Raw genomic sequence first — 93,473 nt, forward strand, 5'->3', positions numbered from 1 at the left:
TGTTGATCGTGCTGGTGTTCGAAGCCGCACGGCGAGTGATGGGGATTGCCCTACCGGTCATTTGCGGTCTGTTCCTGGCCTACGGTCTGTTCGGCGAGTATCTACCGGGAGAGTTGGCGCATCGCGGCTACGGCTTCGATCAGATCATCAACCAGCTCTCTTTTGGCACCGAAGGGCTTTACGGCACTCCGACCTATGTTTCGGCAACCTACATCTTTCTGTTCATCCTGTTCGGCGCGTTCCTTGAACAGGCGGGCATGATCAAACTGTTCACCGATTTCGCCATGGGCCTGTTCGGCCACAAGGTGGGTGGCCCGGCCAAGGTTGCGGTCGCGTCGTCCGCGCTGATGGGCACCATTACGGGCTCAGGCATTGCCAACGTCGTGACCACCGGGCAATTCACCATTCCGTTGATGAAACGCTTTGGATACCGGCCCGCGTTTGCCGCCGGCGTTGAAGCGACCTCCAGTATGGGAAGCCAACTGATGCCGCCGGTGATGGGCGCTGTCGCCTTCATCATGGCCGAAACCATCAACGTGCCGTTCGTGGAGATTGCCAAGGCGGCGTTGATTCCCGCTACCCTCTACTTCGGCTCGGTGTTCTGGATGGTTCATCTGGAGGCCAAACGCTCCAGTCTCATGGGCCTGCCCAAGGATCAATGTCCCAGCGCACTGGGCGCCGTCAAGGAGAACTGGTACCTGCTGATCCCGCTGCTGGTTCTGGTCTATCTGCTGTTTTCCGGGCGCACGCCGTTGTTCTCCGGCATGGTCGGACTGGCCCTGACCGCCATCGTGATTCTCGGCTCGGCCATCATTCTCAGGGTGCAGAGTTTCGGCCTGCGCTGCGCCTTCTGGATCGCGCTCGGAATTCTGTGCACCGGTTTCTTCCAGTTGGGTATCGGTGTGATCTTTGCGGTCGTTGCGGTGCTGGTGTTGATTTGTGCGTTCATCAAAGGGGGGCACGACACACTGACCATCTGCCTGCACGCGCTGGTCGAAGGGGCGCGCCATGCCGTTCCGGTGGGCATTGCCTGCGCACTGGTGGGCATCATTATCGGCGTGGTGTCACTGACCGGTGTGGCGTCAACGTTTGCAGGCTACATATTGGCCATTGGCCGAGACAACCTGCTGCTGTCGCTGATACTGACAATGATCACCTGCCTGGTGCTGGGCATGGGCATTCCGACCATTCCCAACTACATCATCACCAGCTCGATCGCGGCCCCTGCCCTGTTGGAATTGGGTGTGCCGCTGATCGTGTCGCATATGTTCGTGTTCTATTTCGGCATCCTTGCCGACCTGACACCCCCTGTCGCCCTTGCCTGCTTTGCTGCGGCACCGATTGCCAAAGAGTCCGGTTTCAAGATCAGCCTCTGGGCGGTGCGAATCGCCTTGGCGGGATTTGTCATTCCATTCATGGCGGTCTACAACCCGGCGCTCATGCTGCAAGGCGATAATTTGTGGATGACCGCCTACATGATGGTCAAGTCAGTATTGGCGGTCGGACTCTGGGGAATGGCCTCCACCGGTTATCTACAACGAAAAATGCCCGCATGGGAGCGCTTATTGTGCGTAGCGGCTGGAGGCTTGCTGGTGGTGGCATTACCGTTAACCGATGAACTGGGCTTCGCCCTTGGGGCCGCCGTGATCCTTCAGCACATCTGGCGTTCCCGGCAGGCCAGGATAGCCAGCGCATGATCGGTTTGTGTCTGGGCCTCACAGGGGCGGTGTGGGCTCAGCTATCGATCTCGCACTTCACGCTGGCGTGGAATCACACCATCGAAAAGATTCGCTGGGAGGAAGATTACCGCGTCACCGCCCAAGGCCTTGTGCTGGAAGAGGCTCGGGTGCGCGGTAACGGCGCGGGCATGGAAATTCCCGAGGGTGCCCGACTGGACAATGGCAGTTGGCACTACCGCCGCACACTGGCGCCTATGCAGCCACTGAGTCTGGGGCGCACCCCCGAGGCTGGCGACTACCAGTTGTGCTTCAAAGGCCAGTGCCAGCCGATGAGCCAATGGGTTGGCGCGCCGACCTATAGCCAGCCTTCCATTGAGATGTGGGCCTGTGAGGCGGGCTGAATGAATTCCAGTTCCTGCTGACAGTCCGGCAGAAGCGACGGGCCTATCAGCGCGCGAGCGCTCCCGTTCAGGGCCTCAACGGGCCGCCGCCATCAGCGCTTTTTTCAAGGGACACTTGAGTGCCCGCATGGCCGGCGATCATTTCTTCGATCTGGTCGAGCGAACCGATCACGGCGCGATGCCCCGTGGCGAGTACAAAGCTTCGCGCCGCTTCGACCTTCGGCCCCATCGAACCCTCAGGGAACGGGTACTGGGCGAGTTCCTGCGGCGTGACGTTGCCGAGCGCGCGCTGCGTGGGCAAACCCCAGTCGAGATAGACCGCCGACACGTCAGTGGCGATGACCAGCAAGTCGGCTTCAAGGTCGCGGGCGAGCAGGCTGGTGCACTGATCCTTGTCGATCACCGCTGACACACCGTGCAGTTTCTTGTCGCCCTTCTCCCCCGTGGCCGCCACCGGAATGCCGCCACCTCCGGCGGCAATGACCAGTGCGCCATGTTCCAGCAGCCAGCGGATCGATTGCAGCCCTAGCACTCGCAATGGCGCCGGTGATGCAACGACGCGCCGAAACGCGTCACCGTCCTTGGCCATGACCCAGCCCTTTTGCGAGGCGATACGCGCAGACTCGGCCTGGTTATACATCGGTCCGATCGGCTTGCTGGGATGGCTGAACGCCGGATCGTGCGGATCGACCTCTACGCGTGTGATCAGTGTGGTTACCGTGCGCGTTTGCGGCAGCAGGTTGGCCAGTTCCTGCTCCAGCAGATAGCCCAGCATGCCGTCGGTCTGCGCGCCCAACACATCCAGCGGATAGGCTTGCACTTTTTCATAGGCCGCCGCCTGAAGCGCCAGCAACCCCACCTGAGGTCCATTGCCATGCGTCAGCACCAGATCGTGATGGGCGGCCACGCGCGCCAGTTGTATGGCCGCACCGCGAATGTTCTTCAGCTGATTTTCTGCCGTCGGCGGTTGGTCGCGCCGCAACAGTGCATTTCCGCCCAACGCGACCACGACTTTCATGATTCGGTTTCCTGTTCACAGTTATCTGTTCAGTGCTGAGGGCTGGCATCTGCGCTCGGCAGCAAGGCGTCGAAGCCGGAAATCACGTCGAACAACTCTTCGTCGATGCCGGCCTGGCGTAATCGGTGGTAGTTGGCGTTCAGCGCTTGCAGAAGTTCGCCGATGTTGCGATCGGCGCGCTGCATGGCGGCGAGACGACTGGCGTTCTCGCTGGCCAACGACTCGGCGCTGGCTCGAAACAAAGACACGAACAGGTGCTCGCGAATGAACGCGCGCAGCGTCTGCGCACTGGCGCTCAGCACTTCGGGCCGTTGCGCCGTGGGCCAAGGCTGGTGTGCCAAATCGCGCTCCCAATGTCCGTCCAGGGGCAGCAATCGCTGGCTCACGGGCGTGTAGCCAGCGCCATTGGGTCGGTTATAGAAAAGAATCAGCGTGGTGTTCTGCGGTTCAACTTCGCCGCCGGCCATGGGGATTTTTTCCAGAATCTGGCCGACCAGTCGCGTGATTTGCTCGACCGATCCCGGAACGACAAAGGCGCCTTCGAGTTCTCGGCCCGCATCAAGCAATCGCTCATGCACGCGTTCGCCCACGGCCCAGAGCTTTGTCGCAGGGGATGCCGACTGGCCCAAGGCATAGTCGACCACCACCTCGTTGAACCGCCCCACCAATCCCTGATCCGACCCGAATACCAACGCGTGCACCACGTTGCATTCGGTGCGCGCTGCCGATAACCGTGGAGGCGGACCATTGGAATCGACCGAACGCAAACACACACCCAATCCCAGTTCGACCGTGTGCGCGTAATCGGCCAAGGCCGCCACTGAGCGCTCGTACTGACCGATCGCCGAGGCTGCCGACGCTTTCATGACACGGACCACGGACTTCAGGTCCCCTGCGCTGCTGATCTGGCGGCGCAGTGCGGTGATGGTGGCGGCCATCAGGCTTGGCCGGTGTCGGTCACGGCACCGTCCTTGGGCGAAACCGTGTTTGCCTGCGCTGGCGCCAGGAACGCGGCAATGGCCTGACGCGCAACCTCGGTGACCTGCTCGCGATCGGCGTCGGTCAGTTTACCGGCGGCTATCAGTCGTTGGCTCACGTCTTCGGGCAGCCCATCAGCGGCTTTCTCCACGGCTTGCTGCGCGGCAAGCATGCTGTCGAGGGGCACCGGGTCGAACAGCGCGGCATTTAACGCCAGCAAAATGGCGATCTGTGCAGGCACCGTCACCGGCGAGAATTCGGCCTGAGCCAGACAGGCGCGGATACGCTTGCCGTGGACGATGGACTGTCGCGTGTCGTCGTCCAGTCGGGCGCCGAAGCGCGCAAAGGTTTCCAATTCTTCGAACTGCGCGTAGGCAAGCTTGAGGTCGCCCGCCACCGCACGATACGCCGCGCGCTGCGCCTTGCCGCCCACCCGCGAGACAGACTGCCCAACATCAATGGCTGGCAGCACGCCCAGTTCGAACAGCGATGGCGACAGCACAATCTGCCCGTCGGTGATGGAAATCAGATTGGTCGGGATGTAAGCCGAAATATTCTGTGCCTCGGTTTCGATAATGGGCAGCGCGGTCATCGAACCGCCTCCGCGCTCCTCATTGAGGTGCGTGGCGCGTTCCAGCATGCGCGAATGGATGTAGAAAATATCCCCCGGAAACGCCTCGCGGCCCGGAGGGCGACGCAGCAGCAGCGACAGCTCGCGATAGGCGCGGGCATGGTGGGTGAGGTCATCGTAGACAATCAGCACGTCACGACCGGACTCCATGAAATACTCGGCGATGCTGGTGGCCGCGTAAGGCGCAATGTAGGCCAGCCCCGGCGCCTCGTTACCTTCGGCCACCACGACAACGGTGTAGGCCAATGCGCCTTTCTCGCGCAGGTTGGCCACCGCTTTGGCCACTGCCGACGCGCGCTGGCCGATGGCGCAATACACGCACACAACGTCTTTGTCTCGCTGGTTGAAAATAGTGTCGATGGCAATCGCTGTCTTGCCGGTCTGGCGGTCGCCCAAAATCAATTCGCGCTGGCCACGCCCGATGGGGATCAGCGCATCAATGACCTTCAATCCGGTTTGCAGCGGCTCGGTCACGGGCGCGCGGTCCATAATCGGCGCCGCCGGCCGCTCGATAGGCAGACGTTCTTCAGTCGCCAACGGCGCACCACCATCCAGCGGCCGGCCCAAGGGATCAATCACTCGGCCCAACAACGCCTCGCCCACCGCCACGTCCATCACGCGGCCGGTGCGGTGGACTTCCTGACCCGCCCGCAGATGAGCGTAGTCACCCAGCAGCACCACATCGACACCCTCTTCGTCCAGATTGAAGGCGATGCCCGACAAGCCACCGGGAAAAGACACCAGTTCCTCAAAGCCCAGGTGCAGCAAGCCTTGGACGCGGGCAATGCCGGTTGAAACGCTGACCACCGTGCCCACTTCGTGCAAAACCAATTGCGCAGTGAACGCCTGGAGCCCTTGGGTGATGCTGGCGAACGCGTCTTCAAGGACGCTTTGCAGCGTCACGTCCAACGACGCTGGCAAGGTCACGCGTGCTCCATTGTCGGCTGTGGTTTTTTCGTGGTTACTGCCAAGGCGTCAAGGTACTCGGCAATGCTCCAGGCCAGTTTCACGCCCTTCACACTCAGTTCAATACCGGTGACCAGGTCAGGGTCCGACTCGAACGTCAGCGTGATCGGCTGGCCGAGCAACGCGTCGAGCGCGGCCTGAATCGAGGCACGTTGTGCGTCCGGTAATTCGAAGGCGCTGCGCAACCGCGCCGATTCGCCTTGGCTCGTCGCCTTGAGTGCAGCGATCAATGCGTCCAGCGTGGTGCCCTCAAGAGCCTGCAAGCGTTGGATGAACACCTCGCAAGCACGCTGTTCCAGGCTGACTGATGCGAGGTCGCCCAGCACCCGGCGTGAGATGTCGTAAACCTGCCGTTGTGTGCGGCGCACGATCTCGGCGTGCAGGTGCTGCCTCTCAGTCGCCAGAGCCTTTGCTCGCGCCACACTGGCAGCCTCGGCGGCTTGGCGTGCCTCGGCCAACAAGTGCAGACGCTGCGCGTTGGCCTCCTCGGTGGCTTTGCTCAGCAAAGTGTCTCGCTGTTCGTCGAAAGCCTGATTCTTGTGCTCAAACTCATCTTGCTGCTGATGGGCCTTGGCTTTGGTGTCGGCGGCGTCCTTGAGTTCGGCGGCAATCTTCGCCTCCCGCGACGCGATGGCGTCCAGCACCGGTTGGTACAGAAAACGCTTCATCAGCCACACCAGAATGAGGAAGTTCAGCACCTGCGCGCCGACGGTGAACCAGTCGATAAGCACGGTCTATTTTCCTGCCGCTTGGGCCGCCGCCGTGACGGCGGCATTCCAGAACGGATTAGCGAAGATCAGGATCATCGACACAACAAAGCAGTAGATGGCCGTTGACTCGATCATCGCCAGCCCCACGAACAGCGTACGGGTGATGGTGGCCGACGCGTCGGGCTGTTGGGCCAACGAGCTGAGCGCCGTGGCAACCGCCCTGCCCTCCGCCAGTGCGGGCGCCATTGTGCCGAAGCCGGTCGTCAGGCCTGCCATGACGATGGAGGCGACGGCGATCAAGGTGAGAGAGTCCATAAGCGTGCCTCTGTGTGAGTTGACAGGAAATCGCGCGGCGGCTCAGGTGTCCGGCGTCGATGAAGGGGGGGTGGCCGCTGGGCTGCGGCGGGTGGCGGCGGCGATGTAAACCGCCGCCAAAATGGTAAAGATGTAGGCCTGCACCATGCCGGTGAGCAGGCCCAGAACCGTCATCACGATCGGGAAGACAAACGGCGTGATGGATAGGAGGATGGCGATGATCATCGCACCGCTCATCATGTTGCCAAACAGGCGCACAGCCAGCGCCAGCGTGCGCGACGCTTCACTGATGAGGTTGAAGGGCAGCATGATCGGCGTCGGCTGCATGTACGACTTCAGGTAGCCGGCCAGCCCCTGGCCCCAGATACCGAACAGCGGAACCGCCACCAGCACGCACAGGGCCAGCGCTACCGTCGTCGACAGCGATGCGGTGGGCGGTTCGTAGCCGGGGATCACGGTGGCTAATGCCGCCGCCGCAATGAACAGGAACAACGTACCGAGAAAACTCAGGTAGCGCTGAGGTTGCTGCAGGCCGACATCCTTGATCTGCCCGCTGATGGCGGTGACCACAATCTCCAGCAGGTTTTGCCAGCGTGAGCGTTGGTGACCGGTGGCAAGACGTCGCGTAATCAGCGCGGCACCCAACACCAGCACGATCATCAGTGCCCAAGTGAAGACAATGGTCGCGTTGAGCTTGAAGAAACCGTATTGCCAAAAGATCCAGGCATCGGGGGTCAGGCGCATGGTGGCGGTCCGGAGGTTGGCGGCGCCATGGCGACCGCACTCGGTTGGGTGACACGCAAGACAATCACGCGAGCCATGACGAAACCCAACATGCACAGGCCCAGTCGCAGCGGTTGACCGGCACCGACCAGGTAAAAGCCAAATAGCACGGTAGCGGTTCGCAGCAACAGGCTGGCGAGAAACCAGCGTGCCGGTGTCGGCGATGACGCGCCCCGACGCACCGTCCACCACAGACCGCCGAAAAACACGCCGCCCAGCGCGGCACCCGCCAACAACGCCGCCAGCCAAACCAGCGCCCAAGTACCTTGATCAATCATCACCCTGCTCCTTCTCATCGGGTTCGTCATACATGGCCTGATCTTCCTTAGACACCCAGTGCCACGCATTCAGGCAACCGAGGGTGAGCCCCGCCACCAGCAGGGCCAACGTCCAGGAGTGGCCGCCGGGATGGTGCCGATCGATCCACAGTCCAAGGGCTGCGCCCAGTAACGTAGGGACCACCACCGACCAGCCAATCAAGCCCATCATGCCCAGGCCGAACCACACCACGGGTGTGCCCCTGCGGCGCGCTTTGAGTTTGCGGGCGGCCTTGGCGCCGACTTGTTCAGCCAGTGTCAGGCCGGCAGGCGTGCGCTTGGGATCCGGTTTCATGACGCATGATCGCGCAAGGAAACGAACCGGCGCATAAACCCGGTTTCCAGCCGTGTCATGGTCTGGCGCATGGCTTGCTCTTGCGCATCCAGGGCCAGGAATTGCTGTTCGATGGCGCCGCGCAGGTGGGCCAGATCATCGCCGCGAAGCGCCCGACGCACCGAGATCACGACATCCGGCCCGGTCTTGATCAGCACGCCCTCGTCCAGCGCCAGAAACACTTCGCCTTGCGCCTCGCTCTCGAAACTGAGGATGCCCGGCACAAGCGCCGCGACGCAGTCCAGACGCCTGGGCAGCAAGCCGAATGCCCCTTGTGCCGTCTCGGCAACGATGCTCGACACATTCGCTTCGACGGCAAACACTTCGAAGGGCAACAACACTTTAAGTGTCATCAGCAGCATGAGTGGGCTCCTTGGCAGCCTTACTGGCAGGCGGTTTAACCTTGGCTTTGGCTTCGTCGACCGCCCCGATCATGTACAGCGCGCTCTCGGGGAAATCCTTGAATTCGTCCGCCAGAATGCGCTCACAGCCATCCAGCGCATCCTCCAGACTGACGAGCTTGCCGCTCATGTTGGTGAACTGCTCGGTGGTGAAGAATGGCTGTGTGAGAAAACGCTCCAGACGCCGCGCACGGGCCACCACTTTGCGGTCGTCGGGCGACAATTGCTCCAGCCCGAGCATGGCGATGATGTCCTTGAGTTCGGCGTATTGGGCCAGCGTGCGGCGAATGGCCTGCGCCAGTTGGTAGTGGCGCTCGCCGACGATACCCGGCGTCAGCACTTTGGAGCTGGACTGCAGCGGGTCGATGGCTGGAAACAGCCCTTCGCTGGCGCGTTTGCGTGACAGCACGATCGACGCCGAAAGGTGCGAGAAGGTATGCACCGCCGCCGGATCGGTGAAGTCGTCGGCGGGTACATACACCGCCTGAATCGAGGTGATCGCACCGCTGTCGGTGTTGGCGATACGTTCTTCCAGTGCCGCCAGCTCGGTGCCCATCGTCGGCTGATAACCCAGACGGGACGGCATCTGCCCCATCAGACCAGAGACTTCCGAGCCGGCCTGAATGAAGCGAAAAATATTATCGATGAGCAGCAACACATCGCGTTGTTCGTCGTCGCGAAAGTATTCGGCCATCGTCAGCGCCGCATGCCCCACGCGAAAACGCGCGCCGGGCGGCTCGTTCATCTGGGCGAAGATCATCACCATGTTGGGCAATACGCCGGCGGCCTTCATTTCCCGGTACAACTCTTCGCCCTCACGGGAGCGCTCGCCGATACCGCAGAAAATGCTCACGCCCTCCTGATGACCGATCATGTTATGGATCATTTCGGTCAGCAGAACCGTCTTGCCGACGCCGGCCCCACCGAAGAGGCCCGCCTTGCCGCCGCGTTCCAGCGGCGTCAGCACATCAATGGCTTTGATACCGGTCTCGAAGACTTCGGAGCGGGTGGAACGACGTACCAGAGGCGGCGGTGGCTGATGCACAGAACGCCATTGCACAGCCTCCAGCGCGGGCTGGCGATCGATGGTATTGCCAAAGACGTCGAACATGCGCGACAAAATCTGCTTGCCGACCGGGGCCTGCAACGGCCCACCGGTGTCATGTACCGGCATCCCTCGTGCCAGACCCTGCGTGGGCGTCAGCGCGATACCCCGCACATGATGTTCGTCGCGCTGGGCCAATACCTCAATAGCTATCTTGCCCGCATCGCCTGCGCGCAACAGGGTGTGGATGGGCGGCAGCGCGGCAGCGAAACGAATGTCCACGACGCTGCCACGTATGGCCGCGACCACACCGAAGTCAGCCGCATCCGTCTCGGTTCCCGCCTGTCGTTCCTTCATCGTGTCGTCTCCCGTCAAACCTTGCTCCATCATCACCCGCGCGCTCACTGGCCGCTGTGCGGTAGCGAACACAAGAGGCCGTCACAGCATCAGTGGACATGCGCCGTGAGCGCATGACAGACAGGCCTGCGCAAGTGTTCTGGCTGAGCGCAAGGAAGAAGTCGGTCGGTCTCATGCTTAACAACGGCGTAACACTCGCAACTCAATTCCTCGAGTTGGGGGCGGTCGAGCACGGTGATCAGCCCTCGGCAGTACTCGATCACGCCAAGCTTCTGCAACTTGCGGGCGGCCTCGGTAATGCCTTCACGGCGCACACCGAGCATGTTGGCAATGAGTTCTTGAGTCATGACTAGCTGATTACCCGGCAGGCGATCCAGCGACAACAACAACCAACGGCACAGGCGCTGGTCGATTGAGTGATGACGATTGCAAACCGCCGTCTGCGCCATTTGCGTGATCAACGCCTGGGTGTAACGCAGCATCAGACGCAACATTTCGCCGTGGCGATTGAACTCGTCCTTGAGCAGTTGCCCTCTGAGCCGGAACGCGTAGCCGGCGCTCTGCACGACCGCCCGGCTTGAGGTGCTCTCGCCGCCCATGAACAAGGCGACACCGATCAACCCTTCATTACCCACCACCGAAATATCGGCCGCCGCGCCGTTTTCCATGACGTAGAGCAATGAAATGATGGAGTCGGTCGGGAAATAGACGTAGCGCAAAACGTCTCCGGACTCGTAAAGGACTTTGCCCAGCGGGAATGACACCAGCTCCAGTTGAGGCAACAGGCGATGTCGAATCTCGACCGGCAGCGCGGCAAGCAAATGATTTTGCTGAGGGTTTGGTAACTCGGACATGTCAGTCGCCTTTTGTTCAGAGCCAGATAAACCTGCCTGTCTGTCTCTATCAAAATGGATGGGGCCATGGCTGCGACTATGAGGGCCGTCAACCACTGCCAGGCATTCGGCAAAAACGCCAAAGCGCCCGCCCTGGCTTTGCACTGCGATGACTTCAATCTAGGCGCCTGAAGGGTTGATGAGTAGCCTCGGAAACTACCTATACGCACCGATCTTGAGTGCCAGGGCAGCCCTGTAGACTGGCAAAAGGTTCGGAAACTACTCAGGGGCAATTGCAGGTCTTGGCGCGCGGGTGCTTGACGTTATTCGCATTGCGCTCCAGCAAAATCCGCGAATCAGCCTTCAAACATGATTTTTTGCCTAGACTTGTGGTTGGCCGTATAACGAATGCGCGTCAGAACATTGAACTGTACAAAAACTAAAAGAAGAGGAATTCCCCCAAATGTTCAAATCCCTATGCAAGGCACTCGCCTGCACGCTTGCTCTAGGCAGCATGGGCACGGCCATGGCCGCTGATCCGATCATCATCAAGTTCTCACACGTTGTCGCCGAGCAGACCCCCAAGGGGCAAGGCGCCGTGCTGTTCAAGAAGCTGGTCGAGGAACGCTTGCCCGGCAAGGTCAAGGTTGAGGTCTATCCGAACTCGTCGTTATTTGGTGACGGCAAAGAAATGGAAGCCCTGCTGTTGGGCGACGTACAGTTGATTGCGCCATCGCTGGCCAAGTTCGAGCAGTACACAAAGACCGTCCAGTTGTTCGACCTGCCCTTTCTGTTTGATGACATCGCCGCGGTCGACCGCTTTCAGTTGAGCCCGCAGGGCCAAGGACTGCTCAAGTCCATGGAAAGCAAAAACATCACAGGCCTGGCCTATTGGCACAACGGGATGAAGCAGCTATCTGCCAACAAGCCGCTGCGTGTTCCTGGCGATGCCCGAGGCCTGAAATTCCGCGTGCAGGCCTCGGCCGTACTTGAAGAGCAATTCAAGGCCCTGCGCGCCAATCCGCGCAAGATGAGCTTTGCCGAGGTGTATCAGGGCTTGCAAACCGGTGTGGTCAACGGTGCGGAAAACCCTTACTCGAACATCTACAGCCAGAAAATGAACGAGGTACAGAAATACATCACTGAGTCCAACCATGGCGTGCTGGATTACATGCTGATCACCAACACCAAGTTCTGGAATGGCTTGCCGCCGGATATTCGCAGTGAGCTGGACAAGATCATTGTGGAAGTCACCGCCCAGGTGAACAAAGAGGCCGAGCAACTCAATCAGGACGCCAAGCAAAGCATCATTGCTGCCAAAACCACCGAAATCATCACTCTTACACCTGAGCAACGCGATCAATGGCGCGTCGCGATGAAGCCGGTCTGGAAAAAATTCGAAGCCGATATCGGCCCTGAGCTGATCACTGCTGCCGAAGCCGCCAACAAGGCCAAATGACCGGTGGGCAGGGGCTGGCACGCCAGCACCTGCCTGTCATCACGCTACAGGAGATGCCATCCATGAATGCCTTTCGGCGCATATGGGAACACTTCGAGGAGGGTTTCATTGTCTTCCTTTTGGCCGCCATGACGTTGGTGACGTTCGTCTACGTCATCCTCAACAACCTCTATACGCTCTTCTACCGACTTGCCGACAACTGGGAAGGCGCCAGCGAAACGTTATTCGCCATGGGCGATCGGGTCATGACAATGGCTCAGGCCATGACGTGGAGCACCTCGCTCACCAAGGCGCTATTTGGCTGGCTGATCTTCTTCGGATTGTCCTACGGGGTGCGTACCGCCGGTCATATCGGCGTTGATGCGCTGGTCAAACTGGCCAGCAAACCCGTCCAGCGGCTCATTGGCATTTTGGCCTGTCTGTGCTGCCTGACCTACGCCGGGTTGCTCAGTGTGGCCAGCTTCGAGTGGATTCATACCTTGATGACAGCAGGAATAGGCGCCGAAGATCTGGGCCATTTCGGCATCATGCAATGGCACATAGGGCTGATCGTTCCCGTGGGTTTTGCGTTGGTATTCATCCGTTTCGCCGAAATTTTCGTGCGCATCCTGTTGCACCGCCAGACCGGGCTGGGCCTGGCCGATGAAGCCGCTGACGTGATGAAACTGACCGAGCACGAGGACGACAAACAATGACCATTGCCTTCCTGTTCGCGACACTCTTTGCACTGATGTTCATCGGTGTACCGATTGCCATATCCCTGGGCCTGGCCGGTTCATTGACCATTGTGTTTTTCAGTCCGGACTCTGTCCGTTCCCTCGCGATCAAGCTGTTTGAGACATCAGAACACTACACACTGCTGGCCATTCCGTTTTTCTTGCTGGCAGGCGCCTTCATGACCACCGGTGGCGTTGCACGTCGCCTGATCGACTTTGCCAACGCTTGTGTCGGTCATATCCGTGGTGGACTGGCGATTGCCGCCGTATTGGCCTGCATGCTGTTCGCCGCCCTTTCCGGCTCCAGCCCGGCAACGGTGGCAGCCGTCGGGTCGATTGCCATTGCCGGCATGGTTCGCTCTGGATATCCGCAAGAATTCGGCGCGGGAATCGTCTGTAACGCCGGGACCTTGGGCATTCTGATACCGCCCTCGATCGTGATGGTGGTCTATGCGGCTGCCACCGAGACCTCCGTCGGCAAGTTGTTCATGGCCGGCGTCATACCCGGCTTGTTGCTGGGCTTATCGCTGATGGTGGCCATCTACATCGTCGCGGTGAAGAAAAACCTGCCTGCCATGCCGCGCGCCACGCTGCGTGAGTTTCTCGGCACGGCGCGCAAGGCGATCTGGGGCCTGCTGTTGATGCTGATCATCCTGGGAGGCATTTACAGCGGGATGTTCACCCCCACCGAAGCTGCTGCCGTTGCTGCGGTGTATTCGGCATTCATCGCCTTGTTCGTCTACAAGGACCTGACGTTTCGTGAAACGCCCAAAGTCCTGCTGGACTCGGCCAAGCTGAGCATCATGCTGATGTTCATCATTGCCAACGCCATGTTGTTTGCTCACGTATTGACCACCGAGCAACTGCCCCAGCAAATCACGGCCTGGGTCATTGAAGCAGGGCTGACGCCAGTGACCTTCCTGCTGGTGGTGAACGTGGTTTTATTGATCGCCGGCGCCTTCATGGAACCCTCGGCCATTATCCTGATTCTGGCCCCGATCCTTTTCCCCATTGCCATGAAACTGGGTATCGACCCGATTCACCTTGGCATCATCATGGTGGTCAACCTGGAGATCGGCTTGATCACACCGCCCGTCGGTCTGAACCTGTTCGTGACTTCCGCCGTGACGGGGATGTCAGTGCCCGCGACCATCAAGGCCGCGATGCCTTGGCTGATGCTTTTGCTGCTGTTCCTGATACTCATCACCTATGTCCCGTGGATTACCCTGGCGCTCCCAAACTGGTTGGGCATGAATTAATCCTTGGTGCTCTCGATCCTTGACGGCTGATCCCGACGGATCGTTAAAAATCAGCCACTCGGCAGCTTCAATCAGCCTATCCTCGCGCTGACCGCTTTGGCGGTCAGCGCGACGGCCATCAGATGATCAGGATTGCATCGCGATCAACCTTCACTCCACACGCCCCTGTAAGGAGAGCGTCATGATCGACATGAACCACTTCACGCCGTTGAGCGCCTTGATCGGAGGCTTGCTGATCGGCACGGGGGCAGTGCTGTTGATACTGTTCAACGGGCGCATCGCTGGCATCAGCGGCATTGTCGGCGGTCTGCTGCGCCCGATAACCGGGGATATTGCGTGGCGTGCGGCGTTCGTTTTGGGCCTGCTAATGGCGCCACTGGCTTTTAGCCTGGTCGCCGCTATGCCTGCGATAGAGATCGATGCCGGATATCCGCTGTTGATTGTCGCTGGCTTGATCGTCGGCGTCGGCACGCGTTATGGCGCTGGCTGCACCAGCGGCCACGGTGTGTGTGGATTGTCGCGATTATCGACGCGCTCTGCGGTCGCGACACTGGTGTTCATGGGGGCGGGTTTCGTTACCGTTTTTGTCGTTAAGCACCTTCTGGGAGGCCTTTGACCATGCCGCTCTTCTACGCGTGGCTTGCCGGGCTGATTTTCGGTATCGGTTTGCTGATTTCCGGCATGACAAACCCGGCAAAAGTCATTGGCTTCCTCGATTTGGGCGGGCGCTGGGATCCGTCGCTGGCCTTCGTCATGGCCGGCGCCATCGCGGTGGCGGCGGTAGGCTTCAAGTTCGCCAGAACCCGCACCCGATCACTGCTCGGCCTGCCCATGAACCTGCCCGCCGCTCGACACATCGAGCGGCGTCTGGTCATCGGCAGCCTCCTGTTCGGGTTGGGCTGGGGCCTGGCAGGCATTTGCCCTGGCCCTTCCCTGGTTCTGCTAGGTGCGGGCATCGGCAAAGGCGCCGTTTTTGTCATCGCCATGCTGGTCGGCATGGGGCTGTTTGAATGGCTTGAGCGCCAAAAACGTCGCGGGTCGCCGATCCCTTCCTCCGTGAATAAACCCACCTGACTCCGCTCTTTCAGCGTGCGCCAGCGAACAGACGCTGACGCCGTTAAAAGCACACCCTGTCCTTGGGCAGGTCGAATAATCGGCCTGCAGCCTTTCCATGTGCCGAGGACATCGATCGGTGCGCTACGAAGGACAGTCCTATGTTACGAAGCATGCGAGACCTCAAGGATTACACCATTGCGGCAACCGATGGTGACATCGGGGAAGTCAAAGACTTCTATTTCGACAATGAGGCGTGGGTGATCCGTTATTTTGTCGTCGAGACCGGCGCCTGGCTTGCCAGCCGCAAGGTCCTGATCACTCCCCTTTCCATCCAGGACGCCGACTGGACGCAACGTCGGCTGCACGTAGCGCTCACCAAGGATCAAGTCAAAAACAGCCCAAGTATCGACGTCGACAAACCGGTCTCTCGACAACATGAAATGCAATATCTGGGTTACTACGGTTATCCGTACTACTGGGGAAGCGCAGGCATGTGGAATGCCGGGATGTACCCCGGTGGCTACGGGCTGCCGGGTGGTCCACCTCAAGACGAACATGCCCGCGAGCAGAGTGCAAAAGCCGAGCGCGCGCGCCATGAAGATGACGACCCGCACTTACGCAGTTGCAAAGCCATCATCGGGTATCACATCAAAGCCACCGATGGCGAGGTGGGGCATGTCGACAGCGTGCTGATCAACGAACAGACCTGGGCGATTCAATACCTTGTGGTCAACACCAGCAACTGGTGGCTTGGGCACAAAGTGTTGATTGCTCCTGAATGGATTGACGATATCCGTTGGCTGGATAAATCCGTGTCGGTCGACCTCGAATGCGCCTCGATCAAGGCATCGCCGCCTTATGAGTCGTCTGAGCAGTTGAATCGGGAACAAGAATCGAACCTGCATCACCACTATGGACGGACCGGCTATTGGCTGGTTGAAACCGTTATCGAGCACAAGCAGTAAGTGCACCACAAATCAGAGAGAAAACATCGTTTGCCCGTCAGATACCTGAACGGGCAAGTGACTCTGCGCAGTAGAACCCTAGCCACGCAAGCGCAGTGCATTGGTCACGACCGACAATGAGCTCAGACTCATGGCAAACGCGGCAACCATCGGCGACAACAACCAACCGGTGAACGGAAACAACAAACCGGCAGCCAACGGCACGCCGAGCGCATTGTAGACAAGCGCAAAGCCAAGGTTCTGTTTCATGTTGGTGACCGTCTGCTGCGAAATCGCACGCGCTTGGGCAATGCCACGCAAGTCGCCTTTGACGAGGGTGATCTGGGCGCTGTTCATGGCAACGTCTGTGCCTGTTCCCATCGCTACGCCGACATCGGCCCGGGCCAGCGCCGGGGCATCGTTGATACCGTCTCCGGCCATTGCGACGACGCATCCTTGTTGTTGCAGTTGCTCCACCAGCGCGAGCTTATCGGCCGGTGTGACACCTCCGTGTACTTCTTCGATGCCCAACTTCGCGGCAATGGCTTTGGCTGTCGTCAACCCATCACCCGTGGCCATGATGACGCGGATGCCCTCAGCTTTGAGTTCCGTCAAAGCGGCGGCTGTGCTGGACTTTATGGGGTCTGATACCGACAGCAGCCCTGCGGCTTTGCCGTCGATGGCCAGCAGCATCACGCTGGCCCCTTCGGCCCGGAGTGCTTCGGCCTGGGATTTCAAGCCGTCCACCGAAACCTTGAGCTGCTCCATCAATAAGGCGTTGCCCAAGGCCAGGGTTTTGCCCCCTACCCGTCCGCGCACGCCAATGCCCGTGCTCGATTCGAAGTCTTCGGCCTTGCCAAGGGTCATGCCGCGTTCACGCGCAGCGCTCACGATGGCGGCGGCAAGAGGATGCTCACTGCCTTGATCCAGGCTGGCAGCCAGTTGAAGCACGTCGTCCTCGGTGCTGCCTGCTGCGGCGATCACGCGGTCAAAGCGCGGTCGACCCTCGGTCAGGGTGCCGGTTTTGTCGACGATCAAGGTGTCGACCTTACGGAAGTTCTCGATCGCCGCAGCGTCCTTGAACAGTACGCCCCTTGTCGCAGCCTTGCCGCTGGCGACCATGATCGACATCGGTGTGGCCAGGCCCAAGGCACAAGGGCACGCGACGATCAGCACCGCCACGGCATTGATCAGTCCATAGACCCAGCCCGATTCCCCCGTCGATGTGGCCCCGAACAGCCCCCATATGAAAAAGGTCAGTATCGAGACACTGATGACGGCTATAACGAAATAACGCGCTACGGTATCGGCCATACCCTGCATCGGGGCCCTCGAACGCTGCGCCTGCGCGACCATCTGCACAATGCTGGCGAGCACCGAATCCGCGCCAACCTTGTCCGCCCGCATCACCAGTGCGCCGCTGGCATTGAGGGTGGCGCCGATCAGCTTGTCGCCGACGCCTTTGCTCACGGGCATAGGCTCGCCGGTGAGCATTGATTCATCGACCGCACTGGTGCCCTCGAGCACTTCACCGTCAACCGGTACCTTCTCGCCAGGGCGCACACGCAGTTGGTCCCCGGGCCGCACATCGGCCAGCGCGACATCCGTTTCGCTGCCGTCGTCAGCCATACGCCGTGCCGTTTTCGGGGCCAGCCCCAATAATGATTTGATAGCCGCGCCCGTCTTCGACCGGGCTTTGAGCTCAAGTACCTGGCCCAGCAAGGTCAATGAAATGATCATGGCCGCCGCGTCGAAGTACACCGAGACCCGCCCCATGGCCACGAACGAGGCCGGAAAAACCCCAGGCGCTACAGTGGCAACCACGCTGTAAACGAAGGCCGCCGACGTCCCCAGGCCGATGAGTGTCCACATGTTCGGACTGGCGTGCAGAACCGATTGCACTGCCCGTTTGAAGAACGGAAAACCTGCCCAGAGCACCACCGGCAAGGTCAACGCCAGTTCTATCCAGCTCTGCAGGGCCATATCCAACCCGTGCAGGTAGGGTCCGGACATGGCGAGTATCGCGACGATCACGCTCAGCGGCAGGGTCCAATAAAAGCGGCGGCTGAAGTCCTGTAGCTCCGGGTTCTCGGTGTCCTCGGCGGTGGGGATGACGGGTTCCAGCGTCATGCCACACTCAGGGCAGTTGCCCGGGCCGCTCTGTCGCACCTGCGGGTGCATCGGGCAAGTGTAAAGAGTGGCTTCGGAGGCGACCGGGTTGGCGTGCAGATCCGCTTGCGGGACATGGGTGTCTTGCATGTTCATGATATTTCCCCTTTTCGGTCAGGAACGCGGGTGGCGTGCCGTGCCGATTGGTGACTGGCGAATCAATGACGCAACCCAGAACGGCCCGGCTATTTCTGCGCTTGCAAATACTGCTGAATAGCGTCGATTTCCTCTCGGGTGGGCGGTTTTCCATGGTCGGTTCTGAAGCTCGATGAACCCCAGTGCGGCATGACCCTGCTCAGAGGTTCACCTTCATCATCGATGCCTTGGAGCACTGCACGCTCAAATAACTCAGGCTTCCAGGCACTGGCATCGCCTACCAGTTTGGGCGCTTGAAGCCCCGTCATTCCCGAGCCGCCCTGACCGCCCATTGTGCCCATCCCATTCATCATGCCCTGCCCGCCGTTTGAACCTCCCATACCGGGTGTCATCGCGCCCATGCCAACCGCCCCACCCATTCCACGTTCGCCATGGCATTGGGCGCAGTTGCTTTGGTACAGGGCCGCGCCATCGAGTGGCGCGGCCAGGCAAAAGGTCGAACTGAAGAGCAACACAAACGCAAGATATGAACTGTTCATCGAAAGCTCCCGGTTGTGAGTGGGCCAAGCCCTGCGGTCTGGCCTATTACGGCCCATACCTTTTACGAAGGCACGAGCCATTTTCTTCTTGCGTGAGTGGGCTGCGCGCGCACAGATGAACAAAGCAATCGTTCACGGCGTGTAGACCTGCGTCAGATGCCCACTGAACAACATCCACATCGCCACGACCCCAAGCACCACGAGTACACCCGCCACGATCATCTCGATCATGTTGAACACTGGCTCATTCGGCGCGTGCTCCTTGCGTGCCCAGATGAACACCAGGTTGCCGAGGGCGAAGAACACCGCGCCGGCGATCATGTACTCGAGGCCGGCGGCATAAACCAGCCAGAATCCGTAGATCGTGCCCAGGATGCTGGTGACCAGCGCTGTGGTTTTGGCGGTTTTTGCGGTGGCTGGATAGCGCCCGTTTGCCATGACTTTCCACAAAAAACCGGTAGCGCCGATATAGGCCGGCAATATCATCACGCCCGTGATGGAGATCATCACGTTCCAGGCGTTGTTGGAGAAATACATGAGGATCATCACGGCCTGCATCACCACGGTGGAGACCCATAGCGATACCGAGGCCGCGCCTTTTTTATTGGTCACTGCGAATGTTTTCGGAAAGGTTCCGTCCTTTGCCGCCGCCCATGGCAGTTCCGCCACCAACATGGTCCACACCAGCCAGCACGCCAGCACCGAGATCAACACTCCAGCGTTAACGAAGTACTCGCCCCATTTGCCGACAATCGACCCCAGGATCGCTGCCATGGACGGCGGCGCGATGACCGACAATTGCGCCTGCGTCATGATCCCGAAGGGCAACACGGAAATCAGGACGTACAGCAGCAAGGTCACAAAGAACCCCAGTAATGTCGCTCGACTCACCGTCCTGGCGTCCGATTTGTCGGACATGACCACTGCGCCCTCAATGCCGATGAACACCCAGAGGGTCACCAGCATCGTGCTTTTCACCTGTTCCAGCAGGTTGCCCAGTGGCTTGCCGCCGGCCACGTTGTCGCCGACGTTGCCCCAGAAATCGCTCGTGAACAGACCCGCTTTCACCGAGACGGCCACCACACCGACAAACACCGCAATGGGGACAAATTTGGCAATCGTGCCAATCACGTTAAGCGTCGACGCACTCTTGACGCCGCGCAATACCAGCCAGTTGAGTATCCAGAACACACTCGACCCGATCAGGATCGCCAGCCAGGTGTTGCCGCCCTTGAAGTACGGGGGGAAGAAGTAGTTGAGCGTGTCCATCAACAGCACGGCGAAGCCAACGTTGCCGAAGGCGGACGATAGCCAGTAGCCCCAGGCAACCTGAAAACCGGCGAACTTGCCGAAGCCCTGGCGCGAGTACATGTAGATGCCGGCGGTTATGTCTGGCTTGATCTCGGCCAGCACTTGAAAGGTACGTGCCAGAAAGAAAATACCCAGCCCGGACACCAGCCAGGCGATCAGTACCGCACCGAGTCCCGCATGTTGTGCCATGTTTTGTGGCAGGTTGAAGGCACCGCCACCCACCATGGCACCGATGACCAGCAAGGTCATGGAAACCATGCCGAGCTTGTCGGTAGCGGTTGCTTTCTTCGAGGCGGTTGTAGCACTGGAATCCTGAACAACGCCCGGTACTGTGGCTGTTTTCATGGGGTCAATCCTCGGTAATGCACAGAATCTGATAACGGCCGCCGACGACTTCCACGCCATGCGTATCGTGGGAAAAGCCCGGCATTTGGGCATCAAACGCCTCAAGCGCTTTCAGGTAACCCAGTATGGGGCCCGCTGCCTCACCGGCATTCTCGCCAGGCATCAGCAAGGGAATGCCCGGCGGGTATGGCACGACGCCGGTGGCGACGGTGCGCCCCGCCATCTGGTCGAGCGGCAGCAATTGCACTCGATTGTTGACGAGCTGTTCGTAGGCGCCGACGGGCGACAAAACGGCCACTGGCAAAACCGAAAATGCGGCCGACATGAGTTCGGTCGTCCTGTGCGTTTTCATCGCGGCAAACATCGACTCGGCGAGTTCACCGAGCCCGAGCGTGCCGTAAGACTGCGGATGAGCCGCAACCAATGCGGGAATGCACCGCTCCAGAGGCGTGTTGGCCTGCACGTCGCGATGAAACCCCAGAAGCGCATTGATCAGGGTTCCCCACTTGCCTCGCGTAATGCCCATCGAGAACAGGAAAAGGCTGGTGAAGTCGGTGGTCTTTTCCACCACGATGCCTTGCGCATCGAGATAAGCCGCCAGCAGTGACGCGGGGATCCCCGTTGCTTTTAGCGTGCCATCGCGGCCCATGCCGGGCGTGACCACCGACACCTTGATGGGATCAAGCATGCAGTAACCGTCATCGAGGTCTTCGAACCCGTGCCAGGCATCGCCCGGATGCAGTATCCAGGCCTTGGGGTCGCGTGCCAGGCGCTCAGGGTCGGCCAAATGGAACGGTGTCTTTTTGTGGCCCTTGCCTTCATTGACGGTATCGGGCTGCCAAGCGGTGAAGAACCAGTCGCCTTTGGCGGTGAACTCGGCGTTTAACCGCGCCACGGTCTGACGAAAAGCAATCGCCTCGACAATCGTTTCATCGGTGAGCGCTTTGCCAGAGGGGCCATCCATCATCGCCGCTGCCACATCGTTGGACGCGATGATCGCGTATTGCGGTGAGGTCGAGGCATGCATCATGAACGCCTCGTTGAAGCGCCCATGCTCAATCGGTCGGCGGCCATCACGCACATGGATGTAAGAAGCCTGAGAGAGGCCGGCGAGCAACTTGTGCGTCGACTGAGTGGAAAAGATCGTCGGTCCGTCGGGACGGGGGGTGTTGGGGTCGCCGCGCATGGCATAGCGCCCGGCATACAGCGGGTTGAAACGTGCGTAGCCATACCAGGCTTCGTCAAAGTGCAGGCGATCGACTGACTGTCCGAGCAGCGATTCGACCCGTTCGACGTCGTAGCACAAGCCGTCGTAGGTTGAATTAGTGATGACGGCATGTACGGCGGCGGGTTCTATCTGCTCAGTGACCAGAGCATTGGCGCCAATGCTCTGCGCGACTGCCGCTGCTGTGAGTCGCGACGCCGGGATTGGGCCGATCAACCCCAGGTAGTTGCGAACCGGCATCAGGTATGTCGGGATAGCCCCGGATAGCGTCATCGCGTGTTCGATGGATTTGTGGCAATTGCGATCGCACAGTGCGATCTGGTTGCGCGTAACGCTCGACATCAGAATCACGCGATTGGAGGTGGATGAGCCATTGGTCACGAAATAGCTGCGATCGGCGCCAAACACCCGCGCGGCGTTGTGTTCGGCTTCGCCGATAGCCCCTGAGTGATCAAGCAATGAGCCCACTTGCGCAACCGAAATCGACAAATCCGAACGAAACAACTCCTCGCCGAAGAATTCGACGAAGGCACGCCCGGTCGGGTGCTTCATAAACGCGGTGCCACCGGCATGTCCTGGGGTGTGCCAGGAATATTCATATTCCCCGGCAAAACTGGCCAGCGCTTTGAACATCGGCGGCAGCAGTGTTGCTCGGTAGCGGTCGATGGCGGCAACGATTCTGCCGCCAAGGAAGGTCTTGGTGTCCTCGAAGAGCCACACATAATCGTTGACCTGCGAAAGCACGTCGGCCGAAATCCCGTCAAGCGAACCACTGGCCGCCAGCAAAAAAATCGGCAAGCGCTCTGAGCGGGCCCTGACGGCATCAATCACATTGCGCGCAGCCTTGTGGTCTTTTGAACCGGCCAGATCCCAATCCACCAATACAGCCTGCAACAACGAGTGCAGGCTGATTTGCGCGGCGGCATCGCTTTGCGAGGTGGCGTCAATGACATCGATATCCCGGTCGGCCAGTGCTTCGATCAGTGCAGCGGTGGCCTGCCCTCCTGCATGCTCGACGCCGGTGCCGTTATGCACCACCAGCACCCGACGTCGATACAGAATGCCGGGCACGTTCGTTGAGTGACCGCTCATATCGACTCCTGCACGACGTAGGTATGAAACACCACGCGGCCGTCAACGTCATCGGCGTACACGCCCTGCACTTCGAACTCAAAACCTGGAAACCGATTGAACGCTTCCTCGAACACCAGGAAATAGTCGAGCATCGGTTGCGCTCGGTCGTCATAGCGCTCGCCAGGGACGACGATGCCGATGCCGGGGGGATAAATCAGCGCCAACGTCGCCGAGATCCGACCCTTGCACTGGGACAACGGCAAATAGTCGACCCGGTTGCCGACGAACGCCTCTGTGGCATCGGCCACCGACATTGCCTGCTCGGGAAAGTGCTCGCCGCGAAAGCACAGCCTTTGCAGCATGGCAATGTCGTGTTCCCGGTAGAAGCTGTGCATCTCGTCACACAGGCGCTGCAACGTGTAGCCGGCGTAACGCTGCGGATAGCGCGCCATCGTCGTCGGCAGCACGTCTTCAAGCGCTGCGTCAGAGTCGTAAAGGTTCTTGAACGCCACCAGCCTGGAAATCAGCGAGGCACATTTGCCGGCCTCAACAGCGGGCGTCAGTAGGAACAGGATGCTATTGAGGTCGCATTTCTCCGGCACGATATTGTTCTCGCGCAGGTAGGCGGCCAGCAGTGTCGCCGGGACTCCGCGCTCACTGTATTCGCCGCTCTGGCGGTCGAAGCCGGGCGTAATCAGCGTCAGCTTGTTGGGGTCCGTCATTGCCCAATTCGGCGAGGCGTGACGGAAGCCATGCCAGTGTGCATCCGGCACCAACGCCCAGCAGGCAGGCTCGCGTGCCAGCACGTCGGTAGGAATGTCTTCCCAAGGCACGCTGTCGAGTGGCGGACTGAACGTGGAGTCGGTGATTGTCACCACATCCGGCACGAATGGATCAAAGAACCAATCGTTCTGCCCGCCCTCGGCGGAGGCCGCAAAGCCGCGTTTAAGCTTGCGCAGTTGCTTGCGCGTCTCGATACCAATGCGGATTGCGTCGTCCCAGAGCGCCAGGCCATTGCGGCCCTTGTGCATCTGCGCGTCGACATCGAGGCTGGCGAACAGCGGGTAAAACGGAGAGGTCGAGCAATGCAGCATGAACATCTCGTTGAACCGACGGTGCCCGGTGCGCCGCGTTTGGCCCTTGATGTGTTCGTCACGCACATGAATTTGCGAAGCCTGTGAAAAACCGGCCAGTTGCTTGTGCGTTGACTGTGTAGCAACGATGCCAGGGCTCTGGGCGCCGAGATTTTCCAGCCCCATCGCGAAATGCCCGGCAAACAGCGGATGGAATTTCATGAAGCCGGCCCAGGCTTCGTCAAAGTGCACGTATTCACAGAGGTGGCCGATTCGCTCGATCAAACTCTGCGTGTTGTAGATCGTGCCGTCGTAGCTGCACTGCTCGACGATCGCCAGACGGAAAGGTCGTTCACGCTTCCAGGCCTCAGGGTCCGTGACCAGTGGGTGGTTGCGGATCTGCTCGCGCAGTTTCTTTTCGTCCAATGCGTCGTAGTCAATGGGGCCAATCAGCCCTTGAGGATTGCGGTCGGTTTCGAGGTAGATCGGGATCGCCCCGGCCAGTTGCAGCGCGCCCTGATGATTGGATTTATGGTTGTTGCGATCAAACAGCACCAGGTCCCCGCGCTTGAGCAGCGCAGCGGTCACGACTTTGTTCGAGGTCGAGGTGCCGTTGAGAATGAAGTAAGTGCGATCGGCGCCGAAGACTTTGGCTGCCGCCATCTGCGCGGCAAGCGCCGGACCGACGTGGGTCAGGAGATCGCCCATTTCGGGCACCGAGTTATCGATGTCGTTGCGAAACACCGCCTCACCCAAATGCTCTACGAAGAGCCGCCCGGCCGGGCTGCGTCGATAAAATGCACCCCCCTGGTGGCCCGGGCATGTCCACATCTGGTTGCCTTCGTAGTCGTAGTCCATCAGCGCGCCGAAGAACGGTGGCTTGAGGCCTGTGGCATAACGCTCCAGCGCGAAGATCGTTTCCTTTGCCGAGAAGGCTGGCGTTTCGTGGTCCAGATAAATGTAGCCAGTGACCTCGCCCAAGGGCGCGAGCGATAACGACTCCACGCCTTTGAGTTCGCTGACCAGGTAAATGGGCGTATCCAGCCCGCGCTCGTGCCTGATCGTGTTGATGAGCGCCTGAACCTGCGGCTCATCCGGGCCGTCAATCGCCAGCAGGAAGCATCCGATGCCCATATCACTCTCTGCAGCGACCCTGGCCCCGGTCAGGGTGGGGACGATGTCGGTCCGATAGTCGTACTCATCAATCGCGTCAACGAGGCGCTGCACGAGACGCGCCTCGTTGCTTTCTGGTGCATCAACGAACACCGGGCTGTACAGCAGGAAATGAAAAAGCGTGTGGTAGGGAACCGACATGACAATGCCTCTGATCAAAGTGACGGCTTTGCGACATAACGCGCAGCCAACGTTTTCCTGACTATTGCCCTGCTTCAAAACCAGGTCTGTACGCCACCCCACATATTCGGGGTTTGAAAAAGTCTGTCGCCGCCGGTATGAAACGCGGGCACGGGGCTATCGGACCTCGACGGGTAGCTAGACGTCGAGCAGTCGACACAACACCTTTGGCAACAGGTCGGGCAGGTCCTCGGCCAGTAAGCCGGGACCGAATTCGGCGGCCGCCGCACCGTGTAGCCAGACCCCCGCCGCCGCGCTGGCGAAGGCCGGCACTCCTTGCGCAAGCAAACCAAGAATGATCCCGCTCAAGACGTCGCCCGAGCCGGCGGTGGCCAATGTTGAAGGCGCGTTGGCATTGATGATTGCCCTGCCGTCGGGCGCGGCTATCACCGTGTCGCTGCCCTTGAGCACCACGACGGCGCCGCAACGCAGGGCCGCAGCACGGGTGCGCGTGAGCTTGTCGCCGGCGAAGTCGAACACCCGTCGAAACTCACCCTCATGAGGTGTCAGCACGCAAGGGCCGTGAATCGCGCGATCGAGTACACCGGGGTCGTCCTCAAAAGCGCTGATCGCGTCGGCGTCTATGACGGTCGGGCGTCCACTGGCAAGCATCGCCAGTACGTGCCCAAAGGTTTCCTTGTCCACGCCTGCACCGGGCCCTATCAACCAGGCAGAAAAGCGACTGCCGTTGAGCAGGTGCCCAAAATCTTCCGGAGTCACCCATGGACGCACCATGATGCTGTCCAGCGCTGTCGCATAAATGGCCAAGGCCAGTTCCGGCACCGCAATGGTGGTGAGCCCCGCTCCCGCTCTGGCTGCGGCTCTTGCAGCCATTCGAGCCGCACCGGTCATTGGATACCCACCAAAGATCAGGGCATGCCCACGACTGTGTTTGTCGGTACTCGCCTTGGGGCGGGGCAAACTGGCCAGCCATAAGGCCGGGCTGTTCTCAAAGGTGCGGGGGGCGATGGTGTCGATCACCGCGTTGGGAGTGCCAATATCCACAACAATGACTTCGCCGCACAGGTCCCGGCCTGGCAATAGCAAGTGCCCCGCTTTCTTGCACAGGAACGTGACCGTCAGCACCGCCGCGGCTGCCCCCAGCGTTTCACCGGTATCCCCCATGACCCCGCTGGGCGTATCGATTGCGATGATGGGCACACCGCCCTTGCTGGCGGCGGCAAGCGTCGCCAATGCCTGGCCTTCAAGGGGGCGGCTGAGGCCGGCGCCGAAGAGCGCATCGACGATCAGTTCAGCCCCCTCGAGCACCGCGGGGTTCATGTCTTCAACGTTCCCTTCCCAGCGCTGGGCGTGTTGCCGGGCTTCGTCCTTCAGGCTGAATCGACTACCCAGCATCGCCACCCGCACCGGCCAGCCGGCTTGCGCCAGCACATGCGCCGTGACGAATCCGTCACCACCGTTGTTGCCCGGTCCACACAGCACCACCACCGCCCGTGGTGCCCAGCGACGCTCGATTTGGTGCGCTACGGCTGCACCAGCGTTGGCCATCAGCTCGAAAGACGACACGCCGGCAGCGACCGACAAGCGATCGGCCTCTGCCATCTGCCGAATCGTCAAGACCGAAGTCTGACGACTCTTCAGTGCCACCTCGCCAATCAAGATGTTCATGCTTTGGCACTCTTCAACCGGCACTGAAATCGATGACCACGCGCGATGGAACATCACCGTGTTCCAGACGCTCGAAAATCTGGTTGATCGCCGATAACGGCTGCAACTCGATGTCGGCCTTGACCTTGCCCTGAGCGGCGAAGGCCAGTGCTTCGGCCATGTCCTGGCGGTTGCCGACAAAAGAACCGCGAACGGTGATGCAATTGGCAACCACATCAAACAGCGGCACCGGAAACTCGCCCGGCGGCAATCCCACGAGCACGCAAACCCCATGTTTACGGGTCATTGCGACGCCCTGTTTGAACGCACTGAGCGAGGGGGCCGTGATGAGTACGCCATGGGCGCCACCGCCGGTAGCCTCTTTGACCGCCGCCGCCGGATCACCACTTTTGGCGTTGACCACGGCATCGGCGCCAAGCCGGGTGGCATGGGCCAGTTTGCGCTCATCAATATCCACGGCGCAGACTTGCAGCCCCATCGCTTTGGCGTACTGAACCGCCAGGTGACCGAGGCCACCGACACCGGAAATCGCAATCCACTGTCCTGGTCGGGCTCCGGTCTCCTTGATGCCTTTGTAAGTCGTGACGCCGGCACAGATGATCGGCGCAGCCTCCCGCGGGTCAAGACCATGGGGGATGTGCGCCACGTAATTGGGGTCGGCGAGGATGTATTGGGCAAAGCCGCCGTTCTTCGTATAGCCACCGAACTGCGCTTGGGCACAGACCGTTTCCCAGGCCGTGAGGCAGTACTCACAATGTCCGCAGGCCGAGTAAAGCCATGGCACGCCCACCCGTTCCCCGACTTTTACGCTGCTGACCCCTGCCCCGATCTGCGTTACCACGCCAATCCCCTCATGCCCGGGAATAAAGGGCAGCGTCGGCTTCAATGGCCAGTCACCGCGCGCGGCGTGGAGATCGGTATGGCAGACACCACAGGCTTCGGTCTTGACCAGGATCTGCCCGGGGCCGACTGAAGGGACGTCATACTCTCTGATGACCAGCGGTTGGCCGAACTGCTCGACCACTGCGGCCTGCATTTTCATCGTCATGAAATGTTCCTCTTGAGGTGCCCCGTAAGCCCCCAGAGAACTCTGAGAGTGATGAAGGCAAAAATGACCTTTGGGTTACAGCACTGGAACGCTCCAGACGTGGTCTCTTTACTGAGTGGATCAACGGTTTCAAAACCGGCCATCACCGCAGGCAATGTGTCCACACGCCAGAACAGTCGATGCGAGACCAGGCTCAGCGACCGAGCACCGAGCTTGCGGTCGCGACGTCATCGTCACTGCCATGCACAATGAGTAAGTACTCATCGGCTTTGAGCGCAGTTTCGTATTCGATGACCTGATCCTTGCCAGCACCGAGACCGACCAGTGCTGCGCCCAGTGCCGACAGCCCTCCCACGATCACCGCCCCTTCAAGCGCACCGACCAGCATCGCCACAAAGGGGCCAGCCAAAGCGACGAGTCCCAAACCTGGCAAAAAGAAAAACGCCGGTGTCACCAGCAGCCCCCAGAACGATCCGCACAAGGCACCCATGCCACCCCAGGCCATCACCTTGTCACCGAGTTGGTAGAAGCCGATCGGATGCTCTTCAGTCTGGTAGCCCTTGCCCACGAGGGAGAGTTTCTTCACGTCAAAATCGGCCTGATTCAAAGTACGGATTGCTTCTTCCGCGTCGGCGTGGGTTTTGAAAATGTAGAAATTATTACGGCTGATGCTCATGGTCGCAGGCCTGATCGTTGAAACATGTCTGAAAACGGTGCAAGACACGTGTGGTCAACCGTCGCGCACCGCCTGAACGTCAGAAGGAGACGAGGATGCTGACGTGCCGAGCCAACGTCACAAACCTCAACTTAGGCGCCTGACCCGCTAATGAGTAGCCTCGGAAACTACCTACACTCTGTGCTGAAACCATCGCGCAAAAGGCCAAACACAATGATCAGGTTCACACGCCGTCATGCCGAAACCCATAACAGCGACCGTATCGGCTGGCTCAGAGCGGCCGTACTGGGGGCAAATGACGGGATCGTCTCAACCGCCAGCCTGTTGATAGGCGTAGCCGCCGCCGGCGCCACGCACAACACGCTGATGGTGACCGGCATGGCCGGCCTCGTAGCGGGCGCCATGTCGATGGCCGCAGGTGAGTATGTTTCGGTGCATTCTCAGGCCGACACCGAGCACGCGGATTTGGCAAAAGAGCAAAAAGAGATTGATACCAAACCTGCGGCAGAACACCGGGAACTGGCGCAGATCTACATCCATCGAGGGGTTGAACCTGAGTTGGCCAGCCAGGTCGCCAGTCAGCTAATGGCTCACGACGCATTGGGCGCACATGCCCGTGACGAGTTGGGTATTTCAGAGACGCTCAGTGCCAAACCCCTTTCTGCCGCTTTCGCGTCGGCGACGAGCTTTGTCGTCGGCGCCGTTTTGCCAGTGGCGGTCACGCTGATCGTGCCGCTTCAGAACGTGATTCTCTGGATATCGATCATGTCGCTGCTTTTCCTGGCCTCCCTGGGCGCAGTCGCCGCGCAGGCCGGAGGCGCCTCTTTGCTCAAAGGCGCCTGGCGTGTGACCTTCTGGGGGGCGTTGGCGATGGTCAGCACCGCTGTGGTTGGGCATTTGTTCGGTGCGGTTGTCTAGGGCCGGTCAGTCTTTATCAACGCCCCATCGGCGGCGCTCAGCCGGGTTGCGTCAATGGGCTCGGAAACTACTCAGCGCTAAGCGAAAGTCGTTGCGCAAAGCCGCAAGCGACGACCGCCGGTCGGAGAGAAATGTCTGGCGCCGTCCTGCGCCCAATCATTGCGTCCGTTCACGTCGTTGAACCGCCCCTCGCGTGCCTGCGAGCATTGCCTGGTGATTAAAGGGGTGTAGGATCCAAGGACGTGTTCACCCGGAATGCACTCACGCGGAAAGTCACAATGGCAGTTCGTCCGCCACTCGACACTGGAACCGCCACGCCCAGGATGATGACTCCATCTCCTTTGGCTGATGCTGCAACGTTGGGCTCGAAAGCGCGAATGGCCCCCAATGAAACAACAGACGCCCTCGATCAGTTACGTTTGCTCAATGGCCAGTTGGCCGAGATGAATCATGAGCTTCGTAGCAAGCTCGACAAGCAACGGGACGCTGCGCTGGACTGCCAGAATGTGCTGAACGGCATCAACATCGCTGCTGTCTTGCTGGACGAGCAGTTGAACATTCGTCTGTTCACACCGGCCACCCAAACCTTGTTCAGCATGCGCGCCGCCGACATTGGACGTCCGCTGGCCGAGCTATGCTCGTTGGCAACAGACGCCAATCTTCTGGAAGACGCCAGAGCGGTGATGCGTGATACGACGCCGCTGGAGCGAGAAGTCCGATCACAGAGCGGTATGAGTTTTACTCGGCGGATTTCCCCTTACATCAAGCACGACCATTGTGTGGAAGGGGTCATCATCACCTTTACCGATATCTGCGACAAAAAGCAGGTCACCCAGGCACTTGAAGAAGCGACGCATAACGCGCAGTTGGCAACGGCTGACCGTACGCGGTTTCTGGCCTGTGCCAGTCATGATCTGCGCCAGCCTTTACAAACGCTCAAGTTGTTGCAAGGCCTGTTACTGAGCCTGTTGAAAGAGGAACAGCCTCGAAAACTGACCATCAGGATTGGCGAAACCGTGGGCGCCATGTCCGGCATGTTGAATGCGCTACTGGATATCAACCATATTGAAACCGGTGCCGTTCAGGCAAACCCCGTTACTTTCCGAGTGAGTGATCTGCTGGACCGACTCGCCGACGAATTCAATTACAAAGCCTCTGCTCAAGGGTTGAGGCTGAAGGTCGTGCCCTGCCATCTCTCGGTCGAAAGTGATCCGCGCCTATTGGAGCAGATCCTGCGCAACCTGCTGTCCAACGCGCTGCAATACACCCATGAAGGTCGGATACTCCTGGGCTGCCGGCGACATGGCGGGTGGCTGAGTATCGAAGTTTGGGACACAGGCCTGGGTATCGAGCCGTCCCATCTGGAATCCATCCTTGCGGCCGATCCGCCAGGCAAAGAGCCTGTCTCTGGATTTGAAACGGGTTTGCCTGCCGTCAAACGCTTATGTGCCCTGCTCGGGCATCGATTACGTGCGCAATCGTGCATCAAAAAGGGATCTGCCTTCGCCATTGATGTCGTCTTGACGCCTGAAAGTGCAGCATTGCCAGGTGCCATGCATCCAACGGATCAGTCGGCGCAAGGCCGCTCGGCAAACGGTGAAATGATCCTGGTTGTTGAGGATGACGTCGAACTGCTCGAATTGTTGGGGACATTGCTCAAATCCGCAGGCTATCAAGTGGCAATGGCCAAAGACGGGATGACGGCACTGGAGAGTGTCACGCGTGGCGGCGTACAACCCGATCTGATTTTGGCCGACTTCAATCTGCCCGGGGCGATCAACGGCTTACAGATGATCACTCAGTTGCGCATGACACTTCATCGCAGCATGCCTGCCATCATTCTTACGGGAGATATCTCGCGCCTGACCTCCCGCGACGTAGCGTTTGAACACTGCATTCAACTGAACAAACCGGCGAAGCTAAAAGAGGTCACTTTCGTCATTGCTTCGTTGCTTGCACAGCAACGCGCTGCAAAAAACGACAGTGAGCGACCCGAAAAATTCGCGCCAGGCAATGCGCGCTCATCAATCATCTTCGTAGTGGATCGCGACGATCTCTTTCGCCACACGATTCGCGGCGTGCTTGAATCCCACGGCTACGCGGTTCACGACTACGCGACCAGTGAAGCGTTTCTTGCAGATTATGCCCCCGGCCCGCCCGCCTGCCTGCTGATCGATGCCCACCTGCCAGGAATGGAAGGCGTTGAACTGCTGCACCAACTGAGAAAGAACGGCGATGACTTGCCCGCTGTCGTGATCAGCGGCAGCAATGAAGTGTCGATTGCCGTCGATGCCATGAAGGCCGGCGCTTCAGATTTCATTGAAAAGCCATTCGGTCGTAGTGAGATGCTTCAGAGCATTGCGCGAGCCTTGGAACACTCGCAGGACGCCAATAAAAAACTGGCGTGGATGCAGGAAGCGACTCATTGCATCGATAGCCTGACCTTGCGGCAGCGACAAGTCATGGACATGGTACTGGCAGGATTTGCGAGCAAACACATTGCAGCGCAACTCGGAATCAGCCAGCGAACGGTGGAAAACCACCGCGCCGCGGTCATGACTCGAACCCACTCCAAGTCCATTCCCGCCCTGGCGCGTGTGGCACTGGCCGCCGATTTGAGAATTTGAATGAGCGACTGGCTCCAGGGTTGCGCATAGTGGCCGCGCACCTTGTGCGCGTTCTGGTGTGGGTCTCAAAGGACTTTGGTTCGCTACGCCAAGGGTGAACGCTTGAGCGTCTCGCTTGGCAGTTCCTTGAACAGCGACCGATAACTGTTGGAAAACCGCCCCAAGTGCCAGAACGACCAATTCATCGCCACTTCGGCGACCGTCGTTTGCGTCGGTGTGCGCTTGAGTAATTCGCGGTGAGCACTGTTCAACCGGCGCAGACGCAACCAGTGACTCGGGGTCATCCCGGTGTAGGCCTTGAACGCCTGTTGCAACTGCCGCAATGACACCCCTGCCACTTGGGAAAGCTCCAGCAAATTCAACGTCTCTTCCGGTGAATCGGCAGCCCACTCCCCGACCCGTTTCATGAGCGTTCGCTCTTCGGTACGACGCTGCAATCCACCGTGATCCAGGCCTATACGTGCGTTGTCGAGGATAAACAGACAATCCTCTAAAAGCTGCCGAGTAAGCGCGTCTTTTTCTTTTGAATCAATGGGTTGCGAAAGCTTCGTGAGAATCGAGCTTAACCAGCGACTGAACAACGCGTTCTGCCCGCCCTTGAGTTGCGTCATGAACAAGCCTTCGAGTTTCGCCAGATCCAGACCTTGCTGACGGACAAACTCCGGGCCGAACACCACGGCGATTTCCTGGTAGTTCTCCGGGGTGATCCAGATGTTGCGGCTGTCTTCATTGAGCAGATACAGCGCGTTGTCACTGCGATCAAAACAGAACGCCAAAGCCCCTTCCGGCGCACTGAAATTCTGCTCGACCCGGGTGTTCATCTGCTCTTCGTAGACCTCGACACCCTGCAGATCCAGATAACGAATCTGCCCGGCGAAATGCCCCGGCGACATCTGTTGGTAATGCTGAACCCAGCCCGGTGTGACGCGGACTTGCTCGGCCACATCGGCGGTGTTGAATGCTTGAACCTGTAGCGGATTGCACGTTGTCATGGGGTGACCTTGCGCACTCTTTTGGTGCGCTTTGGTGCTGCTTAAAGTGGATAGATGGAACCGCAAAGCTCGCCCAAGATAGTCGTCAATGCGCCACAGGGGAAGGGGCGGAAGATGAAACCCGCCCTCCCCGGCGTCTATAAAACCAATAACGAGGTCTTTATGAATGCCCCTTTCGATCAGCTGTTCACTTGGCTGAAAGATCACAAGATTACCGAAGTTGAATGTGTGGTCAGCGACCTGACCGGCATCGCCCGCGGCAAGATCGCACCGACCAACAAGTTCCTCCAGGAGCGAGGCATGCGACTGCCGGAGAGTGTGCTGCTGCAAACGGTAACCGGGGATTTTGTCGACGACGACATTTACTACGACCTGCTCGACCCGGCCGACATCGACATGATCTGCAAACCGGTGAGCGATGCGGTCTACGTGATTCCATGGGCCATCGAGCCGACGGCCATCGTCATCCACGACACCTTCGACAAGTTCGGCAACCCGATCGAACTGTCGCCGCGCAACGTGCTGAAGAAAGTCTTGCAGCTGTATACCGACAAAGGCTGGAAGCCGATTGTGGCGCCGGAAATGGAGTTCTACCTGACCCAGCGTTGCGAAGACCCGGACTTGCCGCTCAAGGCACCGCTGGGTCGTTCGGGCCGCGCTGAAAGTGGCCGGCAGTCGTTCTCCATCGATGCGGCCAACGAATTCGATCCGCTGTTCGAAGACGTCTATGACTGGTGCGAACTGCAAGGTCTGGACCTCGACACGCTGATCCACGAAGACGGCCCGGCGCAGATGGAAATCAACTTCCGTCACGGCGACGCCCTGGATCTGGCCGACCAGATCACCGTGTTCAAACGAACCATGCGTGAGGCGGCGCTCAAGCACAACGTCGCGGCGACGTTCATGGCCAAGCCCATTGGTGACGAACCGGGCAGCGCCATGCACATCCACCAAAGTGTGGTGGACATCGCCACCGGCCAGCCGATCTTCGCCACCGCCGATGGGCAAATGAGCGAGTTGTTCCTGCATTACATCGGCGGTTTGCAGAAGTACATCCCTAAAGTGCTGCCGATGTTCGCCCCCAATGTGAACTCGTTCCGCCGTTTCCTGCCGGACACCTCGGCACCGGTCAACGTCGAATGGGGCGAAGAGAACCGCACCGTTGGTTTGCGTGTACCGACCTCCAGCCCGCAAGCCATGCGCGTTGAAAACCGCCTGCCGGGTGCCGATGCCAACCCGTACCTGGCAATTGCCGCGAGTCTGCTCTGCGGTTACATCGGCATGGTCGAGGGCATCGAGCCTAGCGCTGCGGTACAAGGCCGCGCCTACGAACGCCGCAATCTGCGCCTGCCAATCACCATCGAAGAAGCCCTGACGCAAATGGAAGAGTGCGAGACCGTTGCGCACTACCTGGGCAACAAATTCGTACGCGGCTACGTCGCGGTGAAACGTGCCGAGCATGAAAACTTCAAGCGCGTGATCAGCTCGTGGGAGCGTGAGTTCCTGATGATGAGCGTTTAAGCCCATTCCACAAATCCTCTGTGGGAGGGGGCTTGCTCCCGAAAGCGGTGTGTCAGTCGACACCAATATTGAAAGTGCCAACGCTTTCGGGAGCAAGCCCCCTCCCACAAGGGAAATAGCGAACCACCTGAAAAATCCAATAATTCGAAGAGGTGTCGATATGCGTCTATTGAAACCCGTACTCCCGGTTGCTCTGAGCGTGCTGTTCAGCGCCGTGGCCCACGCCGAACCCCAGGTCAGCGTCTACAACTGGACCGACTACATCGGTGAAACCACCCTCGCCGACTTCCAGGCCAAGACCGGAATCAAGGTGATCTACGACGTTTTCGACTCCAACGAAACCCTCGAAGGCAAGCTGCTCGCCGGTCGCACCGGTTATGACGTCGTGGTGCCGTCCAACCACTTCCTCGCCCGTCAGGTGAAGGCCGGCGCCTTTCTCAAACTGGATCGTTCGCAGTTGCCGAACTGGAAGAACATCGACCCGAAATTACTCAAGCTGCTGGAAAAGAACGATCCCGGTAACTTGCACTCAGTGCCTTACCTGTGGGGCACCAACGGCATCGGTTACAACGTCGACAAGGTCAAGCAGGTCTTGGGCATCGATCACATCGACTCCTGGGCCGTGCTGTTCGAGCCTGAGAACATGAAAAAACTCAGCCAGTGCGGCGTGTCGATGATGGACTCGGCCGACGAAGTTTTCCCCGCCGTACTCAACTACATGGGCATGGACCCTCGTAGTGAAAACCCGAAAGACTTTAAAAAGGCTGAAGCGAAGCTGCTGAGCGTTCGCCCTTACATCACCTATTTCCACTCATCGAAATACGTCTCGGACCTGGCCAACGGCGACATCTGTGTAGCCTTCGGTTACTCCGGCGACGTGTTCCAGGCTGCCAACCGCGCCAAAGAAGCCAAGAACGGCGTGAACATCGCCTACGCCATTCCCAAAGAAGGCGCCAACCTGTGGTTCGACCTGCTAGCCATCCCGGCAGACGCCAGCAACCCGAAAGAAGCCCACGCCTTCATCAATTACCTGCTCGATCCGCAAGTGATCGCCAAAGTCAGCACTTCGGTCGGTTACGCCAACCCGAACCCGGCCGCCAAGCAATACATGGATCAGGACTTGGTCAACAACCCTGAGGTTTATCCCTCGCAGGCCGTGCTCGACAAACTCTACATCTCCTCTACCCCGCCCCAGGCAATCATGCGTCTGATGACCCGTTCCTGGAGCAAAGTGAAGTCCAACAAATGAATCAGTACAGCCAAGAACACGCCCGCTCCTATTACGCCGCTTCAGCGCGGGCGACCACGCCCTACCCGATACTGGACAGTGATCTGAGTGCCGATGTCTGCGTGATCGGCGGCGGGTTCACCGGGGTCAATACCGCCATCGAACTGGCGCAGCGCGGACTCTCGGTGATCCTGATCGAAGCCCGGCGCATTGGCTGGGGCGCCAGCGGGCGCAATGGCGGTCAGTTGATTCGCGGGATCGGCCATGACGTGGAAGGTTTCGCCCGTTATGTCGGTCAGGAAGGCGTGCGCTACTTGCAGCGCTCCGGCATCGATTCAGTGGAGCTGGTGCGCCAGCGCATCGGCGACAACAGCATCGATTGCGATCTGCACTGGGGCTTCTGTGAGCTGGCCAACACGGCCGCGCAATTTGCTGCCTTCAGGGACGAACACGTTGGCCTCGCCGAACTCGGTTACGCCCATGAAACCCGGTTGGTCGGCCCCGAGCAGATCCGCCAGCAAGTGGTCAACGCCGAAGGCTATGCGGGCGGTCTGATCGACATGGGCTCAGGTCACCTGCATCCGCTTGATCTTGTGCAGGGCGAAGCGCGGTTGGCCGCGTCCCTCGGCGTGCGCATCTTCGAGCAGAGTCCGGTGCTGGAAATCATCCACGGCACAACCGTGCAAGTGCGTTGCGCCACCGGCACCGTACGTGCCGGCAGCCTGGTACTCGGTTGCAACGCGCACCTGGATGAGCTCGAAAAACAGCTCAGCGGCAAAGTGCTGCCGGCGGGCAGTTACATCATCGCCACCGAACCGTTGTCCGAGGAACGTGCCGCGAAACTGATCCCGAACAATTTTGCGCTGTGCGATCAGAAGGTCGGGCTTGATTACTACCGTCTCTCGGCGGACCGGCGCCTGCTGTTCGGCGGTGCTTGCCATTATTCCGGACGCGATCCGGCGGACATCGCCGCCTACATGCGGCCGAAGATGCTCAAGGTCTTCCCGCAACTGGCGGACGTGCGCGTCGAATATCAGTGGGGCGGCAAAATCGGCATCACCGCCAACCGCTTCCCGCAGGTTGGCCGACTCAAGCAGCACCCAAACGTGTTCTACGCCCAAGGGTATTCTGGCCATGGCCTGAACGTCACCCACTGGTGCGCGAAACTGCTCGGCGAGGCGATTCATGCCGGTCACAGCCAAGGCATGGACGTGTTCAGCGGCGTGCCGCACATGACCTTCCCCGGCGGCCCGGCCTTGCGTTCGCCGCTGCTGGCACTGGGAATGTTCTGGTATCGGTTACGCGAGATGCTCGGCTGAGGTCTTTCCCTTCCGCACATTTGCTCTATCGCCAAGCACTTCTATATTGATGAAGTGCTTTTGCGTTCCTGACGCTCAGTGCCCAATTATTGAAGGAGGACACGGATGAAGTCGTCAGCCACCGACGAGCCGCGAGCACCAGGCCTGGCGCCGATAAAGACCCGACGCTTCAGTGTGTCATTGGTCTGGATCGTGCCAATCGTTGCGGTGCTGGTGGGGATTTCGCTGGTGGTGCACAACCTTCTGCAGGAAGGGCCGACCATCGCCGTCAACTTCAAGACCGGCAGCGGCCTGGTGGCCAACAAGACCGAGGTCAAATACCGCAACGTGGTGATCGGTCAGGTGACCGATGTCGAACTGAGCGATGACCAGAAAAGCGTCAACGCCACCATCAAACTGGCCAAGCGTGCCGAATCCTTCACCCGCGAAGACTCCCAGTTCTGGGTGGTGCGCCCGCGTATTGGGGCCGGCGGTGTGTCGGGTATCGATACCCTGCTTTCCGGCGACTACATTGGTGCCGATATCGGCCAGTCCAACACCCGAGCCAAACACTTCAAAGGTCTGGAAAACCCACCACCGATCACCTATGGCGAACCCGGCAAGCGCTTCATGTTGCACGCCCCGGATCTCGGTTCGCTGGACATCGGCTCGCCGATCTACTACCGCAAGATCCCGGTCGGTCAGGTCGTCAGCTACGCACTGGCATCTGACGGCAAGGGCGTGGACATCGAAGTCTTCATTCATGCGCCCAACGATGCTTTTGTCACCGAAAACACCCGTTTCTGGAACGCGAGCGGTATTGACGTCAGCGTCGGCGCCAACGGTTTTCAGTTAAAGACCGAATCGTTATCGTCGATGCTGGTCGGTGGTATTGCCTTCCGTGCGCCGGACTACAGCCCCAACGACGTTGCCGCGACCGATGACAAAAACTTCGAACTGTTCGAAGACCAGCAAACCGCCCTTGCCCCACCCAGCGGCAAAGCGCAATACCTGAGCTTGCGTTTCGACCAATCCTTGCGCGGGCTCAAGGTCGGCGCTCCGGTGGAGTTCCTCGGCATAGAGATCGGCCGGGTCGTGGCGATCAATCTGGATTTCGACGCGAACAAAAGCAGCTTCCCGCTGAATGTCGGCATTGTCATATACCCGCAGCGCCTCGGTCTGGCCTACGGAAAAATGCTCAAGACCTTCAAGCACAACCCCGACGACGAAGCTGCCGGCATACGCCTGATCGGCACCTTCATCGACAAGGGCCTGCGTGCGCAAGCCCGCAGCGGCAACCTGCTGACCGGACAGTTGTACATCGCCCTGGACTTCTTCCCGAAAGCCGAAAAAGTCGCGTTTGATCCGACGCAGCGCCCAGTGGTGATTCCGACGGTTCCCGGCAGCCTCGAACAGCTACAGGTCAAACTTGAAGCCATGATCGACAAGCTCAACAAACTCCCGGTCGGCAGCATCGCCAGCAACCTGGACAGCAATCTGGTCGAACTGCGCAAAGGTCTGACCCAGTTCAACGCCAAGACCCTGCCGGGCGTGCAGACCACCCTCGCCGACGTCAGTAAAACCTTGCAGTCCGCCAACTCGACCCTGGCCGAAGATTCGCCGCAGCGCGAAAAACTCAACCAGACCCTCGATGAACTCGCACGCATGTCGCGCTCCTTGCGTGAGCTGTCGGATTATCTGGGCCGTCATCCGGAATCGCTGATTCGCGGGCGCCCCGACAACGCCGCGCCACTGGACCTGAAAGGACCGCCACGCAATTGAGCACAGGAGCTAACCCATGGCTTTACCGCTGAAGATCACCGTGCTCGCTGCGTTCATGTTGCTGGGTGCTTGCCGCAGCGACCCGATCAGCTTTCACACCCTGACGCCGGTGCAACCCGGTAGTCACCGGGCGGGCACACAAATCCCGATTGAAGGGATCACCGTGCCGCCCCAGGTGGATCGTCCGCAAATTGTCGTCCGCGAGGGCAGCAGCGGCCTGGCGATTCTGGAAACCCACTGGTGGGGCGCGAGTCTGGCGGATGAGTTGCGCAGTGCCTTGACCGACCAACTGAGCAACACCAGCGGGCGGGGCACTGTCTCGGTGCGTATCGATGTACAACGCTTCGACTCGATTCCCGGCCAGTACGCGTTAATCGATGCAACATGGCGACTGCGGCCGCTCGGCGATACCGACAACGGCCTGTTGACCTGCCGTTCCACGCTGCAAACGCCGTCAGGCCCGAGTATCGATGAACTGGTCTCGGCCCAGCAGAACAACGTCAAACGTCTGGCTGCCCTGATCAGTCAGACCGCTGGCGATCCGCACAGGTGCCCAGCTTCTTCTTGAGTCAGCGTCACGGTAAAACGACAACCGTTGGGCTCACGGCTGGTGAGTTGCACCTGCCAATGCTGCTGGTTACAGATTCTCTGCACCAATGAAAGCCCCAAGCCGAGGCCCTCTCCACGCTGCTCATCGCCGCGCACGAATGGCTGGAACATCGCATGGTGTTGCTCCTCGGGGATACCGATGCCGCTGTCCTCGACCACAAAGCTGTTTTCGTGGAGGGTCAGGCGGACAAACCCTTGATCGGTGTAGTGCCAGGCGTTGCGCAACAGATTGCCCATGACCGACTGCACAAAGGTCAGGTTGTAGAGCGCCGTTCCTGCGTGTTGCGCGTCGTAGATAAATTCCAGGCCCTTTTCACGAATCAGCCGCCCCCAGACTTCAACCAAAGCATCGGCGACCTCCCTGAGCGAGCAGGCAGATTCAGTGCCGGCTTCCTGTTGCTTGCGGGCCAGCAGCAAGAATGTCTCGACCAACTGGCGCATTTCGTCGCTGGCCCGGGCGATGCGGTTGACTTGCGCCGAGGAGCGCGCGTCCAGTGAAGGGTTGGCCAGCAACAGTTCACAGGAACTGGCGAGCACCATCAGCGGTGTGCGCAATTCGTGGCTGACATCGCTGGTGAAGAGTTTCTCCCGGCTCAGTGTTTGCCTTAACCGGCCCAGCGTCTGATCGAACGACAACGCCAGTTCGCCGACTTCGTCAGCGGCGTAGTCCGGATGCAGAGGCGGAGCCAGTTCAATGAGTTGGTCGCGATGCCTGACCTGGTTCGCCAGACGGATCACCGGGGCCATGACCCGCCGCGCCAGCAGACGGCCCAGCCCAATGGCCAGCAACACGCTGAGCATGAAACCGACAATCACCACAATGAACAGCAATCGCTCGCGCTGCTCAAGGTTTTCCTGGTCCCGCAACAGTACGTATTTTCGCCCGCCAACAGCTTCCACCATCGCGTAGAAGTCATCGCCGTCAAACTGGATCTCCTGAAAGCCCAAAGGCAATGCTGCCAGTTGCGCGGTGAGCGCCATGGCCCCTCGTCCGCCCTCGAAAAAAAACAGCTCACTTTTTTCAGGTTTATGGTTCCAGTGGCTGATGTCATCCATCGCCAGTAACCGGTGCAACCCTCCGCCGAGCGTGGTACGGGTCAAATTGCGCTCGACCACGTGCACGGTGGCGACAATCCCCAGCGCAAACACACCGGCGACCAGGGCGCTCATCGAGGCGAAGACGACCACAATCCGTTTGGTGAGGCTTTGCTTAAAGTCCATTGGGTAGAAATGACTCCACGACTGCTCAGTTCAATCGCAAAAAAAGGGCGCTGCACGGTTGTGTTCATGCTTGCAGCTTTACCGGCACTGGCAACTTTTGTTAAGGGGGCTTCACGAATAAAACAGCAATTGAGTCTGGTTATCAAATAGCCGTTTTAGTTTGTTTGCTGATGCGCTCGCAAATTTTTCACATGTTCTTCACCACACCGCCATGATCATCAGCGCAATGTTCAGCCTCCATTCAAGTAAACAATCGTGAAGCTGGTTTAATCGTCATCCCTCCATTGCACCAGCGAGACTTCAAGTATCTAAACAAGGGGCAGTAACTTGATTGAGTCATTACAACTAAAAAAATCTGCCAAACAATGGCGTTTTCCCCGTCTGCGTCTCTTGCTAACGGCTTTTGGCTTGGTGCTGGTCACCGCGTTGGTCAGCGGTTTTGTCTGGTCGCAGCGTTCCCCAAAGGATTTGGGCAACGCCGCAAGCACCGTCACCGCCGAATGGATGAAAGCCTGGCAGGCTGGAGAAGTTGTCGCATTGGTGCGACATACCGAACGGTGTGACCGGTCAACCAACCTTTGCCTGGGGCCGGCAGACGGCATTACTCAGGTAGGACGTGACGCGGCTGTTGCCGTCGGACAAGGGTTCGTGCGGCTGGGCATGAAACAGGCCGAAGTGTTCAGCAGCCCGCTCACCCGTACCGCTCAAACCGCTCACTCCATGTTCGGCCAGGACGCCATCACTCAGGACTGGCTGGAGGTGTGTGGGCCGACGATGCGCAATGACGTCGTGGCGCACAAGACGGCACGTCATAACCTGGTGCTGATCACCCACAGCGGCTGCATCAGCGATTTTGAAAAGCAGACCGGTTACCCCCACGCGGTGACGGCTCAATACGGCAGTGCATTGTTGGTACGCATAGACCCCCGAGGCGAACTTAAAGTCTTGGGCATTTTGAATGAAAACGCGTGGTCGAAAATCGCCCAGCAATAAACCGATCAATGACTGCAGCAAAAATGAACATCTCTCCGACTTGCCCCTCACTTTGTAATAATTGATTTCGTACATATTTGAACGCTGGACATTCGAGCTTTTTAAGCTTGTCTTAGCAAGGCGAACTTTGTGCTGGAAGCAGAAAAGTTCGCTGAATACAGGAAATGTCTGTCGGACTTAACTTACTTGCATTCATCCACCAATAACACGCTCGCCTCGGATTGTGCCAAGCGCGTTATTGAAACAAACACCCTGCTCTGCCCCAAGGTCCAGTCATGACGTCTGAGAATAATCCACTGCGCCACACTGCCCGCATCTCACCGCTACTCAATGCACCCTCCCTCGCCGAACGCCTGGCGATCCCGGGCCTGATACTCGCCTTCGTGGTGTTTTACCTGCTGCCGCTGATGAGTCACGGCTTGTGGATCCCCGATGAAACCCGTTACGGCCAGATCAGCCAGGAAATGCTGCTGAGCGGCAACTGGGTTGCACCGCATTTCATGGGCATTCGTTATTTTGAAAAACCGATTGCCGGTTACTGGATGATCGCCATCGGTCAGGCGATTTTCGGGGACAACCTGTTCGGCGTGCGGATCGCCTCGGCACTGAGTACCGGCGCAAGCGTCTGGTTGGCCTATCTCATAGCGCGCCGTTTGTGGAATAACCCGCGAATCAGCGCAGCCGTCGCTCTGCTGTACATGAGCTTCGGCCTGGTCGCCGGGCAAGCCGGTTATGCCAATCTCGATCCGCAATTCACGCTATGGGTCAACCTGAGTCTGGTCGCGGTGTGGTTTGCCATCGACAGTTCCACTCCCCGTGCCCGCCTCGGCAGTTGGGCCCTGTTGGGGGTCGCCTGTGGCATGGGCCTGATGACCAAGGGCTTTCTCGCGTTGCTATTGCCGGTGCTGGTCGCCCTGCCCTACATGATCTGGCAACGCCGGTTTGGCGAACTGTTGCGTTACGGCCCGGTGGCGGTGCTGGTCGCAGCCATCGTCAGCGTACCTTGGGCATTAGCCGTTTATTACCGTGAACCGGACTTCTGGCGGTTCTTCTTCTGGCATGAGCACATCCGCCGTTTTGCCGCCGGCGCCGCCGCGCAGCATGCACGTCCGTGGTGGTTCTACCTGCCGCTGCTTTTTGCTTCCAGCCTGCCGTGGGCCGTGCTCCTGCCCTCGACCATCATCCGCACCTGGCGCGAGAGGCACGACCCGAAAATCGCCTTCGTTGCCCTGTGGTTTCTGCTGCCCCTGGCATTTTTCAGCCTGAGCAGCGGCAAACTGCCGACGTACATCATGCCGTGCCTGTTGCCTTTGGCTCTGGTGATGGGGCGCACGGTGATCAACTGGCTGGACGAGCGAAAGGCGGGGGTACTGCGCCTGAACGGCGTGATCAATACCGTGCTGGCGAGTGTTGCGCTGATTGCGCTGCTCTACCTGCAGGCCACCAAAGAGATTTACCAAAATACCGAGATGTTCAGCCTGTCGTTGGCCTACATCGTGCTGATCGGCTGGATCATCGCCAACGCGCTGCAGGTGCTGCGGCCACTGACGTTGTGGGCAATGCCGGCGTTGGGGATAGGCTTGTTGATCGCGCTGCTGCCTGCGGCGATGCCCGCGCAGATCGTCGACAGCAAGATGCCGGATCAGTTTATTGCCGAGCATCAGCAGGCGCTGAGCGAAACCACCTCGCTGCTGAGTAACGACCTCGGTGCGGCGTCAGCCCTGGCGTGGCGCTTGAAACGACCGCAGGTGGATCTGTTCAACACGGTCGGGGAACTCAAGTACGGTCTCGACGACCCGGCCATGGCCTCACGCAAGGTCAGTCTCGACGGCGTCGGCCAGTGGATGACAGAAGCGCGCAAGAAAGGCTCGGTGGGGGTGGTGATGCGGGTCAACAGCGCCCAGGAGTTCCAGGAAATTGAGTTGTTGCCGGTGGACGGCAAGCACTTTCAGCGGGGCAACCTGCAAATTTTCATCTTTGCGCAGAGCCAGCCATGACATCGAGTGCCAATGATCGGCGTGCCTTGCTGATCCTTCTCGCCGCCACCGCGCTGATGTTGCTGCTGGGGCTGGGCAGCCGTGAACTCTGGGGCGCGGAGACCCGCTGGGCCAACATCGCCTTGCAGATGCTGCAAAGCGGTGACTATTTCGACCCGTATCTCAAAGGCGATCCGTACTACGACAAGCCGCTGCTGTCGTATTGGCTGATCACCGCTTCAGCCTGGCTGATGGGCGGTTTGGGGCACTGGTCGTTACGGTTGTCTTCGGTCATCGCGGCATGGCTGAGTGTTTGGCTGGTGTATCTGATCGGCGAGCAGCTATTTCGCAAAGGCACGGGATTGATCGCCGGGTGGATGCTCGCCACGACCTTCTATTTTGTTTTCTGGGCGCGGGTCGCCACCGCCGACATCCTGACGGTGTGCGGCGTACTGGCTGCGTTCTGGTGGTATTGGCGCGGGCCGGAGGACACCCGGCTCTGGCGTTACGTCGTCTTCTTCGGGCTGCTGTCGCTGACGTCGCTGTTCAAGGGGCTGATCGGATTCATCCTTCCGGGCCTGCTGCTGTTGCCGCACCTGCTCAGCGAAGGCCGCTGGAAACGTCATTTGAATGGACGTCTGGCGGTAGCGCTGGTGATCGCCGGGGCGTTTTACATGCTGCCGTTCCTGCTGTCCCACCTTTATGGCGCGGCGAATTACAGCCAAAGCGGTCTGGGCCTGGTACTGCGTGAAAACGTCGTGCGGTTCTTCGAGCCGTTCGACAACATGGGCCCGATTTACACTTATCTGCTCTATCTGCCGGTTTATACGTTGCCATGGGCGCCGTGCTGGATCATTGCGCTGTGGGTCGCCGCGCGGCGCTGGCGCCACATCGAACCCGACACCCGTTGGCTGATCCAGGGCCTGGCCCTACTGATGCTGTTTTTCACCGCCAGTGGCAGTCGCCGCAGTTACTACGTACTGCCGCTGGTACCTTTCGCGCAACTGCTCGGTGCGTGGTGGATCACGCGGCGCATGGCGGCGCGCAATACCCAGGGGCGCGGATGGACGAGAGGATTCGCTGCGGCCACCGTCGTGCTGGTCGCCGTGCTCGGCGTCATCTATCCATGGACCAATAGCGGTGGCGGTGCGATTCGCTTTGGCGAAACCGTGCGCGAGCAGGCCAGCCTGCAGGCGCCACTCAATCAGTGGCGCATGGTGATGGTCGAGGTCGACAACAAAGTGCCGATGTACCTGCAAACCGGTGGCGCGCCCTTCTACTATGTGCCGCAAAGCCGTGATTTTCCGCGCACCGGCAGTTCGGCGCAGATGATGGCGTGGCTGGAACGCACCAGCGGCGAGCACTGGAATCCGCAACGCACAATCATCGTTGCCCAGTACCGCAAAGGCGACCCATTGCCGCTCCAATACCTGAGCGCCGATCACCAGATCGTCACCACCACCCCCACGCGTGGCGAGCAGTTTTTCCACGGGCGCACAGACCAAAGCATCGCGTACATCCCCAATCACTCCTGAATAACCTGACGTTGAATGACGCACGGCAATCGTGCGTCTGCGACGCCGCTGGCAATCTGAATAGAAATGACATGTATTAACGGTGCGTTTGACGTTTTTTTCTCATTTGTTTCTCTACATTGCCGACGGCCCAACATATGCAAATCATTCGCATTGAAGTCTGCGCGCGAGTGCTTGCCCATAACGTCTGAAAATCAGGAGCGTTCTCGTCATGAATCCACAGTTTCCGTCCTTTCTGAAGCGCGCGTTGCTCGCCACCGCCCTGCTCGGTGCGGGCCAGACGTTCGCCGCTGATAGCGTTGGCCTGCTGGTCTACAACGCACAGCACGAAAGCCTGACCAAGGCCTGGGTCGCCGGGTTCACTCAAGAGACCGGTATTCCCGTGACGATTCGTAATGGCGATGACACCGAGATGGGCAATCAGCTCGTACAGGAAGGCTCGGCCTCACCGGCAGACGTGTTCCTCACCGAGAACTCACCGGCGATGGTGCTGGTCGACAACGCCAAACTGTTCGCCCCCGTAGCGCCGAAAACGCTGGAACAAGTGGATTCGGCGTACCGCCCGGCCCACGGGCGTTGGGTCGGTATCGCAGCGCGTTCGACGGTGTTCGTCTACAACCCGGCCAAACTGGCGGAAAAAGACTTGCCCAAATCCCTGCTCGATCTGGCAGAACCCGGCTGGAAAGATCGCTGGGCCGCCTCCCCTGCCGGTGCCGACTTCCAGGCGATCGTCGCCGCCGTACTTGAGCAGAAAGGTGAAGCCGCCACGCTCGATTGGCTCAAAGGCATGAAAGCCAATGCCTCCGTGTATCGCGGCAACAGCGCCGTGCTCAAAGCGGTGAACGCCGGGCAGATCGACAGCGGCGTGATCTATCACTATTACAGCTTCGTCGATCAGTCCAAAACCGGCGAAAACAGCAAGAACACCCAACTGCATTACTTCAAACATCAGGATCCGGGTGCATTCGTGAGCATTTCCGGCGCAGGCGTGCTGGCCTCCAGCCAACACCAGGAGGAGGCCCAGCAGTTCCTCAACTACATCACGGGCAAACAAGGTCAGGAGATTCTGCATAGCGGCAATTCGTTTGAATACGCCGTGGGCAAAGGCGCACCGTCCAATGCGAAGCTGACGCCGCTGAAAGATCTGGATGCGCCCAAAGTCGATGCGTCGAAACTCGACAGCCAAAAAGCCGTCGAGCTGATGACCCAGGCAGGACTGCTGTAAGTGCTGCCGCAAACCTTACCTGCACAAGTTGCCGCGACCACGGGTGCCCACCGCCCGCGCAGAGCCCGCGCCCTGACGGGGCGTCGGGGCTCGTGGGTGGTCGCCCTGGCGATTGGGGTTTCATTGTTGTCGCTGCTACCGATTGCGTTTGTGGTCGGTGTGTCGTGGGCCACGGGTTGGGCGACCATCGAAGCGTTGGTGTTTCGCCCTCGGGTAGCCGAGTTGTTGATCAACACTGTGCTGCTGGTGTTGATCACTCTGCCGCTGTGCATCGTGATCGGCACCGCGCTCGCGTGGCTGACTGAGCGCACTAACCTGCCCGGTCGGCGCTTTTGGTCCTTATTGGCCGTCGCGCCGCTGGCGGTGCCGGCGTTCGTTCACAGTTATGCGTGGGTCAGTCTGATTCCATCGATTCACGGACTGCCGGCCGGTGTGCTGGTCTCGGTGATCGCCTATTTCCCGTTTCTTTATCTGCCGATTGCGGCAACGTTGCGTCGACTTGATCCGGCCATTGAAGACGTCGCCGAATCCCTGGGTCTCAAACCGTGGGCGGTGTTTTTCAGGGTGGTATTGCCGCAGTTGCGCCTGGCGATTTGCGGCGGTGCCTTGCTGGTCGGCCTGCATTTGCTCGCCGAATACGGCCTCTACGCGATGATCCGTTTCGACACCTTCACCACGGCTATTTTCGATCAGTTCAAATCGACCTTTAACGGCCCGGCGGCAAACATGCTGGCCGGGGTTCTGGCGCTGTGTTGCCTGGCGATGCTGACGGTCGAATCTGCCGCCCGTGGTCAGGCGCGTTATGCCCGCGTGGGTTCAGGCAGTGCGCGTGAACAACGCACGGTGCATTTGGGCCGCGGCATCGTTGCACTCGGGCTGACCCTGCAAACCGTGATCGCTCTGCTCGCCCTCGGTGTGCCTTTACTGACGTTGGGGCGTTGGCTCGTCACTGGCGGCGTTGAGGTCTGGCAAGGCGGTGAGTTGTTGCCCGCTTTACTGCAAACCCTGTCATTGGGCGTGGCCGGTGCATTGTTGACCAGCCTGGCGGCAATTCCGATTGCCTGGCTGTCGATCCGCGCACCGGGCAGGTTGCAGCGCCTGCTTGAAGGCTGCAACTACATCACCAGTTCGCTGCCAGGAATCGTTGTGGCGCTGGCGTTGGTGACGATCACTATCCATTTCGCCCGGCCGATCTACCAGACCACCATCACTGTGCTGCTGGCCTATCTGCTGATGTTCCTGCCACGGGCTCTGGTCAGCCTGCGTGCCGGTTTCGCCCAAGCGCCGGTGGAGTTGGAAAACATCGCGCAAAGCCTCGGCCGCTCGCCGTTACGCGCATTGTTGCTGATCACCTTGCGCCTGGCCGCACCGGGCGCAGCGGCAGGTGCCGCGTTGGTGTTTCTGGCGATCACCAATGAACTGACGGCGACCCTGCTGCTCGCACCCAACGGCACGCGGACATTGGCCACTGGCTTCTGGGCCATGACCAGCGAAATCGACTACGCCGCTGCGGCGCCTTATGCACTGTTGATGGTGCTGCTGTCGCTGCCGCTGACGGCCATTCTCTATCACCAATCCAGGCGCACCGCTGGCCGATGAACGCACTCGAACTGATTTCCCTGAGCAAATCCTTTGGCGCACAGAAAGCGCTGGATAACATCTGTCTGTCCGTCCCCACCGGCAGCCGCACGGTCATCGTCGGCCCTTCCGGCTCCGGCAAAACCACGTTGCTGCGAATGATCGCCGGATTCGAATTTCCTGATGCCGGCAGCCTGTTGCTTAACGGTCAGGTGCTGGTAGACAGCACTCATGCGGTGCCGGCGTATCAACGTCAGATCGGCTACGTGCCGCAGGACGGCGCACTGTTTCCGCACATGACCGTCGCCGCCAACATCGGCTTTGGGCTGACGCTGACGGGTGAGGCTCGAAATGAACGCATCGCACAGCTGATGGACAGCGTATCGCTGGAGGCCAACATGGCGGGTCGATGGCCCCACGAATTGTCCGGCGGCCAGCAACAAAGGGTTTCACTCGCCCGGGCACTGGCCCAGCAGCCCCGACTGATGCTTCTCGATGAGCCGTTTTCTGCCCTTGATACCGGCCTGCGCAGCGCCATGCGCAAAATGGTCGCGCGGCTGCTCGAAGACGCTGGCGTCACCACGATCCTGGTCACCCATGACCAGGGTGAGGCGTTGTCGTTTGCCGATCAATTGGCGGTCATGCGTGCCGGGCGTCTGGTGCAATCCGGGCATCCCATGGATCTCTACCGATACCCGGACGATGAGCAGACCGCGCATTTTCTCGGCGAAGCCGTCGTGATGCCGGCGCGGATCGAATTCGGTTGGGCCCATTGCGAGCTGGGCGCGGTGCCGGTCAACAGCGACGGTTTCATCGGCAATGCACAGATCATGTTGCGCCCCGAGCAATTGCAGTTGTCCGACGCCATGACCAGCACCAAAGGCTGTCATGCGGTGGTCACTGAGCGGGAGTTCGCGGGTAACACCTGCACATTGACGGTCGAACTACGCGCAGAAACCAGCCATGGCCCTGGCCGTTCACTGTTGGTGCGCAGCTCCGGCATGCACGCGCCGCCGGCCGGTAGCGAGGTTCATCTGTCGGTACTCGGCGCGGCCCATGTGTTGGCGATGGCCTGATCACAGATCGAAGCGATCCACCGCACGCCGCCGCTCGTTGTCATCACGCACGTCGTAGTTGGCGGTCGTCTGGATATTGCTGTGGTGCGCCAGTTTCTGTGCAATCGACAGATCATGTTCTTCGATGACGCGGGTGATGAATGAGCGCCGGAAGTCGTGGGGCATGATTTTTACCCCGACCTGCGTGCCACGCTGACGGGCGATGTAATAGATCGCGTGTTTAGTGATGCGCTCGCGGGTGATATGGCTGCCACGGCGGATGCGGTTGAACAGAAACGCATCGTCGCTCTCGCCTTCCTTGAGTTGCGAACGGCGCAATTCCAGCCATGCATTGAGCTTGGCAAACGCCCAAGCGGGGGCGTACTTGATCAGTTGCTTGTTGCCCTTGCCCACCACGGTCAGGCTGCGCTCGCTGAAGTCGACCTGATTCAGATCCAGGTCCACCGACTCTGACTTGCGCATGCCGGTGCCGTACAGCAACGCAATCACCGCCGCGTCGCGCAGCCCTTGCGGACGAGGGTCGGCGGCGCAGACTTCCATCAACTCATGGATCAGCGTGCGCTTTAGATTTCGGCCCTGAGACAGTCGCGTGCCGGCAATACCTTTTACCGAACGCATCTTTAACAGGTGATCCTGACTAATCAGGCTCATGCGCCAGGCTTCGTTCATGACGCCGCGCACGGCATTTACATAAAGCGAAGACGTATTCGGCGCATAGTTGTCTTCGCGCAATGCCGCGACTAACGCAACAACATCTTCCGGTTGTAAAGCGTGCCAGGGAATCTCCTCGACATTCATGTCTTCGAAGCCGAGACGGTCAGCGGCGTCCTGCAGAACATAGCGCATGGTCAGTTGGCTGGAGGGGGCCAAGCGCGCCAGATACAGAGACATCGGGTTGGTTTTTGGCGGTTCTGTCGGTGTAAGGGGTAAGTCAATCAAACGAAATGCCTTGAGTAAAAACTGTTCAATACAACAACTTTAAAATGTAATGTTTTTAATATAAGCCGATTAATTCCGTAAGACTTTTCCTGCAAAAAAATCAATAAAAGGCAGAAGTCTGAACAGTGGCTTAATGAACTTTAGATAAATGAATCGCCGACTACTTTTTCATATTCCTTTCACAAAATCGGGCATAACCTTAAGCCCGATAGAGCCAGCGGCGGCAGCGAACAAACTGCCGGGCGAGGCTCGAAAAGTCAACCAAAGCCCGACGTCAGGTTGTTCTAACAACCCGTTGATGCAGAAAAGAATTCTGCGTCTAGGCTGGTACTGGATCCGATGAAAATCGTGAGGCTTTCTTTTTTTTCGCATTGAGGTGCCCATGAGTCAGGCGTTTCTCCCCTTCTCCCGCCCGAGTATCGGCGATGAAGAAATTGCAGCCGTCGAGCAAGTATTGCGCTCGGGCTGGATCACCACCGGACCGAAAAACCAGGCACTTGAAGAACAGTTCGCCCAATACGTGGGGTGCCATCATGCCGTGGCACTGTCTTCGGCTACCGGCGGGATGCATATTACGTTGCTGGCGTTGGGCATCGGCCCTGGCGATGAAGTCATTACGCCGTCGCAAACCTGGGTGTCGACCGCCAACATGATCTCGCTGATCGGCGCCAAACCGGTGTTTGTCGACGTCGACCGCGACACCTTGATGACCGACGTTGCGCGCATCGAAGCGGCCATCACCCCACGCACCAAAGCGATTATTCCGGTGCATTACGCCGGTGCCGCGTTCGATCTCGATCCGCTATACGCCCTGGCCGACAAGCACGGTATCGCAGTGATCGAAGACGCGGCCCATGCCGCCGGCACCCGCTACAAGGGCCGCCACGTTGGCGCGCAAGGCACAGCCATCTTTTCCTTCCATGCGATCAAGAACATGACCTGCGCCGAAGGCGCGATGTTCGTCACCGACGATGAAGCCCTGGCCAGTCGCGTGCGCATGCTCAAATTCCATGGTCTGGGCGTCGATGCCTACGACCGCCTGACCGGTGGGCGCAAGCCACAGGCGCAAGTGATGGAGCCGGGTTTCAAATACAACCTGGCCGACATCAACGCAGCGATTGCATTGGTGCAGTTGCAGCGCCTCGACGCGATCAACGCCCGCCGTACCGAGTTGGCTACTGCCTACCGACAAAAACTTGAAGGCCTGCCGGTGCAGCCACTGGCCGTGCCCGACTACGCGCAACAGCACGCCTGGCACCTGTTCATCCTGCGCATCGACAGCGAGCGTTGCGGCATGGACCGCGAAGCCTTCATGAAAGGTTTGCAGGATCAGGGCATCGGCACCGGTATCCATTTTATCGCCACCCACCTGCACACCTGGTATCGCCAGCGTGACCCCGACCTGTACCTGCCCAACACCGAATGGAACTCGGCGCGGCTGTGCTCGATTCCGCTGTTCCCCGACATGACCGATCAAGACCTTGATCGCGTGGTCGGCGCCATCGCCACCCTAATGGACAAACGCCTGTGAAACCTTACCCAATCCGTTGCGTGTCGATCGTTATCCCGGTCTACAACGAACAGGAGAGCCTGCCGGAACTGCTGCGCCGCACCGAAGCGGCCTGCCGGCTGCTGCGTCACGACTTTGAAATTGTCCTCGTGGACGATGGCAGTCGCGACGACTCCGCCATGCTTCTTGAAGAAGCCGCCACCCGCGAAGACAGCCCGTTTGTGGCGGTCATCCTCAACCGCAACTACGGCCAGCACGCGGCAATCATGGCCGGTTTCGAACAGTGCAAGGGCGACGTGGTCATCACCCTCGACGCCGACCTGCAGAACCCGCCAGAAGAAATCCCGCGACTGGTGGCCGAAGCCGAAAAGGGTTACGACGTGGTCGGCACCGTGCGCGGCAACCGTCAGGACTCGGCCCTGCGCCGCTATCCGTCGAAGCTGATCAACCTCGCCGTGCAACGCTCAACCGGCGTCGCCATGAGCGACTACGGCTGCATGCTGCGCGCCTACCGCCGCACGATCATCGACGCGATGCTCGCCTGCCGCGAACGCAGCACGTTCATTCCGATTCTGGCCAACAGCTTCGCCCGCCACACCACGGAAATCGTCGTCGCCCACGCTGAGCGTGAGCATGGCGATTCGAAGTACAGCCCGATGCGCCTGATCAACCTGATGTTCGACTTGATCACCTGCATGACCACCACACCGCTGCGTTTGCTGAGCATTGTCGGCTTCGCGATGGCTGGGCTGGGCGTGCTGTTTGCGGTGGCGTTGATCGTACTGCGGCTGGCCTTCGGCGCCGGTTGGGCCGGTGACGGCACGTTCGTGCTGTTCGCCGTGCTGTTCGTGTTCACCGGCGGCCAGTTCATCGGCATGGGCCTGCTCGGCGAATACCTGGGCCGCATGTACAGCGATGTGCGCGCCCGCCCGCGTTTCTTCATTGAAAAAGTGTTGCGCAGCCACGCTGATAGCCCGGCGCCTGCCGTCACTGTTGATGGTCTCTCTTCTTCCTCTACTACCGGTCAGGTTCACTCATGAGTGCAAAAACTGTTGTCTTCGCTTACCACGATATTGGCTGCGCCGGCATTCAAGCCCTGCTCGACAGCGGCTTTGACATCGCAGCGGTGTTCACTCACGCCGACGACCCGAAAGAAAACGCCTTCTACAGTTCTGTGGCGCAACTGTGCGCCAACAAAGGTATCCCGGTTCACGCGCCGGAAGACGTTAACCACCCACTGTGGATCGAGCGCATTGCCAAACTCGACCCTGAGTACATTTTCTCGTTCTACTACCGCAACCTGCTGAGCGAGCCGCTGCTGGCCCTCGCCAAAAAAGGCGCGTTCAACCTGCATGGTTCATTGTTGCCGCGCTACCGTGGCCGCGCTCCGGCGAACTGGGTGCTGGTCAACGGCGAAACCGAAACCGGGGTGACCCTGCACCGCATGGTCAAACGTGCCGATGCCGGTGCCATCGTTGCTCAGCAACGCGTCGCCATCGAACGCAGCGACACCGCATTGAGCCTGCACGGCAAACTGCGCACTGCCGCCGCTGATCTGTTGCGCGACACCTTGCCAGCCATGCTGCAAGGCAAGATCAGCGAAACGCCGCAAGACGAATCCAAAGCCACAGTGTTTGGGCGTCGTACGCCGGCGGACGGCAAACTGGTCTGGGCGAAGCCGGCCGAGCAACTGTTCAATCTGACTCGCGCCGTGACTCAGCCATATCCGGGCGCTTTCTGCGCCGTGGGCGAACACAAACTCATCGTCTGGAGTGCCGAAGTCGTCAAAGGCAACGAAGGCCAGGCCCCGGGCCGGGTGATCAGTGTCGATCCGCTGCGCATTGCCTGCGGTGAAGATTCGCTGGTGATCCTCTCCGGTCAGCGCAACGACAACGGTCTGTTCCTCAGTGGCCCGCAACTGGCCAACGAATTGGGTCTGGTCGACGGCTCGTTGCTGCGCGGCGCTGAATCCGGTCGTGGGCCACGCCGTACTCGCGTGCTGATTCTGGGCGTCAACGGTTTCATCGGTAATCACCTGTCCGAGCGCCTGCTGCGTGATGATCGCTACGAGGTCTACGGTCTGGACATCGGCTCGGATGCCATCGACCGTCTGCGCAGTCATCCGCACTTCCACTACGTTGAGGGCGACATCAGCATTCACTCCGAGTGGATCGAGTACCACATCAAGAAGTGCGACGTGGTGCTGCCACTGGTGGCCATCGCCACGCCGATCGAATACACCCGCAATCCGCTGCGCGTGTTCGAACTCGACTTCGAAGAAAACCTGAAACTGGTGCGCTACTGCGTCAAGTACAACAAGCGCGTGATCTTCCCGTCGACGTCGGAAGTCTATGGCATGTGCCAGGACAAGAATTTCGACGAAGACACGTCAAACCTGATTGTTGGCCCGATCAACAAACAGCGCTGGATCTATTCGGTATCCAAGCAACTGCTGGACCGGGTGATCTGGGCTTATGGCGCCAAGGGCCTGAACTTCACCCTGTTCCGCCCTTTCAACTGGATGGGGCCGCGCCTTGATCGTCTGGATTCGGCGCGTATCGGCAGCTCCCGTGCAATCACCCAACTGATCCTCAACCTGGTGGAAGGCACGCCGATTCGCTTGTTCGACGGTGGCGAGCAGAAACGCTGCTTCACTGACATCGCCGACGGCGTCGAAGCACTGGCGCGGATCATCGATAACGACAACGACGCCTGCAACGGCCAGATCATCAACATCGGCAACCCGGACAACGAAGCGAGCATCCGTCAGTTGGGCGAAGAGCTGCTGCGTCAGTTCGAAGCCCACCCGCTGCGCGACAACTTCCCGCCGTTCGCCGGTTTCCGCGACGTCGAGAGCAAGGCGTTCTACGGTGCCGGTTATCAGGACGTCGAACACCGCAAACCGAGCATTGCCAACGCCAAGCGCCTGTTGAACTGGGAGCCGACCGTTGAGATGCGCGAGACCATTGGCAACACGCTCGACTTCTTCTTGCGCGAGGCCATGCTCGAAATCGCGGAGAGCTGCGATAAAGAGGCACGCTGATGCAGGCAGGTCTTCGTATCGATGTCGACACCTACCGCGGCACCCGTGAAGGTGTGCCGCGACTGTTGGAGATGCTCGACGAGGCGCAGGTCAAGGCAACGTTTTTCTTCAGTGTCGGCCCGGACAACATGGGCCGGCATCTGTGGCGCCTGATACGCCCGCAGTTCCTCTGGAAAATGCTGCGTTCCAACGCTGCCGGCCTGTACGGCTGGGACATTCTGCTGGCCGGCACTGCCTGGCCCGGCAAACCGATTGGCCGCGATCTCGGGCACCTGATGCGTCAGGCCCGGGACGCCGGTCATGAAGTCGGTCTGCACGCCTGGGATCACCATGGCTGGCAGGCCAATGCCGGGCGTTGGAGCGACAAGCAACTGAGCGAGCAGATTCGTCAGGGTGTCGACACCTTGAGCGACATTCTTGGGCAGAAGATTGAATGTTCGGCCGCCGCCGGTTGGCGTGCGGACGAGCGCGTGATCGAGGCCAAGCAAGCTTTCGGCTTTCGCTACAACAGCGATTGCCGTGGGCAGCGGATGTTCCGCGCGCTGTTGGCTGACGGCACACCGGGCACGCCACAGATACCGGTGGACTTGCCGACCTTCGACGAAGTCGTCGGCCCGAGCGTGGCTGCGCAGGACTTCAATGCGTACATCCTCGATCGCTTGCGCCCGGAAAACCTCAACGTCTATACCATTCATGCCGAAGTAGAAGGGATTCTGATGGCTCAGGATTTTCGTCAATTGCTGGCCGAGGCACGCCAGCGAAACATCGAGTTCAACCCTTTGGGCAACTTGTTGCCCGAGTTCCTCAACACCTTGCCCGTGGGCCGCGTAGAGCGCGGCGCCCTCGACGGCCGTGAAGGCTGGCTGGGAGTGCAAGGCGCATGACTCAACGCTGGACATTGCCGCTGCTGTTGCTGGTTTTTTTCCTGCTCGCTTATTTGCTGCCGCTGGGCACTCACGGTTTGTGGATTCCAGACGAGACCCGCTACGCACAAATCAGCCAGGACATGCTCCTGAGCGGCAACTGGGTGTCGCCGCACTTCATGAGCCTGCGCTATTTCGAGAAGCCGATTGCCGGGTACTGGATGATCGCGCTGGGTCAGGAGCTGTTCGGGCAAAACCTGTTCGGCGTGCGCTTTGCCTCGGCATTGAGCACCGGTTTGAGCGTGTTGCTGTGCTTCTTGATCGCTCGGCGCTTGTGGAACGAGCCGCGCAAAAGCTTTGTCTGCGCCCTGCTCTACATGAGTTTCACAATCGTTGCCGGGCAGGCCGGTTACGCCAACCTCGATCCGCAATTCACTTTCTGGGTCAACTTGAGCCTGGTCGCGCTGTGGTTTGCCGTCGACAGTCACACCGGCGGCAAGCGCCTGGCCGCTTGGGCGTTGTTGGGACTGGCCTGCGGCATGGGGTTCATGACCAAGGGTTTTCTCGCCTGGCTGCTGCCGGTGCTGATCGCCTTGCCGTGGATGCTCTGGCAAAAACGTTGGCGTGAATTGCTGATGTACGGCCCGGTGGCGATTGCTGTCGCGATCATCGTCAGCCTGCCGTGGGTGCTCTCGGTGCATGCGCAAGAGCCGGATTACTGGCGGTTCTTCTTCTGGCACGAACACATCCGTCGCTTTGCCGGTGACGATGCCCAGCACGATGCGCCGTGGTGGTTTTACCTGCCGCTGCTGGTGGCATTCAGTCTGCCGTGGGTTGGCCTGTTGCCGACGGCGTTCAAGCAGGCTTGGCAAACCCGCGCTCAGCCCCAAGTCGTGTTCCTGCTGCTGTGGCTGCTGATGCCGCTGCTGTTTTTCAGCTTGAGCAACGGCAAGTTGCCGACTTACATCCTGCCCTGCCTGCTGCCGATGGCGTTGCTGCTCGGTCATGCGCTGGCCGACCGTTTACGTCTTGAGCAAGGCCGGGCGCTGAGCATCAATGGTCTGCTGAACCTATTGTTGGGGCTGGTGACGCTGATCGCAGTGGTCTACCTGCAATTGAAAAAACCGCTGTACGACCACGAATTGCACAACATGGTGCTGGTGTTCATTGCCCTGACCGGCTGGATCATCGCCAACCTGCTGCAAGCCTTCCGTCCTCTGCAATGCTGGGCGGCACCGGCGTTCGGCAGCCTGTTGCTGATTGGCGTGTTGCCGGCCGCGCTGCCCAAATCGGTGGTCGCCAACAAGATGCCCGATCAGTTCATCCGTCATCACGTCACTGAACTGGCACAAACCACGCACTTGTTGAGCAACGATCTGGGCGCGGCCTCGGCCCTCGCCTGGCGCCTGAAACGCCCGCAGGTCGCGCTGTACAACACGATAGGCGAACTGAAATATGGCCTTGCCTATCCTGACGGCATTCAACAACGGGTCGATTCCGATCAAGTGCAACAGTGGATGCACGAGGCTCGCCGCAGCGGTTCGGTCGGCGTGGTGATGCGCGTCAAGGGGCAGGAAGAACTGGACGAAATCGACAAACTGCCCAAGGACGGCATCCGTTACGAGCAGGGCAATCTGGTGATCATGATCCTACCCAAGGAGGCGTCATGAGCCTGTTGCTGCTATTGGTCGCGTGCCTGCTGACCTGTCTGGGTCAGGTGGCGCAAAAATACGCGGTGGAGAGTTGGCGCGGCGTTGATTCGTCCTGGGCTGAAAAACTGCGTTCGCCGTGGTTGTGGCTTGCACTTTTGGCGCTGGGCAGTGGCTTGCTGGTCTGGCTGTTGGTATTGCAGCGTCTGGAAGTCGGCATTGCCTACCCGATGCTCAGCCTCAACTTCGTGCTGATCACGTTGATCGCCCGCTTCGTTTTCCGCGAACACATTGACCGCCGGCATTGGCTGGGGGTAGCGCTGGTGATCGGCGGTGTCGTACTGCTGGGGCAACAATCATGAGCCAACGTCGTGGGATCGCCTTCGCCATGAGCAGCGTGTTGCTGGTCAGCGCGGCGCAACTGGGCATGCGCTGGAGCATGACGCGCCTGCCAGCGCCTGAGCAATGGCTGGCGCTGGACGGCGTCGACCTGCACGCATTGGCGGTCGTGTTCACGGCCATTTTCGCCTACGCCCTGTCGATGCTGTGCTGGCTCGCTGCGCTGCGCGATCTGCCATTGGGCCGCGCGTATTCACTGCTGAGCATCAGCTATGCGCTGGTGTACCTGCTGGCGGCCAGTCTGCCGCTGTTCAACGAATCCTTCAGTTTCACTAAATCACTGGGCGTGGCGCTGGTCATGCTCGGGGTCATCACCATTAACACTCGTCCGGCTCGTGCGCCCGAATTCAGGAGTGCTCCATGAAAATCACAGTGTTTGGAAGCGGTTACGTCGGTCTGGTACAAGCGGCTGTGTTGGCCGAGGTCGGGCATGACGTCGTGTGCATGGACGTCGACCAGAAGAAGGTCGATCTGCTCAAGCAAGGCCATGTCAGCATCTTCGAACCGGGGCTGGCCAGCCTGGTGCGCGAAGGTCTGGATTCGAAACGCCTGCAATTCACCACCGATGAACAACTCGCCGTGCAACACGGTCGCGTTGCGTTCATCGCGGTCGGCACGCCGTCCCGTGAGGACGGCTCGGCCGACCTGCGCTACGTGCTGTCAGTCGGTGACGCGATTGCCCGTCATCGTGAGCACCCCCTGATCCTGGTGGAGAAATCCACGGTACCGGTGGGCACCGGCGACAGGCTGCGCGCGCACCTCGAAAAGGCGCTGGTCAAGGCGGGTCGGCTGCTGCAGTTCGATATCGTCTCCAACCCGGAGTTTCTCAAGGAAGGCTCGGCCGTTGCCGACTGCCGCCGTCCGGACCGCATCGTCATCGGCTGTGAAGGTGACGAAGTGCGTGACGTGATGCGCGATCTGTACTCGCCATTCAACCGCAACCATGACCGCATCATGTTCATGGACCTGCGCAGCGCCGAGCTGACCAAGTACGCCGCCAACTGCATGCTGGCGACGAAGATCAGCTTCATCAACCAGATCGCCGAACTCGCCGAACACCTGGGCGCCGATATCGAGTCGGTCCGTCAGGGCATCGGCGCCGATACGCGTATTGGCTACCACTTCATCTACCCGGGCTGCGGTTATGGCGGTTCGTGCTTCCCCAAGGACATGCGTGCGCTGATCCACAGTGCCGAAGAGGCGCATTGCTCCAGCGACTTGTTGCAAGCGGTCGAGGCGATCAACCAGCGGCAGAAGCACAAGTTGTTCGAGCGCATCAACGCGTTCTACAAAGGTGATCTGCGCGGCAAGACCTTCGCCCTCTGGGGCTTGGCGTTCAAGCCCAACACCGACGACATGCGCGATGCGCCGAGCCGGGTTTTGCTTGAAGAGTTGTGGGCCGCCGGTGCCAGCGTGCGTGCGTTCGACCCCGAAGCCATGCAGGAAACCCAGAACCTGTACCCCAACGAACTGAAACTGATGCTCATGGGCACACCGGAATCGGTATTGCCGGGTGCTGATGCGCTGATCATCTGCACCGAATGGCAGCAATTCAAGGCGCCGGATTTCGACTTGATCAAACAGCGCCTCAATTCCCCAGTGATCTTCGACGGACGCAACCTGTACGACGCTGACCGTCTGGCACGTAACGGTTTCCACTACTTCCCGATGGGCCGTGGTGAATCGCGCACATTGCCGATCCCGCTGCAACAGTGGCCTCACACGTCAGACGTCGCTTGATCACGTTGTCGCCTGCCATCCGCCAACAGTCCCTGATCGCGGGACTGTTGGCATTTTTGTTATTTGTCGCTGGGGTCTACGGGCAGGCCCCTATCGGTTTTGACTCGCGTTTTGTGCTGTTCGCTCAGGAGATGCTGCGCCACGGGCCGACGGTGTTTCCCACGACGTATGGTCAGCCGTATGCCGATTACTCGGCGCTGTCGACGCTCTTTATCTGGTGTTTGTCGTTGCCGTTCGGTGCGGTCAATGCGTTCACTGCATGGGCACCGAGTGCCGTCGCCGGCGCGGTGATCGTGACACTGATGTACCGGCTCTTGGCGCCCTACTCGCGCCGTTGGGCGCTTATCAGCATTTTGTTGCTGATGCTGACCGGCACTTTTGTCACCGAAGTGCGTGCTGTGTCTCAGGACTTGATGCTCGCCGCCGTGGCTTTTGCGGTGTTCTACCTCGGTTATGCCCATGAACATTTCGGCGGCGAACGTCGTTGGCCGCTGATTTTCGTGCTGCTGTTGCTCGGCTTCGGCATTCGCGGGCCGATCGGGTTGGTGGTCCCGACCGGAATGCTATGCAGTTATTACCTGCTCAACCGACAGTGGTCGCGGTTGTTCGTGTTTGGTCTGTTGGCCTCAGTGCTGCTGGTGGCGTGTGTGGGCCTGCTGCTGTGGTTTGCCAGACTCTGCGGCGGGCCAGTATTTATGCAGGACGTGATTCGCATGCAGTTCATGGGGCGCATGGACGGCAGCGAAGGCGTCAGCGGTTCGCTGTATTACTTCACCAGTTCGCTGGGCAACTATGCGCTGGCATATCCCTTGGCCTTACTGGCGTTGGCGGCTGCTTGGCTGAGCAAACCACAGCAGCGCGGGCCGGCCTTGCGGCTGGTGCAGTATTGCGCGGCGGCCGGGCTGATCGTGATGGTCGGGTTGTCGATTCCGCAGGCGAAAAAGGCACGGTATCTGCTGCCGATGTTGCCGATGGCGGCGATCATCGCGGCGTATCCATTTCAGGTTGCTCAAGGTCGGGGGTTCGCGTGGCTGCGCGGTTTGATACTTGGCCTCTGGCTGGTAACGCCCGGATTGTTGATATTGGCCTTGCTGGTCGCAAAGAAGCGTTTCTCCGAGCAACTGGGCGAAATCACCCTCGTTATGATCGTGTTGGGCGCCCTCCAATTGGCGGCGTTGTGGCGGTTGTTGAGGCCCCGCTGGCGCGCTGAAACATTGGCACTGTGTTCAGTGCTGGCGTTGTGGACGGTGTATGCGTCAGTGTTTGAGCCTGTTGAGCGGCGGCTGTATGACACACAGACCTTCAGTCGTGCCGCGTTTGCCCAGGTTCAGCAAAACCCTGCACCGTTGGTGCTGCACGGCATGGGCAAGGACGCCAAGGCGATCAAGTTCATGGTCAACATCGAACAGGATCTGCAACCGCAGTTCACCGAAACCGCACAGGAGCTGGAAGCGCTTAAAGGCCCGGCGTGGCTGATCATGGATCGCAGTGATTTCCTGACATTGAAGAGGTCGTCACTCGGTTCGTTACAACCGGTACTGAGCGGCGCCTTTGATAAAAACAACTACGTCCTGTTGTACCTCAAGCCCTTGTAGCCGCTAACCACCCTCCCCGCCATCGGGAGGGTTCAGCTTGACCGGTGGCCTGTGCGCGGCGAGGATGGCCGCGCGCCAGCCGAGCGCTGAAATAAGGACATTGACCTCTTCATGGCCACCTACTCACGCCTCATCCGCCGGTTGATGATCAGCTCGCTGACCGTCGTCATCAGCCGCGCCCTGATCAGCCCGCTACTGACCCTGTTCCTAAGCAACAAACTGGGCCTCAACCCGCAGGATGTTGGTTTGCTGCTAGGCATCGCGGTGTTCAGTGCCACGCTGTTGTCGCTGTATGGCGGCTACATCATCGACCGGCTGGACAAGCGCCAATTGCTGATCCTGACCATGCTGTCCAGCGGTATCGGCCTTATCCTGCTGACCTTTGCGCAGAACCTGTATCTGGTCACGTTGGTGCTGATCATCAGTGAAACCGCCTCGGCGCTGTTCCTGATTTGCTCCAAGGCGATCCTCAGCGAAAACTTGCCGGTGGGTCAGCGGGTCAAGGCGTTTTCACTGACCTACACGCTGACCAATATCGGTTATGTCGTCGGCCCAATGATGGGTGTGGTGATTGCCGGTATCCAGCCGTCGGCCCCCTTCATCGTTGCCGGCATGATCGCCATTGGCAGCATTTTTTTGCTGCTCGGTGCCTCACGGGAGGCAAAACCGATATCAACGGTCGGCCAGCCACAAAGCTTTGTGAATACGCTGATCATCCTGAAGAACGACCGCACGATGATCCTGTTCACCCTCGGTTGTCTGCTCAGCACGCTGGTACACGGACGCTTCACCTTATACCTGTCTCAATATCTGCTGGTCACCCAAACGCAGCAACAGACCCTGGACACCATGGCCGCCCTGCTCGCCTGCAACGCAATCACGGTGATTTTGCTGCAATACCAGATCGGGCGCCTGCTCACCCGCGAGCACCTGCGCTTCTGGATTGCGGGGGGCACTGCATTGTTCATCGTTGGCCTGATCGGCTTCAGTCTGGCTGACAGCCTCGTCGGCTGGTGCGTGGCGATGTTCATCTTCACCCTCGGCGAGATGATCATTTACCCGGCGGATTTCCTCTTCGTCGACACCCTGGCCCCTGAAGAACTGCGCGGCAGTTACTACGGCGCACAGAACCTGGCGGCACTGGGCGGCGGTGCGAGCCCCGTAATGTGCGGGTTTCTGCTAATGCACACACCCGCGCCGAGCATGTTTTATGCCTTGAGCGCTCTGGCCGCATTAGGCGGTTACCTCTGTTACATCAGTGGTCGTCGTGTCGCTTCAGTGCAAAAATAATGCACTAAAACTGCATTAATATGAATTTGTCAGCATAGAGATTGATCGGCACACTGTGCGCGTTCCTCCCCCAATGTTGGAACAACTTCGAGGGCTTTCCGGATTGCCGGACAAGTCCTTTTTTTTGCCCGGATTTTTTACAGGATCGGTTTCACATGCTCGCTCGCTGGTTGCCCGCCGCCATCAACACCCGCCCCACCGAATGGAGCCGCGCCGCTATCGGCATGGCGTTGGGCACGTTGTTCAGCGTGTGGCTGTGTGCGCAGGTGTTTGGCCATGACGTGGCTTATCACCTGATCGGGCCGTTGGGTGCGTCGGCGGTGTTGCTGTTTGCCGTATCGTCCGGGGCGCTCGCCCAGCCGTGGTCGATCATCGGCGGTTATCTGTGCGCAGGTGGGGTGGCGATATTGGTTGCCCACGTACTCGGACGAACCCTTGGTAGCGCATGCCTGGCGGCGGGCATGGCGTTGATCCTGATGTGCTGGCTGCGGTGCCTGCACCCACCGGCCGGTGCGTTGGCACTCACCTTGGTGCTGGCCGATCCCGCCACCATCGCCATGGACTGGAAAGCCATGGCGCCCGCGATGCTCGGCGCGGCGAGCATGCTGCTCAGTGCGTTGGCCTACAACAACCTCACACGCATTCGCTATCCAAAACGCCCCGCCGAACTTGCGCCAGCGGTCGCCCCGGTCGACAGCCAGGCGATCACCGCCCAAGACCTGAAACGGGCACTGGCCGACATGGACGCGTTCATCGACGTCACGCCTGAGGATCTTGAACGGCTGATCCATGCCAGTGAACTGCATGCCAAACGTCGCAGTATTGGTGAAGTTTTCAGCTGACAGCCGCCTGCATCAATGTGGCGAAGGAGGCACCTCCCTCGCCACAACGGCAATCTTGTACCCAAGGCAAAAACGCAGACAGCCCCTGCACATATCCCCGTTGTACACGGCAAATTTGCACTGTTACGATCGACCAACGCTCGCGCGCGAGCTTCTCGAATAAAGACAATAAAAGCAGGGAGTTAGTGATGACTGCTCAGGCTTCATCCCCGAGGACTTTGTCCATGGATGCCACGCAAAACGAAGTGCTGGCCGAGGTTCGCAACCACATCGGTCACCTGACCCTCAACCGCCCCGCCGGCCTCAATGCCATCACCCTCGACATGGTTCGTCTGCTGCAACAGCAACTCGACGCCTGGGCCACGGACGCCAATGTCCACGCCGTGGTACTGCGCGGTGCCGGTGAAAAAGCCTTCTGCGCCGGTGGCGACATTCGTTCGCTGTACGACAGCTTCAAAAGCGGCGATAGGCTGCACGAAGATTTCTTCGTCGAGGAATATGCCCTCGACCTGACGATCCACCATTACCGCAAACCAGTGCTCGCGCTGATGGACGGTTTTGTCCTTGGCGGCGGCATGGGGCTGGTGCAAGGCGCCGATCTGCGGGTCGTCACTGAGAAGAGCCGTCTGGCGATGCCGGAAGTGGCCATCGGTTATTTCCCGGATGTAGGCGGTAGCTATTTCCTGTCGCGCATTCCCGGTGAGCTGGGGATTTATCTGGGCGTCAGCGGCGTGCAGATTCGCGCCGCTGATGCGCTGTATTGCGGGCTGGCCGACTGGTACGTCGACAGCGACAAACTGGCGACCCTCGATGAGCAACTCGATCATCTGCAATGGAGTGACACGCCGCTGAAGGATCTGCAGAACCAGCTCGCCAGAATGGGCGTACAAACCCTGCCCGATGCGTCATTGCAAAAGCTGCGACCGGTCATCGACCATTTTTTCGCCCTGCCGGATGTGCCGAGCATGGTCGAGCAACTGCGCGCTGTGACCGTGGCCGACAGCCACGAATGGGCGACCACTACGGCTGATCTGCTGGAAACCCGTTCGCCATTAGCCATGGCGGTCACCCTGGAAATGCTTCGTCGCGGCCGGCATCTGAGCCTGGAACATTGCTTTGCCCTCGAACTGCATTTGGATCGCCAGTGGTTCGCGCGCGGCGATTTGATCGAAGGCGTGCGCGCCCTGCTGATCGACAAAGACAAGACACCTCGCTGGAACCCCCCGACCCTCGCCGCGCTGGACGCTGCGCATGTCGCGAGTTTCTTCCACGGTTTTGATGAGAGCGGGAGCTGAGCCATGCACGATCTCGAACTGACTGAAGAACAAGTAATGATCCGCGACATGGCCCGGGACTTTGCCCGCGGCGAAATCGCGCCCCACGCACAAGCCTGGGAAAAGGCTGGCTGGATCGACGACGCTTTGGTGGCGAAAATGGGCGAACTGGGTCTGCTGGGCATGGTCGTCCCTGAAGAATGGGGCGGCACTTACGTCGACTATGTGGCGTATGCGTTGGCGGTCGAAGAAATCTCCGCAGGCGACGGTGCGACGGGCGCATTCATGAGCATTCACAACTCCGTCGGTTGCGGCCCGGTGCTCAACTACGGCAGCGAAGCCCAGAAGCAGACCTGGTTAGCGGATTTGGCCAGTGGTCAGGTCATCGGCTGCTTCTGCCTGACCGAACCCCAGGCCGGCTCCGAAGCGCACAACCTGCGCACTCGCGCCGAACTGCGTGATGGCCAGTGGGTGATCAACGGCGCCAAGCAATTCGTCAGCAACGGCAAACGGGCGAAACTGGCCATCGTGTTTGCGGTGACCGATCCGGATCTTGGCAAGAAAGGGATCTCGGCATTTCTGGTGCCGACTGAAACACCGGGGTTCATCGTGGATCGCACCGAACACAAAATGGGCATCCGCGCCTCCGACACTTGCGCGGTGACGCTGAGCAACTGCAGCATTCCAGAGGCCAACCTGCTCGGGGAACGCGGTAAGGGTCTGGCGATTGCCCTGTCCAACCTTGAAGGCGGACGCATCGGCATCGCCGCGCAGGCGCTCGGCATCGCCCGAGCAGCGTTTGAAGCGGCGCTGGCTTACTCGCGTGATCGGGTGCAGTTCGGTAAACCGATCAATGAGCACCAAAGCATCGCCAACCTGCTGGCCGACATGCACATGCAATTGAATGCGGCGCGATTGATGATCCTGCACGCGGCGCGGCTGCGCACGGCGGGCAAACCTTGCCTGTCAGAGGCTTCGCAGGCCAAATTGTTTGCTTCGGAAATGGCCGAGAAGGTCTGTTCGTCAGCGATTCAGATTCATGGCGGGTATGGGTATCTGGAGGACTATCCGGTCGAGAAGTACTACCGCGATGCACGGATTACCCAGATTTATGAAGGGTCGAGCGAGATTCAGCGGATGGTGATTGCCCGCGAACTGAAAAACTACCAGCTCTAACCCTGAAGGAGCTGTCGAGTGGAACGAGACTACGATCTTTTGATCTGGCCTCAAAAGCTTCGCGAGCAGGCTCGCTCCCACAGCAGATTTGCGTACAACGCAGAACCAATGTGGGAGCGAGCCTGCTCGCGAAGGCGTCAGCCGGGGCGACGCATCACTTACCGGTAAACTCCGGCGGCCGCTTGGCCACAAACGCCGCCATTCCTTCCTTCTGATCCTGCGTGGCAAACGCCGCATGGAATACGCGTCGCTCAAAACGCACACCTTCCGTCAGGTTGACCTCGAACGCTCGGTTGACACTTTCCTTGATCATCATCGCAATCGGCAGCGACTTGCTGGCGATCACGGCCGCCACCTTCAGCGCTTCATCCAGCAGTTCATCACTCGGCACGATCCGCGCGACGATGCCACAGCGCTCGGCCTCCACTGCATCAATCAAACGCCCGCTCAGGCACATTTCCATGGCCTTGGCTTTGCCCACGGCATGGGTCAGGCGCTGGGTGCCGCCCATGCCCGGCAGGACGCCGAGATTGATTTCCGGCTGACCGAATTTGGCGTTGTCGCCGGCCAGAATAAAGTCGCACATCAATGCCAGTTCACAGCCCCCGCCGAGGGCGAAGCCGTTGACCGCAGCGATGATTGGCTTGCGTCGATTGGCTACACGGTCGCTGTCGCTGAACAGATCGTCCATGTAGATCTGCGGATAGGTCAGCTCGGCCATTTCCTTGATGTCGGCACCGGCCGCGAAGGCTTTCTTCGAACCGGTGAGGACGATGCAACCAATGTTCGCGTCAGCTTCCAGCCCATCGAGCGCATGGTTCACTTCGCTGACCAGTTGCGCGTTCAGCGCGTTCAGCGCCTGCGGGCGGTTCAGGGTGATCAGGCCAACGCGGCCGTGGATTTCCAGCAGAATCGTTTCGTAAGTCATGAATAAAAATTCCTTCTCAAAGATTGCGCGAAATGACCATGCGCTGAATATCACTGGTGCCTTCGTAGATCTGGCAGACACGCACGTCGCGGTAAATGCGCTCCAGCGGGAAGTCGTTGAGGTAGCCGTAACCACCCAGGGTTTGCAATGCCATCGAGCAGACCTTCTCGGCCATTTCCGAGGCGAACAACTTGGCCATCGACGCCTCGACCAAGGCCGGTTGACCACTGTCACGCAGCGCGGCAGCGTAATGCACCATTTGCCGGGCAACGGCGATCTGGGTGGCCATGTCCGCGAGACGGAACGCCACGGCCTGATGCTCGATGATCGGCTTGCCGAAGGTGTCGCGCTCGCGGGCGTAATCGCGCGCGGCTTCGAACGCGGCGCGGGCCATGCCCACCGATTGCGAAGCAATGCCGACGCGCCCGCCCTCAAGGTTGGCCAAGGCGATCTTGTAGCCCTCGCCCTCCTCGCCCAAACGGTTCGCGACTGGGACTTTGACGTCTTCGAAGAGAATCTGGCAGGTGTCCGAAGCATGCTGGCCGAGCTTGTCTTCAACGCGGGCCACTTTGTAGCCCGGCGAATCGGTCGGCACGATAAGCGCGGTGATTCCGCGTTTTCCGGCACTCGGATCGGTCACCGCAAACACAATGACGACCCCGGCGTTTTGCCCGGACGTGATGAACTGTTTGCAGCCATTGAGCACGTAGTGATCACCTTCCAGGCGTGCACGGGTTTTCAGGCTGCTCGCATCGGAACCGGCTTGCGGCTCGGTCAGCGCGAACGCGCCGAGCATCGCGCCGCTGGCCAGCGGTTTGAGGAAGCGCTCGCGCTGATCGTCGTTGCCAAACTTGAGAATGGGCACGCACCCCACCGAGTTGTGCACGCTCATGATGGTCGAGCAGGCGCCGTCACCGGCCGCGATTTCTTCCAGGGCCATGGCATAGGCCAGGTAACCGGTGTCGCAACCGCCCCACTGCTCCGGCACTAGCATGCCGAAGAAGCCCAGTTCGGCCATTTCGCCGATGGCTTCCTTGGGAAACCGGTGTTCGCGATCCCACTCGGCGGCGAACGGTTTCAGCCGCTCCTCGGCAAACTGCCGGGCCATGTCGCGGATCTGGGTTTGGTCTTCGTTGGCAATCATGGTGAATCCTTAAATCCGGGGGTGACTACACAGAACCCTGTGGGAGGGGGCTTGCTCCCGAAAGCGGTGTGTCATTCAAAAGTGATCTGACTGACACGGCCACTTCGGGAGCAAGCCCCTCCCTCCGTTGGGAATGGTTGGCCTTAGTAGACGCATTCCACGGCCACGGCCGTCGCTTCGCCGCCGCCGATGCAAATTGCCGCGATACCGCGCTTGAGGTTTCTCTGGCGCAATGCCGACAGCAAGGTCACCAGAATCCGCGCGCCGGATGCACCGATCGGATGGCCCAAGGCACAGGCGCCGCCGTGCACGTTGAGTTTGTCGTGAGGAATTTCCAATTGAGTCATCGCCGCCATGCCGACCAAAGCAAACGCTTCGTTGACCTCGAACAGATCAACGTCGCCCAGCGACCAACCGGTTTTCTTGATCAATTTCTTGATCGCACCAATCGGCGCCACCGGGAACAGGCCCGGGGTGTCGGCGAACGCTGCGTGCCCATGAATGACGGCAAGCGGTTTCAAACCGAGTTTCTGCGCCTGCGACTGACGCATCAGCACCAGTGCAGCGGCGCCATCAGAGATCGAACTGGAGTTCGCCGCCGTCACCGTGCCGCCTTCGCGGAACGCAGGCTTCAGTGAGGCGATCTTGTCGAGTTTGGCTTTCGGCGGCTGCTCGTCATGGCTGATCAGCACCTGCTCTTTGCCGACGGTCACGGTCAGCGGAACGATTTCAGCTTTGAAGCTGCCGTCCTTGATCGCTTGCTGGGCGCGGGTGGTCGAAGCGATAGCGAACGCGTCCTGGGCTTCACGGCTAAAGTGATGGGTTTCGGCGCAATCTTCGGCGAAGGTGCCCATCAGCCGGCCTTTGTCGTAGGCATCTTCGAGCCCGTCGAGGAACATCGAATCAAGCACGCGGCCATGGCCCATGCGGTAACCGGCGCGGGCACGATCCAGCAGATAAGGCGAGTTGGACATGCTTTCCATGCCGCCGGCAATGACCACATCGGCGCTGCCAGCGACCAACATGTCGTGGGCGAGCATGGTGGTTTCCATGCCTGAGCCACACATTTTGTTGACCGTGGTGCAACGGGTCGATTTATCCAGCCCGGCGCCGAGTGCGGCCTGACGCGCAGGCGCCTGACCGAGACCAGCGGGCAATACGCAACCGAACAGCACTTCGTCGACCGAGTCGCTGGCAAGACCTGCACGCTCAACCGCAGCCTTGATCGCGGCAGCGCCGAGTTGCGGCGCGGTGAGGCTTTTCAGTTCGCCTTGAAAGCCGCCCATGGGGGTGCGGACAGCGCTGACGATGACAATCGGATCGTTGGAAATGGTCATGACAAATCCTCCTTACTTGGCGGCCATGCGCAAGGCACCGTCGAGACGGATCACCTCACCGTTGAGCATGCTGTTTTCGATGATATGCCGAACCAGTGCGGCGTACTCGGCAGGCTTGCCCAAGCGCGGTGGGAACGGCACGCCAGCAGCCAAGGAGTCGCGGACTTCCGGGGTCATGCCGGCCATCATCGGGGTTTCGAAAATGCCCGGTGCGATGGTCATCACACGAATGCCGAAGCGGGCCAGTTCACGGGCGGCCGGCAAGGTCAGGCTGGCGATGGCGCCTTTGGACGCCGAATAGGCGGCCTGACCGATCTGGCCATCGAATGCCGCCACCGAAGCGGTGTTGATGATCACGCCACGTTCGCCGTCAGCATTGGCTTTGCTTTCGGCAATCGCCGCAGCGGCCAGACGCAGCATATTGAAGCTGCCGATCAGGTTGACGTTGATCACCTGGGCAAAACTGGCCAGCGCATGCGGGCCGTTCTTGCCGAGGATCTTTTCGCCACGCACGATACCGGCGCAGTTGACCAGACCGTTCAGGCTGCCGAAGGCTTTGACGGTCGCCTTAACGGCGGCTTCGGCAGCATCTTCGTTGCTGATGTCGGCCACCACGCTGTGCGCACCGAGACGTTCGGCTTGCGCGGCAACCGCTTCGGCATTCATGTCCACCAGCATCACTTTGGCGCCTGCATTCACCAGCAGTTCAGCGGTGGCCGCACCCAGGCCCGACGCGCCGCCGGTGACGATAAAAACCTTGTTCTCGATCTGCATGACTGTTTCCTTGGATTCAAGCTGAAACGTTCTTCGCCGCGGCCTCTTGAGCCTTGGCGATTTCCTGGTTGCGCAAGATAAAGCGCTGTAATTTGCCGCTCGGGGTTTTGGGCAACTCACTGACAAATTCGATTTCACGCGGGTAGGAATGCGCGGCCAGACGCTTGCGTACATGTTGGCGCAGCTCTTCGGCCAACTCCGGCGCGGCGCGGTATTGCGCGCTGAGCACGACGAACGCTTTGACCAGTTCAGTGCGCTCCGGGTCGGGCTTGCCGACCACCGCCGCTTCGACCACGGACGGGTGTTCGATCAACGCACTTTCGACGTCGAACGGGCCGACGCGATAGCCAGAGGTAGTGATCACGTCGTCGCTGCGACCGACGAAACTGATGCTGCCGTCCGGGTTCCATTCCACGGTGTCGCCGCTCAGGTAGTAATCACCGACAAAGGCTTTGGTGGGCACACCTTCGTAACCGGCAAACCAGCACATCGGCGACTTGGGCCGGTCGACGGCGAGGATGCCAGGCTGGCCGACACCGAGTTCGTTGCACTGCTCATCAAGCACGACGATGCGATGACCCGGCGAGGTAAACCCGGCAGCGCCAACATGAACCGGGTGTTCGAGGCCGTGGTGATTGCACAGGACCATGCCCAGTTCGGTCTGGCCGTAATGGTCGTGTATGACCACGTCGAGGTTGTCGGCGAACCAGCGGATCACTTCCGGGTTCAGCGGCTCGCCCGCGCTGCTGACGATACGCAGTTTGCCCTTGATCGACTTGGCGAACTCGTCACCGCCGGCAATCAGCAAGCGATACGCCGTTGGCGAACCGGTGAGGTTGGTGATGCCGTACTTGTTGATCACCCTGCAGGTACTTTCTAGGGTAAACGGGCCGTCGTAGAAGGTGATCGGGTGGCCCATCGACATAGGGCCTGTGACGCCGTAATAGATGCCGTAGGCCCAGCCCGGATCGGCAACGTTCCAGAACGCATCTTCCGGGCGAAGATCCACGGCATCGCGAGTGTAGCTCTGGAACGCGACGATGGCTTTGAGCGGCACCGACAGCGCTTTCGACGGGCCGGTGGTGCCCGAGGTGAACATCAACAGGAACGGGTCTTCGCCAGTCAGCAGCACCGGTTCGCAGGCATTGGAATAATGGGCCAGTTCGGCCCAGAAACTGAAATCGCCCCGGACGATGCCTTGGCCTTTGGCGCCACTGACGGTGACCAGCGTCGGGCAGTCTGCAACTTCCGTGAGTTTCGGTCGGTTCACGGCGTCGGTGACCACGACTTTGGCGCCGGAGCTGTTCAGCCGATGTTCGAGGGCCTTGGGGCCGAACGCGGTAAACAGCGGTTGATACACCGCGCCGATACGCCAGGTGGCAAACACGGTGATGAGCAATTCGATGTTGCGTGGCAGCAGGCCGGCAACCTTGTCGCCCTTGCGCACGCCTTGGGCGAGAAGAAAATTGGCGAAACGCGCGGCTTTGTCCTGCAAGTCGCTGAAGGTGTAGGTCGCGCTCGCGCCGTCGCGGCCTTCCCAGAACAGCGCGATGCGCCCCGGCAATGCATGACGGTCGCAACATTCGACGCAGGCGTTGAGCGCCTCAAGCGTTCCGCTGAGCGCGGCATCGACGGTGTGCTGATAGTTGAACTGTTCGGTGGCAGACAAGTAATCGCGCATTGCCAGAATCCCTCTGTGTTTTTATTAGGCTGGGAACCGTAAACAACACAGGGATAGTCGCGCTGTGGTGGGCTTGGGGCAATGGTCAAAGCCATCAAAGTGGCTGACTGGTTTGGCCAAGCGCTGGTAAGTGTGCTGCCCGTTCCGGCCTCTTCGGGAGCCGCCTCCCACAGGGGAATGCATTTCAAGCTGAGGGAACTGATCTGAACTGTGGGAGGGGGCTTGCTCCCGAAGGCGCCGGGCCGGGCGACGGATGATCTGGATCAGACCGCCTCATTCAGGATCAACGTGCGATAGTGCCCCGGATTGGACCCCGACCACTTGCGAAACGCTTTGTAGAACGAACTGGCATCGGCAAACCCTAGCCGCGCTGCGATCTCGACAAAACTGATCGAAGGCTCCGCCAGCCACATAATCGCCAACTCCTTGCGCACACTGTCCTTGAGCCCCTGATACGTCTGCCCTTCCTCCGCCAGGCGTCGGCGCAAAGTTGAAGCCGACATGCACAATTGCTGCGCCAGCGCTTCGGTTTCAGGCCAACTCTCGGCGGGCAACTGACGCAAATCCTGTTTGATCCGACTGGCAAAGCTTTGTGGGTCGCGGTACTTCACCAGGATGTTGGCCGGCGCGTGGGCCAAGAAACGTTTCAATTCCTCAGCACTGCGTTTGATCGGCAGATCAAGGCAGTCGGCAGAGAAAATCATCCGTGTGCGAGGTCGGTCGAACCGCAGGTTTTCCGAAAACATCACCCGATAATCATCGGTGAAGTCCGGTTCCAGGCAGCGCAGTTCGATGGCCATGATCGGGATACGTCGACCGGCCAGCCAGCAGGCAACACCGTGGACGATCATCCAGTAGGTGAAATAGGTAAAGGCGCGGGCGGGTTCAGGTTCGTCTTCAAGCAAAACGATTTCCGCGAGGCTCTGCTGATGCACCAGTTGCGCGGGCAGACGTTCAAGCATCAGCGACAGAAATCCCAGGCCGCTGCTCAAACCGGCAGCAAGTGTCGGTTGCGCCATCGCGCTACGACAGAGGAACTCAAGGCTGCCTGACTTGAGCTTGCGCGGGTCCATGCCGAAAAACTCGTCATCGCCGCGCCGCGCCAGCAAGCGCCAGAGTTTGGCGTATTGCGAGGCTGGTACTCGGCCATCGCCTGCGTGCAGCAAGGCTGGAGCAATGCCGACCTTGTTCAAGACGTCTTCCGTGGCCACGCCCGGGGCACAGCTCTGCAGCAGTGCTTCACGCACCAATTGAACGGCGATGGTGTCTTTTTCCGACATGGAGCGAGGCAGACCTCGTTGTTTTTGACTGTGCGGCATCTTAACGCAGGACTTGAATTCAACACGAATCAACCGTGGTTGGGAGCAGCCTGCTCCCAGATATCTGCGCAGCACAAAAATCAGGGTTGTTCAGCTAACGTTCAGGTTTTTGCCAATAGGTTTCATTTGCGAATGAGTGTCATTATGTTACAAATTGACATCTTCTCTTACAACACGGTGCCGAATGCTCGTTCCCTTCCTGATCATGCTGCGCGAAGGCATTGAAGCCGCACTGATCGTTGGCATCATCGCCAGCTACCTGCAACAGACCGGCCGTGGCCAATGGATGCCCGCCGTGTGGATCGGTGTATTTCTCGCCGCCGCGCTAGCCCTGCTGGTGGGTGGCGGGCTGGAACTGGTCAGTGCCGAGTTCCCGCAAAAGCAGCAGGAATTGTTCGAAGGCGTGGTCGGCCTCGTGGCCGTGGGGATTCTAAGCGCCATGGTGTTCTGGATGCGCAAGGTTGCGCGCTCGATCAAACATTCGCTGCACGCCTCGCTGGACGAAGCCCTGGCCTCTTCCAGACACCAGGTCATCGCGCTGATCGCCATGGTGTTTTTCGCCGTGGCCCGCGAAGGTCTGGAAACGGTGTTCTTCCTGCTCGCGGTGTTCCAACAAAGCGAAGGTTCCGGCGCGCCGATTGGCGCCCTGCTCGGCCTGATTCTGGCCATCGTTGTCGGGTTCCTGATCTACAGCGGCAGCATGCGCCTCAACCTTTCTGTGTTTTTTAAGTGGACCGGGCTGTTCATTCTCGTCGTCGCTGCGGGGATTCTCGCCAACTCGGTGCAGGCGCTGCATGAAGCCGGGCTGTGGAATCACCTGCAAACCGTACTTTTTGACTTCAGCGCGACGCTGCCGGTGGACGGGCCGCTGGGTTCAGTGCTGGCCGGCATGTTCGGTTATCAGGACACACCAACCATCAGCACCCTTGGTGCCTGGCTGATTTATCTGGTGGTAGCGCTGGCGATGTTCTTCATGCCGGCACCGCTCGCCACCTCGGCAACAGCCGCCAGATCGTCTTCCGTTTCCAGCCAATAAGGGCATCCATGTCAAAGCCTATGTCTCCCCAGGCCTCGCCTCCCCGCGCCTTGCGTTGGGCGGTGGCCGGCTCGGTGATCGTGATGGTCGCCGCCGGTGGCCTATTCTATTACGCCTCGCAATTGGCGGCGGCCAAGCGACAGCACAACCTCAACGAAGTGGTGATCAACATTCATCCGGGCAACTGCGAGCCCAATGAGTTGAGCGTACCGGCCGGCCGCGCCAGTTTCCGCATCGTCAACCGCTCCGAGCGGTCAGTGGAATGGGAAATCCTCGACGGCGTGCTGGTGGTCGAGGAGCGCGAGAATATTGCGCCGGGCCTGAGTCAGGTGATCAACGCCAACCTGCAACCCGGCGACTACGCAATCACTTGTGGCCTGCTGAGTAATCCGCGCGGCACTTTGCACGTAACGCCGACCGCCGCTTCTGACGCCGCCGCCAAGGCCAAGCCGTCGATGGTCGCTTTCGTCGGGCCGTTGTCGGAGTTCCGCGTGTATCTGGCCAGCCAGGGCAGCGCACTGATCAAAGCTGTCACCGCACTGGACCAGGCAATTGACAGCGGCGACTTGAGTCAGGCTCAGGCGCTGTATCTGCCAGCGCGCACCGCGTATCAACGTCTGGCCCCGGCCGCTCAGCGTCTGGCCGAACTGGATAACAGCATCAACGCGCGCGCCGATTACTTCGAAAAACGCGAGCAGGATCCAGCCTTCGTCGGTTTCCATCGCATCGAATACGGCCTGTTCCAGCAACGCAAACTCGACGAACTGGCGCCCGTTGCGCAACGCCTGCTGAGCGACGTCACCGCGCTCAAACAGCAATTGCTGGCGCAAACCTTGCCGCCGGAGCAGTTGGTAAACATCGTCGTGCGCAACCTCAACACACTGGCTGACGTGCGTGCTGCCAGCGGTGAAGAGGAACGCTACAGCCACAGCGACCTCAACGGTTTTGCCGCGAACCTGCAAACCGCACACAAAGTCGTGGACCTGCTGCGACCGATGCTGAGCAAGTCTGCTGCCGATCTGTTACCGAAAGTCGACAAGGCTCTGGCGGACTTCGATACCGAACTCAACACCTACAAGATCAAGGACGGCTACGCCCGCTACGACACGGTCAGCGGCGAACAACGCAAACAGATTGCCGACAAGGCTCAGGCTCTGGCCAACGCGCTTGATGGCATCGATCCCGCCCTCGGCCTCTCCGGCCTGTAAGCAGAAGACGAGTACCGATGAAAGATTCAGAACAACTCAACCTGCAACGTCGCCGTGTCCTGATGGGCATGGGTGCCGCGGGTGTCGCACTGGCCGGATCGGCCTTGAGCTGCCCGGCTATGGCCGCCGCAACGGCACAAGTCACCGAAGCCCCGAGTAGCGAAAAGACTGAAGACCGCCACGACTTCCACGGCATGCACCAGACCGGCATCGTCACCCCGCGCCCGGCGTCGGGCATGCTGGTGTCGTTCGATGTACTGGCCAGTGATCGCGAAGACCTCGAACGACTGTTTCGCACCCTCAACGAGCGCATCGCCTTCCTGATGAAGGGCGGCCCCGTGGCACAGATTGACCCGAAACTGCCGCCACCGGATTCCGGCATCCTCGGCCCAGTGGTCACCCCGGACAACCTGACCATCACCGTTTCAGTGGGTGAGTCGCTGTTCGATGAGCGCTTCGGCCTAGCCGACGCCAAACCCAAGCGTCTGATCCGCATGGTCGGTTTCCCCAACGATGCACTGGACGCCGACTGCTGCCACGGCGACTTGAGCCTGCAGTTTTGCGCCAACACCGCCGACACCAACATCCACGCCCTGCGCGACATTGTGAAAAGCCTGCCGGACCTGCTGCTGGTGCGCTGGAAACAGGAAGGCAGCGTACCGCCACAAGCCCCTGCCAAACCCGGTGTGCCGGCGCAGTCGGCGCGCAACTTCCTTGGCTTCCGTGATGGCTCAGCCAACCCCGATTCCAACGACGGCAAAGCGATGGACCGCGTGGTCTGGGTGCAGCCGGACAGCGATGAACCCGCTTGGGCCGCCCATGGCAGTTATCAAGCAGTGCGGATCATCCGCAACTTCGTCGAGCGCTGGGATCGCACGCCATTGCAGGAACAGGAAAGCATCATCGGTCGGGTCAAAACCACTGGCGCGCCGATGGGTGCCCAGCATGAGACCGAAGTCCCGGATTACAGCAAAGACCCGGCCGGCAAGTTGACCAAACTCGACGCGCACATCCGCCTGGCTAACCCGCGTACCGCTGCGAGCCAAGCCAACCTGATCCTGCGCCGGCCGTTCAACTATTCCAACGGGGTAAACAAGAACGGGCAACTCGACATGGGGTTGCTGTTCATCTGCTACCAGGCCGACCTGGAGAAAGGCTTTATCACCGTGCAGACCCGCCTCAACGGCGAACCGCTTGAGGAATACCTAAAACCCGTCGGGGGCGGTTACTTCTTCACCCTTGCGGGCGTTACGGGCGACAAGGACTTCATCGGTCGCTCGCTGCTTGACGCCACACAACCGAAAACCGCTGCCTAAAACAATCAAGACACTGGAGCCGCCCCATGAAAAAGACGCCACTCGCGCTATTACTTGCCCTTGGCTTGCTCAACACCCCACTGTCGGCTTTCGCAGCGACCGCTCCGCTGGATCTGGTCGGGCCGGTTTCGGACTACAAGATCTACGTCACCGAACAACTCGATGAACTGGCCAACCACACTCAGCAATTCACCGATGCGGTGAAGAAAGGCGACCTGGCGACTGCGCAGAAGCTCTATGCACCGACCCGCGTTTACTACGAGTCGATCGAACCGATTGCCGAGCTGTTCAGTGACCTTGATGCGTCTATCGATTCGCGTGTCGACGACCACGAAAAAGGCGTGAAAGCGGAAGATTTCACCGGTTTCCATCGCATCGAATATTCGCTGTTTTCGCAAAAGAGCACCCAAGGTCTGGATACTTTGGCGGATGGTTTGAACAAAGACGTCAAAGACCTGCAAAGCCGCGTGGCCGGGCTGACCTTCCCGCCTGAGAAGGTGGTGGGTGGTGCAGCAGCGCTACTTGAGGAAGTCGCCGCGACCAAGATAACCGGAGAAGAAGATCGTTACAGTCACACCGACCTGTACGACTTCCAGGGCAACATCGACGGCGCGAAGAAAATCGTTGATTTGTTCCGTCCGCAGATTGAGAAGCAAGACAAGGCTTTCGTCGCCAAAGTGGACAAGAACTTCGCCTCCGTGGACAAGGTGCTGGCCAAGTACAAGACCACGGACGGTGGTTTCGAGACGTATGACAAGGTGAAGGATAACGACCGCAAAGCGCTGGTCGGGCCGGTGAATACCTTGGCTGAAGACCTGTCGACCTTACGTGGAAAGCTGGGTCTGAACTGAGTTTTTTATAGCGTTTGATTCGGCCCCTTCGCGAGCAAGCCCGCCCCCACATTGGAGCTGTGTCAATCACCACATTTGTGGTCAACACAGCCCTCTTGTGGGAGCGGGCTTACTCGCGAAAGCGGTTGTAGCCGCACCGAATCACTTGAAGCCTTACAAAATCCGGTAGAGCAACCGCTCAATCCGCACCCGGCTCACGCGCTTGAGAAACTTCGCCACCCCGCTCGGATACTCCGGCAAGGTTTCCAGATTCTGGAAACTCTCGATACGCGTGGTGTGGCGGAATATCTGCTCCAACTCCTTCGCGCGCGGCTCCAGCCACTCGCCTTGCTGATCATCAATCAACAGCGCGTTTTCAAGATCCAGACGGAACGCCCGTGGATTGAGGTTGTTGCCGGTCAGCAGCGTATAGCGCTGATCGATCCACATGCCCTTGAGGTGATAGGTGTTGTCACCGTCACGCCACAGGTGCAGGTTCAACTGGCCGCTGTCGATGTTGCGCTGATGCCGTTTGGCGAAGCGGCGCAAGCTGATCTCGTACAAGTATGGCAACGCCGCGATGATCTTGAACGGCTCGCTTGGCGGGATGTAAAAGTCGTTGGCGGTCTTGTCGCCCACCACGATGTCGATCTTCACGCCGCGAGCCAGCGCACGGTTGACCTCACGGATCACGCCCAACGGCAGGTTGAAGTACGGCGTGCAGATGGTCAGTTGCGTTTGCGCGCTGGCGATCAACTCGAGAATCACCCGGTTCAGCGGGTTGTTCTTGCCGACGCCAAGCAACGGGCTGACCGATAGGCCGGTGTGCGCCGTGCTGCCGGCGCTGGTGTCGTATGCCGCGTATTTGAGTCGACTGCGCAGATCGCCAATATAGTTGCGCAGGCTACGGGTGGTCGGCAGGTTCGGCAAATCAAGACGGTGCACCGCTTTGGATTCGATCAGGCCATGCTTGACCAGATGATGCATCGAATCCGCCAGCTCAGGGCTGTGCAGGACGTGATAGCGGTCGAAACGGTACTTGTCGAACTTGTGCAGATAAACGTTGTTCAGGCTCGCACCGCTGTAGACCACGCAATCGTCGATCACGAAGCCCTTCAAATGCAACACGCCAAACAATTCGCGGGTCTGCACCGGCACACCGTAAACCGGCACTTCGCTCTGATGGGTGCGGGTCATCTCCTGATACCACGCCGAGTTACCCGGCTGCTTGCCGGCACCGATCAACCCGCGCTGGGCGCGCAACCAGTCAACCACCACTGCAATTTCAAGCTCGGGACGCTTGAGTTTGGCGGCGTGCAAGGCATCGAGTATTTCCTGACCGGCTTCGTCTTGCTGCAAATAAAGCGCGACGATGACGATGCGCTGGGTCGCCTCGGCGATTTTTTCCAGCAGGCAACGACGGAACTCGGCGGCACCGGACAGAATGGTCACGGCCTCGGCGGTCAGCGGAAAGCTGCGCAATTTAGGCAGCAGAGAACGTTTGAAAAGCAACGGCATAGGGCTCGCAATGGGTCGAATCCGAAGAACCCGGGAGCTTACACCATCGACTCGTTCGGGTCTTGTTACTGGGTGCAATAACCCCTTCGTGAGCAAGCGCACTCCCTCCCTTGAAAGGCGACCCACTGCAAGAGCGGGCTTGCTCGAAAACGCCCTCCTGAAATCAGCGCTTGACCAAGAAGAATGATCGTTCTACTGTTTGCTGCATGAACTCAATCACTGACACATCGACACGCGACATCATTCTGGATGTCACCGAAAAGCTGATCTATAAAAGTGGCATTGCAGCCACGGGCATGGATCTTCTGGTGAAAACCGCCGGTGTCTCCAGAAAAAGTATCTACCGCTACTTCGCCAACAAAGAGGATCTGACCGTCACCGCCCTGCAACGCCGTGACGTGCGCTGGATGCACTGGTACCGAAACGCAGTCGATCAGGCCGAAACTCCAGCCGATCGCTTGCTCAACCTGTTTACCGTGCTCAAGGGCTGGTTCGTTTCGGAAGGTTTCCGCGGCTGTGCGTTCATCAATACCAGCGGCGAAACCGGCGACCCACAGGACCCGGTGCGCCAGGTCGCCAAAGACCACAAACAGAAGCTGCTCGACTATGTGTGCGAGCTATGTACCGAACATGGCGCCAAGGATCCGCAACTGCTGGCCAAACAGATGCTGATCCTGATTGACGGCGCCATTACCGTAGCGCTTGTGATGGGTGACCACAGTGCCGCCGATAATGCGCAATGCATGGCGCGAAAGTTGTTGGACCTGTAACACCTTAATAAGCCAGGCAAGTTGTTTAAACGTTGAATTTATCGGGAGATTGAACATGTCTACAGCAGCTCAGGTGCGTCCACCATTGCCACCCTTCAACCGTGAATCGGCGATCGAGAAAGTTCGTTTGGCCGAAGACGGCTGGAACTCTCGCGATCCGGAAAAGGTCTCGCAGGCTTATACACTCGACACTCAATGGCGTAACCGCGCCGAATTTGCTCACAATCGCGAAGAAGCCAAGGCGTTCCTGACTCGCAAATGGGCCAAGGAACTGGATTACCGTTTGATCAAGGAACTCTGGGCCTACTCTGACACGCGCATTGCCGTGCGCTACGCCTACGAATGGCATGACGATTCGGGTAACTGGTTCCGGTCTTACGGCAACGAAAACTGGGAGTTCGATGAGAATGGTTTGATGTTCCAGCGCTATGCCTGCATCAACGACATGCCGATCAAGGAAAGCGAGCGCAAATTTCACTGGCCGCTGGGCCGGCGCCCGGATGATCATCCTGGGCTGTCTGATCTTGGTTTGTAATCTCACGAAGAACGCGATGTGGGAGTGAGCCTGCTCACGAAGGCGTCTTGTCAGCCAGAATTTCTGTCGCTGACACACCGCTTTCGCGAGCAGGCTAGCGGCTCGCGGCAACACTTGGAAATGAGTAACATGGCGATCCTCCCCGCAGCATAGAGCTGCACCCTGCCTAATAAGCCGACTCCATGCCTTTTGAACTCAGCGTTGACCTCACCACTCTGGCCATTCTGGCCATCGTCGCTTTCATCGCCGGATTCATCGATGCCATCGCTGGCGGTGGCGGCTTGTTGACCACGCCCGCCCTGCTGACGGCCGGCCTGCCGCCGCATCTGGTGCTGGGCACCAACAAACTCAGTTCGACCTTCGGCTCGGCCACCGCCAGTTTCACCTTCTACCGACGCAAACTGTTTCATCCAAGACAGTGGGTGCACGCGATTGTTGGCACATTGGTCGGCGCGCTGGCGGGCGCCATCGTCGCCCATTACCTGCCCGCGGAATGGCTGAACAAAATGCTCCCGGTGATCGTCTTCGCCTGCGGCTTGTACCTGTTATTCGGCGGCACACCAAAAGCGCCGCTGGACAGCGACGCACCGATCAAAAAGAAATGGCAATCAACCCAAGGCTTCAGCCTTGGTTTCTACGACGGTGTGGCCGGCCCCGGCACGGGTGCGTTCTGGACCGTCAGCAGCTTGCTGCTCTACCCTATCGACCTGGTCAAGGCCAGCGGAGTGGCACGCAGCATGAACTTCGTCAGCAACATTGCGGCGCTGTCGGTGTTCGTGTTTTCCGGGCAGGTGGACTGGATCATCGGCCTGAGCATGGGCCTGTCGGTGATGGTCGGCGCGTTCTTTGGCGCACGCACCGCGATCAGCGGCGGCGCCAAATTCATTCGCCCGGTGTTCATCACCGTGGTATTGGGGTTGACCGTACGCCTAGCCTGGCAGCACTGGTTCAGCGTGGCCTAAGCGCCGCGCCACGTAGACGTCAATCAGGTAACGAGCAATCGATTTTGACGCCGGTAACGGCGGCAGATCATGCACGTTGAACCACTGGGCGTCTTCGATTTCGTCTTCCTGACAGACAATTTCACCGCCGGCGTATTCGGCGTGAAACCCCAGCATCATCGAGTGCGGGAACGGCCAGCACTGGCTGCCCAGATACTCAATGTTCTTCACCTCGATCTGCACTTCTTCACGCACTTCGCGAATCAGACAATCTTCGGCCGACTCACCCGGTTCGGCAAAACCTGCCAGCGTGCTGTAAACCCCGGTGACAAAGCGTGGTGAACGGGCCAGCAGAATCTCGTCGCCACGGGTAATCAGTACGATCATGCTCGGCGAAATGCGCGGATAACTGCGCAGATCACACGACTGGCAATACATCGCACGTTCACGTGGCACCTGCGTCATCGCTTGCCCGCAATTGCCGCAGAAGCGATGTTCTCGGGCCCAGGTGCCGATCTGCGCGGCGTAGCCCAAGACTTTATAGATCGTGTGATCGCCATCGAGCATGAACGCCCGCAGACCTTTCCAGTTGCAACCCGGTACCTCGCTGGCACTGCGTAATTCCAGCAGGTACACCGGCTCGCCATCGAGATGGCCAATGCCATGTTCGGCGAGGATCGACAGGTCCTGACGCTTGATCCATTCCCGGGGGAATAGTGCGCCGTTGTCATCGAACAGAAAGCCTTCGGGGCTGCGCGCCACCGCCCAACCGCCGGGTTGATCAGTGTCCAGTACTGCAGTGGTCCAGCGAGATGTCATGGTTTCTCAATCCAGAAATTCGGGTTTCTGTTTGCTCATATGGGCGGCCATGGCCACGCGCAAATCGGTGGATTGCAACATGGCGGCGTTCCAGGTGGCAACGTATTCGAGACCGTCGTCGATGCGATGGTCGCGCATGTAGCTGATCATTTCTTTAGTGCCAGTGACCGCGATAGGCGACTTGGAAGCGATGTCGCGGGCGATATCGAAAACGCCTTCGAGCAGCACATCCTTATCGCTGTAAACACGATTGACCAGACCGATGTTGCGCGCTTCTTCAGCGCCGAATGTGCGACCGGTGTAAGCCAGCTCACGCAGCATGCCGTCTCCGATGATCCGCGGCAACCGTTGCAATGTGCCAACATCAGCGGCCATGCCGATATCGATTTCCTTGATCGAGAATTGCGCGTCTTCGGCGGCGTAGCGCATGTCGCACGCGGCGATCAGATCAATCGCGCCGCCCAGGCAGTACCCCTGAATGGCTGCCAGCACTGGTTTGCGGCAGTTGTCGACGGCGTTGAACGAGGCTTGCAGGGTCAGGATCTTGCGCCGCAGCAGGCGCGCATTGCGACCGACGTCCTTGCCCAATTCATTGGCGACGCCGGCGAGCATCATCAGGTCGATGCCGGAGGAAAAGTGTTTGCCATTACCGCTGAGCACCACCACGCGCACTTCGTCTGTGTCGTCGATCCACTGGAAAATCTCGACGATCTCGCTCCAGAAAGCGGCGTTCATCGAGTTGATTTTTTCCGGACGGTTGATCTGCACATGAGCGATATTGTTGGCCAGTTCGACACTGAAGGCGGTGTATTGAGACATGGCAGTGATCCTTTACCGGGCTGAAAATGAAGCCAGAACTATAACAAGGCATCGCGGTGGCGGTTCGGCCAAATGCGGGACTGAGTTGAGTTCTGCGGCCTCTGCGCCGGTGTGTGGCGAGGGAACAGGCTCCCTCGCCACAGCGGGTTACTTCAGACCGATTCTGTACAGCGAACCATTCTCCTCGTCCGTCAACACGTACAGGTAGCCATCCGGCCCTTGCCGTACGTCACGGATGCGCTGCTTGAGTTCGCCGAGCAAGCGCTCCTCATGCACCACCTTGTCGCCATCAAACTGCAGGCGAATCAGCTCCTGTGTCGCCAGCGCGCCGATAAACGCGTTGTGCTGCCACGGTTTAAAACGGTCGCTGTCGTAAAACGCCATCCCCGATACGCCTGGCGACTTCTCCCACACATGATGCGGCGCGATCGTGCCTTCAGCGGTTTTACCCTGAGCTTCCGGGATCGGCTGCATGGAATAGTTAATGCCGTGAGTCGCCAGTGGCCAACCGTAGTTTTTCCCCCGCTCGATGATGTTGATCTCATCACCTCCGCGCGGCCCGTGTTCATTCTCCCAAAGCGTGCCGGTCCACGGATTGAGTGCTGCGCCCTGTGGATTGCGCTGGCCGTACGACCAGATCTCGGGCCGCACGCCAGACTGACCCACGAATGGATTGTCGTCCGGTACTTTGCCGTCGGGGTAGATACGTACGACTTTGCCTTGCAGCTTGTCGAGATCCTGCGCGGTGGGCCGGTCGTTGTTTTCGCCCAGGGTGATGAACAGATAACCCTCGCGATCAAACACCAGTCGTGAACCGAAATGGTTGCCGACAGAGAGTTTCGGCTCTTGGCGGAAGATCACTTTAAAGTCCTTCAACGTTTTCAGGTCGTCCGACAGTCGCCCACGCCCTACGGCCGTCCCGGCCTTGTCCCCGACGCCGCCGCTTTCGGCGTACGACAGGTAAATCAGCCGGTCCTGTTTAAAATCTGGTGACAGCACGACATCCAGCAAACCGCCCTGCCCCTTGGCCCAGACCTTCGGTACGCCGCTGATAGGCGCAGACAATTGACCCTCTGTACCGACCACCCGCAGGTTGCCCGGTCGCTCGGTCACCAGCATGCCTCCGCGATCCGGCAGAAAGGCCAGCGCCCACGGATGCTCGAGTCCTTGGGTAATCGTGGTGACTTCGAGGGTGCCCTGCTCGCTTTGCAATTCTTGGGTAGCGGCCAAGACCGGAGCACTGATCAGTGCGCTGACGCACAGGCTGGCCAGGAGGGTTTTACGCAACATGCACGAGTCCTTTTGTTCGGTTCAGACGCTGGCAAAACAGCAGTCCTGCCGTTCAGCGGTGACTGCCGGAATCCCGCGAGGGAGGGTTGGGAATGAACGTGGGCGACTGACTTGGCGACGAGCGAATCGGCTGGCCGTTGCCAATACCACGATTCTCGACCGTGGGCGGACGTGGCGTCGGTAGGGTGTTTGGCCCTCGCATTGGCGGGGCGCTGGGCTGCGTGCCCTGCATGCTGTTTGGGTTGGCCCGGCGGATTGGGCTGTTGTAGGGGTTGTTGCTGTTGCCGGTAGGGCTTTGCGCCAGCACGACATCCGCATGAACCAGACCGCTACTGAGTGTCATGACGGCGATGCCAAGCATAATTCGGTTCATGGGGTGGCCTCTCGATGGGCATGGAATAAAGCCTTCGAGTCCACGCTACGCCCAGGGTTCGGATTTGTTAACCCATGGCCTTTAAACAACATGTAACACGGCTTGACCAACCCCCCGGAAGCCGCCAAATGGCGGGAAAGTTTCGCCCTGAGTCGCAGGCCACCTGAAGATCACCCGGATAAATCAGCCTGGCTCTTACACTCGGCAAAGACGCAGGCTTGCTCGCGAAGGCGTCGGTGGCCGCTCTATATTCATCAGATCAAGATGAAGACAGCCAGCAAACCACCGAAAATCGCCCACTTTTCCATGTAGTACCGCTTGCGATTGCGCTTTTTCAGCTCTTTGCCGCGCAAACGAATCTTGTAGATTTTGGTAAACAACCGGTTGATCCCGCCAGTACGGTCACCCGCATCATTCGGCGCACCCGCTGCCGACATCACAGTGCGGCTAAACCAGCCATTGAACGCTGCGGCCCATTGATACTTCAGCGGCCGCTCGATATCACAGAAGAGGATGATCCGGTTCTGGTCGGTCTTGTTTTCAGCATAGTGAATGAACGTTTCGTCGAACATCACCGCTTCGCCATCGCGCCAATGATAGTTCTCGCCGTCGACATTGATATAGCAACCCTCATCGTTCGGCGTTTCAAGGCCCAAGTGATAACGATAAGAACCGGCATAAGGATCACGGTGGCGCACCAGTTTCGATCCCGGCGGTAACTGGGCGAACATCGCTGCCTTGATCGAGCCGATACTCTGTACCAGCTCGGTCGTTCGTGGGCACAACTTCATCGCCGACGGGTGGCTGTCGCCGTACCACTTCAGGTAGAACCGCTTCCAGCCGGTTTTGAAGAACGAGTTGAAACCCACATCGTTGTATTGATCGGAACGTTTGATCTCGCCAGCTTGCAGCAGATTCTGCCCTTCTTCGCGGATCTCCTTCCAATGGGCTTGCAATGGGCTCAGATCAGGAAAGTCTGCCGGATCAAGGTAAGGCTTGTTCGGCTTCTTCGAGAACAGATAGAGGAAGCAATTGATCGGCGCGAGAAACGTCGAGTGATCACTCAGTTGCCGGCCCAGTTTGTGGCGCACGCGGCCACGCAAGTGAACGTATGCAATGGAAATGACATAAATAGCAGCAATGATGAGTTTCACGAAAAATCGTCACACGTCAGAAGTGAACAAACTGCGCGCACCCGGGAGCCTGAACTCTGGCGTCTTATGCAGTGGTCTGAGTACACATGGCACGTCCTTGAGCCCGCGCCGTTCTAGGGCGCTAGGTGAATGGATGGCATTTTAGCCACACTTTGTAACCGATAGTGAGCCTTCATCTGTGAAAAACTGTCCCGCGATTGTGCCAATCGGCGTTCGTGGCGTGTTCGCCCTATCGTTTAAAGAGCCAGACCAGTACAATCGCCGCCAAACTTTACGCGCCCCCCTTGGTTGATGACGGGACCTCCCCGCTTCAGCGCACTTTGACTCGGGCCAAGCGCTCCGGCCGCACCCTCGCAATTCAGAATGCTTCGCAGGAAAAACACTTGATTTCTACAGCTAACATCACGATGCAGTTCGGCGCAAAGCCGCTCTTCGAAAACGTTTCGGTCAAATTTGGCGCGGGCAACCGTTACGGCCTGATCGGCGCCAACGGTTGCGGCAAGTCGACCTTCATGAAAATCCTTGGCGGCGACCTCGACCCGTCCGGTGGTCAGGTCATGCTTGAGCCGAACGTGCGCCTGGGTAAATTGCGCCAGGATCAGTTCGCCTACGAAGAATTCACCGTGATCGACACCGTGATCATGGGTCACGAAGAGCTGTGGAAGGTCAAGGCCGAGCGCGATCGCATCTATTCGCTGCCGGAAATGAGCGAAGAAGACGGCATGGCCGTGGCCGAGCTGGAAACCGAGTTCGCCGAAATGGACGGCTACACCGCCGAATCCCGTGCCGGTGAACTGCTGCTGGGCCTGGGTATCGGCATCGAGCAGCATTTCGGCCCGATGAGCGAAGTCTCGCCAGGCTGGAAACTGCGTGTATTGCTGGCTCAGGCGCTGTTCTCCGATCCGGAAGTGTTGTTGCTCGACGAACCGACCAACCACCTGGACATCAACACCATTCGCTGGCTGGAAAACATCCTCACCCAGCGCAACAGCCTGATGATCATCATCTCTCACGACCGTCACTTCCTGAACAGCGTGTGCACCCACATGGCTGACCTGGATTACGGCGAGCTGCGTCTGTTCCCGGGCAACTACGACGAGTACATGACCGTGGCGACCGAGTCCCGCGAGCAACTGCTGTCGGACAACGCCAAGAAGAAAGCGCAGATTTCCGAACTGCAATCGTTCGTCAGCCGCTTCTCGGCCAACGCCTCGAAAGCCAAGCAGGCCACTTCCCGCGCCAAGGCGATCGACAAGATCCAACTGGCCGAGGTCAAGCCCTCGAGCCGTGTCAGCCCATTCATCCGTTTCGATCAAAACAAAAAGCTGCATCGCCAGGCCGTCATGGTCGAAAAAATGGCCAAAGGCTTCGATGGCAAGCCGTTGTTCAAGGATTTCAGCTTCCAGGTTGAAGCGGGCGAGCGCGTCGCGATCATCGGCCCGAACGGTATCGGCAAGACCACCCTGCTGCGAACCCTGGTCAACGAACTGACCCCGGATGCCGGCAGCATCAAGTGGACCGACGCCGCAGAACTGGGCTACTACGCTCAGGATCACGCGCACGACTTCGAAGACGACGTGACGCTGTTCGACTGGATGGGGCAGTGGACTCAGGGCGAACAAATGATCCGCGGTACTTTGGGCCGCATGCTGTTCTCCAACGACGAGATCCTCAAGTCGGTCAAAGTGATTTCCGGTGGTGAGCAAGGTCGCATGCTGTTTGGCAAGCTGATCCTGCAAAAGCCGAACGTGCTGATCATGGACGAACCGACCAACCACTTGGACATGGAGTCGATCGAGGCGCTGAACCTGGCGCTGGAAAACTACCCGGGCACGCTGATCTTCGTCAGCCACGACCGTGAGTTCGTATCGTCCCTGGCCACTCGCATCATCGAGTTGAGCCCGGACGGCGTGACCGACTTCAGCGGCACCTACGATGATTACCTGCGCAGTCAGGGTGTGGTGTTCTAAGAACAGCTATTCGTTTTGAGCTGCCAGTGAAAAGCCCTGTCCTTTGTGACGGGGCTTTTTGCAATCTGACGTGAGAAATATTGCGCTTCAGATACCTTCGCGAGCATACCCACTCCCACAGTGTGTAGGCTTTCAAAAAAAATGACAAAAATGGCAAATAAATGATCCAGACATAAGCATTAACTAATTGTTTTATTTGAAAAAACAAATGGACGGAATGAGAAAAAACAGGCGAAAGCATGCTCCTGAAGCTCGCTGGAAAAGGGCTTCAGAACTACTGAGAATCTAAAAAATACCTATGCACGCTAAAAAACTGCCCTTAGATACGCACGAACATTTATGTGCACCGCACACTGCGCACTGCACATTCGGTTATCGGCAAGTCCACAGTAATAGCCTGGATAACGCGTACACATAAAAACGACTGCGACAAAAAAATAAAACCAACCACACTAAAAAATTTATTGTCATCGTCAATTTCATTGGAATAATATTCTCACTCTTCCGGCGCGCCGATGATTACCTCCAGCGCGCAGTAGAAGCATCAAGGCTGATCCCCAACACGTAAGTATAAAAATTCGAGCGAAAAAGAAGGCCTAATTCTTGCGCATAACGCGCAAGTGTAATCTAAGAGAAGGAACTCACCTGGAAAGCTGATACATAACACGTAACTACAATCATAACAGTATCGCTTCCACGGAGTGGCACATGCAATTTTAGTATAGTTACGTGTTACGTTTTTCTGGTGGGACTATAGAATGGCTCCAGCTAACGCTCTCTGTATGTAGAGAAGCCGGACCGTTCGTCATTAAAACGAAAAAAACCAGGAATGAGTTTTAGACTCACTACTGTCTTTAAAAGAGGAGGTACCAGAATGTAAAACGCGGCCAACCTTGAGGGGTTAAGACCGCGACGAAACAAATGAAGCAACTACCAGTGTGGTGCTTGTAGTTTCTTCCATTTTTTCGTCGCCTGTCAACCCCCTCTCACAACTTCGATTTCAGCGAGGCCACTCGACGGGAAAGTGTTGCCTGTCGAAAAGCCTCAAGTCCAATGCACTGGTCGAGCGTTGCGTAGACGCTCGCTCGTGAGGGAGTTGCAGATGCCTGTACGAAAAGTCGTAACGCGAAGGTCAAACCATTTCAGGGGATATCACCCGTCACGTAAAAATGGACTTCCTATTGCCTGGGAATCCCAGTTGGAAGCTAGCTTCCTTCGTTTTCTAGAGCTTTCCCCTGAAGTACTGAAATATGAAGTCCAGCCATCACTGGAATTATTCCCCATGGATGGCATGGAAACCAAATACATACCAGATGTATGTGTCAACTTTGTCGATGGGACGACAGGATGGTTTGAAGTTAAACCATCGATGCGCCTCCTCAACCATAAGGTGACGCTGAAAACCAAGGCGATTCAGGCTCACTTCGCAAGTACGGAGCGCACATTTCATATCGCGACAGAGAAATTAATTCTCGCGATGCCAATGGCAGACAACCTTTTAACGCTGATGTACCACCGGCGCGGAGCGGACGTATCAGAAGCGTACAGTGAAAGCTTGAGCTCTAAGTTCAACAGCGCCCCTCCTCAGACACTGGCTGACTTGATGGAACTGTTGGGTGCGCAAGAAGCATGGCGATTATTAGGTTTGGGTTACATAGGTATAGATCTGAGAAATCCTATTTCCGCCTCGACTCCAATTTTCCTGACCGGAGGTCATCGCCATGAAAACCTTTTCGCTTAAACCTTCCCTTGTGATAATCCATGAAGATCGTGCTATGCGCTTTATGGGAAAAAGCATAAACCACAAACTTATCTTCAAGGACGAATACGGAGAACCTATTACCTTCTCTGAGAGAGAATTTTACTATCTCTTTGATGAACGAAAGATCACTATCGATAAAAATCAGCCTCACCTAGGCGAAGTCCCATACGTTCGTAATGTCGCTCCAGATTTGACGTGCTTTCCGAAACATCACTCGGCAGAAGCAGTGCGACGTAAACGCTATCTCGATGCTGCAAGTTTTGAAGGCGAGTTACCTAGCAGAAAAGAACTGAATAAACAGCTTCCGGAGCTTGCCAAGAAGCTTGAAGACCCGAAGGGAGCCCCTTCAGCGATTACGTTTAGACGCTGGTATTACAAAGCGAAGGGCAACAGCATTGTTGCTTTAGTACCTCTGCACGCAAAAAAGGTCGAGCAACAGTATTCACTTCTGAGCTAGAGGACTTGCTCCTAGATGTTCTAAATACAATTTATTTCAAACCCGAATCGATGCCAATTACGCAAGTCTACGAAGAGTTCATTCGTCGCACTCGTGAATACAACAACGATAAATTGCCGTCTGCGCATCTGAAATATATTTCAGAGGCTACCGTTCGACGCTACATCGAGAAACTCGACCCTTACCAGGTCCAAGTCAAAAAAAATGGACGGCATGCGGAAGAAAAAAAATTCTCGAAAGCGGTTGGACAACTTACCGTTAGCAATATTCTTGATCGTTGGGAAATTGACCATACAGCACTCGATGTCATGGCAGTGGATCCAGTCACAGGTCGTATGATTGGACGCCCTTTCCTCACTGTCGTATTGGACCGCTATAGCAGGATGATCATGGGGTTCTGGCTTCACTTTGCAGCACCCAATACAGAAAGTGTTCTGCAAGTGATAGAAAGAGCAATTAGCCCGAAAGCATCTTGGCTCGCGAAATTCCCTAAAGTTATAAATGATTGGCCAGCTCGCGGCCTCCCCTTGCGTATTGTTCCAGATAACGCTGCCGAATTTCACGCTGGCAATCTTGTCATCGCATTTACGGAAATGGGTATCGAAATAATGTTCCCGCGTTCTAGGGGCCCTCAAATGAAGGGTGCTGTCGAACGTTTTTTTAGGACGCTAAATATGGGGCTCATTCATACGCTTCCAGGCACTACCTTTTCAAATGTCAAACATCGCGGGGACTACATTCCTGAAAAGCACGCGTGCCTAACGTTGCAGGCTCTCGAGTCAGCCCTTATTAAATGGATAGTCGACATCTATCACCAAACGCCACACAAAGGACTTGATTCGAAAACTCCCATGGCAGTCTGGAAAGCCATGGAGCCACATCGTGTCATACAGATGCCGGCAGATCTTGACGCCCTGGAGACCGCGTTATCGCACAGGAAACTTTCAACTATTCAAGCTTATGGCATCCAACTGTCCAACAACTTTTATCACTCTGATGAGCTCGCCAGCTTACGAATTAGATTAGGCGAAGAAAAAAAGGTACAGATTAGATATCGGGACGAACTCGGTCACATTTGGGTGCACGATCCTTTTCGCAACGTATTTTTTGAAGTCCCAGCAAAGGACAAGCGACTCGTAGGCATGAGCCGAGACTTATACAAAATTGCGACAAAAATAGCTAAATCCGAAAATGCAAACAGCATAAATCGAGAGGCCATTCAGCGCGCATATCATCAACTCCGTAAAGATATAGAAGAGGAACGTCGCTCCAACAAACTGCGTATTCGACGTGAGGCAGCGAAAACAGAGGCTGCTTTGAATAAAAACACTAGTAGCCAACCCACAGCAGCATCACCGAACTCGTATGAGTTTCCTTTTGTGGAAAATGATAGCGACGAAACACCGTCGATGTTCCCCGTTCAATCATTTTCACCAATGGAGGTGTGACATGAACCTGACGCCAGCCACCGAAAAGACACCCAGGTTAAGCAACCATTTCATTACCACCCCTCAGATCGAGCGAACTTCGGCCCGAGTATATGAAGTTATCGATGATACAAGAGCCTGTGGAAAGGCGAAAGGACTTGTCATTTGCGGACCCAGCGGCGCTGGTAAAAGCACCATGATCAAAAAGATCATAAAGGATCGTCGCATTGAAATCGCTGACGGTCATGAGTTTAAGACCATTTACATGGACATACCCTCGAAGCCCACCACAAAATCGATGGGGGAAGCATTTCTTGAGGCTCTACAAGATCCTTTTGCGAGGAAGCATGGCCACTCGGCGGAGTTTAAATTACTTCGAATTGTTGGCTTAATCAAGTCACTCGGTACTGAGCTAATAATTTTCGACGAAGTTCAGCACATCGTTGATGTATCGCCGAAACACTGAAGAAACAAGCAAATGGGTCAAGTATTTAATGAACCACACCGGTGTTGCTGTGATCCTTATTGGCATGCGAGAAACTCAAGAAATCTTGAATAATGACCAACAATTGCGCAGGCGTTTTTCCGCCACCATTGATTTTGACAGATTTAAAATCAGCACCCCATCTTCGAACAACTTCTCCTCGCTACTTAAAACCCTGGAGACCATTATCAAAGTTAAGTCCGTCAGCCTCACCACCAGCGAAATGCTGCAGAGATTCTACTACGCCTCTTACGGCCTCATAGACTATCTGATAAAAATACTTGATCGCGCAGCATTTCTTGTTATGAAAAACAAGCTAGAGGGCATTACCCTAGAGGTGCTTTGCCAGGCATTTGTCGACGAAGTTTGGAGTAACGCAAAGGACAACCGCAATCCTTTCTCCTCTCAGTTTAACTTCCGTTCCCTTATCGGGCACAACGAACCTTTCTATAAAGTTGACAACGATCAACAATAAGGAGGAGCGCCACCATGCTTTATAAAAGTGATGAGCACATCGACCAACAATTAATCGTATTGAGAGAAATAAATGAGGCCCGCGAGCTTGCTGCGATGCACAGAATGCACGCCGCAAATGAAGTGCCTGCGCCACCTACCATCAATTTATTGATCAAGACCAAGCTTTTTCCTTGGGAAAGCCTTGAAAGCCTACTCTTTCGAGTCTCTACGTTGAACCACCTTTCAGGCATTTCCATTCTGCAGCGTGCACTCATGCTTCCGGAGAATGGGGTGATGTCGATTCGGCGACACCTGCAGTTAGGCGTAGCGCTAGGCCAGGACCTTATAGCTCTATCCCCAACAATTCCAACCCTGATGAGCAAATCGACGATTAGGTTGCAGGGGCATCTGCTGCCGATCAAGCACCTCGCACTCAGTTCGTCCCGCGTGTGCCCTCATTGCGTGGAGGAACTTGGATACGGAAAGTCATACTGGTCGTTAGCCCCGTTTTCCGTCTGCGAGATGCATAAATGTATGCTGATCGACAGTTGCTCTGCATGTGAAAAGCCGTTATCAGCAACACGCCCCGCTTACGATCGTTGCTCGTGTGGCGCACGTTACTCAAAAATGACCTCAACTGACTGCTCTGAACAGATACAAGAAATGAGCAGCATCATTGCAGCCAAATTTACCAGGCAACCTATTGCTGATGGCAGTCGCTTTTATCCGGATGAAATTCTTTCGATGGAGTTGCTGGACGTGTTGGAGTTGTTAGCGTTTCTAGCTGCCCTGTCAGAAGACCCAAGTACGACGTACCTGGACTTAAACCGTAAAGTCGTGAGCCTAAAACTTTGCCATCGGCGCTGTAAAAAGGCGACCAGCGCACTATTGGACTGGCCGAATGGTTTCCACAGGTTACTAGCCTCTACTCGACGTTTTAGGTCATACAACGAGACGGCCGCCACTGTATACAACAGCATTTCTCACGTCATTGGCGCGATCCCTGCGGGGACGCAACGAAAGTGGTGCCGCTTTATTCTGTCCGGCGTTGAGAGCTTTTTGAGTAAGCGCGAATCGTGGAGCCATTCTTCTTAGAGGAGATCGTACCGATGTTCGGCCTAACAGTTGACCTGAGTGTTATTCCTGGCGAAAGCCTGACGAATTTCCTGCAACGAGTAGCTGCTGCCAACTTTTTAAAGTTAACAGATCTAGTGGCACACCTTAGGGATTCTACACAGCCGAACATTTTTCCGGACTCACTGCTCCCAACAACGTGGAGATCAGCCTATGCGCACCTGACATCTCAAACCACTAACAAAACGTGGTCTTGTCTAAAGCCAAAAATTTGCACCTCCTGTTTTTCGGAGCATCAACAAATCAAGGAGCCCTGGTGGACAAGCCCCATGAAAGACAGGACACCCTTTCCCCCTTACGATAAGGGATAGGCAAACGGTTATGTTTATGACTAATAGCAACGACAAGAGTG

Annotated in this window: 82 protein-coding genes (1 of these 82 only partly in view); 48 read left to right on the top strand and 34 right to left on the bottom strand. The window is 58.6% G+C overall.

Going from position 1 to position 93,473, the window contains the following annotated elements; genetic code table 11:
* Together ACIOU6_RS03110 and ACIOU6_RS03115 are read left to right on the top strand one after the other, a co-directional pair.
* Positions 1 to 1,697 carry the 3' portion of a TRAP transporter permease gene (locus ACIOU6_RS03110; protein WP_401133727.1) on the top strand. The gene continues 331 nt to the left of window position 1, outside the view, so only the last 1,697 of its 2,028 coding nucleotides appear in the window; its start codon lies beyond the left edge, outside the window; it ends in the stop codon at positions 1,695 to 1,697.
* Positions 1,694 to 2,080 (top strand): DUF1850 domain-containing protein, encoded by a 387-nt coding sequence (locus ACIOU6_RS03115; RefSeq protein WP_401133729.1) that lies wholly within the window; start codon positions 1,694 to 1,696, stop codon positions 2,078 to 2,080. Before ACIOU6_RS03110 ends, ACIOU6_RS03115 begins: the two co-directional genes overlap by 4 nt.
* Before the next feature lie 67 nt (positions 2,081 to 2,147).
* On the opposite strand, the gene arcC is transcribed toward ACIOU6_RS03115, so the two are convergent.
* The 11 genes from arcC to ACIOU6_RS03170 form a co-directional block, all read right to left on the bottom strand.
* A complete protein-coding gene (gene arcC, locus ACIOU6_RS03120) occupies positions 2,148 to 3,098 on the bottom strand; it encodes a carbamate kinase (protein ID WP_401133731.1) in 951 nt (316 codons plus the stop codon).
* A 29-nt stretch (positions 3,099 to 3,127) separates the two neighbouring features.
* On the bottom strand, positions 3,128 to 4,036 hold the full coding sequence (locus ACIOU6_RS03125; RefSeq protein WP_401133734.1) for a F0F1 ATP synthase subunit gamma: 909 nt from the start codon (positions 4,034 to 4,036) through the stop codon (positions 3,128 to 3,130).
* A complete protein-coding gene (locus tag ACIOU6_RS03130) occupies positions 4,036 to 5,634 on the bottom strand; it encodes an alternate F1F0 ATPase, F1 subunit alpha (RefSeq protein ID WP_311775956.1) in 1,599 nt (532 codons plus the stop codon). Before ACIOU6_RS03130 ends, ACIOU6_RS03125 begins: the two co-directional genes overlap by 1 nt.
* Positions 5,631 to 6,404, bottom strand: coding sequence for a F0F1 ATP synthase subunit delta (locus ACIOU6_RS03135; protein WP_401133737.1), 774 nt, complete (start codon positions 6,402 to 6,404; stop codon positions 5,631 to 5,633). Before ACIOU6_RS03135 ends, ACIOU6_RS03130 begins: the two co-directional genes overlap by 4 nt.
* Positions 6,405 to 6,407: 3 nt before the next feature.
* Complete coding sequence (locus tag ACIOU6_RS03140) at positions 6,408 to 6,698, bottom strand: F0F1 ATP synthase subunit C (protein ID WP_221731738.1); 291 nt, start codon at positions 6,696 to 6,698, stop codon at positions 6,408 to 6,410.
* Between the two features lie 42 nt (positions 6,699 to 6,740).
* A complete protein-coding gene (locus tag ACIOU6_RS03145; protein ID WP_221731737.1) occupies positions 6,741 to 7,442 on the bottom strand; it encodes a F0F1 ATP synthase subunit A in 702 nt (233 codons plus the stop codon).
* Positions 7,433 to 7,759 carry an ATP synthase subunit I gene (locus ACIOU6_RS03150; protein WP_221731736.1) on the bottom strand — a complete coding sequence of 109 codons (327 nt, stop codon included), beginning with the start codon at positions 7,757 to 7,759 and terminating at the stop codon, positions 7,433 to 7,435. Before ACIOU6_RS03150 ends, ACIOU6_RS03145 begins: the two co-directional genes overlap by 10 nt.
* Positions 7,752 to 8,093, bottom strand: a complete 342-nt coding sequence (locus ACIOU6_RS03155) for an AtpZ/AtpI family protein (RefSeq protein ID WP_221731735.1) — start codon at positions 8,091 to 8,093, stop codon at positions 7,752 to 7,754. The genes ACIOU6_RS03150 and ACIOU6_RS03155 overlap by 8 nt, the downstream gene beginning before the upstream one ends.
* Positions 8,090 to 8,494 carry a F0F1 ATP synthase subunit epsilon gene (locus tag ACIOU6_RS03160; protein WP_221731734.1) on the bottom strand — a complete coding sequence of 135 codons (405 nt, stop codon included), beginning with the start codon at positions 8,492 to 8,494 and terminating at the stop codon, positions 8,090 to 8,092. Before ACIOU6_RS03160 ends, ACIOU6_RS03155 begins: the two co-directional genes overlap by 4 nt.
* Entirely contained in the window at positions 8,475 to 9,935 is a 1,461-nt protein-coding gene (atpD, locus tag ACIOU6_RS03165; protein ID WP_401133741.1) for a F0F1 ATP synthase subunit beta, read from the bottom strand. The genes ACIOU6_RS03160 and atpD overlap by 20 nt, the downstream gene beginning before the upstream one ends.
* Before the next feature lie 89 nt (positions 9,936 to 10,024).
* Complete coding sequence (locus ACIOU6_RS03170) at positions 10,025 to 10,789, bottom strand: Crp/Fnr family transcriptional regulator (protein ID WP_401133744.1); 765 nt, start codon at positions 10,787 to 10,789, stop codon at positions 10,025 to 10,027.
* 442 nt (positions 10,790 to 11,231) lie between these two features.
* On the opposite strand from ACIOU6_RS03170, the gene ACIOU6_RS03175 reads away from it, so the two are divergent.
* The 6 genes from ACIOU6_RS03175 (at position 11,232) to ACIOU6_RS03200 (ending at position 16,223) form a co-directional block, all read left to right on the top strand.
* Positions 11,232 to 12,227, top strand: coding sequence for a TRAP transporter substrate-binding protein (locus ACIOU6_RS03175; protein WP_401133747.1), 996 nt, complete (start codon positions 11,232 to 11,234; stop codon positions 12,225 to 12,227).
* Positions 12,228 to 12,289: 62 nt separating this feature from the next.
* Positions 12,290 to 12,922 carry a TRAP transporter small permease gene (locus ACIOU6_RS03180; RefSeq protein ID WP_221731730.1) on the top strand — a complete coding sequence of 211 codons (633 nt, stop codon included), beginning with the start codon at positions 12,290 to 12,292 and terminating at the stop codon, positions 12,920 to 12,922.
* Positions 12,919 to 14,202 (top strand): C4-dicarboxylate TRAP transporter large permease protein DctM, encoded by a 1,284-nt coding sequence (dctM, locus tag ACIOU6_RS03185; RefSeq protein ID WP_221731729.1) that lies wholly within the window; start codon positions 12,919 to 12,921, stop codon positions 14,200 to 14,202. Before ACIOU6_RS03180 ends, dctM begins: the two co-directional genes overlap by 4 nt.
* Positions 14,203 to 14,383: 181 nt before the next feature.
* A complete protein-coding gene (locus ACIOU6_RS03190; protein WP_221731728.1) occupies positions 14,384 to 14,818 on the top strand; it encodes a YeeE/YedE family protein in 435 nt (144 codons plus the stop codon).
* Between the two features lie 2 nt (positions 14,819 to 14,820).
* The gene (locus ACIOU6_RS03195; RefSeq protein ID WP_401133752.1) at positions 14,821 to 15,276 is read left to right on the top strand and encodes a DUF6691 family protein; all 456 of its coding nucleotides are present in this window, start codon (positions 14,821 to 14,823) and stop codon (positions 15,274 to 15,276) included.
* Positions 15,277 to 15,416: 140 nt separating this feature from the next.
* Positions 15,417 to 16,223, top strand: a complete 807-nt coding sequence (locus tag ACIOU6_RS03200) for a PRC-barrel domain-containing protein (protein ID WP_221731726.1) — start codon at positions 15,417 to 15,419, stop codon at positions 16,221 to 16,223.
* Between the two features lie 78 nt (positions 16,224 to 16,301).
* Here ACIOU6_RS03200 and ACIOU6_RS03205 read toward each other — a convergent pair whose 3' ends face one another.
* The 8 genes from ACIOU6_RS03205 to ACIOU6_RS03240 all read right to left on the bottom strand — a co-directional run bounded on the left by ACIOU6_RS03205 (position 16,302) and on the right by ACIOU6_RS03240 (position 28,740).
* Positions 16,302 to 18,383 (bottom strand): copper-transporting P-type ATPase, encoded by a 2,082-nt coding sequence (locus ACIOU6_RS03205; RefSeq protein WP_401133865.1) that lies wholly within the window; start codon positions 18,381 to 18,383, stop codon positions 16,302 to 16,304.
* Positions 18,384 to 18,556: 173 nt separating this feature from the next.
* Complete coding sequence (locus ACIOU6_RS03210) at positions 18,557 to 19,006, bottom strand: cytochrome c (protein WP_221731725.1); 450 nt, start codon at positions 19,004 to 19,006, stop codon at positions 18,557 to 18,559.
* A 132-nt stretch (positions 19,007 to 19,138) separates the two neighbouring features.
* The gene (locus ACIOU6_RS03215; RefSeq protein WP_401133754.1) at positions 19,139 to 20,662 is read right to left on the bottom strand and encodes a basic amino acid/polyamine antiporter; all 1,524 of its coding nucleotides are present in this window, start codon (positions 20,660 to 20,662) and stop codon (positions 19,139 to 19,141) included.
* Between the two features lie 4 nt (positions 20,663 to 20,666).
* Entirely contained in the window at positions 20,667 to 22,979 is a 2,313-nt protein-coding gene (locus ACIOU6_RS03220; protein WP_401133757.1) for an Orn/Lys/Arg decarboxylase N-terminal domain-containing protein, read from the bottom strand.
* Positions 22,976 to 25,348 carry an ornithine decarboxylase gene (gene speC, locus ACIOU6_RS03225; RefSeq protein WP_401133759.1) on the bottom strand — a complete coding sequence of 791 codons (2,373 nt, stop codon included), beginning with the start codon at positions 25,346 to 25,348 and terminating at the stop codon, positions 22,976 to 22,978. The genes ACIOU6_RS03220 and speC overlap by 4 nt, the downstream gene beginning before the upstream one ends.
* A 177-nt stretch (positions 25,349 to 25,525) precedes the next feature.
* Positions 25,526 to 27,070, bottom strand: coding sequence for an NAD(P)H-hydrate dehydratase (locus ACIOU6_RS03230; RefSeq protein ID WP_401133761.1), 1,545 nt, complete (start codon positions 27,068 to 27,070; stop codon positions 25,526 to 25,528).
* On the bottom strand, positions 27,030 to 28,064 hold the full coding sequence (gene adhP / locus ACIOU6_RS03235; protein WP_221731720.1) for an alcohol dehydrogenase AdhP: 1,035 nt from the start codon (positions 28,062 to 28,064) through the stop codon (positions 27,030 to 27,032). Before adhP ends, ACIOU6_RS03230 begins: the two co-directional genes overlap by 41 nt.
* 193 nt (positions 28,065 to 28,257) lie before the next feature.
* On the bottom strand, positions 28,258 to 28,740 hold the full coding sequence (locus ACIOU6_RS03240; RefSeq protein ID WP_221731719.1) for a hypothetical protein: 483 nt from the start codon (positions 28,738 to 28,740) through the stop codon (positions 28,258 to 28,260).
* A 216-nt stretch (positions 28,741 to 28,956) separates the two neighbouring features.
* Between ACIOU6_RS03240 and ACIOU6_RS03245 the strand changes: the two genes are divergently transcribed.
* Both ACIOU6_RS03245 and ACIOU6_RS03250 read left to right on the top strand, forming a co-directional pair.
* Positions 28,957 to 29,658 carry a VIT family protein gene (locus ACIOU6_RS03245; RefSeq protein ID WP_339494394.1) on the top strand — a complete coding sequence of 234 codons (702 nt, stop codon included), beginning with the start codon at positions 28,957 to 28,959 and terminating at the stop codon, positions 29,656 to 29,658.
* A 278-nt stretch (positions 29,659 to 29,936) separates the two neighbouring features.
* Complete coding sequence (locus tag ACIOU6_RS03250; RefSeq protein WP_401133765.1) at positions 29,937 to 32,285, top strand: response regulator; 2,349 nt, start codon at positions 29,937 to 29,939, stop codon at positions 32,283 to 32,285.
* An 83-nt stretch (positions 32,286 to 32,368) separates the two neighbouring features.
* Here ACIOU6_RS03250 and ACIOU6_RS03255 read toward each other — a convergent pair whose 3' ends face one another.
* A complete protein-coding gene (locus ACIOU6_RS03255; RefSeq protein ID WP_401133768.1) occupies positions 32,369 to 33,277 on the bottom strand; it encodes a helix-turn-helix domain-containing protein in 909 nt (302 codons plus the stop codon).
* A 162-nt stretch (positions 33,278 to 33,439) separates the two neighbouring features.
* Between ACIOU6_RS03255 and ACIOU6_RS03260 the strand changes: the two genes are divergently transcribed.
* From ACIOU6_RS03260 to ACIOU6_RS03280, 5 genes are all read left to right on the top strand, one after another.
* Entirely contained in the window at positions 33,440 to 34,798 is a 1,359-nt protein-coding gene (locus ACIOU6_RS03260; protein ID WP_401133770.1) for a glutamine synthetase family protein, read from the top strand.
* A gap of 160 nt (positions 34,799 to 34,958) precedes the next feature.
* The gene (locus ACIOU6_RS03265; protein ID WP_401133773.1) at positions 34,959 to 36,047 is read left to right on the top strand and encodes a polyamine ABC transporter substrate-binding protein; all 1,089 of its coding nucleotides are present in this window, start codon (positions 34,959 to 34,961) and stop codon (positions 36,045 to 36,047) included.
* A complete protein-coding gene (locus ACIOU6_RS03270) occupies positions 36,044 to 37,345 on the top strand; it encodes an NAD(P)/FAD-dependent oxidoreductase (protein ID WP_401133776.1) in 1,302 nt (433 codons plus the stop codon). The genes ACIOU6_RS03265 and ACIOU6_RS03270 overlap by 4 nt, the downstream gene beginning before the upstream one ends.
* A gap of 105 nt (positions 37,346 to 37,450) precedes the next feature.
* On the top strand, positions 37,451 to 39,106 hold the full coding sequence (locus tag ACIOU6_RS03275; RefSeq protein WP_401133779.1) for an intermembrane transport protein PqiB: 1,656 nt from the start codon (positions 37,451 to 37,453) through the stop codon (positions 39,104 to 39,106).
* Between the two features lie 16 nt (positions 39,107 to 39,122).
* Positions 39,123 to 39,674, top strand: coding sequence for a membrane integrity-associated transporter subunit PqiC (locus ACIOU6_RS03280; protein ID WP_221731712.1), 552 nt, complete (start codon positions 39,123 to 39,125; stop codon positions 39,672 to 39,674).
* Here ACIOU6_RS03280 and ACIOU6_RS03285 read toward each other — a convergent pair.
* On the bottom strand, positions 39,632 to 40,936 hold the full coding sequence (locus ACIOU6_RS03285; RefSeq protein WP_221731711.1) for a HAMP domain-containing sensor histidine kinase: 1,305 nt from the start codon (positions 40,934 to 40,936) through the stop codon (positions 39,632 to 39,634). The genes ACIOU6_RS03280 and ACIOU6_RS03285 overlap by 43 nt on opposite strands.
* Before the next feature lie 327 nt (positions 40,937 to 41,263).
* On the opposite strand from ACIOU6_RS03285, the gene ACIOU6_RS03290 reads away from it, so the two are divergent.
* The 6 genes from ACIOU6_RS03290 (at position 41,264) to ACIOU6_RS03315 (ending at position 49,319) form a co-directional block, all read left to right on the top strand.
* Positions 41,264 to 41,929, top strand: coding sequence for a histidine phosphatase family protein (locus ACIOU6_RS03290; protein WP_401133782.1), 666 nt, complete (start codon positions 41,264 to 41,266; stop codon positions 41,927 to 41,929).
* A 275-nt stretch (positions 41,930 to 42,204) separates the two neighbouring features.
* Positions 42,205 to 43,926 carry a lipid IV(A) 4-amino-4-deoxy-L-arabinosyltransferase gene (arnT, locus tag ACIOU6_RS03295; protein ID WP_401133785.1) on the top strand — a complete coding sequence of 574 codons (1,722 nt, stop codon included), beginning with the start codon at positions 42,205 to 42,207 and terminating at the stop codon, positions 43,924 to 43,926.
* Entirely contained in the window at positions 43,923 to 45,440 is a 1,518-nt protein-coding gene (locus tag ACIOU6_RS03300; protein WP_401133787.1) for an ArnT family glycosyltransferase, read from the top strand. The genes arnT (ACIOU6_RS03295) and ACIOU6_RS03300 overlap by 4 nt, the downstream gene beginning before the upstream one ends.
* A gap of 211 nt (positions 45,441 to 45,651) precedes the next feature.
* On the top strand, positions 45,652 to 46,665 hold the full coding sequence (locus ACIOU6_RS03305) for an iron ABC transporter substrate-binding protein (RefSeq protein WP_401133790.1): 1,014 nt from the start codon (positions 45,652 to 45,654) through the stop codon (positions 46,663 to 46,665).
* A 3-nt stretch (positions 46,666 to 46,668) separates the two neighbouring features.
* Positions 46,669 to 48,264 (top strand): ABC transporter permease, encoded by a 1,596-nt coding sequence (locus ACIOU6_RS03310; protein WP_401133868.1) that lies wholly within the window; start codon positions 46,669 to 46,671, stop codon positions 48,262 to 48,264.
* Entirely contained in the window at positions 48,261 to 49,319 is a 1,059-nt protein-coding gene (locus tag ACIOU6_RS03315) for an ABC transporter ATP-binding protein (RefSeq protein WP_221731706.1), read from the top strand. Before ACIOU6_RS03310 ends, ACIOU6_RS03315 begins: the two co-directional genes overlap by 4 nt.
* Here ACIOU6_RS03315 and xerC read toward each other — a convergent pair whose 3' ends face one another.
* Positions 49,320 to 50,210, bottom strand: coding sequence for a tyrosine recombinase XerC (xerC, locus tag ACIOU6_RS03320; protein WP_401133871.1), 891 nt, complete (start codon positions 50,208 to 50,210; stop codon positions 49,320 to 49,322).
* A 430-nt stretch (positions 50,211 to 50,640) separates the two neighbouring features.
* Here xerC and arnB point away from each other — a divergent pair, with 430 nt between their 5' ends.
* From arnB to ACIOU6_RS03385, 13 genes are all read left to right on the top strand, one after another.
* Complete coding sequence (arnB, locus tag ACIOU6_RS03325) at positions 50,641 to 51,789, top strand: UDP-4-amino-4-deoxy-L-arabinose aminotransferase (protein WP_401133793.1); 1,149 nt, start codon at positions 50,641 to 50,643, stop codon at positions 51,787 to 51,789.
* Positions 51,786 to 52,808: an undecaprenyl-phosphate 4-deoxy-4-formamido-L-arabinose transferase gene (arnC, locus tag ACIOU6_RS03330; RefSeq protein ID WP_221731704.1), complete on the top strand. Its 1,023-nt coding sequence runs from the start codon at positions 51,786 to 51,788 to the stop codon at positions 52,806 to 52,808. The genes arnB and arnC overlap by 4 nt, the downstream gene beginning before the upstream one ends.
* Positions 52,805 to 54,811 carry a bifunctional UDP-4-amino-4-deoxy-L-arabinose formyltransferase/UDP-glucuronic acid oxidase ArnA gene (gene arnA, locus ACIOU6_RS03335; RefSeq protein WP_401133796.1) on the top strand — a complete coding sequence of 669 codons (2,007 nt, stop codon included), beginning with the start codon at positions 52,805 to 52,807 and terminating at the stop codon, positions 54,809 to 54,811. Before arnC ends, arnA begins: the two co-directional genes overlap by 4 nt.
* Entirely contained in the window at positions 54,811 to 55,695 is an 885-nt protein-coding gene (gene arnD, locus ACIOU6_RS03340; protein ID WP_401133799.1) for a 4-deoxy-4-formamido-L-arabinose-phosphoundecaprenol deformylase, read from the top strand. Before arnA ends, arnD begins: the two co-directional genes overlap by 1 nt.
* Positions 55,692 to 57,344 (top strand): lipid IV(A) 4-amino-4-deoxy-L-arabinosyltransferase, encoded by a 1,653-nt coding sequence (gene arnT / locus ACIOU6_RS03345; protein WP_221731701.1) that lies wholly within the window; start codon positions 55,692 to 55,694, stop codon positions 57,342 to 57,344. The genes arnD and arnT (ACIOU6_RS03345) overlap by 4 nt, the downstream gene beginning before the upstream one ends.
* On the top strand, positions 57,341 to 57,685 hold the full coding sequence (arnE, locus tag ACIOU6_RS03350; protein ID WP_221731700.1) for a 4-amino-4-deoxy-L-arabinose-phosphoundecaprenol flippase subunit ArnE: 345 nt from the start codon (positions 57,341 to 57,343) through the stop codon (positions 57,683 to 57,685). The genes arnT (ACIOU6_RS03345) and arnE overlap by 4 nt, the downstream gene beginning before the upstream one ends.
* A complete protein-coding gene (arnF, locus tag ACIOU6_RS03355; protein WP_401133803.1) occupies positions 57,682 to 58,086 on the top strand; it encodes a 4-amino-4-deoxy-L-arabinose-phosphoundecaprenol flippase subunit ArnF in 405 nt (134 codons plus the stop codon). The genes arnE and arnF overlap by 4 nt, the downstream gene beginning before the upstream one ends.
* Entirely contained in the window at positions 58,083 to 59,462 is a 1,380-nt protein-coding gene (locus ACIOU6_RS03360) for a UDP-glucose dehydrogenase family protein (protein WP_401133806.1), read from the top strand. Before arnF ends, ACIOU6_RS03360 begins: the two co-directional genes overlap by 4 nt.
* On the top strand, positions 59,459 to 61,057 hold the full coding sequence (locus tag ACIOU6_RS03365) for an ArnT family glycosyltransferase (protein WP_401133808.1): 1,599 nt from the start codon (positions 59,459 to 59,461) through the stop codon (positions 61,055 to 61,057). The genes ACIOU6_RS03360 and ACIOU6_RS03365 overlap by 4 nt, the downstream gene beginning before the upstream one ends.
* A gap of 111 nt (positions 61,058 to 61,168) precedes the next feature.
* On the top strand, positions 61,169 to 62,347 hold the full coding sequence (locus tag ACIOU6_RS03370; RefSeq protein ID WP_401133810.1) for an MFS transporter: 1,179 nt from the start codon (positions 61,169 to 61,171) through the stop codon (positions 62,345 to 62,347).
* A gap of 155 nt (positions 62,348 to 62,502) precedes the next feature.
* Entirely contained in the window at positions 62,503 to 63,189 is a 687-nt protein-coding gene (locus ACIOU6_RS03375) for an HPP family protein (protein ID WP_221731695.1), read from the top strand.
* A 188-nt stretch (positions 63,190 to 63,377) separates the two neighbouring features.
* The gene (locus ACIOU6_RS03380; protein WP_221731694.1) at positions 63,378 to 64,484 is read left to right on the top strand and encodes an enoyl-CoA hydratase/isomerase family protein; all 1,107 of its coding nucleotides are present in this window, start codon (positions 63,378 to 63,380) and stop codon (positions 64,482 to 64,484) included.
* A 3-nt stretch (positions 64,485 to 64,487) separates the two neighbouring features.
* On the top strand, positions 64,488 to 65,639 hold the full coding sequence (locus ACIOU6_RS03385) for an acyl-CoA dehydrogenase family protein (protein WP_401133813.1): 1,152 nt from the start codon (positions 64,488 to 64,490) through the stop codon (positions 65,637 to 65,639).
* Between the two features lie 154 nt (positions 65,640 to 65,793).
* On the opposite strand, the gene ACIOU6_RS03390 is transcribed toward ACIOU6_RS03385, so the two are convergent.
* The 6 genes from ACIOU6_RS03390 to ACIOU6_RS03415 form a co-directional block, all read right to left on the bottom strand.
* Positions 65,794 to 66,567: an enoyl-CoA hydratase gene (locus ACIOU6_RS03390; RefSeq protein ID WP_401133815.1), complete on the bottom strand. Its 774-nt coding sequence runs from the start codon at positions 66,565 to 66,567 to the stop codon at positions 65,794 to 65,796.
* A 16-nt stretch (positions 66,568 to 66,583) separates the two neighbouring features.
* Complete coding sequence (locus tag ACIOU6_RS03395) at positions 66,584 to 67,711, bottom strand: acyl-CoA dehydrogenase (RefSeq protein WP_401133817.1); 1,128 nt, start codon at positions 67,709 to 67,711, stop codon at positions 66,584 to 66,586.
* A gap of 143 nt (positions 67,712 to 67,854) precedes the next feature.
* Positions 67,855 to 69,048, bottom strand: coding sequence for an acetyl-CoA C-acyltransferase (locus ACIOU6_RS03400; protein ID WP_401133819.1), 1,194 nt, complete (start codon positions 69,046 to 69,048; stop codon positions 67,855 to 67,857).
* 12 nt (positions 69,049 to 69,060) lie between these two features.
* Complete coding sequence (locus tag ACIOU6_RS03405; RefSeq protein WP_401133821.1) at positions 69,061 to 69,822, bottom strand: SDR family NAD(P)-dependent oxidoreductase; 762 nt, start codon at positions 69,820 to 69,822, stop codon at positions 69,061 to 69,063.
* Positions 69,823 to 69,838: 16 nt separating this feature from the next.
* Complete coding sequence (locus ACIOU6_RS03410) at positions 69,839 to 71,503, bottom strand: AMP-binding protein (RefSeq protein WP_221731688.1); 1,665 nt, start codon at positions 71,501 to 71,503, stop codon at positions 69,839 to 69,841.
* 263 nt (positions 71,504 to 71,766) lie between these two features.
* Complete coding sequence (locus tag ACIOU6_RS03415) at positions 71,767 to 72,783, bottom strand: AraC family transcriptional regulator (RefSeq protein ID WP_221731687.1); 1,017 nt, start codon at positions 72,781 to 72,783, stop codon at positions 71,767 to 71,769.
* A gap of 223 nt (positions 72,784 to 73,006) precedes the next feature.
* Between ACIOU6_RS03415 and efeU the strand changes: the two genes are divergently transcribed.
* The 4 genes from efeU to efeO (ACIOU6_RS03435) are packed head-to-tail and all read left to right on the top strand — an operon-like array spanning position 73,007 to position 77,233.
* Complete coding sequence (gene efeU, locus ACIOU6_RS03420) at positions 73,007 to 73,858, top strand: iron uptake transporter permease EfeU (protein ID WP_401133825.1); 852 nt, start codon at positions 73,007 to 73,009, stop codon at positions 73,856 to 73,858.
* Positions 73,859 to 73,866: 8 nt separating this feature from the next.
* On the top strand, positions 73,867 to 75,066 hold the full coding sequence (gene efeO / locus ACIOU6_RS03425; RefSeq protein ID WP_401133828.1) for an iron uptake system protein EfeO: 1,200 nt from the start codon (positions 73,867 to 73,869) through the stop codon (positions 75,064 to 75,066).
* A 17-nt stretch (positions 75,067 to 75,083) separates the two neighbouring features.
* Positions 75,084 to 76,382 (top strand): iron uptake transporter deferrochelatase/peroxidase subunit, encoded by a 1,299-nt coding sequence (gene efeB / locus ACIOU6_RS03430; RefSeq protein WP_221731684.1) that lies wholly within the window; start codon positions 75,084 to 75,086, stop codon positions 76,380 to 76,382.
* Between the two features lie 26 nt (positions 76,383 to 76,408).
* A complete protein-coding gene (efeO, locus tag ACIOU6_RS03435) occupies positions 76,409 to 77,233 on the top strand; it encodes an iron uptake system protein EfeO (RefSeq protein WP_221731683.1) in 825 nt (274 codons plus the stop codon).
* 153 nt (positions 77,234 to 77,386) lie between these two features.
* Here the strand turns inward: efeO (ACIOU6_RS03435) and pssA are convergent, their stop codons facing one another.
* Positions 77,387 to 78,730, bottom strand: a complete 1,344-nt coding sequence (pssA, locus tag ACIOU6_RS03440) for a CDP-diacylglycerol--serine O-phosphatidyltransferase (RefSeq protein ID WP_221731682.1) — start codon at positions 78,728 to 78,730, stop codon at positions 77,387 to 77,389.
* 206 nt (positions 78,731 to 78,936) lie between these two features.
* On the opposite strand from pssA, the gene ACIOU6_RS03445 reads away from it, so the two are divergent.
* The 3 genes from ACIOU6_RS03445 (at position 78,937) to ACIOU6_RS03455 (ending at position 80,997) form a co-directional block, all read left to right on the top strand.
* Positions 78,937 to 79,500: a TetR/AcrR family transcriptional regulator gene (locus ACIOU6_RS03445; RefSeq protein WP_221731681.1), complete on the top strand. Its 564-nt coding sequence runs from the start codon at positions 78,937 to 78,939 to the stop codon at positions 79,498 to 79,500.
* Positions 79,501 to 79,555: 55 nt separating this feature from the next.
* Entirely contained in the window at positions 79,556 to 80,035 is a 480-nt protein-coding gene (locus tag ACIOU6_RS03450) for a nuclear transport factor 2 family protein (RefSeq protein WP_221731680.1), read from the top strand.
* Between the two features lie 182 nt (positions 80,036 to 80,217).
* Positions 80,218 to 80,997 carry a TSUP family transporter gene (locus ACIOU6_RS03455; protein WP_221731679.1) on the top strand — a complete coding sequence of 260 codons (780 nt, stop codon included), beginning with the start codon at positions 80,218 to 80,220 and terminating at the stop codon, positions 80,995 to 80,997.
* Here the strand turns inward: ACIOU6_RS03455 and nudC are convergent.
* From nudC to lpxO, 5 genes are all read right to left on the bottom strand, one after another.
* Positions 80,965 to 81,795: an NAD(+) diphosphatase gene (gene nudC / locus ACIOU6_RS03460; RefSeq protein ID WP_221731678.1), complete on the bottom strand. Its 831-nt coding sequence runs from the start codon at positions 81,793 to 81,795 to the stop codon at positions 80,965 to 80,967. The genes ACIOU6_RS03455 and nudC overlap by 33 nt on opposite strands.
* A gap of 6 nt (positions 81,796 to 81,801) precedes the next feature.
* Positions 81,802 to 82,614, bottom strand: a complete 813-nt coding sequence (locus tag ACIOU6_RS03465; protein ID WP_221731677.1) for a crotonase/enoyl-CoA hydratase family protein — start codon at positions 82,612 to 82,614, stop codon at positions 81,802 to 81,804.
* A 147-nt stretch (positions 82,615 to 82,761) separates the two neighbouring features.
* On the bottom strand, positions 82,762 to 83,904 hold the full coding sequence (locus tag ACIOU6_RS03470; RefSeq protein WP_401133834.1) for a PQQ-dependent sugar dehydrogenase: 1,143 nt from the start codon (positions 83,902 to 83,904) through the stop codon (positions 82,762 to 82,764).
* Positions 83,905 to 83,956: 52 nt separating this feature from the next.
* On the bottom strand, positions 83,957 to 84,277 hold the full coding sequence (locus ACIOU6_RS03475) for a hypothetical protein (protein WP_221731675.1): 321 nt from the start codon (positions 84,275 to 84,277) through the stop codon (positions 83,957 to 83,959).
* 254 nt (positions 84,278 to 84,531) lie between these two features.
* The gene (lpxO, locus tag ACIOU6_RS03480; RefSeq protein ID WP_221731674.1) at positions 84,532 to 85,431 is read right to left on the bottom strand and encodes a lipid A hydroxylase LpxO; all 900 of its coding nucleotides are present in this window, start codon (positions 85,429 to 85,431) and stop codon (positions 84,532 to 84,534) included.
* 383 nt (positions 85,432 to 85,814) lie between these two features.
* Between lpxO and ACIOU6_RS03485 the strand changes: the two genes are divergently transcribed.
* From ACIOU6_RS03485 to ACIOU6_RS03515, 7 genes are all read left to right on the top strand, one after another.
* On the top strand, positions 85,815 to 87,401 hold the full coding sequence (locus ACIOU6_RS03485; RefSeq protein WP_401133838.1) for an ABC-F family ATPase: 1,587 nt from the start codon (positions 85,815 to 85,817) through the stop codon (positions 87,399 to 87,401).
* A 1,102-nt stretch (positions 87,402 to 88,503) separates the two neighbouring features.
* Entirely contained in the window at positions 88,504 to 89,142 is a 639-nt protein-coding gene (locus ACIOU6_RS03490) for a TnsA endonuclease N-terminal domain-containing protein (protein WP_401133840.1), read from the top strand.
* Positions 89,123 to 89,620, top strand: coding sequence for a hypothetical protein (locus ACIOU6_RS03495; RefSeq protein WP_401133842.1), 498 nt, complete (start codon positions 89,123 to 89,125; stop codon positions 89,618 to 89,620). The genes ACIOU6_RS03490 and ACIOU6_RS03495 overlap by 20 nt, the downstream gene beginning before the upstream one ends.
* Before the next feature lie 5 nt (positions 89,621 to 89,625).
* Positions 89,626 to 91,068 carry a Mu transposase C-terminal domain-containing protein gene (locus ACIOU6_RS03500; protein ID WP_401133845.1) on the top strand — a complete coding sequence of 481 codons (1,443 nt, stop codon included), beginning with the start codon at positions 89,626 to 89,628 and terminating at the stop codon, positions 91,066 to 91,068.
* Between the two features lies 1 nt (position 91,069).
* On the top strand, positions 91,070 to 91,513 hold the full coding sequence (locus ACIOU6_RS03505; RefSeq protein WP_401133848.1) for an ATP-binding protein: 444 nt from the start codon (positions 91,070 to 91,072) through the stop codon (positions 91,511 to 91,513).
* Between the two features lie 28 nt (positions 91,514 to 91,541).
* Positions 91,542 to 92,006: a hypothetical protein gene (locus ACIOU6_RS03510; protein WP_401133851.1), complete on the top strand. Its 465-nt coding sequence runs from the start codon at positions 91,542 to 91,544 to the stop codon at positions 92,004 to 92,006.
* Positions 92,007 to 92,020: 14 nt separating this feature from the next.
* Complete coding sequence (locus ACIOU6_RS03515; RefSeq protein WP_401133854.1) at positions 92,021 to 93,082, top strand: TniQ family protein; 1,062 nt, start codon at positions 92,021 to 92,023, stop codon at positions 93,080 to 93,082.
* Positions 93,083 to 93,473: the final 391 nt, after the last annotated feature.

Origin of the sequence: Pseudomonas sp. NPDC087615 (assembly GCF_044743445.1) — a bacterium.
In the GTDB taxonomy this organism is placed as follows: Bacteria; Pseudomonadota; Gammaproteobacteria; order Pseudomonadales; family Pseudomonadaceae; genus Aquipseudomonas; species Aquipseudomonas baetica_A.

Excerpts from the sequence above, each read along its gene's own strand:
- ACIOU6_RS03395 (WP_401133817.1), bottom strand. The coding sequence starts at position 67,711 with ATGATTGCCAACGAAGACCAAACCCAGATCCGCGACATGGCCCGGCAG.
- ACIOU6_RS03470 (WP_401133834.1), bottom strand. The coding sequence starts at position 83,904 with ATGTTGCGTAAAACCCTCCTGGCCAGCCTGTGCGTCAGCGCACTGATC.
- arnT (WP_401133785.1), top strand. The coding sequence starts at position 42,205 with ATGACGTCTGAGAATAATCCACTGCGCCACACTGCCCGCATCTCACCG.
- arnE (WP_221731700.1), top strand. The coding sequence starts at position 57,341 with ATGAGCCTGTTGCTGCTATTGGTCGCGTGCCTGCTGACCTGTCTGGGT.
- ACIOU6_RS03380 (WP_221731694.1), top strand. The coding sequence starts at position 63,378 with ATGACTGCTCAGGCTTCATCCCCGAGGACTTTGTCCATGGATGCCACG.
- ACIOU6_RS03315 (WP_221731706.1), top strand. The coding sequence starts at position 48,261 with ATGAACGCACTCGAACTGATTTCCCTGAGCAAATCCTTTGGCGCACAG.
- arnB (WP_401133793.1), top strand. The coding sequence starts at position 50,641 with ATGAGTCAGGCGTTTCTCCCCTTCTCCCGCCCGAGTATCGGCGATGAA.
- ACIOU6_RS03410 (WP_221731688.1), bottom strand. The coding sequence starts at position 71,503 with ATGCGCGATTACTTGTCTGCCACCGAACAGTTCAACTATCAGCACACC.
- arcC (WP_401133731.1), bottom strand. The coding sequence starts at position 3,098 with ATGAAAGTCGTGGTCGCGTTGGGCGGAAATGCACTGTTGCGGCGCGAC.
- efeB (WP_221731684.1), top strand. The coding sequence starts at position 75,084 with ATGAAAGATTCAGAACAACTCAACCTGCAACGTCGCCGTGTCCTGATG.
- ACIOU6_RS03115 (WP_401133729.1), top strand. The coding sequence starts at position 1,694 with ATGATCGGTTTGTGTCTGGGCCTCACAGGGGCGGTGTGGGCTCAGCTA.
- ACIOU6_RS03370 (WP_401133810.1), top strand. The coding sequence starts at position 61,169 with ATGGCCACCTACTCACGCCTCATCCGCCGGTTGATGATCAGCTCGCTG.
- ACIOU6_RS03490 (WP_401133840.1), top strand. The coding sequence starts at position 88,504 with ATGCCTGTACGAAAAGTCGTAACGCGAAGGTCAAACCATTTCAGGGGA.
- adhP (WP_221731720.1), bottom strand. The coding sequence starts at position 28,064 with ATGACGATGAAAATGCAGGCCGCAGTGGTCGAGCAGTTCGGCCAACCG.
- ACIOU6_RS03405 (WP_401133821.1), bottom strand. The coding sequence starts at position 69,822 with ATGCAGATCGAGAACAAGGTTTTTATCGTCACCGGCGGCGCGTCGGGC.
- ACIOU6_RS03240 (WP_221731719.1), bottom strand. The coding sequence starts at position 28,740 with ATGAGCATCAGCCGTAATAATTTCTACATTTTCAAAACCCACGCCGAC.
- ACIOU6_RS03125 (WP_401133734.1), bottom strand. The coding sequence starts at position 4,036 with ATGGCCGCCACCATCACCGCACTGCGCCGCCAGATCAGCAGCGCAGGG.
- pssA (WP_221731682.1), bottom strand. The coding sequence starts at position 78,730 with ATGCCGTTGCTTTTCAAACGTTCTCTGCTGCCTAAATTGCGCAGCTTT.
- ACIOU6_RS03195 (WP_401133752.1), top strand. The coding sequence starts at position 14,821 with ATGCCGCTCTTCTACGCGTGGCTTGCCGGGCTGATTTTCGGTATCGGT.
- xerC (WP_401133871.1), bottom strand. The coding sequence starts at position 50,210 with ATGTCTCTGTATCTGGCGCGCTTGGCCCCCTCCAGCCAACTGACCATG.
- ACIOU6_RS03190 (WP_221731728.1), top strand. The coding sequence starts at position 14,384 with ATGATCGACATGAACCACTTCACGCCGTTGAGCGCCTTGATCGGAGGC.
- ACIOU6_RS03220 (WP_401133757.1), bottom strand. The coding sequence starts at position 22,979 with ATGAGCGGTCACTCAACGAACGTGCCCGGCATTCTGTATCGACGTCGG.
- ACIOU6_RS03205 (WP_401133865.1), bottom strand. The coding sequence starts at position 18,383 with ATGCACCCGCAGGTGCGACAGAGCGGCCCGGGCAACTGCCCTGAGTGT.
- atpD (WP_401133741.1), bottom strand. The coding sequence starts at position 9,935 with ATGAAGGAACGACAGGCGGGAACCGAGACGGATGCGGCTGACTTCGGT.
- ACIOU6_RS03390 (WP_401133815.1), bottom strand. The coding sequence starts at position 66,567 with ATGACTTACGAAACGATTCTGCTGGAAATCCACGGCCGCGTTGGCCTG.
- ACIOU6_RS03300 (WP_401133787.1), top strand. The coding sequence starts at position 43,923 with ATGACATCGAGTGCCAATGATCGGCGTGCCTTGCTGATCCTTCTCGCC.
- ACIOU6_RS03465 (WP_221731677.1), bottom strand. The coding sequence starts at position 82,614 with ATGTCTCAATACACCGCCTTCAGTGTCGAACTGGCCAACAATATCGCT.
- ACIOU6_RS03160 (WP_221731734.1), bottom strand. The coding sequence starts at position 8,494 with ATGCTGCTGATGACACTTAAAGTGTTGTTGCCCTTCGAAGTGTTTGCC.
- ACIOU6_RS03360 (WP_401133806.1), top strand. The coding sequence starts at position 58,083 with ATGAAAATCACAGTGTTTGGAAGCGGTTACGTCGGTCTGGTACAAGCG.
- ACIOU6_RS03475 (WP_221731675.1), bottom strand. The coding sequence starts at position 84,277 with ATGAACCGAATTATGCTTGGCATCGCCGTCATGACACTCAGTAGCGGT.
- ACIOU6_RS03150 (WP_221731736.1), bottom strand. The coding sequence starts at position 7,759 with ATGATTGATCAAGGTACTTGGGCGCTGGTTTGGCTGGCGGCGTTGTTG.
- arnT (WP_221731701.1), top strand. The coding sequence starts at position 55,692 with ATGACTCAACGCTGGACATTGCCGCTGCTGTTGCTGGTTTTTTTCCTG.
- arnA (WP_401133796.1), top strand. The coding sequence starts at position 52,805 with ATGAGTGCAAAAACTGTTGTCTTCGCTTACCACGATATTGGCTGCGCC.
- ACIOU6_RS03215 (WP_401133754.1), bottom strand. The coding sequence starts at position 20,662 with ATGAAAACAGCCACAGTACCGGGCGTTGTTCAGGATTCCAGTGCTACA.
- ACIOU6_RS03275 (WP_401133779.1), top strand. The coding sequence starts at position 37,451 with ATGAAGTCGTCAGCCACCGACGAGCCGCGAGCACCAGGCCTGGCGCCG.
- arnF (WP_401133803.1), top strand. The coding sequence starts at position 57,682 with ATGAGCCAACGTCGTGGGATCGCCTTCGCCATGAGCAGCGTGTTGCTG.
- ACIOU6_RS03175 (WP_401133747.1), top strand. The coding sequence starts at position 11,232 with ATGTTCAAATCCCTATGCAAGGCACTCGCCTGCACGCTTGCTCTAGGC.
- ACIOU6_RS03515 (WP_401133854.1), top strand. The coding sequence starts at position 92,021 with ATGCTTTATAAAAGTGATGAGCACATCGACCAACAATTAATCGTATTG.
- ACIOU6_RS03510 (WP_401133851.1), top strand. The coding sequence starts at position 91,542 with ATGAACCACACCGGTGTTGCTGTGATCCTTATTGGCATGCGAGAAACT.
- ACIOU6_RS03250 (WP_401133765.1), top strand. The coding sequence starts at position 29,937 with ATGGCAGTTCGTCCGCCACTCGACACTGGAACCGCCACGCCCAGGATG.
- efeU (WP_401133825.1), top strand. The coding sequence starts at position 73,007 with ATGCTCGTTCCCTTCCTGATCATGCTGCGCGAAGGCATTGAAGCCGCA.
- ACIOU6_RS03505 (WP_401133848.1), top strand. The coding sequence starts at position 91,070 with ATGAACCTGACGCCAGCCACCGAAAAGACACCCAGGTTAAGCAACCAT.
- ACIOU6_RS03270 (WP_401133776.1), top strand. The coding sequence starts at position 36,044 with ATGAATCAGTACAGCCAAGAACACGCCCGCTCCTATTACGCCGCTTCA.
- ACIOU6_RS03450 (WP_221731680.1), top strand. The coding sequence starts at position 79,556 with ATGTCTACAGCAGCTCAGGTGCGTCCACCATTGCCACCCTTCAACCGT.
- ACIOU6_RS03375 (WP_221731695.1), top strand. The coding sequence starts at position 62,503 with ATGCTCGCTCGCTGGTTGCCCGCCGCCATCAACACCCGCCCCACCGAA.
- dctM (WP_221731729.1), top strand. The coding sequence starts at position 12,919 with ATGACCATTGCCTTCCTGTTCGCGACACTCTTTGCACTGATGTTCATC.
- ACIOU6_RS03495 (WP_401133842.1), top strand. The coding sequence starts at position 89,123 with ATGAAAACCTTTTCGCTTAAACCTTCCCTTGTGATAATCCATGAAGAT.
- ACIOU6_RS03180 (WP_221731730.1), top strand. The coding sequence starts at position 12,290 with ATGAATGCCTTTCGGCGCATATGGGAACACTTCGAGGAGGGTTTCATT.
- ACIOU6_RS03155 (WP_221731735.1), bottom strand. The coding sequence starts at position 8,093 with ATGAAACCGGATCCCAAGCGCACGCCTGCCGGCCTGACACTGGCTGAA.
- ACIOU6_RS03280 (WP_221731712.1), top strand. The coding sequence starts at position 39,123 with ATGGCTTTACCGCTGAAGATCACCGTGCTCGCTGCGTTCATGTTGCTG.
- efeO (WP_221731683.1), top strand. The coding sequence starts at position 76,409 with ATGAAAAAGACGCCACTCGCGCTATTACTTGCCCTTGGCTTGCTCAAC.
- ACIOU6_RS03285 (WP_221731711.1), bottom strand. The coding sequence starts at position 40,936 with ATGGACTTTAAGCAAAGCCTCACCAAACGGATTGTGGTCGTCTTCGCC.
- ACIOU6_RS03145 (WP_221731737.1), bottom strand. The coding sequence starts at position 7,442 with ATGCGCCTGACCCCCGATGCCTGGATCTTTTGGCAATACGGTTTCTTC.
- ACIOU6_RS03210 (WP_221731725.1), bottom strand. The coding sequence starts at position 19,006 with ATGAACAGTTCATATCTTGCGTTTGTGTTGCTCTTCAGTTCGACCTTT.
- speC (WP_401133759.1), bottom strand. The coding sequence starts at position 25,348 with ATGTCGGTTCCCTACCACACGCTTTTTCATTTCCTGCTGTACAGCCCG.
- ACIOU6_RS03415 (WP_221731687.1), bottom strand. The coding sequence starts at position 72,783 with ATGTCGGAAAAAGACACCATCGCCGTTCAATTGGTGCGTGAAGCACTG.
- ACIOU6_RS03305 (WP_401133790.1), top strand. The coding sequence starts at position 45,652 with ATGAATCCACAGTTTCCGTCCTTTCTGAAGCGCGCGTTGCTCGCCACC.
- ACIOU6_RS03455 (WP_221731679.1), top strand. The coding sequence starts at position 80,218 with ATGCCTTTTGAACTCAGCGTTGACCTCACCACTCTGGCCATTCTGGCC.
- efeO (WP_401133828.1), top strand. The coding sequence starts at position 73,867 with ATGTCAAAGCCTATGTCTCCCCAGGCCTCGCCTCCCCGCGCCTTGCGT.
- ACIOU6_RS03400 (WP_401133819.1), bottom strand. The coding sequence starts at position 69,048 with ATGACCATTTCCAACGATCCGATTGTCATCGTCAGCGCTGTCCGCACC.
- ACIOU6_RS03385 (WP_401133813.1), top strand. The coding sequence starts at position 64,488 with ATGCACGATCTCGAACTGACTGAAGAACAAGTAATGATCCGCGACATG.
- ACIOU6_RS03445 (WP_221731681.1), top strand. The coding sequence starts at position 78,937 with ATGAACTCAATCACTGACACATCGACACGCGACATCATTCTGGATGTC.
- ACIOU6_RS03265 (WP_401133773.1), top strand. The coding sequence starts at position 34,959 with ATGCGTCTATTGAAACCCGTACTCCCGGTTGCTCTGAGCGTGCTGTTC.
- ACIOU6_RS03255 (WP_401133768.1), bottom strand. The coding sequence starts at position 33,277 with ATGACAACGTGCAATCCGCTACAGGTTCAAGCATTCAACACCGCCGAT.
- ACIOU6_RS03200 (WP_221731726.1), top strand. The coding sequence starts at position 15,417 with ATGTTACGAAGCATGCGAGACCTCAAGGATTACACCATTGCGGCAACC.
- ACIOU6_RS03170 (WP_401133744.1), bottom strand. The coding sequence starts at position 10,789 with ATGTCCGAGTTACCAAACCCTCAGCAAAATCATTTGCTTGCCGCGCTG.
- ACIOU6_RS03260 (WP_401133770.1), top strand. The coding sequence starts at position 33,440 with ATGAATGCCCCTTTCGATCAGCTGTTCACTTGGCTGAAAGATCACAAG.
- nudC (WP_221731678.1), bottom strand. The coding sequence starts at position 81,795 with ATGACATCTCGCTGGACCACTGCAGTACTGGACACTGATCAACCCGGC.
- ACIOU6_RS03140 (WP_221731738.1), bottom strand. The coding sequence starts at position 6,698 with ATGGACTCTCTCACCTTGATCGCCGTCGCCTCCATCGTCATGGCAGGC.
- arnD (WP_401133799.1), top strand. The coding sequence starts at position 54,811 with ATGCAGGCAGGTCTTCGTATCGATGTCGACACCTACCGCGGCACCCGT.
- ACIOU6_RS03230 (WP_401133761.1), bottom strand. The coding sequence starts at position 27,070 with ATGTTCCATCGCGCGTGGTCATCGATTTCAGTGCCGGTTGAAGAGTGC.